Raw genomic sequence first — 115343 nt, forward strand, 5'->3', positions numbered from 1 at the left:
TCTGAAACCGCGCCCGAAGCGCATCCGGCAATGGTGCTGGCATGATCCATCCTCCCAAACAAGAGGAATCACAAATCAAGCCTCAAGGGAATCCCAAATGATTCAATCTTTCGGTCGGACGCTTTAAGGACGAGCGGTACTGACTCGGTCGGTGTCTTTGCAACTTCGGTCGGCGGCAGCGGTGGTAGCGGCGGGTCATCTGGTGGGCTAGGCAGCGTCGGAGGTTCAGGGGGCGCCGCCGCAGGGGGCGGCACGGTCACCGTAAACAACGTTTCCTCGATCACCACAACCGGTGAGGCGGGGCGCGGCATCCTGGCACAGTCCTTCGGAGGCGCGGGATCAGGCGGGGGAATTGCTTTCGGCCTGCTGTTTTCACAAGGAGGCAACGCTGGCAATGCCGGAGACGGTGGCGATGTAAACGTCACAAACTCCGGAACTTTGACAACGCATGGGCGCGCCGCTTCGGGAATTCTCGCGCAATCACTCGGAGGCGGCGGCGGTGCTGGCGGATCTTCTGTATCAATCACGGCGCTGGGAGGAACCGGTAGCAACGGCGGTTCAGCCAACAATGTGCGGGTCACCAATACGCTTGGTGGGTCCATCACGACAAGCGGCGAAGGGGCTACGGGTATTCTTGGGCAATCCACGGGGGGTGCCGGCGGGGATGCCGGTGTCTCAGTTGGACTTGTTGCAATTGGTGGCAGCGGAGACGCGGGTGGCAACGGGAGCACTGTCGTTCTTAGAAACGACGGTAGCATTCTGACGAGAGGTAACAGCGCCAGTGGAATAAAAGCACAATCGATTGGCGGTGGCGGCGGCAATGGCGGCATTTCCGTGGGTCTTGTTAGTGTCGGTGGCTCGGGCAATGCGGCCGGGAACGGAGGATTTGCGGGTGTCTTCAACACAGGAAAGATTGAAACACGCGGCGCATCATCAGCCGCGATCGTCGCGCAGTCCATTGGTGGCGGCGGCGGTGACGGTGGAGTCGGTGTAGGAGTCGCAGTGGGTCCCGGCGCTGCGAGCGTGGCAATTGGTGGCTCAGGTGGAGCCGGAGGACACGGCGGAACTGTTCGAATTAACGAGGATATGGCCGCGAACAATTTGAACAGCGATCTTTTGACAAAAGGGCGTGCCTCGACAGGCGTTTTGGCGCAGTCCATTGGGGGCGGCGGTGGTAATGGCGGATTTGCAGGCAGCTTTAGCCTGGCCGTGACGGCCTCTGCAGCTGTCGCGGTTGGCGGATCCGGTGGTAGAGGGGGGCATGGCGGATCCGTTGATGCTCGAATGGGCGGCACGATTGTAACTGAGGGCGAGGACGCATCCGGCATTGTTGCGCAGTCCATTGGCGGTGGCGGTGGGAATGGATCCTTCGCTTTGGCCCTGGCCGGAGCCGGTCAGGCAAGCGCTTCCGTCGCGGTTGGTCAAGCCGGCGGGGCGGGCGGAAACGGTGGGACTGTGTCTGTCACCAATTGGGCCAATATCCAAACCAAAGAGAGTCGCTCATTGGGTATTCTGGCACAGTCCATCGGCGGTGGTGGCGGCAACGCCGGATACACGATTAGCGGCGCAGCCGCGCAGACCTTTGCTGGCAACGTCAACGTTGGTGCAAACGGTGGCGCAGCAGGGAGCGGTGGCTCGTTGACGGTCACGAACGAGGGGGCAATTACCACAAATGGCGAAAACTCCAAGGCTATTCTGGCACAATCCGTTGGCGGCGGCGGAGGAATAGGAGGCTTTGGGATCGGCGTCGCCTTGTCTCGGACTGCGGCCACGTCGGTCAACGTCGGCGGAAGCGGTGGCGCTGGAAAACATGGTGGCAACGTCACCGTCATCAACAAAGCGGCTCTCGTGACCACTAAAGACAGCTCATTTGGTATCGAAGCGCAATCTGTAGGCGGCGCAGGGGGCACCGCGGGCTTTGCCATCGGTGCCGGTGCGACATTGGACGGCGCTGGTGCACTTGCCGTGAATATCGGCGGTTTAGGTGGTGGCGGAGACCATGGCGGCGCTGTTGTCGTGGAAAACACCGGAAGTATATTTACAAGCGGAAACCGGTCCACGGCTCTGCTTGCCCAATCCATCGGCGGAGGGGGAGGCAATGGCGGTTTTGCGATCGGTCAGGCCTTGACCGTTACTGGCGCAGCCGGAGTTTCCACGTCCATTGGAGGCACCGGCGGTAGCGGAAGCAACGGTGGAGCGGTTACGGTCAAAAGTCACCATCTGGCTGCTCCTTCCGGAGCCGGGGCAACGATCCAAACATCGGGGACTGACGCGATTGGCATACACGCTCATTCGATCGGTGGCGGAGGTGGTATGGGCGGCTTCGCGATCGCGTCCTCTGTCGCACTTTCAATCGGAAGTCCCACAAATCGGTTTGCGGCAGCGGTCTCCGTCGGTGGAACAGGCGGCAACGGCGGTGCTGGCGGACAGGTCACCATCGATACTAAGGATCGCATTTTGACCACCGGCGACGGCGCGAATGGAATTCTGGCGCAATCCACTGGCGGCGGCGGCGGCTATGGCGGATTTGCAGTAAGTTTCGGCAGTGCCGGCAAAGCAATGAATTCTGCGTCTGCAACTGTTGCCATAGGTGGGACTGGTGGCACGGGTGCCACCGGGGGTGTTGTCACGATCACGACAGGTGGCGCGATGGAAACGCGGGGGAACTACGCTACTGCAGTCCAAGCCCAATCCGTCGGTGGGGGTGGAGGCATGGGCGGCTTTGGCGCTGGTGTTTCAACGGGTCTAGGTGCGAATTCTGCCCAGATCGCCGTGTCTATCGGCGGCACTGGTGGGGCTGGGAACCATGGCGGTGACGTCACCATCAATCAAAATGGGTCTATTCTGACGACCGGAGGGACATCGTGGGGGATTTTGGCGCAGTCCATCGGCGGTGGAGGCGGCAACGGAGCCCTTGCTCTGAGTGGCGCACTTGGTGGAATTAATGCCAAAAACGCGGCGACCACGATTGGTGGTTCAGGGGGATCGGGCTCAAACGGCGGCGTTGTCACCATCGCAAATACAGGGTCCATTCGGACCGAAGGCGAGAGTTCTTTTGCGATTTTCGCGCAGTCCATAGGTGGCGGTGGCGGCACCGGCGGATCTGCTGGGGCACTCGCCGGTGGTGCAACTGGTATAGGTGCAGGAAAGAACATCAATCTATCCACAACGGTTGGGGGCTCGGGCGGAAATGGATCCAACGGAGGAGTGGTAAACGTAACGAATGACGGGAACCTGACCACACTCAGCGAAGCGGCCATTGGCATCTATGCACAGTCCATCGGTGGAGGAGGAGGAGACGGGGGAAGTGCAATGACTGGCTTGCTTGGCTTGGTTGGCGGCCGCGAAGGTAAGACAATTAATGCGGGCGTTACGATTGGCGGCAGTGGCGGTTCGGGGCAAGTTGGTGGTGCTGTCAATGTCGTAAACCGAGCCACTATCAGAACCGCAGGCGCGGATGCTCAGGGTATCCGGGCAGTTTCCGTTGGCGGTGGAGGAGGAGCCGGCGCAAGAGCAGGTTCGCTTTCATTGATTCAAGGCAGACCTAAAGGTTGCCGCGTGAACCTAAACTTTGCGTGCAAAGCGCCTACCAACTTCAAAGACAGTAACATCAATCTTCAATTGCTCATTGGAGGTACAGGCGGATCTGGCAACCATGGCGGTGATGTGGACGTAAACAACGACGGAATGATTTTTACAACGGGTCCTGCAGCCCATGCGATCCAGGCGCAGTCGATTGGAGCAGGTGGAGGCTCGGCTGGCAGCGCAAAAGTCGGTATTCCTACTCGTTTGCCTACGGAGGCCGTGTTGCCAACGAACGCTATAATATCCTACACGTCCAAACAAGGCGAGCTTGCCAATCATGCAGTAAGTATCGGCGGGAAAGGCGGCGCAACAGGCAACGGTGGCACTGTCGCTGTAAACAACTCTGCAACACTTAGCGTTTCCGGGGACGATGGGATGGGTGTGCTGGCCCAATCCATCGGCGGCGGTGGCGGTGTTGGGGGCCTTGCTAATTCAGGGCGCACTGGAACCTTTTCAGTTGGTGGTGAAGGCGGCTCTGCCGGCAACGGCGGTGCAGTCACTGTAACCCTAGAAACCGGTTCGGTTATCTCCACAACGGGAAATGGCGGCCACGGAGCCTTCGCGCAATCTGTTGGTGGCGGTGGTGGCATCGGCGGAGGCGGCCAGGCCGGGCGCTTTATTGGCGGAGGTCACGATAGACCCAATCTGAATCCAAAAGTATTTGCGGTCAGTTATTTACAAGTTGCCATAGCAGGAAGTGGTGGGCCAAGCGGTGATGGAGGGGTTGTTGCTGTCAGCAATGATGGAAGCATTCAAACACTAGGAAACGATGCGACGGGCATCGTCGCGCAATCTGTTGGTGGCGGTGGTGGTTCTGCAGGCGGACGTGCCTCTGCGACATTCAGTTTCGGCGGCACCGGTGGCGCGCAGGGAAATGGCGGCAAGGTCACTGTGTCAAACACCGGTGCAATCGATGTGGCTGGAGAGCGTTCAAGCGGTATCGAAGCGCAAAGCATTGGCGGGGGTGGCGGTCGGGGCGGCCAAGCTGGGGCCACCGCTGTTTTGCCGTCTGAAACCCAGGCCATCGTGCTGCCTGGTCTGTTGTCCGTCGGCGGCACTGGAGGTGCTGGAGGCTCTGGTGGTGAAGTGGGTGTGACCAACTCGGGCGATATATTTGTCCGTGGAGCGCATAGCTACGGAATTATTGCGCAGTCGATCGGCGGCGGCGGTGGTATCGGAGGAAATACACTCAGCCTTTTGGCCGTGGGCGGCGGTGATGGCGTTTCCGGCGATGGTGGAAAAGTAAAAGTCACCCATCAAGCAGGGGCCAACATTACAACTTTCGCCGACAAAAGTCTTGGTATTCTGGCCCAATCGGTGGGAGGCGGTGGCGGAGCGACAGGCCTCGCAACCGGTGCTTTGTCTTTTGGTGGCAAGGCCACAACTTCGGGCAAGGGTGGCAAAGTCGACGTGGAAACACTGGGTGACATTTCCACGGCCGGTGCTGGCTCTCATGGCGTTTTGGCGCAATCACTGGGTGGCGGTGGCGGAACGAGCGGCGGAGCCGACGGGATAGTCGCGATATCAGGATCTGGTGCCACCGGATCGGACGGCCACGCTGTCGACGTCCTCAATCGCGGGAGTATCTCCACCTCTGGAAAAGCTGCGCATGGCATTATTGCCCAGTCCATCGGCGGAGGTGGTGGATTTGTCACTGCTACCGTGACCAGCGACAGCGTGTTCAATTTTTCTGGCACAGCGGGTGGCCAGGGCGACGGCGGGCGCGTGATTGTGAACAACTATGGCAGCGTGACAGCCAGCGGTAACAACAGCATTGGTATTCTGGCGCAAAGCGATGGCCAGACTCCAACGGGTGATGTCGACGTCTACAACTGGACAATGGGAACCAGTGTCATAGGCGGAAAAGGCGGGGCCGCGATCTCTATTTTGAATGGCCGGAACAACCAAGTCATTAACATGGCAAATGTATCCAATGCGGGTGGTGTCTCGGAACTCGCCATCTTAAGCGGAGATCAAAATGAGACTGTTCTGAACAATGGCGTTATAAGCGGAAACATCGACTTGGGCGCTGGCACCAACCAAATACGAAACAATGTGACGGGCACCTTGAACTCTGGGGCTGTATTGAACGCAGGCAACACGAATGCCTCTGTTCGCAACTTGGGAACTGTCAGCGTCGGCGGTAGCAACAATATCCTGACGACAGCACTAAATGGCAGTTATTCTCAGGATGGTAAGCTGCTCATCGAGTTGCGCCATATCCCGCATTCTACGCAACAAGCGGACACAGATGTATTGGACATCTCAGGACGCGCAGTGGTCGAAGGAGAGCTTCAAGTCTCTGTGTTGAACGCTCAACAGGCTGCGCCGGGCATCCATTCCGTTGCAGTTCTAGATGCTGCACAAGGTGTGACTCAGGGGTTTATGCCCACACTCAACGCACCTAACTCTGCAGTGGCAGCTTTCAGTCTGTCTCGCGGATCCAATACGATCAATCTTGACTATGAGATTAACTATGCACCAACCGGTTTAACCGGTGCAGCTCTTGCGTTTGGTCGCTATTTAAATCAGGCTCAGGCGAATGGGGGCGGCAGTGGTCTGGAGACGATCATCGCGACTTTGACCCAACCTGGATCAACAGTTCAGGTGTTGCAGGACAGCTATGCGTCCTTGGATCCTCAGCCAATATCAACAGGTATTTCCACGAGCACATTGACCGTTTCTGATTTCGCAAATTCACTGCGTAGCTGTGCCCAGAAAACAGGTCCCAATCGATTTATTGCTGAAGGCAATTGCAACTGGATGGCCCGCACTCAACGCGATTTTGATGTATCGCAGGACGGAACACGTGCGGCATCGCACACTCGCGTGTTGCAGACGACCTTTGGGGTGCAGCGCCGAGCAGATACAGGGGACTTCTGGGGCATTGGCGGCTCGATCGGCAGCGCGGGCGTGACGTCAGGTACCGCCTATCAAAGCTCGGGCGAAGTGTATCAGCTTGGCGCAGTCCTTAAGCGTCAGCAAGAAAACCGAGTGCTCAGCGGCAGCTTCATTCTTGGTGCTGCAGACTTTAATGCGCAGCGATCCGTGACAGTCGGTGGCGTGACATCGACAGCCTTCAGTCAGCAACCACTCCGTTTTGTATCAACGGCTCTTAAATACGCCCAAGTTTACGAGCGCGGAGCAAGCTTCTTTAAACCATTAGCCGAAGTATCTGTTACAGGGATGCAGCAGAAGGGGTTTTCGGAAACCGGCGCAGGTGCTGCCAACATGACGATCGACGGTCGCACAGACTGGCGAGCTGACCTGGAGCTGGGATTGGGCGCTGGGCGTGAATTCCAATTGCCGGGCGGTGAAACAGTGATCCGAATTCACGGTGAGTTGGGCCTTCAGCACCGCATCCTCGGCGAAGAAGCGACTCTCAGCGCCCGTTTTGCTGGCTCCCAAGCCGCAGGTGCCGGGCTACAAACGGGATCGGGAGAAGACAAAACCCTGGCCAAAGTCGCCATTGGTTTGGACCTCTTGGGGAGCGATGGCGGCGCGTTAAGGCTTGATGCAAGCTCGCGCTTGGGTGAACGTACGAGAGACGTCCGCGCAGGCCTAAAGTTTTCGCTGGATTTTTGAGTGGAGAATAAAATGATTCGAGTAGTGTTTGCCTTGTCGGCGATCTTTTCCTTTACCTTTGGAAACGGGCTTGCCGCCCAAGAGGAAAGTGCTTGGCGGACATTTTGCACCAGCGAAGCACGCAATGCGCCTGCAATTTGCATCATGGAGCAAACGATCACGCTGCAAGAGACGGGTCAACAGTTTGCGAGTATGAGAGTCGTTTCTGACGGCAAGCAACCCCCCAACCTTATCCTGAATCTTCCTCTTGGTGTTTCGATCCAACAGGGCGTTTTTCTGAAAATTGACGAACTGAGCGCACAGGACATCCCATTGACGACTTGTGAATCAGATGGGTGTTTTGCAAGTAAACCCCTGAGTGAAACTCTGGGTGCGTCGCTGCGCGCCGGGTCAGTGGCTGTCGCCAGCTTTCAAAACCTCGCAAATCAAGAAATTACCGTGGAGTTTTCTCTTGTCGGGTTCACTGCAGCACTTGAAAGGCTGCGGTAAGACGAGGGAGTTGTACAAGAATTCAATCTATGAGCCCGCTTTGACACGCTATTTTATTAGGGCTCAGCAACATCCTTGGGGGAGTTGCGGCGGTAGAGCCAAGTCTGACCTTTCAGATAGGCATAGCGGATCTGTGCTGACATCTGTCAGGTTCCTTTCGGTTTAAAAATGCGGGAAGTGATCTTTCGCAAGATCATGTCGAAGTCTGGCTCGCCGTACTCACCTTCGAGCGGGCCAGTTAAAGAGTAGCCACCGACGCAGTCGTCGTAGACCTCATCCACGAGGAAGAGGTGTTCTGGGATGTCGTCGAAAGCCCTGATGACTACATGGTCTCCAAGATGGAGGTCCATGTTAGGATCTCGCCAGCAAGAGGTCCGGGAGGACGAAGCCGAGTGCCAGAGACATCGGTACCGGGAGCGGTATTGGCTGCATCCACGCAGGCATCATCGCCAGCAGGACGATGCAGTAGGACAGACCGTTGGGGATGAGTGGCCTTACGTCCTATCCCCATCGTAGGAAAAGAAAAAGGGCCAGCCTCAAGCTGACCCCCAACACGCACCAAAGCGTGAAAGAGCTGAACATCTGAATATCTCCTCTAAGAGTTCTCTTTATTCAGATGCTTGGTTTTGCTCGGTTTTTCGGCCCATGGCCGCAATTTACTCAAACATGCAGACGCTGCACTGCGGTGCGCCAACCCAGAAATTAGCTTTAGTTGCTCGGCTTCGCTTATTAGAAAAACGACAGATATACCAACCTCTCAGCTTGTGATGCTCAAGAGGACAACAGCCTCCGTTTGTTGGACATCACCTCGCGGCGTTGGCGCTCAAGTCCTACTCTGAAAGACTTTTCTACGAAATCGATATGTTCCTTGGCTGCCCTTTTAGCGCGTGCAGGTTCACCTTCTATAACGGCGTTACCCAGTTCAAGGTGTTGGTCTAGTAGGATCCGCCCAGTGCCGTCTATCGTGCGCAGAAAATCGCGATTGTAGAAAACACTTTGTTGAGTCAGCTCAAAAATCGAAGCCATCATGTGAATGAGCGTCGCGTTTTGGCTGGCGTCGACGATCGCCGCGTGCAACGCGAAGTCTGCTTGACGAGAGGCCTCATTGTCTCCCGCCTCAAAAGCCGTGACCATTTTCTCTAGTATGTCCGTTATGCGCTCTTTGTCCGCACTGGTCGCGCGATCTGCCGCGAGGCGTGCAGCGAACCCCTCCTGTTCACGGCGATACTCCAGGTAGTCCATGAACGCAGGTTCATGTCGACCATACAGGGAAATCAAGGCCGGCAACATGGCTTGGCCCGTCAGGGCAGAGACGAAAGTACCCTCGCCATGGCGAGTTACAACAAGACCACGATCTTCAAGAATTTGCAGGGCTTCCCTGAGCTTTGGCCGAGACACTCCCAAAGCTTCAGAAAGCTCTCGTTCCGATGGCAATCGCTTGCCTTGTTTGAGAATTCCAGACGCTATCAGGTCTTCAACCTGCCTAACGACCGCGTCCGCCAATGATTCGTGACCGACCCGATCGAAAAGAGATTGGTTCGTGTTCTGTTGTTCCATCATCTCACCCATCTTGGTGGTAAAATTAAATAACCTCTACAATAGGTTTGGCAAGTAAATTTGGTGAGATGTTTGAAATTTCACTGGAGGCCAAGCGTTAAAAAGTCGAACTAAAACAATAATAAACGCAGAAATTTCTAGAAAAAACTTGCCTGAGTTATTTTCGATGAAAGGCAGCGTCAACTAGACCATTGGTAAATAAAGTTGTTGACCTATTCATCTGGTCAACTTTATTTACCAGTCAATCGAGCGGCGAGCGAGACGCTTTCGCCGGACGAGAAAAGCAATGGAGGAGTAACCATGAAAAATATCGTTGCCGCAGCAACGGCCAGCATCGCATTGATGGCTGGAACCGTGCAGTCTCAGGAAGTTCTCGAGATGACTTCCGCTTTTGGTCAAAACCTGCCGATCCTCGGAACAGCCGCCGTAGACTTCACGAAAAACATCAACTCTATCTCTAACGACGTTGAGTTCGAGCATTACGATCCCGGCAAGCTGGTTCCGACTCTCGAAGCACTCGACGCGGTATCAAACGGTTCTGTTGACGCCGCTTATGCAACGTCTGGCTATTGGCAAGGCAAAATCAATGCCGCTTCCTTGTTTGCGGCTGTGCCATTCGGCCCTGAAGCTGGCGAATTCCTCGGCTGGGTACTGTACGATGACGGTGCGAAGTACTGGCAGCAGATGTATGACGACAATGGCTACAACGTTGTAGCAATGCCTTGCGGAATCATCGCACCAGAAACCTCTGGTTGGTTCAAAAACGAGATTAACACTGTTGCGGACCTCGAAGGTCTGAACATGCGTTTCTTCGGCCTGGGCGCAAAAGCAATGCAGAAACTGGGCGTTTCCACGTCGCTGCTGGGTGCCTCCGACATTTTCCCTGCTCTAGAGCGCGGCGCGATCGACGCGACCGAATTCTCGATGCCTCGGATCGATGCTCGACTGGGTTTCCACAAAATCGCGAAGTACAACTACTTCCCAGGCTGGCACCAGCCGGCAACACTGTTTGAACTGTTGGTCAACCGCGATCGTTGGGATGAACTGGAAGAAACTGCACAGAACCAGATCCGCACCGCATGCTTGGCAACCATCACTATGACCTACGCCGAAGGTGAGGCGACCAACTACGCCGCAATGGTCGACAATGTGGAAAACAACGGTGTGACCATCAAGCGTTGGCCAGATGAAATTCTGAATGCCTTTGAGGGTGCATGGGACGAGGTCGTTGCTGAATTGGCTGCGGATGATCCTTTTTTCCAAGAAGTTTGGGCTGACCTGCAGGATTACCGCGCAGGCTATGAAACCTGGTCCGCAATCTATCTGCCCCGCAACTAAGCGAAGCAGTTAAGACGGCTGGCGGCGCACCTCCCTTGCCGCCAGCACCATTCAATGTCCAAACGGGGACGCAATCCATGTCTGCTGAAATCCCAAATGTTGACGAGGTGATGTCGATCGCCGATCCGGGCGAAAAGAACCGGGAAAACCACCTCTGGGGCGATCGACTTATGGTTGGCCTTTCCAACGTAGTCGCCTGGCTCTTTCCTCTCTTGATGGTTGGTATCGTAACCCAAGTGTTCATTCGTAAAGCCGGTTATAACCAGGCTTGGCTGGATGACGCGCAGTGGTGGATGTACGGCTTTGCGATGCTGTGCGGCTTTGGTTACGCCATCACGACCGAAAGCCACGTCCGCGTGGATATTTTGCATCAAAGCTATTCGCCTCGTAAAAAATCGAGAATTGAGGTCCTAGCACACGGTTGGTTGTTGTTGCCGTTTCTGGCCCTCATGACCGACATACTTCTGCACTATGCCTTCGCGTCGATAAAAGCTGGAGAAGGGTCCGACAGTCCGAACGGGCTGCATATGCTCTACCTGCTTAAGTCTTCGCTACCTATTCTGTTCATGGCGGCCATTGTGGCCTCTTGGTCAGCGATGGTGCGTCACCTGAAAGTTCTTCGAAGAGCAACCCTATTGGGAATGATTATTGGAGCTTTCCCATTTGTTTGGTTCGTAGTTCAACGCTTGGTTCACTATTCGCTTTGGTGGTTCTATCGCCTGACAAATTCAGAACTGAACCCGCGCCGCATTACGCGAGAACCTGTGTTTGACTACACGGTCATGATTGCACTCGCCTTGACGCTTCTTTTGCTGCTCGTCGCCTTCTTGCGCAGCCGCTCTGCTCAGAAGGACTGATACAATGCAAATCCTTTCTCTCATGGGTATGCTGATGGATCTGAACCAATGGTTGGTTCTGTCAATGTTCATTGTCTTCATCGTGATGCTATTCCGGGGCGTCCCTGTCGCATTTGCGCTTGTTGGCGTAGCCCTCATGTTCGCGGTCCTAGGAGAGTACCTCCTCGACCCTTTCCGCAAGTCAATCAATACGTATATCGAGTTTGATCGTACTGGCATCACCTATCAAAAAATGGGTGCAAATGCTGGCCGCTTCTTTGGTGGCATCATTAAAAACCCGGTTCTTGTTGCACTTCCTATGTTCATTTTTATGGGCTTGATGCTGGATCAGTCCGGTGTTGCCCAACGCATGATGAAGTCCATGCAGGTTCTGTTCGGTGCCCTCAAAGGTGGGTTGGCGCTGGCGGTCATGCTCATCGGTATTATCCTGGCTGCTTCAACTGGTGTCATCGGTGCCTCGGTGGTTCTGCTAGGTGTCATGGGATTGCCAGCAATGATGGGTCAGGACTATGCAAAACCGATTGCCACAGGAACGATTGCCGCGTCGGGAACACTTGGCATTCTGATCCCGCCATCCATCATGCTTGTTATTATGTCCGACCAACTGGCTATCTCTTTGGGTGACCTGTTTGTGGGCGCGCTTTTCCCAGGGCTGATCCTCGGCGGACTCTATGTTGTCTTTTTAATCGTCTACGGGCTGGTGGATCCCAAAGCGATGCCTCTTCCTGAAAATCGGGAGCCCGTGTCGATGAAAATCGTGATGGAAGTTGGTCTTTCAGTGGTGCCACCATTGCTTTTGATCCTGCTAGTTTTGGGTTCGATTTTCTTCGGTCTAGCCACTCCGACAGAGGCTTCTGGATTGGGCGCAGCTGGCGCGACCGTACTCGCTCTGATCTCTCGCAACTTGAACTTCAAGGTTTTCAAAGACGTAATGCGTCAGACTTTGAATACCTCTGGCTACATTGTGGGTATTTTTATCGCGGCAAACTTCTTTGCGTTCGTTTTGCGCCGGTTTGGTGGGGACGAAATCATCGAGAACCTGGTGCTTGGATCTTTCGAAAATCCCTACATGGTTGTGGGCTTTATCCTATTCATCATCTTCTTGCTTGGTTTCCTACTTGATTGGATCGAGATCACGCTGATCATCATGCCTTTGATGCTTCCCGTGATCCTGGATCTCAATCTTCCTGTCGAAAGCTACGGCGTTGTAGACAACCCATCGGTGGTTTGGTTCGCTATCTTAGTAGCGGTTACGTTGCAGACATCCTTCCTGACGCCGCCGGTTGGCTTCGCGCTTTTCTACCTGAAAGGTGTTTGTCCGCCCGAGGTCACGCTGGGCCACATCTACAAAGGTGTTATCCCCTTTGTACTTCTACAGCTTCTGGGTCTCGGCATTGTCTTCGTTTTCCCAGAACTCACCACCTGGCTTCCCGCGCTGGCATATGGGAACTAGGCGATGCGACTGAAGGACTGTCATAATTATTCGGACTTTCGCCGCCTTGCGCGGCGGAGGCTTCCAGGGCCGATCTTCAACTATATCGATGGCGGTGCTGACGATGAAGTGACAATGGCCAAGAACACAGCTGCATTCAATGCATGCGATCTTCTTCCATCAGTTCTCCGGGGCGTAGACGATGTCGACATGTCTGTCACTGTCATGGGGCAAAAGCTGGATATGCCGGTCTATTGTTCTCCGACAGCGCTACAGCGTTTGTTTCATCACAAAGGTGAGCGCGCTGTGGCGGCAGCGGCTGAAATGTACGGCACAATGTTCGGAGTGTCTTCTTTGGGTACAGTATCTCTTGAGGAACTGCGCCAGAACCACTCCAATCCACAGGTCTATCAATTCTATTTTCATAAAGACCGGGGCCTGAACACAGCCATGATGCAGCGCGCCAAACAAGCGGGTGTCGAAGTCATGATGTTGACAGTAGATAGTATTACAGGCGGCAATCGCGAACGCGACCTTCGCACCGGATTTTCGATCCCATTTCGCCTAACCCTTGGCGGCATGGTCCAATTCGGGCTCAAACCAATATGGGGCATCAACTATGTGACCCACGAAAAGTTCCGCCTGCCGCAACTCGACGAACATGTCGACATGGGCGGGGGCGCGCTTTCAATTGGACGCTACTTCACCGAGATGCTCGACCCGGCGATGAATTGGGACGATGTGGCCCAGATGGTGCGTGATTGGGACGGGCAATTTTGTCTAAAGGGCGTGATGTCTGTGGAGGACGCAAAGCGCGCTGTCGAGATTGGCTGTACCGGAATTATCTTGTCCAACCATGGTGGACGACAGCTCGACGGGTCTCGTACACCTTTCGATCAACTGGCCGAAATTGTGGATGCCGTGGGCGACAAACTTGATGTCATCATGGACAGCGGAGTACAGCGGGGAACGCATGTCTTAAAGGCCTTGTCGGTCGGCGCGAAAGCTGTGGGACTTGGACGCTACTATCTCTTCCCTCTCGCAGCAGCGGGACAGGCAGGCGTGGAGCGCGCACTCAGGCAGATGAAGGCCGAGATCGAACGCGATATGAAACTAATGGGCGCGCGCAGCATTGCTGACCTAAGTCGTGGTAACCTCAGGTTTGCTGAGCCAGAAAAAGCAAAGACTGCGTAGGAAGCTCCTCCATGACTGACACAGAACTTCTTTCCAGACTCAGAGCGGCGGTGGGCCGTAGAAACGTGCTTGTGGGCCAGCGCGCAACCGAGCGATTTCGTACAGGGTTTCGTTCCGGAGGAGGCGAAGCTCTTTGTGTCGTGTGCCCAGGCAGTTTGCTTGAACAATGGAAAGTGCTGGTCGCATGCGTAGAAGCGGACAAGATCGTCATTATGCAAGCCGCCAACACTGGCCTGACAGAGGGGTCGACCCCGTCAGGCTCCTATGACCGGGATGTTGTTCTGATTAACACGCGGCGGATGGATCGGATCGAGCTTTTAAACGAAGGCACTCAGGTCGTCAGCTTTCCCGGAGCGACACTATTTGCTTTGGAGAAACTTCTCGCACCGCTAGGGCGAGAGCCCCATTCGGTGATCGGGTCATCATGTATTGGAGCTTCTATTATTGGCGGGGTCTGCAACAACTCCGGTGGATCTTTGGTAGAGCGCGGGCCAGTATACACCGAGCTTTCACTCTATGCGCAAATCGATAAAGATGGGCGCTTGTCCTTGGTAAATCATCTGGATATCGACCTGGGTGACACTCCTGAGGAAATTCTGTCCAATCTCGACAACGGAAATTTCGACCACACACCTAGAACCAGCAACAAAAAAGCATCCGCCAGCGACTATGCGCAGATTGTCCGAGACGTAGAGGCAGATACGCCAGCGCGATATAATGCGGACAAAGCAAAGCTCTATGAGAGTGCGGGCTGCGCCGGAAAACTTGCTGTATTTGCGGTACGGCTTGACACGTTCGCCAAAAATGAAGCGGAACAGGTTTTTTATATCGGCACCAATTCAGCTGATGATCTTGGTTCGCTGCGCCGTCATATTTTAAGTGAGTTCAAAGACTTACCAGTAAGCGCTGAATACATGCAGCGCGAGGTGTTTGATATTACAACGCGTTACGGCAAAGATACCGTTTGGATGATTGATAAACTCGGAACTGACCGTTTGCCGTCATTCTTTGCACTAAAAGGCGCGGTAGATGCTCGGTTGAAAAATATCCCACTTTTAAAGAACTTCACCGATCGCTTTATGCAAGCGTTTGCCGCAATCGTACCGCGAGTCCTCCCAAAGCGAATGATAGAATTCCGGGACAAATTCGAACACCATCTGATCTTGAAAATGAAGTGCGGCGGAATCGAAGAAGCTCGCGCGTATCTTCCAAAATTTGTCGCAAGCAAAGACGCCGATTTCTTCGAATGCTCTCCGCGTGAAGGTAAAATTGCTGGCTTGCATCGTTTTGCCGCTGCGGGCGCCGCAGTACGATATATGGCGATCCACGGCTCCGAAGTTCAGGACATTATCGCCTTAGATGTTGCTCTGCGCAGGAACGATCGGGAGTGGTTGGAAGTGTTGCCACCAGAGATCGAAAACAAATTGGTCGCCAAGCTCTACTATGGTCACTTTATGTGCCACGTGATGCACCAGGACTATATAGTCAAAAAGGGTGAAGATCCGAAAGAAATAAAGGCTGCGATGCTAGCTATCTTTGACAGCCGCGGAGCGGAATATCCCGCTGAGCACAATGTGGGTCATTTGTACAAAGCCAAAGAAGACCTTGCTTCCCACTACAAATGCTGCGACCCAACAAATTCATTCAATCCAGGAATTGGCAAGATGCCAAAAGCCAAACACTATGCTCGTTAGAAACTGAATATCAGGGCACTGGCTATCGAAACTCTTTCCATCCCCGTCCGATAGCACCTTGGAAGCTAACGAAGATGGACGAGCACGACGAATATCCAACTAAGGTACACCCAAGCTATGTACTTACAGCTAGAGCTTTTCTTCCCTATCTGCATTGCTGGTTAATATTGTGAGCACTTCTTAGTGTTCTTGCACAGTGTACATACCCATTCAGCGGTCCCGTCCTTTGGGCGGCCTAGGCTTTCCAAGTCATGGTTTGAAACAATGGATTGGGTTCTGCAAAAAGGGCAGGTTCCGATTGCAAAATAGTCCGGCACATGTGTGACCTTGGGTGGTGCGGGATTGCAAACCAATCGTTCCTCCACGTGGCGCTTTAGCGGCAAGTTTATATCGACTGCCAATTTGTGGCAACTTGGGCCAAGCCACTGTCGATGGTGCGATAGATCGAAAGGCTCCGCCGCCTCCCATTGCTGGTACCTATTGGGAAGCTGCATCGAGCCCGCCAGCGAGGCCTCCTTTGGCAGAGCACGTGAGGCAGCTCATCCGCGTGGAGCCAGAGAGAGCACCCGCTGCACCCGTAGGATGGCTGGGATGTCGAGGTACCTCATGTCACCGGGCCCGAGAAATGCCCCCGAAAGTGCCCCAGTTTGCTAGGTGCTTGGGTAAAGCCGAAGAACGCTATCGAGAAGCAAGGTATCCTACCACCCCAGCCATCTTCCTTTCTTGAGTGTTTGCTAGGTGCGGTTAAGCCGTAGAGGCCCAGAATGCCCCCGGAAATGCCCCTGTTCGGGTGTGGCGGTTGTGCACTGTTGGACTAGGATGCAGACTACCCCACAGGGCCTCACAAGAAGTGATCCAAGCCTTCCGCTACGTACTCCCAATCATCGCGCTTATTGTCCCGCCGATCCCCCGCTTGAGGTCATGCAATCGAGTCCATCCCATTGGGTAGCCTCGTAGCCGTTAGAGCAACCTTCCAAACCCGAAGCCCTAACCGCCGAGTTGCGTTCAATCGTAGCTTCACCTTTGTTTGTTAACCATCAAAGGGGGCAGTTATGCCAACTCAGACGAATGAACCCGAGACCAACTCGGTACCACCGCCCAGTGTGACGTACCTCGGTGGCTCAGCCGGCTTTCGAAGCACGGTCGGCATGTATAAAATCGCCGAAAATGGGCTGATCTATGACGTGACATTGCTCTTTGCCGATGCGTCAGCAGGCGAAGGTGCTTTGATCGCAGGAGAGTCCTCCGTCGATCTTGATGTGAGTTCAGGCGATCACATCGGCTTCTTTATGTTGCCGGACTCCTTCACGTTGAATGAGGATCCCTCTGTCTTTTCGGCGGATCGCTACGAACTGCGCGATTGGGGCGGAAGTCTGGGCAACATCTATGAAGATACCGCCCTACGGCTTTATGCGATCGACGAGACAACCAATGAGGAGACCCTTGTCGAGGCGCGTTGGAACGATGCCACATGGCACATGCATCACAACATAGACGCCGGCATTGGCTTGAACTCTGATGGGGTCGATCACGTTCGCGGTCTGCGCGAGTATGACAACAGCATCACTATTGGTTTTTCCGACACATACGGCAACAGCGCGGGATCACATGAGAGCATTTTGCTGAATGTGAACCTCGGCGACAGCGGCGCCTATATCGAAGACGATGATATCGCGAGCGACGCCGACCAGACCGAACACAACTGGATTGCGCCAGTGGAAATTGCTGAAGACCTGCCGGAAGTTCCTTTGGCGGTCAGATCCGTGTCGCAACCCCCGGAATACAACGTCGAGTCTGATCTTGGTGGCACGCAGGAAACCGCGCCAGCAACCGTGACCTTTATGGGGGAAAGCGCTGGCTACAGAAACACCTTCGGCGTCTACAAGATCGATGACATCGGTATGATTTACGACGTCCAGATCGTCTTCGCGAATGCGTCGAATCAGGGCAGCGGAGGCAATCTGATTGCGGGCGAGTCCACGGTCGAAATCGATGCCGGTCCCGGCGATAATCTCGGGTTCTTTATTCTGTCAGATGGATGGGGTCAGAACTGGGACAAGTCCGTTTTTGACGCTGACAGCTACGTGTTCCGCGATTGGGGTGGAGGCGAAGGCAACGTCTATTGGAGCACAGGGCTCAGGCTCTTTGCGGTTGATGAGGACACCGGCCAGGAAACTCTTGTAAATGCGCGGTTCAATGCCGCCACCTGGCACATGCATCACAAGCCGGAAGACGGTATCGACATGAACGTGGACTACTTCGACCACCTGCGTGGCCAGCTCAAATATGATGGCAGCATCACCGTTGGTTTCGAAGACATTCGCGGAGGCGGGGATCGAGACTTCAATGACGTCATGTTCAACATCAATCTCGGTGACAGCGGTGCCACGATTGACGATGAAAACATCCTGTCAGGCGCAGATCAGCACGAGCATGGGTTTGTCACGGACGATGGCGAAGCGGCTCAGGCCAAAGTCACGTTCCTCAGCGAAACAGCCGATTATAAAAATACAATCGGCATGTACAAAATCGCAGAGGACGGCACGATCAGCGATGTCAGCCTACTGTTTGCCAATGCGTCGAAATATGACAGCGGTGGCGAGTTGATCTCAGGTGAATCCAGCGTCGACATCGACGTTGACCTGAATGACCAGCTCGGCTTTTTCATCTTGCCTGATGGCTATGCGCGCAACAGCGATAAGTCGCTGTTTGACGATGGCACTTTCGTTCTGCGCAACGCAGATGGCGAGATTGGCAACGTCCTGCGCGATCAAGACCTGTCTCTCTATCGCGTTGATGAGGAAAGCGGTGAAGAAGTCCTGCTTCGCGCCCGCTATGGCAACACTACGTTCCATATGTCTCATGATGACGAGCGTGGCATTTCAATGAATTCCGACGGGTTGGATCACAGCCTTGGTGAAATGCGGGATGGCAACAAGGTCATTCTTGGCTTTGAAGACATTCGCAACAACGGGGATTGGGATTTCGACGATGTAGTCATCCAGGTTGAACTCTCGTCGACCGGCGCGGTGGTGGCTGAGCAGAACCTCAAGTCTCCTGATGACACCACGCAAAGCGATGTCGGATGGATCTTCACCGAAAACGATGATGTCTTTGATAACCAGCCATGGCCGGGTGAAAATGATCGCATCTACAACGATGGCGACGCGCCCAATCTGGATGCTTTGTCAGGCGATGATTTGATCTATGGCGACGAAAGCGCCAATACGCTTTACGGCAATTCTGGTCACGATGTGCTCTTGGGGCATGGAGGAGACGACCAGATGCTGGGTGGCGGTGGCCGGGATCACCTCAACGGTGGTTTGGGCAACGACCAGATGTCGGGCGAAGCGGGTCGAGACCTGCTTTGGGGCCAGCATGGCGATGACACGCTGGACGGCGGTGCCGGAGCAGACAAGCTCTGGGGCGGTGCCGGTGCGGATGTGATCCAAGGCGGCAGCGGAGATGATCGCCTCTATGGCAATCTGGGCGAAGACGTTCTGCAAGGCGGCGGCGGTGAAGACTGGCTGTTTGGCGGAGAAGGATCGGACACGTTCGTCTTTGATTTCTCTGACATCGACGGCTCGGTCGATACAATCGGTGATCTGACCCTCGCGGGTGCTGAGCAAGACACGATCGATCTTCAGCTGCTGAACTTGCTGTCTGAGGGTGAGACCAAGGCCGACTGGATTACAGCAAATGCATCGCAAAACGAAGCGGATGTGGAACTGGATCTTGGTGGCGGCACACTGGTGTTGCAGAACGTGGGATCTTTGGAAACCGCAAGCTATCATCTGGAGCAGGTTTTGATCTGCTGAATGCAGGTTAAAACTCAAAAATCAAAAGGCACCCAAGAATTGGGTGCCTTTCTTTTTGCATGGTGTTTCGAGTGTTACTGGTTTGCGCTCCGCGCCAAAGGTTCTCTTAGACTTCCCGGAAAGCGCGGTAGAAATAGTCCATGAATGGTTTGGTCAAGTAGCTTAGAGGGGATCGCTCGGTAGTTTTGATAAAGGTCTCAACAGGCATGCCAGGCATGAGCTTTTGCGATCCCAGCTTGTCGATTTCCTGCGCGTGAGGTGTGATTTCGGCCTGATAGTAGGACAATCCGGTCGTCTCATCATAAAAGACATCTGGCGAAATCTTCGAGACATAGCCGAACAACTCGGGCGTAGTCCGGTGGTCGAAACTTACGAACCGAAGCGACGCGTTCTGGCCCAAGTACACATCATCGACATGCATAGTTTGGATACGCGATTTGACGACAAGCTGTTGGTCCTGAGGAACGATCTGCATCAGAGCCTGTGCGGGAGAAATAACTGCCTGTTCCGCGAAGACTTGGCTGCTGTGAACCACACCCTCTACAGGGCTTTTGATCTCAAGGCTTTCGAGTTTCTTTTTGGTCGAATGTTTGCGCGCGCGCAAATCAATCTCCATGAATTCGAGTTCTCTCAATGTGACGATGGCCTCCTCGCGTCGTTGCGTTGTCAGGCGCATCGCTTCAATTTCAAATGCAGAAATCTGACCGTTCAGCTGTGCTTTAGATGCGCTCAAACTGCCGATTTGTCCTTTTAGCTGAGCATATTCCTTCTTGAGCGACGACACACGCGACGATGCAATCAGGCCCTTGATTTTAAGTTCTTCCGCCGCGACCAGGTCATTGGATACCAATTGCAATTGCGCTTCGAGCGCTTCCAGCTGCGCGTTCAAACCCGAGATTTGCACATGGGCTTGATTGATCTGTTCGTCTAGCTGCCGAAGTTCCCCCCGATAGTTCTCCAGCCGGGTCTGAAACAGGATTTTTTCGCCTTGAACAAGCTGCTTGCTGAGCTTGGGCATCGGGTGCTGCAAATTTATTCTCAGCTCGGATTGACCATCCCGCTCGGCGGCCAAACGTGCCTTTCTGACCTCGATTTCAGCGAGTTGTGAGATGATCGATTCCAAGTCTGAAGCAATATAGGTTTCATCGAGCCGCACCAGAACGTCACCGGCTCGAACTGTGTCACCATTTCTCGCAAGGATTTGGCCAACAACTCCGCCAAACGCGTGTTGAACCACTTGCTGATTGTTTTCCAAGTGGATCGCACCACTCACGATAACAGCTCCGGAAATGCGCGTATTCACTGCCCAAGCTGTTGTTGTCCCAAGCAATATACCAATACTCAGAAAGCCAATGGCAATGGGTTTGCGCAGGCCCCAATCTTTGTTGTTCTCTGCCATGTGCTTATTCTCCTGCGACAATTTTTGTTGCTTTTTTCGTGTCGCCCATCAGCGACTTCAGCACACTGTCTCTTGGTCCTTCCAGACGGACGGAACCGTTTTCGATCATCACAAGCCGGTCACATTCCGCGATTGCCATAGGGCGATGTGTCATCAAAACGACGGAGCGCTGTGACGACTTAAAATCGCGGATGGCCTCGTTCAAAGCATGTGATCCCACCGCATCCAGTGCAGAATTGGGTTCGTCCAAAACCAACAATACGGGGTCAAGATAGAGTGCACGTGCCAAGGCAAGTCGCTGCCGCTCGCCCCCTGATAGCCTATGGCTGCAGTCTGATATTCTCGTATTGTAGCCCTCTGGCAGGCTAACGATTGTATCGTGGGCTTTTGCGGATTTTGCAGCCTTGATCACTTTCGTATCGTCCGGATCTGACTCCATGTGCGCAATGTTTTCAGCAATTGTGCCGTCAAAAAAGGTAATAGTTTGAGGTAAGTAGCCGACAAATTTACCTAAGTCGCCTTCCGGATATTGGCCCAACATCGCGCCGCCAAGACTGACACGCCCAAGTGTGGGAGGAGTTATTCCGACAATGACGCGCGCAAGCGAAGACTTGCCCGCGCCGCTTGGGCCGATGACACCGATTGCTTCTCCGGGGGCAACTTCCAAATTCAAGTTGGAGAGAACGGCTTCTTTGGTGTCAGGCGCAAAGAAACTGAGGTTAGACAACGTAAGCAACGCATCAGGCCTGGGCAGGGAAACCTTTCGGGCGGCGTGCGCGTCATCTTGCAGTGTTTGCCGAATAGCTTTCCAGCCACTGAAAGACTTTTGGATCAAAGGCCAATTGCCGATAACTTGCTCGATTGGTGCCAGCGCGCGGCCAAGAAGAATGGACCCGGCGATAATCGCTCCAGCTGTCATTTCACCTTCAAGTACCAACCAGGCTCCCAACGCCAGCATCGCGCTTTGAAGAAAAAGTCTGAGGGATTTGCTCGCGGATGCAAACGAGCCGCCCAGATCACTGGCTTTGACAGCCGCATCCAAAGAGCGATCGCGCACAGTTTTCCACCGTCCCACAAGGTTTGACGTCATCCCTTGTGCAAGGATGAAGTCCTGAGCACGCACATAGTCGCCATGCATTCGGCTGGCTTCGTGCGAGAAGCCGGATGACCGCAGTGTCATGCGTTTGGTTACAAGGTTGTTGAGCAAGGCAAGGCCAATCAAAGCCGCGGCTCCGGCAAACGCCAACCATCCAAGCCACGCGTGAAATACAAAAATTGCCGCGACAAACATAACTGTCCAGGGCACATCAAAGAGAGCTAAAAGGACCTGCGACCCAAAGAAACCTCGAATGGTTTCCACGTCTTGCAATTGAGATGCCCTGTCAGGTCGACCCGCTTGGGCCTCTGTGGGTGCCAGCTCAGACCGCAGGATTATATCGTCGCACCTGCTCTGAAAAATCGCGCCGCACCGCGCCAAAACCCGCGCACGCGACGCATCCAAAAGCGCCATAAAGAGGTAGAGGAGGCCAACCAGAACAAGCAGTGCGACAAGTGTCTCTTTGGACCGAGATGCCAGAACGCGATCATATACTTGGACCATGAACAAGGGTCCGGCCAACATCAGAATGTTGACGAAAGCGCCGAAAATCACGGTGACCGAAATCGAAGGAAGCAAAGTGCTGGTTGGAGTTTTTGCTGTCATGGCTTTAAAAATGGACATCTCAAGGGATCGTTTTCGAGACGACGCTAACAAAGTCGACTGAAGCCGATGATGCCTATTTCGAAGGTCGAGCTACCAAATTGGGGTAGGCCATTGGGACATTTGTATGTCTTTGCGTCACTTCACATTGAAAGGAAAGCAGACGCGCCTCAATGTAAAGAGGATCGGGGCAGCCTTCACCGTCTTCGATAATGTTGAGTATTTCAGAGCGCCTTTTTCAGGCGTTCCTTTCAAAGTCGTAGCGCGTCAAACGATCGATATGACCAACATACCCACACTCGTTGCAACTCCGACCAGCGGCACGACTTTCGGTACACTAAATCCGTAGTTCCGGGCCACTGGCTGCCTTTTGATCCGCAGCAAAGAGAGGTTCACCGCTATGAAGACGAACAAGACAATCTGCGAGGTACGTTCTGCCAATGCTGCGATTGGCAAAGCCTGACCCAGGAACAAAATAAGGAAAACCACACAAAACGTTGCGATACTCGGCGTTCTGGTTTTCGCAGAAACTCGAGCAAAAATTTCGGGAAGAAAGCTTCGATCAGCCAAGCCGTAAACTATGCGAGACGCCATGATAATTTGTATCAACACGCCGTTGACAGTCGCCACAACGGCAAGTGCACCAAATGCGATCTCGTACCGATCGTCGGAACTTTCGAAAACGAGCATCAAAGGGGCTGAAGACTCCGAAAGGCGAGAAATTGGAACGGCCATAAGCACCGTGACCATTGTGGCTAGGTAAAGACCGGTTGCGATTACAAGAGTTAACAAAATCGCTCGGGGCATCGTTTGCCTTGGCTCTTTAACCTCTTCAGCAACGTTTGCTATGTCTTCGAACCCGACAAAGGCGAAGAAGGCCAAAACAGAGGCCGATCCAATCCCAAGCCATGGTTCGATACTGGTGGGTGAAAATATCTCTCCAAACTCAACCCCCTGCTTGTCGGTAAGCAACATCCCCCAACCAATTACGAACACAAGACCAAGGATTTCGATGACGGTAATCACCGCAGCCGTCGTTACAGATTGCGAAATGCCCCAGAAAGCAATCAAGCCCATTGCGGCGACAATAAATGTAACCAACACAGACTGCGGAAGGGCGACGAACTGTCCAAGATAGGCGGCGGCGCCCAAAGAAACCGCCGCGGCTGAAACAATCCCCGATAGCGCAACGCTCAAGCCAACCCCTGTTGTCAACCAAGCACGGCTGAACCCAGCTTCGACATACGCCGCTTCCCCGCCACTTACGGGGTAACGAATGCACAACTCGGCATAGGAAAGCGCTGTGAACGCAACCACAATAGCAGCCACGATGAATGATATCGGTGCGTGAGCGCCAGCTTCGGCGGCTGTTGCCCCCGCAAGCACGTATATTCCCGCTCCGACGGTGACGCCAAGTCCATAGAGAGTCACTAGGGGGGTCGAGAGAACACGACGCAGGCGAGGTTGATCAGGAGCGTGCACGCAGAGTTCTCCCTAGATCAATGCGCCAGGTAGACAGGCTGACTGTCTTGCTCCAGCAGCGTTCTAGTGGTGCCGCCAAAAATCGCCTGTCTCATGCGCGAATGGCTATAAGCGCCTGCAACGACTAAGTCCGCACCCAAGTCTCGGGCCATATCCAGAATGCATGCGGAGATGTCTTTGCCGCCGCTTGGAATCTGCGCAACTTCAACATTGCAGGCGTGATGACTAAGCCAAGTAGACAAAGCAGCGCCCGGTTCAAACGGCTGGCCGTGACTTATGGGCAATGGATCGACACAGACGACAGTGACTTTTTTTGAATTTCGCAACAGGGGGAGTGCACTGTGAACTGCTCTAGCGGCGCAAAGACTATCGTTCCAAGCGACCAGAATGTGATCATAGCGCTCTGCAATCTGCGCATTCAAAAACAGCGCTACCGGAGACTCAAACAGCACCCCATGCGCCAAACTCTTGTACTGGTCGTTCTCGTTTCGGATGTTGGACGCGATGAATACATAGTCGGCAAACTTCGCCGATTGTGCCACGGCTTCCGAGATCTCTGCCTCGGCGCACACTATTGGCCGGACTTCGCCTTTGCACCCAGTGTCCACCAAGAGTGTTTGGGCGGCATGAGTGGCGCTGTCTAAAGAAGACTTTGTCGCAGCTATTTCTTTGGTCCAAATCTCCGCTTCGGTGGGGCCTCCAAACGGAAGGCCTCCATGGACATTGATCGGGAGTGTGGGGGAAATGGTTTGAACTAAGACAACCAAATACGCGTCGACGTCTCGGGCTTGCGTACAAAAACTCGAAATCTCGTCTACGGGTGTCTCAACGTTCGTTACAAGAATAATAGTTGCATTTTTCATGGAAACCCTCCTTGCATGATCCCCATTGAGAACAGATTTCCCAGATTGTTTTGTTGAGATAGATCAAGCTTTCAAAAAAGAGTTCAAAGCTGGACGGTAGCGTGAAGTTCAAGGGCGACTTCGAAGGCGACGCACCTACAATTGTATCGTTGTCCAGTACCTAAGCCTCGCTCGAGCGGCTTCCAAGCTTCATGGAAGACACTACGAGCCGTCGACAGGCCGCCCGTGTTTTGTTTTCAACGAACAGGGCGAAGTCTTCCCCGATCCTCTTTATAAAAATGCGCGCCCTAGACGAGGCGAGAGGACTCTTGGGGTGCCTTGGTTGGTATGAGAATTTGCAGCAATACCCAAATGTAACGGTTGGGTGCCGACAAACGCTTCCCCGCGCGCTCTTTCGACGTCGGGAAGAACTGGGTCGTTCAGCGATTAGGGGCAGATATCAAAGACGTGTCAGTTTACGAGCCTAAGTCTCGGCACGTGTACTTCTATTTCTTCTACCGGCATGAGGGTTTCAACCAACCTTGCGAACTTCGTTATGTGCTCAAGGTCGAGGGTGCTCCACATTTTTGGCTCACGGCAGATTGCTTCCACGGCCCCGACAACTCTGCCGTTCGCGTATAATGGAGCGCCAATATAGGCTTTTAGGCCCTCGGCCTTCATCATGGGGCATTGTGGCAAGCTATCGTCGACCGTCAGACCTTCAATGATGAGGGGTTCCTGGCGGCTTATGACGGTTGCGCAGCACGACGTAGAAAGAAATGGCGTTTCAAATTTTTCTGCCGTTGGTGACGCGTCTGTATCTACGATGTGAGAGACATATCCATCCTTCAGATCCGTTCTACTCACCGCCGCAAAATCGGCATTTAGGGTCGACCTGATCATTTTAAGAATAGAAACTTCGCCACTCATTTATTCGTTCCCTTATCGCTCGACACAATTGGGTTAGCTGAATTCAAAAAGCGCTCGAAAACACCTTGTACCTACTTGGCATTATATGTCTCATGAAGCAACGAGTTGGCCACGAAGCGCAAGCCTTTTTTAAAACCAACCTTGCCAGTATTCAATTCGCCGATCGTACATCGAGCTGGAGCGCCATGAACAAAGCAGCAAACCCAAACCACGTTGATGCTGAGGCGTGGGCGCTTTGCGACACAATGGTTCAGGGAACAAAGCAATCAGTTCTGGATGGCAATTACGACGGTTATTCCGAGTATTTTCACATCCCCTTTACGATGCAGACACAACTGGGCGATGTCGTCGTTGAAAGTGATGAACAACATCGGGAAGTTTTCGCACGTGTCATGTGGCAATACCGAAAGCAAAACGTGACTGACGCTCAGCGAAATCTACTGGCCGCGCATATCTTCAGAAACGAGGAAATAGTCTGCGTTCATGAATCGATGCTTTACTCAAATTCTAGACTTGTTCAGAGCTCGATTAAGGTTCTTTCTACACTTAGAAAATTTTGCGATCATTGGCTTATTGTTGATAGTCGCTACTCTGTCGGGGATTGTATCAACTTAAACCGCGCGCTCTATGGCCCTAGGTACAGTGAAGTCCAGTCCATTATGCAAGACTCCTGTAGTCTGGTGCAGATCAGATGACCTCACCGACAATGGGTGGATAGTTTGATCCGCAGATTTGGCGGTAATGTCCCATATCAGGATGCCATGGTCCTGGTAACGCTGCCAACTACGATGCTCTGGCAACTAAACTGGGACTGCCAGGTGGGGCCAATCGTAAGTGTTTAGAGTGCAGCGCTAAGACAGATCCTCAGCGATGCGAGATAACCGCGTGCTCAGCGGGAGAACGGCAGCCTGAACAGAATGGTAGATATCCGGCTTGCCTTCAAATTGATGACCTGTCGGCTGGTTGGTTTCGTCTAGTTCTGGGAACCAGCCACCGTTCTCAGGGTCGATCAGATGCGCCTTGGCGTGATCCCATAGCTTGCGATACCATGCGTCATCCTCGGTCGATGGGGCCAGTTTTTGGAAGCCCGCGAGCGTTCCGATTGCCTCGGTGACAGGCCACCAATATCGATCCGCACGTCGCCAAGAGCCGTCGAAATTCAACGTATAAACAAAGCCGCCCAGCTCGGCATGCCACGCGTCATTGAGCGCTTGGTCTAGCAAGCGGCGCGCTACTGCAACATGATCTCCGTCGGGACGGCCCAGCAGATCCCAATACTGCAGCATGAGGCGTGATAGCTCAAAACTGTGCCCCGGAGTGGTGCCGCCAGGCCGGAACATGGGGTTGCCGTCGTAGTCAGGGTCGACCTGCCATGTCTCTGTGTAGTGTTCAGGCAGTCGCCAGCCATGTTGCGGTGCGGTCTGATAGACGAAGAAATCCAGAATTCTGCCTGCGCGATCCAAGAAATCGCGCTCTCGGGTCGCTTCATAAGCGGTCAAAAGCGCCTCGACGGAATGCATGTTGGCGTTCATGCCACGGTAGGTCGACATCGGACTCCAGTCGCGGTTGAATTCATCCGCGAAGAGGCCGTGATCCTCTTCCCAATAGCGCTCCACCAAAACCTGCCAGACGTCGTCAAGCAGGCGATCAGCATCCGGATGGCCCGCAATCTTGGCGCTAGAGGCCGCAAGAAGCACGAATGCATGCCCATAGGCCAGCTTTCGGTCGTCACCGATGCCGTCTGACGTGATGCCCCAAAGATAGCCCCCATGGTCTGTGTCGCGATGATGGGTCCAAAGATAGGACATGCCGCGATCAATAACCTCGGCAGCCCCGCCTGCCCCAAGTGGACGCCCGAGCGCGTAAGAATGCACCATCCGGGTCGTCGTATGTAGCTCTTGCAGGTCTGAGGTAAGAGGGGTTCCGTCGTAATCCAGAACTGCAAATCGCCCGTCCGGCATGAGGCCCTTTTTAAAGAAAGCATATTGCTCAAGAGCTTGCGTCCGCAACCAGGATTGATGTTCCGGCTCAAACAGAAGGGTTGCGTTGCTTGGCATCTGGACGTGCTCCGTTGATGGCAGGGAAACTGGCCTAGATCATCGGGCACATGCGCGCCGCGACCAGCTCTGCTGACGTGATTTGCCTTGACTGTTAGCGCATGACAGTCGTGCGGTCTATCAAGAGTTTTCGGGAGGGGCAGGTGGGGGCTAAACCGTTTCGTGCTGACCGTTGTGTACCCTGATTGTAGACAGCCGCCGCCTAACGTGGTTCGTTGAGTCAGAGGCCAATGGAGGGCCAAGAGATGATCGAAGGCATTCACCACATCGCATTGATCGTTTCGGACTATGAACTGTCCAAAGCCTTCTATCTGAATGTCGTCGGATGTACCGTCGTCGATGAAAACTACCGCGCGGATCGCAATTCGTGGAAACTTGATCTTGCGCTGCCTGATGGGACACAGCTCGAGCTGTTCACCTTTCCCGAACGAGAGAACCGCCTTGCGGGTGTCGAACCGATAGGCTTAAGGCATCTGGCTTTCAAAGTAAGGGATGTCGCAAAAGAAAAAGCCCGTCTTGAAAGCATGGAGGTCGAGGTCGAAGAGATTCGCATCGATCCTTACACGGGCAAGGCTTTTACCTTCTTCAAAGATCCTGATGGCATCCCGCTCGAGCTCTATTCCATTGAATAGCCAATGAATCACGCCCCTAGGCAACGGTCTGCTTGACCACTTGGAACGTTCCATTTATGACGATCACTGGAACGTTCCAGTAAAAAGTTGTACCGCGTCAAATTTAGGGGGGATCGGCCGTGCAAAAGGTGAGAGCTGCTGTCTTGGGGGCCTCTGGCTGGATGGGCAAAGTCCATACGATGGCCTACCAGACTTTCCCACATTTTCTGGGGAGCGAAAATGGCACGGCCGAGGTCAAGATTCTGGTTGAAGCCAACCCCGATGCCGCTGCCGATCTAGCGCAGCGCGCTCCTGAAGCGCGGATCGTGCAGGACTGGAAAGAGGCCATTGCCGATCCCGAGATTGATCTGATCGATATCTGCCTTCCTGATAGCCTTCACTATGAGGTCGCAAAGGCTGCGCTTTTGGCCGGCAAGCATGTCTATTGCGAAAAGCCATTGGCGGATACGGCAGCCGAGGCGCGCGAGTTGGCCGATATCGCGAAGGAAAAGGGTGTGATCACCCGCGTGGGTCATGCCTTCCCGCGCAATCCTGTGCACGACCTTGCCAAAGAGATCATCGACGCGGGGGAGATCGGAGAGATCAAGTTGTTCAAAGCCTGCCAGCACATCGACATGTATGGCGACCCGCTGACACCCTATATGTGGCGCGCCAACGGAGAATTGGCGCCAACAGGGATCATCGGCGACACCGGAAGCCATGTCTTTAGCTTTATGGAGTTTCTGGTTGGCCCCGTCGCCAAACTGGTTGCCGACAACTTTATCGTGACGCCAAAGCGCCCTGTCGTGGATGGTCTCGCCTATGGGGAAACCGCTGAGCTTACGGGCGACGAGGACTGGGCCGATATCACCAATCCAGACGGTACGAACCTGATGGTGCAATTTGCCAATGGCGCGCGCGGTTTGGTGGATTTCAGTCGTGTCGCGACGGGGCGCAAATTCATGCAGACTTATGAGATCTATGGCACCAAAGGCAGCCTTGCCTACACCTACGACGAGGTGAACCGCCTACGGTTTTACTCCAACGATGATAAGATCGGGCGTCGCGGCTATCGCGAGATCGACGTTGGGCCGGAAAACGAAACCTTCCGTGCTTTCCTGCCGCTGCCAAATTTCGCGCTGGGCTATAACGAGAGCAAAATTATCGAAGCCGCCGAGGTTGTTAAGTCTATTGTCACCAACACTCCGGCCTGGCCGACCTTTGAAAACGGGCACCACATTTGCCAGATCGTGGATGCCTGTATGACCTCATCAGATACGCAAAGCTGGGTGGATATCGCATAGATGACACACCCTGTTCCACAGCATATTCTGGACGCGTTGACCGATGTCGAAATGCCAAAGCTTGGCGCGGAGCCGGCGTTTGAAAAGGTGATCAAACTAGGTGCTTTCGAGGTGCCGGTTCACACCACAGACAGCCTTGTGGTCGGCAGCGGGGCGGCAGGGTTGCGCGCGGCGGTCGAGCTTCGGCGTCGCGACATCGACGTGACGATCATCAGCCAAAGCGCCTGGGGCGGAACCTCTGCCTGTTCAGGGTCTGACAAACAGACGCTGCACACAGCGAACACCGCTGATCAGGGGGACAATTTCGTTGATATGGCCGAGTCCATCCGCGCCGGTGGGGCAATGGATGAAGACACGGCCTATATCGAGGCCGTTGGGTCTGGGCGCGCGATGGCGTCTTTGCAGTTTCTGGGTCTACCTCTGCCGCAGGATCAACTGGGCGGCACGTTGCGGTATCAGACGGACCATGATGAGGTCGGGCGGGCTACAAGCTGCGGCCCTCGAACGTCGCGGTTGATGGTGAAAGTGCTGGCGCAAGAGGCACTTAGGCTTGGCGTGCCGTTCTTTAACCAGACAACTGCGGTGAAAATTCTGACCTCAGAAGGCGGCGTCGTAGGCGTTCTGGCGATCCGTGCCAAAGACCGCAGTGAGAAAAATCCATACGGTCTTGTCTTGTTCCGCTGCGCGCGTTTGGTGCTGGCAGCGGGCGGTCCGGGTGAACTGTATCGCGACAGCGTGTTTCCCAACGGCTGTTACGGCTCTCTTGGACTGGCGTTGGAGGCCGGGCTGGAGCTGGTCAACCTGACCGAAAGCCAGTTTGGGATCGGCACCCGCCGCGAGGGATTTCCTTGGAACCTCTCGGGCACCTATGTGCAAGTCATTCCGCATTTCTATTCGGTGGATGATACCGGCACCGAGCATCATTTCCTTGCGGACTATTACCGTACTACGCAGGAAATGGCGTCCAACGTGTTCCGCAAGGGCTATCAGTGGCCGTTTCACGCAAGCCGGATGCTCGACTTTGGCTCAAGCCTCGTTGATCTGGCGATCTATCGCGAAGGTGAGAAGGGGCGCAAAGTCTATATGGACTTCAACCGCAACATTTTGCCTGTTCCAGGGGATCTGCCGTTTAGCCTTGATCGACTGGACTCCGATGTTGCGACATATCTCAGCAAGGCTGGCGCAGACCAGGACCTGCCGATTGACCGACTCAAGCATATGAACCCCTTAGCGATTGAACTTTATCGTCGCTACAAGGTCGACATCACGCAGGAACCGTTGGAATTCGCCGTAAACAACCAGCATATGAACGGCGGGATCGCGGTCGACATTTGGGGGCGCACCAACATCGGCGGAATCTATGCCATTGGCGAAGCAGCAGGCACCCATGGTGTGACTCGCCCCGGCGGATCTGCGCTGAACGCAGGCCAAGTTTTCGGGACGCGGGTTGCAGAGCAGATTGCGGCCTGCGGACAGCAAGCGCCACGCGATGAGATTGCAACGCTCGGGACGAAGGCCGTTGAAGACATTGTGCAGGTTCTGCGGGCTGAGGACGGCATGGCGGTGAAAGACATCCGCTCTGCGGTTCAAACGCGCATGAGCGAGGACGCAGGGATCCTATGTACGCAAGACCGCGTGGCAGCGGCATGTGGCGAAGCGGCAGACCTGAACGCCTCTATTCGCAGGCAGGGCATCACCCTGTCGCGCGACAGCGAGGCGGCGCGTGCGCTCCAGTGGCAACAAATGGCGGTGGCGTCTGAGGCGGTGCTGACGGCCTTGGATCACTACGTGTCAGGCGGCGGCGGCAGTCGCGGGGCGCGGGCGATTTGTGACCCAGAGGGCGGGGCTCTGCCGCAAGGCCCGGATGGTCCGTTGACAGAGTATCGGTTCAGACCCGAGCGCGACGCGGACAAGGGCTCGCAGATCCTTGTGCGCCTAAATGGGACTGAAATGACCTTGCGGACGCGCGAAAACCGCGCGCATGATCCATCAGACAAATCCTTTTTCGAACGGGACTGGCCTGCTTGGCTGACCTCTGAAATACACGACACAGGTAAGAGCGCCTGACATGCAGTTTTCCGCGAACAAACGCGTCCTCGCGATCGGCGAAGCGATGGTCGAACTGGCCCCCGTCGGGGACGGCCTCTACAAACGCGGCTTCGCGGGGGACACGTTCAACACCGCTTGGCATATGGCGCAAATCTTGGGGCAGGGCGCTTCTGTGGGCTATGTGACCACAGTGGGTCAGGATGCGGTGTCTGATGCCTTTTGCGCAGAGCTTGAGGCCGATGGGCTGAAAACCACGGGCATTGCACGAGACGCAGATCGGACGATGGGGCTCTACCTGATCGAATTGGACGGCGCAGAACGGAGTTTTCAGTATTGGCGCGCGCAATCTGCGGCGCGGATGTTGGCCGAGGATGTTGATGCGCTGACGCTTCAGATTGCAGATGCGGGTCTGATCCATTTGTCGGGAATTACGGTCGCGATCCTTGCACCGTCCGCGCGCGAAAACCTGCTGGTGGCCCTCAAAGCCGCGCGGGCAAATGGCGCCTTGGTGTCCTTTGACCCGAACGTGCGTCCAAAACTGTGGGACTCTCTGGATGAGGTGCGCGCCACTTTGCCGGGGTTCCTATCTGAGGCAGACATCGCCTTGCCGAGTTTTGATGATGAAACCCTCTGTTGGGGCGACGCGACCCCAACCAACACCCTTGCGCGATACGAAGGGCTGGGCGTTTCGGAGGTTATCGTTAAGAACGGCGAGGGCGATGTTCACGTTCTCAGTGCCAGAAAGCGGCTGACTTTCGACACAGGTCCTGTGACTGAGGTGAAAGACACCTCTGGCGCAGGGGATGCCTTCAACGCTGGATATCTGGCGGGTCGGATCAAAGGGCTCAGCGTCGAGGCCTCGGTGCGCAAAGGACAAGCCTTGGCCGGAGATGTCATCGGCCATTTCGGTGCGCGACTTCCGAAAGAGGCCGCAAAAGCCCACGCACATTATGCAGGCTAACTAGCGCGATCCGCCGCTGGATTGCCGCACAAACAATTCAACAGGTTTGCGCGTTTCGGCTTCGGGGACTTGCCCGCTTTCCAGCCAGCTCAGCACGGTTTCCGCCGTTTGCGCGCCAATCGAGGCGATGTCATAGCCGACGGATGACAGCGAAGGATACGTCTCTGCCGCGTCCTCGATGTTATCAAAGCCCACGATGATCACGTCCTTGCCCACGCATCGCCCGATCTCGTTGCAGCCGCTGGACAGGCCCAAGGCGACAAGATCGTTAAAACAGACCACGCCGTCCACATCAGGGTGATCCTGCGCCAACCTATGCGCCACATCACGGCCGAATTTCCGAGAGGACTCGCCGTTCAGGATAATTGGCTCTTTGCCCGAGGCATTCATGACGCTCAGATATCCGGACATGCGTTCTTCGGTCACGGAACGTCCCTCAAGCCCACCCACAAACGCGATGTTCTGAGCGCCTTGTGCAACCAAATGCTCTGTCGCCAGACGGCTGCCGGTCACATAATCCGGTGCGGTGAAGGGAAAGAGGTCGGTACGGCTGTCCACTCGACGCAGCATTTGCATCACAGGAATGCCCGCGCGGGCAATTGAGTCAAAAGTGTCCTGCGTGCTGCCATAGGCCGGGCAGATGATCAGGGCCGAGACCCCGTGTTCAATCATTGAACTGACGACCTGCGCCTGAAGCTCTGCGTCCTCATCTGTGTTCGCCAGTACCGTGGCATAGCTTTTCTCAGCCAGCGCCATCTGCAGAGAGGTGGCGAACTCGGTAAAGAACGGGTTGCGCAGATCGTTGATCACGAGGCCAATCAGCCCCGCGTTCGAGCTGCGCATATTTGCGGCCGAGCGGTTATAGACATATCCCAAATCCCGCATCGCAGAGCGCACGAGCTCGCGGGTTTCATCGCGAATGGTCGGGCTGTTGCGCAACACGAGGCTGACCGTGGACTTAGACACTCCGGCTTTCTTGGCGACATCTATGATTGTCGGCTTCCGGGTCATGGGTCTCTGCGGCCTCTCTTGCGTTAGGGCGTGGTTTGGGCGGTGTTACTCGGCTGCTTGGTCTATGGGAAGGTCAAATACCAATATTCCGTCGATCCCGCCGATGGCGTTGGCCACCAGCTTGCCGCCCAGAACCTTGTGATCCGGGTGATCCTGATAGGCCTGCAATGTGTCCCAATCGGTGAAATCTACAACGAAACCATGCATATAGCCGCGTTCGATCTGCTCGGGGCTTTCGCTGCGGCCTGCGGTGATCGACAGCACACCGGGCAGTTTGGCTTTGATGTCATGCAGTTCAGAAAAGATAGCGCTGATCTGCTCTTCTGTGACGTCCGGTTGGAATTTGACGAGAACAATATGGCGTATCATGCGGCCTCCATGCCGTGGTCGGCTTTGATCATATCGGAGGCTTTCTCGCCAATCATGATCGCAGCAGCGTTTGTGTTTGAGGAAATCACCGTCGGCATGATGGAATTGTCGACGATGCGCAGGCCGTCCAGGCCGTTGAATTTCAGGGATGGATCCACGACCGCCGCGTCATCAATGCCCATGCGGCAGGTGCCCGCGCAATGGTGCGAGGTCTTGGAGTGCTCGGAGATGAAGTTGAAATAGTCGTCGTCTGTTTTCACATCCGGCCCGGGCAGGCGTTCGGCCAGGATGTAGTCTTTGAGCGGCGACTGAGACAGGATCTCTTGGGTGAGTTTCAAACCCCGGATCGACATCTCGCGGTCCATGGGATCTTGCAGGTAGTTTGGGTCGATCAGGGGTGCCTTGGCGGGATCAGCGCTTTGCAGGCGCACCGTGCCACGAGACCGTGGACGCAGATAGCAGGAGTTCAGGGTCACGCCACCCTGCGGCATGGCCGCGACGCCGTGTTCGATGCCGGTGCCGAGCCCAAGGTGGAACTGGATGTCGGGGGAACGGGCGTCAGGATCTGCGTACCAGAACCCTCCGGTTTCAAAGAGAGATGACGCGACGGGACCCTTGCGTGCAATGATATACTGCAGGCCTGCCCATGCTGCCCAAAGCGGCTTGGCATAGCGGTCATAGCTGAAGGGACCTTTGAGCTCGCTGATGCAGTAAAGGTCGAGATGATCCTGAAGGTTCTCGCCAATCTGCGGCTTGTCATAGACCACGTCTATCCCAAGCGATTGCAAATAATCGGCCGGACCGATGCCAGAGAGCTGCAAGAGCCGAGGCGATCCGATAGCACCACCGGACATCAAGACTTCTGTGGTCGCGTGGATCTGTTCACCGTCGACCATCTCAACGCCGGTCACGCGGCCTTTTTCGACGATCAGGCGTTTGACTTGTGCCCCCAAACGCACGGTCAGGTTCTTACGATGGCGGTTTGGTGTCACATAGGCCATCGCCGCCGAAGACCGACGCGTGTTGCGCTGGGTCAGTTGATAATAGCAAACGCCATCCTGGGACTCTCCGTTGATGTCCATATTGCGCGGGATGCCGACTTCGGCCGCCGCGTCGAAATAAGCGTCACAGATCGGCAGCGGTGCCGACGGTTGGCTGACTCCCAAAGGACCGCCTTGGCCGTGATATTTGTTGTTATAGGTGTCGTTGTCCTCGGCCTTGCGGAAATAGGGCAGCACGTCTTCATAGCCCCACCCCTCGCAGCCCATTTGCCGCCAGTCGTCGTAGTCCTGCGCATTGCCTCGCGTGTAGATCTGCGCGTTGATCGCCGAACCTCCGCCGATCACTTTGGCCTGCGTATAGCGGAAGACTTTGTTTTGCATATGCTTTTGCGGCACCGTATCCCAGCCCCAAGACCCAATGCCTTTGGTCATTTTGGCGAAGCCTGCGGGCAGGTGGTACAAAGGATTGCGGTCGCTGCCGCCGGCCTCCAGCAACAACACCTGCGCATCGGGGTTTTCAGACAAGCGCCCGGCCAGAACAGAGCCCGCTGCTCCGCCTCCGATGATAATGAAATCATAGCCTTTGGTCATTTTTCGGGTCCTTCGGGCTTTGCTAGGCAGCAAAGCGGGTTTGTTTGATATGGTCGGCCGCGCGCAGGCTGAGGGCAGCAATAGTCAGCGCGGGGTTCACGGCGGCAGAGGTCGGCAAGACCGAAGCATCCGTGATGAAGAGGTTTTCGATGTCATGGCTTTGGCAGAACGTGTTGACGACGCTTTGGGCTGGATCATTGCCCATTCGAGCTGTGCCACATTGATGCGAGGGGGTGCGCCGATCAAAGGGCCGCGCAAGTACTATCGGATAGCCAGCCTTGCGCAGTTGCTGCTTGAGCTTTTCGACCAAGGCTTCATGCGCCTCCCAGTTCGAGCGTTTCCAATCCAGCTTGATCTGCCCCTCCGTCAGCGTCACGCGGCTGTCGGGGTTCGGCAGGTCCTCGGACATGGCGTAAAGATCGACCGACCTGTCCGCAATCCAGCGCGCCAGCGGTGCGGGCAGTGGGGAGTTGGCCCGCAGGATCTCGCCTGAAATTTTACCCAACAGTTGGATATTGCCCAAAGGTTCTCCGTTGGGGCCGCCTGTCAGGTAATAGTCATTCAGCATCAGGGTCTTTTGATAGATGGCCTCGTTGCGCCGAAACGGATGCAGCGCCAGAACGGCTGAACAATTGTGGTTCATAAAATTCCGCCCGACCTGATCAGACGTGTTCGCGAGCCCAAGCGGGGCGTTGTCGTTGGCCGACCGCAATAAGAGCGCGGCGGATTGCACGGCTCCGGCTGCGAGAACGATCAAGGGCGCGCTCAACGTTTCCCCAGTGGCCAGAGTGACGGATGAAATGCGTGTGCCGTCATAGTCCAAACGCGCGACGTCTGCGTTGGTTTGCAGCCGCACGTTCTCATGTTCCAGCGCTTGCGACAGGGCTGCGCGTTCGGCGTCCATTTTGCCGCCGGTTGTATCAGGGTAGGCATCCCAAGGCGTTTTGCCGCGCGCGAGCCAGGTCTCGATATCCACCCCCAAGGGCAATGACGAGGGCGACATGCCAATAGCGCTCGTGCGTCTGCGGAACTCTGCAATACCCGGTTCATCGGCCACAGGAGGATGGGGGTAGGGGGTTGCGTGATCGGGCTCTGTCGGGTCTTCGCCGATCTGGCCGCAGACCTGATAGAGCGTCTCGGCGCGACCATAGAATGGTTCCAATGTGTCATAAGAAAAAGGCCAGCCGGGCGTGGTTCCACCCATATGCGCAATCGGAGAAAAATCCTCGCGGCGATAGCGCAGGAACACTGCGCCAAAGAACTTAGAGTTCCCGCCGACGTAGTAGTAATTGCCCGGATTGAACGCGTTCCCCTTGCCGTCCAGCCACGTCTCATCGGGTCGATAATGCCCTTTGGCAAAGATCGACTGCGCATCCCGGTCGTGCATAGAAGGGCGCAGGTGATCGCCTTTCTCGAGCACAAGAATGCGCTTGCCGGTCTCGGCCAAAGCCGCCGCCATCGTGGCGCCGCCAATGCCCGAGCCGATGATTATGACGTCAGCGTCGCTCACCCTTCGATGCGCTTCTCGGTGGCGGGATCAAAGGCGACGGCCTTCTCCATGTTGACCGCAAAGCCGAACATCTCACCTGCCGACACAGGCACATCCGCGCGCAGACGCGAGATCACGTCTTTGCCGCCCAGATTGGTGGTGACAAAGGTGTCAGAGCCCGCGGGTTCCGTCACGATTATGCGGTTTTCCAAGGCCACCACATTGCTGGATTTACGATCCGCCCCATCAGGATCTGTGATCGCTTCGGGGCGGATCCCCAGGAGGATCTCTTTGCCATCCCATTCAGACATATTGTCCTGAGAGAACGGCAGAAGCGCTTCGCCCCCTTCAGACGTCACAAGCGACGCATGGGGGCGGCCGTCCTTCATGACGACCTTGGCGTTCATAATGTTCATCGCAGGCGAGCCCATGAAGGTCGCCACGAACAAGTTCGCGGGCGTGTCATAGATCTCTTTCGGGGTGCCAAGCTGCTGCACATAGCCTTCGTACATGACGGCGATACGGGTCGAGAGCGTCATCGCCTCGATCTGGTCGTGGGTCACGTAAACGATTGTGGTCTTTAGCTTTTCATGCAGCTTTTTGATCTCGGTCCGCATGTCGACGCGCAGTTTGGCGTCGAGGTTAGAGAGCGGCTCGTCAAAAAGGAACACATCCGGATCGCGCACAAGCGCCCGGCCCATCGCCACACGTTGACGTTGGCCGCCAGACAGTTGGCCCGGTTTGCGATCCAAGAGCTGTTCGATCTGCAAGAGCTTTGCCACGTCATTCATGGCTTTGTCGCGCTCCGGCTTTGGCACCCCGTGCATTTCCAGACCAAAGGTGATGTTTTGCCCGACGGTCATATTCGGGTAGAGCGCATAGCTTTGAAACACCATCGCGATATTACGGTTTGACGGGTGGACGCCGTTCACAACACGTCCGTTGATCCCGATCTCGCCCGAGGTGATGTCCTCAAGCCCTGCGATCATGTTCAACAGTGTGGATTTGCCACAGCCCGAGGGGCCGACGAGCACAAGGAACTCGCCCTCTTCGACGGCGATGTCGACCTTATGCAGGACTTCGACCGCGCCATAGGATTTGGTTACGTTGTTGATGTCGAGAAAGCCCATAGTCTTATCCTTTTACAGAGCCAGCCATCAGGCCGCGGACAAAGAAGCGTCCGGCCACGATGTAGACAAGAAGTGTCGGCAAGGCGGCGAGGATCGCGCCTGCGAAGTGAACGTTGTATTCTTTGACGCCCGTTGAGGACTGCACGAGGTTGTTCAAAGCGACCGTCATCGGTGCCCCGGACCCCGAGGCGAAGGACGCGCCAAAGAGGAAGTCGTTCCAGATGTTGGTGAACTGCCAGATCACACAGACCACGATGATTGGGCCAGATGACGGCAGCATGATGCGGCGGAAGATCTGAAAGAACCCGGCACCGTCGATTTGCGCTGCGCGGACCAGCTCGGTCGGGAAGGCTGCGTAGTAGTTGCGGAAGTAAAGCGTCGAGAAGCCGATGCCGTAAACTACGTGCACAAGGATCAGACCATAGGTCGAGCCGGACAGCCCAAGAATACCCAGGATCCGCGCCATTGGGATCAGAACGATCTGAAACGGGATGAAGCAGGAAAACAGCATCAGACCGAAAAGGATCGTATCCCCGCGGAACCGCCATTTGGTCAGGATATAGCCGTTCAGCGCCCCCAACACGGTCGAGATAAACACCGCCGGAACCACCATCTTAATCGAGTTCCAGAAGTAGGGACGCAGACCTGTTGGCTCGACACCCACCTGTGCCGAAGACCAGGCTGCGGCCCAGGGCTCCAGCGTAAAGACCTGGGGCAGCGCCATCATATTGCCGCCTGTGATCTCGCTCAGCGGTTTCACCGAGTTCACCAGCATGATGAAGAACGGCAAGAGGTAGAACAGCGAGGCCACCAGCAGGAAGACATAGATGAACGTCCGTGTAATACGCCCGGTGCGCACGGATTGAGATTGTGCAGCCGACATCACTTGTCCTCCTTCAGTTCAGCGTAGAGGTAAGGGATCATGATCGCCGCAATGGTCATCAGCATGATCACCGCCGAGGATGCCCCGATGCCCATTTGGTTGCGGGTAAACGTGTAGGAATACATGAAGGTCGCGGGCAATTCCGTCGCGCGGCCCGGGCCGCCTCCGGTCAGGGCGATTACAAGGTCATAGCTCTTGATCGCGAGGTGCGAGAGGATCACGAAGGCCGACAGAAACGCAGGTCGCAGCAGAGGGATCACGATCCGGCGATAGAGGTTCCAGTTGCTCGCGCCATCGATTTGCGCAGCTTTCATGATCTCGCTGTCGATGCCGCGCAGCCCTGCGAGGAACATCGCCATGACAAATCCGCTGGACTGCCAAACCGCTGCAATAACAACGGTATAGATCGCGAAGTCCCGGTCTTTGATCCAGTTGAACTCAAAGCTCTCCCAGCCCCAGAGGTGCATGGTGTGCTCAAGGCCGATACCGGGATCCAGAAACCACTTCCACGCGGTGCCGGTTACGATGAAACTTAGCGCCATTGGGTAGAGGTAGATCGGACGCAGGATGCCTTCGCCGCGGATCTTTTGGTCAAGGAAGATGGCCAGTGTCAGGCCCACAACCGTCGAAATCGAAATATAAAGCACCGCGTAGACGCCAAGGTTCTTCAGCGACGTCTCCCAGTGGCTCAGCCGCCAGAGTTTGGAATAGTTTTCCAAGCCAACCCACCCATAGCTCGGCAGAATGCGGCTGTCGGTGAAGGACAGGTAAACCGTGAACAGGATGAACCCGTAAACAAAGAGGAGCACGAGTGCCAAGGACGGGCTGAGCACGACCTTCGGAATCCAATGCTGGAGCTTGGTTTTGAAATCGACATCGCCAGCGCGGGCCATCGTTTCCTCCCAAATTTTCAGAGATTGAAGTAGTGGCTCTGGGGCGAGGCGTGCCGCCCCAGAGTGGTCTTTCAAACGTGGCTTATTGCGCCAGCTCGACCGCAGTCACCATTTCTTCGGCTGCGGTTTGTGCGTCATACTCACCGTTGAAGTGCGCGGTGATCACGTCGTACATCGCGTTCTTCACAGCTGCGCGGTTTGCGTGACCGTGCGCCATAGAGCCGACCAGAGTGTCAGACGCGGCTGCGGCTGCCAGTTCTGCCATGCCTTGCTTGCCGCAAGCGTCGAAGTCTGCGTCAGGCACGTCGGTCCGTGCTGGGACAGAGCCTTTGACCACGTTGAACGCGGACTGGAACACTGGGGACATGATGGATGCCGCCATCGCGCCTTGGGACGCTTGAGCATCGTCGCTGGCCACAGCAAACATAGCGAATTGGTCAGAGTTAAAGCTTACCGCACCTGCAGAACCAGGGACGCGGAAGCAGAGGAAGTCCTCACCAGGGGTTTTGCCTGCGTTCAGGAATTCACCCTTCGCCCAGTCACCCATGATCTGGAAGGCGGCGTCGCCGTTGATGACCATCGCGGATGCGAGGTTCCAGTCGCGACCAGAGAAGTTGTCGTCCACATTCGCGCGCAGGGTCGCCATGCGGTTGAAGGTCTCAACCATCATGTCAGAGCCAAGTGCTTCTGGATCCAGATCGATGAAGGCTTTCTTGTAGAACTCGACACCGCCAACAGACAGTGCAACACCATCAAACATGGTGGCTTCCTGCCAAGCCTGACCGCCGTGCGCCAGTGGGGTTTTGCCCGCGGCTTTCACAGTTGCCATCGCCGCCTCGAATTCAGCCCAAGTGGTTGGCTGCGCAATGCCCAGCTCGTCCAGAACGGCTTTGTTCGCCCAGACCCAGTTGGTGGAGTGCACGTTCACAGGTGCAGAGATCCACTTGCCGTCATGCTTTGCGAAAGCTTGCAGAGCCGCAGGTACAACCGCGTCCCAGCCTTCAGCTGCAGCGACGTCGTTCAGATCCGCGAGCGCGCCTTCTTCGGCCCAGTCGAGGATGTCAAAGCCCAGCATCTGAACCGCGGTTGGTGGGTCACCCGCGGTGACGCGTGCCCGTAGAACAGTCATGGCGCTTTCGCCACCACCACCAGCAACTGGCATGTCGTTCCAGCCGATGGATTGACCGGCGAGGTCTTCTTTCAGAACGTTCAGCGCTGCCGCTTCACCGCCCGAAGTCCACCAGTGCAGAACTTCCACGTCCGATGCGGACGCCATGGAAGTCGACGCAAGCAGAGCCGCCGCCATCATAGATTTCTTTCCAAAATAACGCATTATATCCTCCCTAGATTATTGCGTTTTCTCTTCATGATCCCTGTTCCTATCAGGGCATTTTCACCCAAGGCGCTCTGGTATCGCCAACGCGCATCACCAAAGATTTCACCTCGAGGAATTCGTCATAGCCGTACTGGCCAATTTCTCTCCCTTGTCCCGATTGCTTTACTCCACCAAAAGCTAGCTCGGGAAATCCATCCATCCATGTGTTTGTCCAAATCGTGCCCGCTTGCGCGCGGCGAGAGAACTCAAGACATGTATGAACGTTTTCGCTCCAGACCCCTGCAGATAGACCGTAGTCAGAGTCGTTTGTTAGCGCAATCACTTCGTCCATCGTTTTGAACGTTTGCACCACCAAGACCGGTCCAAAGACCTCTTCGCGAACGATCGCCATGTCCGGCGTGACGCCGCGCACGACTGTTGGTTGGTAAAACTGTGACCCAATTTCAGCGACTTGCAGCGATCCGCCGCCGATGCAGATTTCGGCACCGGCCTCTTTGGCATCGGAGACATAGGCGTCGATCTTGGCTTGATGCTCGGCGGTGACAATCGCGCCAACTTGTGTATCCGGGTTTAAAGGGTTGCCAAACGCCACGTGACGAGACATCTCGACCACGCGGTTGACGAAAGCGTCGGCGATGTCTTCGTGCACGATGATGCGGCTTGACGAATTGCAGCACTGGCCCACGTTGAAATATACGCCAAAGGTGACAGCATCCGCAGCACTTTCGAGGTTGGCGTCTGGGAAAATTACCTGTGGGTTCTTTCCACCAAGTTCCAGCGCGACTTTCTTCAGAGTGTCGCTTGCGGCCTTGCTAATGCGTTTGCCAACGGCGGTGGATCCAGTGAACGACACCATATCGACATCCGCATGTGTACTCATCAGGCTGCCGACCGGATCTCCATAGCCCAGCACGATGTTGCAGACGCCTTCGGGCAGACCTGCCTCGGTCAAAAACTCACCCAGCATGGCCGTGGTGGATGGTGTCATCTCGGACGGTTTCACAACACAGGTACAGCCCGCAGCCAAGGCAAAGGGTAGCTTTTGGCTGAGAATCCAGAATGGGAAATTCCAAGGCGTGATGATCGACACCACACCGATGGGCTCTTTGATGACCACACCCAGCATATCGTCACCAAGCGCGTTGTGGCTCTCGCCGTGGCTTGTGCGCGCGAGCGAGGCAGCATAGCGCCAAAGATCGGCAGCACCACCGCATTCGCCGCGCGCTTGGGAGATCGGTTTGCCGCTTTCCAGTGTCTCGATCAGGGCGAGGCGTTCTTCGTGCGCTTCGATTAGATCGGCGACTTTGTTAAGCACTGCGGCGCGGTCTTTGCCCGATAGGCGGCTCCACCGGCCATCATCAAAAGCCGCGCGCGCTGCACCGATTGCAGCTTCGGTTTCAATCACAGACCCCAAAGCCGCTTGGCTGACCAAAACGCCATGGGACGGGGACATCCGGTCTGAAACCTGACCGTCCGCGCTGTCCAGATAGGCCCCATTTATATAGTGGCGCGCCTGATAGGGCGTCTCTGGTAGAGCGATGGTTTGCTCGGTTATGATATTGAGATCTTTCATTCTTTACTTTCCAGAGAAGTCAGGCTTGCGTTTTTTTTGAAAGGCGGTGACGCCTTCTTGACGGTCTTCCGATGCGGCGATAGCGGCGCTGCCAAGCGCCTCGACCATGGCGCCGCGATCTTCGCCTTGCGCGGCGTGGATCATGGATTTTGAGATCTCGACCGCGCGCGGCGAGAGCGTCAGAGCGCGCTCTACGAGCGCTTCGGCCGCGGCGCGGGGATCTTCATCGACCGCCACAACAAAACCGACGGAAAGCGCGCGATCTGCTTTGATCCGGTGCCCAAAGAGTGCCATTTCCTTGACCATCGGTTCTGGCAGAAGGCGCATCAGACGCTGGGTGCCAGACCAACCCGGTACGATGCCAACACCGGCTTCGGGGAGGGCTAGAGAGGCTTTGGGGGCCATAACGCGGATGTCGCATGCCGCAGCCAACTCGAGGCCGCCGCCAAAAGCGTGGCCGTTCAGAACCGTGATTGTGGGTTTAGACAGACGTGCCAGACGATCAAAAATCCGATGCCCATCGCGCACCCAAAACCGCGCGAATTCTGTCGGGTTGAGGTCTCCCCAAGCGTTGATGTCTGCGCCGGTGCAAAAGGCCTTGTCGCCCTCGGCTGTCAGCATCACTGCACCAATCTCGGTGTCATGTTCGATGATGTCCAAATGCGCGGCCAGATCATCCAGCATCTGCACCGTAAAGGCATTCATCTTGGATGGGTTATCCAACCGAAGCTCGGCCACACGGCCCGATTTTATGAGGTGAACGCGGCTCATACGCCCCATCCCATCGGAGCCTCTGCCAAAAGCGACAGCGGCATGGGGGTCGCGTCCTCTGCGATGGACACACGGCCTCCTGAGGCGTCGACAATGTCCTTCTGCGGATCGATCCCGGGCATGATTTCGGTTGCCACCAGCCCGTTGTCTCCCAACCGCATGACGCAGCGCTCGGTGACATAAAGCACCTCTTGTCCCAGCTCGCGAGAGCGCTGGCCCGAGAAGGTCACATGTTCGACCTCTTCGACCATTTTCGAGAACTTGCCCGGCGCTGCGATCGAGATGCCGTCGTCGGTCAGTTCCACCTGCGCGCCTGCCTCAAACCAGCCAGAGAAGACGATCTTCTTGGCCCCGGACACAATGTCCACAAAACCACCGCAACCCGCTGTCAAATATGGCTTTTTGCCAAGTTTCGAGACGTTGACGTTGCCTTCGACGTCGACCTCAAGGAACGAGAGGAACGACACGTCAAACCCGCCACCCTGGAAATAGATGAACTGCTGCGGAGAGGGCACAAAAGCATCCGCATTGGACGCGCAGCCAAAGGCAAACCCGGTCAGAGGCATGCCGCCAACTGCACCCTGTTCGATGGCCCATGTCACCGCCTCTGGGTGACCCTCTTCGAGCAAGATCCGAGGCACCATTGCGCTGATCCCAAAGCCAAGGTTCGCGGTCATGCCAGGCTCAAGCTCCATCGCCGCGCGGCGGGCGATGACTTTCTCAACGCTGTGCTCCGCGAGGGAAAAACTGTCCCAAGGCCGCATGATCTGGCCGGAAATTGCGGGGTCGTATTGGGTTTCGCAGGTCTGTTTCTGGTTCGCATCAATTACGATGCAATCCACCAGATGACCCGGCACACGCACGTCATGCGGCCTGAGCGACCCGCGTTTGGTCACGCGGCTGACCTGCGCGATCACAAGGCCTCCGTGGTTTTTCACGCAGATGGCTTGCTCCAAAGCGCCCAGATAAGCGCCTTCGTTTTCATAGGTGAGGTTGCCGAATTCATCGGCCGTGGTGGCGCGGATGATGGCCACATTTGGCACGACGTTTGGGAAGTGCAGCCAGGTGTCGCCGCCAAACTCCACTCGCGAAACGATCGGCGTTTCCGCGGCCTTGTCGTTCATCGCACAGCCCTGGCGTTTGGGGTCGACGAAGGTCTCCATCCCGACCTTGGTCAAAACGCCGGGGCGATTGGCCGCTGCCTCGCGTGTCATGTCAAACAAGACGCCAGAGGGCACGTTGTAGGCGGCCACGCGGTTCTCGACGATCATTTTCCAGATCTCGGGCATGGGCTTGAACGAGGGGCCCGACGGATAAGAGCCGCCCAAAATACGCGACAGAAGCCCGTCTTTGGCGATGTAGTCAACGCCCAGAACACCATACATATCACCTGCGGCAATCGGGTGGATGGTCGTCAGATTGCGCGGATGGCTTTCGGCGTCAAAACGCGCACCGATGGCCTTAAGCACGAAATCAGGGCAGCCCAGTGCCGAAGAGGAAGACACTGTGACGACCGCATCATCGGCAATCCGCGCAACCGCGTCAGAGGCGCTGACGACTTTTTTCATTGGGGCTCTCCGTAGTTCAAATGTTGGCGCTGGCCCGTGGCTGCCGCCTCGCGGACTGCCAAGGCAACGGCCAGAGATTTGTAGCCATCTTCACCGGTTGCGCCCTGATGGGGCTGGCCATTCACGGCCGCGGCGAATTCTGCGAGGACCTGTTCGTATAGGTCGTGGCGCGGGAAAGAGATGTCCTCGTCGCCATCGGCCGTCACAAGCGTCACTTCGCCAGCAGGCGTTTGGGCGATGACGCCTTTGCCATAGATCGCGCCTTTGCTGCCGTGAATTTCGACGCCAGTTTTGCCGAATGGGTGGCCAAAGCTCACGTGGCTTAGGACTTGAATGCCCGAGGCCATGGTCATGATCGCCATGGCAGAATCCTCAACTCCCTGTCCCATGCCCGCGGATGCAGCTTCCGCGATCACCGAAACCGGGTCTTCTCCAAGGTGATAGCGGATAGTGTCTGTGTCATGCACGGTCATGTCGAGGACCACACCGCCGCCCGCGCCAGGATTGTCCAGACGCCAACCGCGCAGATGTTCAGGTAGGCTGACCGCGTGAGAAACCTTTACGGACAGAACCTCTCCGATCCTGCCGTCGGCGATCAGCTGGCGGATCGCGCGATGGCTGCCTGCGCAGCGCAGGTGGTGATTGGTCGCAAAGTGGACGCCTGCTGCCTTGGCCGCGTCGATCATCTCGCGGGCCTCGCCCAGCGACATGGCCAGTGGCTTTTCGCAGAGTACATGTTTACCCGCAGCAATGGCCGCAAGCGCCTGTGCGTGGTGTTTTTCATTTGTCGAAGAGATGTAGACCGCATCAACCGAAGGGTCGGCGAGGGCCTGTGCCAAGTCTGTGGTGGTATTCGCGATGTTTTCGTCGGCAGCGAATTGCTTTGCATGTCCGGCAGAACCACTGACAACCCAAGTCGCCTCTGAGCCCTCAAAAGAGCGGATCGCTGGTATGAGATATTGCCGCGCAATAGTGCTTGCGCCGATCAACGCCCAGTTCATAGCTCCCCCCTTCGAAACTCAGATGCACACAACGTTGGAACGTTCCAAAAGAAGTTTTAGTGGAACGTTCCATAAAACGTCAACCATTTCTTTATTTGTAAAGCGGAAATGTATTTAAGATTCTGATAAATAACATGAATTTTAGTGATTAAGTGCGAGGGCATCAAACGAGCTCGTCTCAACCTTCGAACATATGATTCTAGGTCCCACGCAATGGGGGGCACTAGACCTTACGGCCGTACAGAGACTCGTCTGTGATTTTCACTCAGGCATTTATGTGACTGCAAAACGAGGTTTCGCAGTCCTACCCGTCCAAAAGCACTCGCGCGGCTTCGCCTTCGGGGTCGTCATATTGATTTGACTTCAATGTCCACACAAAAGCGACCAAGCCAGCGCCGCCTAGAAGAAGAGAAACGGGAATTAAGATCGCAAGGACATTCATTTTTGCACTCCTACGCGGGCGGCGTTGAAAATCACGGTGATGGACGAAAAAGACATCGCAAGCGCGGCCATCAGAGGGGTCGCATACCCAGCGACTGCGATGGGGATTGCAATGGCGTTATAGAGCGCCGCGATTGCAAAGTTTTGTTTGGACAAGCGTACGGCCATGCGGGCAGTTCTAAAGAGTTGCGGTAGTTTTTCTAAACTGCCCCTCAACAGCACCACATCAGATGCAGAGCGCGCGGCATCAAGTGCAGTTCCCGGCGCAACAGACGCATGAGCACTGGCCAACGCTACCGTGTCGTTCAAACCATCACCCACCATGCAGGACAAATGCCCCTGGCCGGAGCTTTCAGAGATCAACATGCTCTTCTCTTCTGGCGAAACTTGCGCGTGCCAGTCCTCGATGCCCAAACGATCTGCAACGGAGCGTGTTTTCAAAGGGGTATCGCCAGACAAAACGACTGACGGCAAACCCAGTGCGTGCGTGCCATCAACAGCTTCAATGGCTCCCTCTGTCAGGCTTTCGCTGTAGGGAAGGGATCTGCTGGCTTCTCCAATTTTCAAAATCAGCCCACTACCTGACTGCGACAGCCAAGAGGCGCGGCCAAGGGCAACGGGGCGCCCGCGGAATTTGGCTCGCACGCCCGCACCTTTGATCTCTTCGAGGTCTGTCAATTCGGCTGGGGTGATGTCCCCAAGGAAATTGCTGAGAGCCTTGGACAAAGGATGCGACGACGCCTGAGACAGGGCTTTCGTGACGCTGAGTTCTTCGCGAGTGAAACGCGTCAGATCCAGATCAAACCCCGGTTTGGTCAGCGTGCCGGTTTTGTCAAAAACGATGCTGTCGACCTCTGCGAGCCGCTCAAGCGCTGTGCCGGATTTCACCAGGAAACCCAGCCGATACAAGCGGCTGATGGCCGCCGTAGAGACCGCAGGCACGGCCAGTCCCAGAGCACAGGGGCAGGTGATAATCAGAACCGCTATCGAGACATTCAACGCGTGGCGAATGTCACCTGACGCGATGACCCAGCCTGCAAATGTGAGCGCGGCCAAAAGGTGCACCCCCGGCGCATAGATGCGCGCGGCGCGGTCGGCCAAAGACGTATAGCGATTGCGCGCGTTTTCTGCGGTTTCGATCAGCTGGGTGATCTGGTGCAGACGTGTGTTTGTGCCCGACGCATCAACGCAGAGCTCAAATGGCGCGCCGAGGTTAATCTCGCCCGCGTTCAGAGTGGCTCCGACATCATGCGCGATCGGATCACTCTCGCCCGTCAAAAAGGATCGGTCCGTATGCGCTGTGGCCGTCAACAGCCGCCCGTCTGCGGGAACACGCGCGCCTGTTGTGACCAAGATTGTGTCGCCCTCGCGCAGATCGGCGATGGGTACGACCTCGGATATGCCATTCTTCATGCGCTGTGCGGTGTGTTCTTCGAGCGCCGAGAGTTCCTTGGCGGCAGAATGCGCAGCAGACCGCGTACGCTGTTCGAGATACCGTCCAATCAGAAGGAAGAAGGTCAGCGAAAGTGCTGCGTCAAAATAGGCGTGATGGCCGCCGTGCAGGCTCTCGTACAAGGACATTCCGCTCGCAAGCAGGATCGCGAGAGATATCGGGACGTCCATGTTCAGGCGACCGACCTTCAGTGCGCGCCAAGCGTTCTGAAAGAAGGGTTGTGCCGAAAAAAGAACCGCGGGCAAGGCAATCCCTGCAGAGATAAGGTGGAACAGATCCCGCGTTGCGCCACTCGCGCCGGACCAAACGGCGACGGAAAGCAGCATGACGTTCATCATGGCAAAGCCTGCAACGCCCATGCGCATCAACAGGTCTTGGCCACTTGAGTCGCCTCGGCTCCCAAGGGCGGCTGCGTTTAGGGGAAAGGCCTCATAGCCGATCTGCTCGAGTGATTTTGCAATTTCCGCAGGCGGGAGGTCCGTGTCGACGGCAACCCGCTTTTGCGACAGGTTCACCCGCGCGGACTGAATACCCGGAACTTGCGCGAGATGAGATTCAATGGCCCCGATGCAAGCGGCGCAGCGCACAGAGGGCACCGAAAGCTGAACCGCGGCTTTTGGTAAAGCGACCTCAATGGCCGCAGGCGCTGCAACGCAAGCAGGGCAGGCGGCTGTCATGACTTCGCCTCGTCTGGAGCATCGACAATGATCCGTTGTTGGAACTTGGTTCCATCCATGGACCGAGCCGTAATCCGCAAGTTCCAATTGCCAGAGCCCGCTTCGATCGGTGCGATAAAGACCTCGCCGTCAAAGTTGAAAACGGGGGTTTGGTCCATCGCAACCGATGTCGCCCGCCCAAAGGTTGCTGTTTCAATGATCGGCGAGACGGCCACGCCGTTTTCTTGAAAGGACAGCTTCAATTGCCCCTCGGCGATCCATGCCGAAACATCCCAGCCCAGCGCCTCTTGTGCACTTCTGTTCGCGTCAAAGCTTTGGCTTGCGACGTAAGAATTTTTCACCTCTAGCCCCGGAAACGTGCGCACGGCACTGACGGCCAATGCTGCGTTTACAGCGATGATTGTGCCAAAGCCCAACCCAAAGAATGTCGCGACATGCCAGCCTTTTAGTTCCTTCATGATCCGCTCCCATTGAAAATCGTGTTCTTATATGCGCGCTCGCCATTGGCCAGATCATCGACCCAGAACCGCAACGGCGTTTCGGCCGCCTGCGCGGAGACGCTGCCCACTGGTGCGGTGACATAAACGCGGAGTTTAAGCGTCTCGTTTGCTGCCACGGGGACGGCGCTATATGGGCTCCCCTCAAGCCCCAAGACCCACATAGCGTCGCCATTCACATGAATACCAAACATGCGTTCGGCCCCATGTTTATTGCGCAAGCGCAATTCGTATGCGTTTCGGATAGACCCATCAGACAGGGTCACAAATGTCGGGTTGCGCACGGGGGCAACCGTCATTTCGATCTCGGGCCGCATAAAGAGGGCATAGACCATGGCAAAGCCGACCAAAGACCAGATTGCCGTGTAAAGCACCGTGCGACGGCGCAAGACATGGTGCCAAAGGGGCCTTGGCTTCTCGCCCGCCTCTTCGCGCGGTGCGTCAGACAGCGCGAGATAGTCGATCAAGCCACGATCGCGCCCGAGTTTGTCCATCACGTCGTCGCAGGCATCGATGCAAAGCGCGCAGGTGATGCACTCCATTTGCTGCCCGTCGCGGATGTCGATGCCCATAGGGCACACGTTCACGCAGGCCATGCAATCCACACAGTCGCCTGCGTTCGCATCGCGCGCTTTGCCGCGTGGTTCTCCGCGCCAGTCGCGATAGCCAACTGTCAGCGTGTCGTTGTCCATCATCGCACCCTGAATGCGCGGCCAGGGACACATGTAGATACAGACCTGCTCGCGCATGAAACCACCGAACACGAAGGTCGTCGCAGTCAAAATTGCGATGGTGGCATAGGCAACGGGCGCGGCCTCTAGATTAATCAAATCCCTAAAGAGCGTCGGCGCATCGGCAAAGTAAAACACCCAAGCACCACCGGTGCCCAAGCCGATCAGGGCCCAAACGGTCCATTTCGTCAGGCGCAAACGCGTTTTGCGGACAGACCAACCCGCGTGGTGCAGTTTGACGCGCGCATTGCGGTCGCCCTCGATCCAGCGTTCCACAAGAATGAAAAGATCGGTCCAGACGGTCTGAGGGCAGGTATAGCCGCACCAAACCCGTCCCAATGCCGATGTAAATAGAAACAGGCCGAGGCCTGCCATGATCAAAAGACCCGCGACAAAGTAAAACTCATGCGGCCAGATCTCGATCCAGAAGAAATAGAAACGACGCCCTGCGAGGTCCACGAGCACTGCCTGATCTGGCAGGTTTGGACCACGGTCCCAGCGGATCCAGGGCGTCAGGTAATAAATGCCCAGAGTGACCACCATGATCACCCATTTGAGGTTCCGGAACCGACCCGACACCCGTCTGGGGAAAATCGGCTCGCGTGCGGCGTAAAGAGAGGTACTCGACTCAGGCATTTTTTTGACCAGTTGTGACAACTATGGCCTTCATGATGCATGTGCCTCAGCGCAACCTTGATCCAGATCAAGAAGCGCTGAGGCGATGGTTTTTAAAGCGTTTATTCGCCGCCACCCAAGGCATGCACATAGGTTGCCACGGCGCGGACGTCTTCCTCGCTCAGGCGCTGGCCCCAAGCGGGCATGACACCAAAGCGGGAATAGGTGATTGTTTCAACCAAGGTCTCTTGGTCGCCACCATAGAGCCAGAGAGCATCTGCGAGGTTGGGCGCCCCCAGCTCGCGATCACCTGTGCCCAGATCGCCGTGGCATGAGGCGCAGTTGTCTGTAAACAGGACGCCTGCCTCGCTTTCCCAATCCGCTTGGGGCAGGGTGGGAATAAAGGCCGCAATCGCCGCGATCTGCTCTGCTTCGAGGATGTCTTTAAAGGCTGGCATTTCCGAATAGCGCGCGTCGTCGTCGGTCTGGTTCCGAATACCGTGGCGGATCGAGTAGGCGACGTCCTCTAGGGAACCGCCCCAAAGCCAGTCGTTGTCCAGCAGGTTCGGATAGCCTTCGCCACCCGCAGCACCGGCCCCGTGGCACTGGCTGCATTGCGCCCGAAAGACCGCGCCACCCCGCGCCGCCGCATAGCGGTGCAGATCCGACTGTGGATCGAAATCATCCATGTCTTGAGCGAGCAAGGCCGTGACCAGTTCTGCGTTGGCGGCCGCGTGTGCTGTGATATCGGCGGCGACTTCTCCGCGTGTTGAATATCCGAGCAAGCCTTTGGTGGCGCCGGAAATCATCGGCCAGGCAGGATAGGCGATTGTATAGCCAATGCCCCAGATGATCAGCAGATAGAAGCTGATCAGCCACCAGCGTGGCATCGGGTTATTCAGCTCTTCGATGCCGTCAAAGTCATGGCCCATGGTCTCGCGACCGGTCAGTTCATCAATACGTGGTTCAACCATTGTGCGGACCCTCTAAGAAATCTGTTTTACAGGCACAGGCAGCGCAGTTTTTGGCGCAGCCCGGGGCGTCGTCGCGCAACGGAATTCCAGCGGCGTCTTCGCGTGCCCCGCGCAGCGTCGGCCAAAATGCGAAAGCGCAGGCCCCCAGAAAGAACGTGAACATTGCGATCAGGAACCAACTGTCTGCGAAGGCTCTGAGGAAGCTGTAAGTTTCCATCGTTTTCCTCCTACCGGCTCGCGTCTGGAACAAAGGTCGAGAAGTCGACCAACGTGCCAAGCATCTGCATGTAAGCGATCAGAGCATCCATTTCGGTTAGCTCTGGTTGCCCGTCAAAATTGCCGATGGCGGCGCCGGGATAGCGCTCGGCCATATCGTCCCAATCGCTGTCAGGATCGGCCTGCACGCGGAAATCAGCATAGGCGTTGGCGATCTGTTCGTCGGTGTAAGGCACGCCCACGAAACGGTGGGTCTCCATCAATTCGCCGATGTGATCGCCGTCCAGACGGGCCTCCATCAGGAAGCCATAGCTGGGCATGACGCTTTCGGGTACCACCGATTGCGGGTCGATCAGGTGGTCCAGATGCCATTCATCAGAATAGCGTCCACCCACCCGCGCCAGATCAGGCCCCGTGCGTTTAGACCCCCATTGATGCGGGTGGTCATACATGCTCTCAGCCGCCAAAGAATAGTGACCATAGCGCTCAACCTCATCCCGCATTGGGCGGATCATCTGGCTGTGGCAGGTGTAGCACCCTTCGCGGATATAGATATCCCGCCCCGCCAGCTCGAGAGGAGAGTAGGGGCGGACGCCCTCTACCTCTTCGATGGTGTTTTCCAGCCAGAACAGCGGCGCGATTTCCACGATCCCGCCGATCGTCACAACCGACAGCGAGAAGGCCAGCAGAAGTGTCGGGCTGCGTTCAAGGATGACGTGTTTGTCGATCAAAGCCATCTTTGGATCTCCTTATTCAGCGGGGGGTGCAGCCGGCGCCGCAGTGGCGCCCGCCGGAGGTGTCATGGTTGCGACTTTCTGGGTGACCGGCTCATAGCCACGGATGGTCATCCACATGTTCCAGCACATGAGCGCAGCACCACCGAGGTAGAGAACCCCGCCCAACCCGCGCACCACATACATTGGGAACTTGGCGCTGACGGTGTCGGCAAAGCTGTTCACGAGGAAGCCCTGGTCATCAACTTCGCGCCACATCAGGCCTTCCATGATGCCCGAGACCCACATGGAGGCCGCGTAGAGCACGATCCCGATCATCGCGAGCCAGAAGTGCCAGTTCATCGCTGCGTTGGAATACATGGATCCGCGGTTCCAAAGGCGAGGTGTCAGGAAGTAGACCATGGCAAAGATGATCATGCCGTTCCAACCCAGCGCACCGGAATGCACGTGACCTACGGTCCAGTCGGTGTAGTGGCTAAGGCTGTTGACCGCGCGGATCGACATCATTGGGCCTTCGAAGGTCGCCATGCCGTAAAACGCGAGGCTGGCCACAAGGAAGCGAATGATCGGATCGGTGCGGATCTTGTCCCATGCGCCATTCAGCGTCATCAGACCGTTCATCATACCGGCCCAGGACGGCATCCAAAGCACGACCGAGAACACCATACCAAGAGTCGAGGCCCAGTCGGGCAGCGCCGTATAGTGCAAGTGGTGCGGACCCGCCCAGATATAGAGGAAGATCAGCGCCCAGAAGTGCACGATAGACAGTTTGTAGGAATAAACCGGACGGTTCGCCTGTTTTGGCACGAAGTAGTACATCATCCCGAGGAAACCCGCAGTCAGGAAGAAACCCACCGCGTTGTGGCCATACCACCATTGGGTCATCGCATCCTGCACACCCGAGAAAAGCTGCACAGATTTGCTGCCCCAGATGCTGACAGGCACGGCCAGATTGTTGACCACATGCAGCATGGCAATGGTGATGATGAAGGCCAGGAAGAACCAGTTGGCGACGTAGATATGACGCTCTTTGCGGCGCAGGATCGTGCCAAGGAACACGATCAGATAGCAAACCCAAACGATAGTCAGCCAGATATCAACATACCATTCAGGCTCGGCATATTCTTTGGACTGGGTTGCACCCAGAAGGTATCCTGTCGCGGCCAGCACAATGAACAGCTGGTATCCCCAGAATACAAACCACACCAGATTGCCACCAAACAGGCGCACCCGAGAGGTTCGCTGCACGATGTAGAAACTCGCGGCCAGCAAGGCGTTGCCACCAAAGGCAAAAATCACCGCACTTGTGTGCAGCGGGCGCAGGCGACCAAAGTTTGTAAACGGTGCGCCCCAGTCGAAATTCAGCGCAGGAAACGCGAGTTGAAAGGCGATCAAGACCCCAACGGCAAGACCTGCCATGCCCCAAAAGGCCGTCGCGATCACGCCGGCGCGGACGACATCGTCTTTATAGTCGCCCTGTGCGTGGACAGGTGCAGGCGCATCCGAGCGGCGCAATTCCCAAAGGAACAACACTCCCGCCACCAGCAGAATTATCAAACCATGGATTCGAAACGCGAGGTCGCGTCCCTGATCCGCCGCATAAGCCGCAACCAGCACCACGAGTGCCAACGCGACAAGCCTAAAAACCATCATGCAAAGACCCCTTCTTGCAAATGTGCACGAAGAGAACCGGTCAAACCGGTCCCTTTATTGGGGTCCTACTCTGGGCTGAGGGGAGGGAACTTTGATCTGGATCAAGTCGGCTCGATTAAACGATGACGCCGCCGTCGGCATCGTCTCCGCTGGCTAAGTGCAGCGCATTCAGATCTTTGATCCGAAAATGGCGGCGATCGATGAACTCAACAACTCCGTCTTTCTTAAGCGACGTCAGCTGGCGGCTGATCGTTTCCAGCGTAAGGCCAAGAAAGTTCGCGATTTCTTCACGTGTCAAAGGCAGTTGGTATTCCTGAATAGACTGGGTTGGCACGGTTTCGCGCCGCACGATCATCTCCAGGAACGTGGCGATCTTTTCACGTGCGGTTTTACGCCCCAAAAGAACCATCCACTCGCGCGCCGCCGTGAGTTCGTCCAGCGCCATTTCCATCATGCGCTGCGAGATATGCGGGACCCGTTCGACGAGGTCTTCAAACGGGCGGCGCTGAAACCGGCACAGCGTAACCTCTGTGACAGCCGTGACATCGAAATCCACGGTTTCTCGACCCGGGCGCCCGATAAAGTCTGACGGCAAAAGAAGGCCAACCATTTGCGTGCGACCGTCTTCCAGCGTTCTAGATAGGGACGCGATCCCAGACACAAGTGAGGCAAAATGGGTTAAATCGTCCCCACGCCAGATGATCGGCTGACCGGCCTCAAAAGTCTGATAGGATTTCATACCCTCAAGCAAGGTCAGTTCATCCTCGTCACAACGCGCACAGATGGCTCGGTGACGGATTGGGCAGCTGCCGCATTTTTCGCGTTCGTTGAAAACAAAAGTCATGTTGATTGATCTGGATCAAAGTAGCTGTCGGACGTCCACCCTATCAGCAACCCATGGACAAGATAAGTACCCTTCGACGCTATGGCCTCTTTGACGCCAAAGTGCCGCGCTATACCAGCTATCCGCCTGCAAATCGCTTTGAGCAGGACGTGGGTGCTCGCCATCAGCGCAACTGGCTTGAACAGCTGCCAGCGCATGATCCCGTTTCGGTATATATTCATATTCCATTTTGTCGTCGCCTCTGTTGGTTCTGTGCCTGTCGTACACAAGGCACCAAGACGCTGTCGCCGGTTGAAGGCTATATCGAAGATCTCATAACCGAGATCAAAGTCGCGTCGGAGCTCCCGCGCGAAAGGTTGAAAATGGCGCGGCTTCACTTGGGCGGCGGTACACCGACGCTCTTAAGCCCTGCGCTCATGGATCGTCTGCTTGATGCGGTTTTCGATGCATTTGATCTGGCCGAAGGGTTCGAGTTCTCGGTGGAAATCGATCCGACCGAAGCAGCACCTGATTTGTTGGAGCTTTTGGCAAAGCGGGGCATGCGGCGCGCCAGCATTGGGGTTCAGGACATTAACCTCAAGGTGCAAAAGGCCATTGGCCGCCTTCAAAGCTTTGAGCAAACGCAAGAGGTCTGTGATATCCTGAGAGGGCATGGGGTCCATAGCTTGAATGTGGACTTCCTCTATGGTCTGCCTCACCAAACCGTGCAGAGTCTGAGCGAAACATTGGATCAGGTTGTTCTCCTGAAACCCAACCGATTGGCCCTTTATGGCTACGCGCATGTACCGCATGTTTCAAAGCGTCAATCTATGATCCCCTCGGAGCACCTGCCAGGCCCCGAAACCCGGTTTGACATGTCGGAACTCGCACGGGAGCGCCTCTGTGCGATTGGGTTTGAGCCTTTGGGCATCGATCACTTTGCGCTCCCTGATGACAGCCTCGCATGCGCGGCTCGAGAAGGGCGGATGCGGCGCAATTTTCAGGGCTATACCGACGATCCTTGCGAATCTCTGATCGGATTTGGAGCGTCCGCCATTTCGCGATTCCGTCGGGGGTATTGCCAGAATGCCGTGTCGACCTCTGCCTACAGACAAAGGGTGCAAACCTACGGGCTGGCAGGGCACAAGGGGTATTACATGCGCGAAGAGGACCGGCTTCTGGCCGGGCTCGTCGAGCAGATTATGTGTACGCACGGGATTGACGTCAGTCGACTGGTCGAAAGCACTGAACAGTCAGAGATTTATTTTGCGTCCTTGATTGATGAGCTTTGTCGGCAATTTGCTGACATCGTGGATCCGCATCCTCTGGGCCTGTTCATTCGCCCGGGCTACGAAGCCGCGGCCCGTTTGATCTGCGCCCATTTGGATGCGGCACTGTCGGTACAGCACACGCATAGCCTCGCGATTTAGTTTCGGGCCGGTAACTGTGCACGAGCGCTAAAGAACCGCCACGCATCTTCGACGATCGTTTCAAGATCACTGCGCTCGGCCTGCCAGTTCAACACACCCTGGGCACGACGCGCATCTGCGACCAGTTTTGCCGGATCGCCTGCACGACGTGGGCATTCTTCGACCAGAAAGTCACGACCTGAAACGCGTTTCACGGTGTCGACCACGTCGCGAACGCTGTGGCCTTTGCCGGTTCCCAGATTGATCCCGTCAAATGACCCATCCGTTTGACCAAGCACATGTTCAACGGCCGCTACATGGCCGCTCGCAAGGTCACTGACGTGGATATAGTCTCGAATACAGGTACCATCGGGCGTGTCATAATCCGTGCCAAAGATCATGAACTTGTCGCGTTGTCCCAGGGCCGCCTGGATCAACAGCGGAATGAGGTGCGTTTCCGGATCATGCCTCTCGCCAGTGCGCCCTTCTGGGTCGGCCCCGGCCGCGTTGAAGTATCGAAGTGCAATCGATGTCAGGCCATAAGCGTTGGCGGCGGTTTTCAACATGGTCTCGACCATCAGTTTGCTGTCGCCGTAGGGGTTCACAGGCAGCTTTGGCAGGTCTTCGGACAAGAGATCACGGTCCTGATTGCCATAGACAGCCGCAGTTGAAGAAAACACGAGTTTAGAGACGTCTGCGGCGCGCATTGCTTTCAACAGACTTAGGGTCGCCGCGACGTTGTTTTGGAAGAACGCGTAGGGATCAATGACCGACTGCCCTGCTTCGATAAGGGCTGCGAAATGCACGACACAATCGATATCTTGGTCACGCAAAACCTGAGTGAGCAGTGCTTGATCTGACAGCTCTCCACGAATAGTGGACGCGCCAAAACATGCGTCCTCATGTCCGGTGGAAAAATTGTCGTAGATGGTGACGTTGTATCCTGCGTCCCGCAGTGCCAGCGTCGTGTGCGATCCTATGAAACCAGCGCCCCCGACGACCAGAATGTTTTTATTGTCCTGCATGCCGCGCGTCCCTCAAATAGTACTGCCAAAAGGTGGGCTGAAAGGTTTAGGTCTTTTGTTCTGATCAATCTCTAGCTTAGATTTGCGCATAAGACAGCTAGGAATTGTTGCCGATAATACAGAACATGGCATTGATCTTTGAGCTCTGCATCTATGCAGGCAGCAGGCGCTTTTCACGAATGTGCGGTTTCGGACCAGATGCCTACATGACTATCAGAACATGAGCCACGTTCTGAAGGTAAGCGGGCAGGCGCTAAACAAAGGTTATAAATATCACATTTGCTGTTTTCAGTTTGTACGACTTACATCTAGAAAACGCTCATCCCAAAAACCATGGGTCAAAACCTGTCAATCTTCGAACGAAATGCTACGTTGAGTTCGGCGTGTTGCAACGTAAAGATGAATTTTGTACCTGTCCCGCAATGCCATTCCCGAAAATTCTGGTGAGAAAATAAATGCCAAACTCTAAACGATTGATCTATGCGATCGGCTCTGCCTTCGCCTTTGGGATGATGATGCTCGTCGAAGAAGCATTGGGCCTTTTGGGCATGGAGGATGCAGACGATACGCTGCTGTTTGAATTGGTCGAATTTGTGATCCTGCTGGCGCTTATCGTCTCTACAATCATCGTTGCCATCGACACCTATCGCATGCGCAAATACCAGCAAACGCTGGAGTATAAGATCTCGCATGCTTCAAGCGCATTTCGCGACATGTTGGATGCGCATTTTGAAGACTGGCAGTTTTCAGAGGCCGAGCGTGAAGTGACGCGCCTGATCCTTAAGGGATGCAGCATCGCTGAAATCGCCGAGATCCGAGACTCAAAGCAGGGCACCATCAAGGCTCAGACCAACTCGATCTACAAGAAATCCGGCTATGCGGGCAAAGCTCAACTGCTAAGCGCCTTTCTTGAAGAGCTCAGCTAAGGGGCGTCGGTGGCTTAAACGCTCTCCTCGGGTGCGGTCTCGGCGGCTTTGCTGTCCGCCGAGGGCCGTCGAAAGAGCCAATAGCCACTGCCGACCAAAACACCAGCCGCCGCGATAAAGCCCAAAGCGTTGCCAAGTGCTGAAGAAATCTGGCTGATATTGCCTGCAAAGACATAGCCCAAATAACTGTAGGCACCAGACCAAAGGGCGGCACCTACCATGGCTGCGCTTGTGAACTTGACCCAGCCCAGGCCAATTGCGCCACTGATATAGGTGACATAGGGGCCAAGCGGGCTGAGCACTGTGCGCGACAGCAAAACGGCGGCAATGCCGTTTCGGGTTAAAAAGCCTTCGGCGCGGTCAATCAGTTTCGCTCGGCTGCTGCTGGATTTAAGCTTGCCCATGATCCACGGCCCTTTGGACCTCGCTAGAAAAAACGCGCATTGATCGCCGATGCTAAAGCCGATGAAGGCCCCCAGTCCGACCTGCCAAAGCGCTAGATCTCCGGCGGCGGCAAAGCCCCCGGCGGTGGCAACCAGAACCGACGCGGGTAAGGTGATCGCCATGGCGCTCAGACCCACGATCAGCGCGATGATATAGGCCCCATACAGCGGCAGAAGCCCGATCAGCGTGTCACTCATCTCCGCGCGCCTTCCGCTCGGCCTTTTCAATCGCGGCTTGTGCACGCAGCTCCTCGGTCAGCGCATCATAGCTTTGGCCCGTCGTGGCAACGATATCAGACATGCGCATTCGAGAGGGGAAGGGGTGATCGATCCCAAGAATCTCTGCGACGGTTTTTGGCCTCAGCGCGTAGGAGTGCTGGACGTAGCGCGGCGTCATCCATGGCTCGAGCGCCTGGTTTTTATGGCGTGGGTCATTCCAGTAAATCACCTCGGCCACGAAATTCGCGGCAAACCACAAGGCCACTGCAAGAGAGCCGAAAAACACAAGGAACGGCACGCGCCGCGTAGACCAAAGATGTTTTAACCGCGCGACCATGGCTCCTCCTTGGGCGACACCCATTGGGCCAATTTATAGAGAGGCTTGGCGCATGGCGAAAGGCTGTCGTCAGCCTTACCGCGCAAGGCGGGCGATCAGGCGCTCTTGCTGTTTCGGGCGCAGAGCAGGCCTTGCATGGGGCCATTCGAAATCCGGATCGGTGATCTCGGGGAAAAGGCCAAGCAGTTCAATGCGTTGAAGCTGGGACAATGCCGCAAGGCCGAAGGTGCCAAGATAAAGCGACTCCGTCGGCGCGTCATTGGCATAAATGACCTCATGCGCCTCAAGCAGGATGTGGAAATAGGTCACCGCGCGCACCCCTTCGTCCACAAAGACACCGGGCAGAGACGTCAGTTTCTTGGCAGGCAGCAGGGCCTCAGTGGCCCCGGAAAGCAGCTGGCGCTTGCCCGATGACACCAGCACGCGATGCTGAGGTGACAAAAGCAGATCCGTGCTTGGCAACCCCATGCCCAAACACCCCGCAACCAGACGAATGGGGCGCATGTTCGGAGTTTTACGCAGATCCCGACGTGAGAGCCGCCGACTTAGTATTTTGCGAATGGGTTTGGGGCCGTTCTCGGTTTCAATAATGTCTCCGTCACGCAGATCTTGAACGGGAATATCCCCGTCCACGCCCCGAATAAGCGTACCTTGGGCAAAGCAGGCGAAGTCGGCGTAGTCCCGCTCGCCGCGCCCGATGTTGTACTCGGAAGTGAATGTGTAAAGCTCACCAGGTTCCATCGGTTCAGTTGAAACAAACGCGGTGGTGACGTTTTTGCCGCTGTTGTTGTCACCAATTGTGATCGAAAAGCCGGAAAACCCGTCGTCGGTGATGATTTCATAGTTCACCACGACTTTTGACCCCGCCGGATAGGTCACCCCGTCCAAAGTAATGTCTGACTGTAAGGTTTGGCCGGCGCTGTTGATTTCGTCAAAACCGCTGTCATCCGTGTCAGAGATTGTCAGTTGTTGAGGTCCAGCATTGGCATCCAATTGAAGGTTAAATGGCGGCGTGCCAGCAGCCTTTGCGCCAGACTCATTCGGTGGAGCCTGATTGCTGCCGGACTGGTCAAAATCCGACACTTGATAAACGTATTGCAGCGTGAAGTTCGCCAAAGGAGGGACCCAAACTCGTTAACACCTCAAATCTACGATAAGCGAATTAAGTCTGCGTTTACATTGGCGAATAGGCGACTTTAACGCGGTTTGTTCGTCGCAACTGATGTCCTGCTGTTTTAAATGGCAGGCTCGATTGGCTGATAAAGGCCGGGTACGAGGTCTTCAGCGATTTGTTGCAACACATGCGGTGCCGTCCCCGGTTCGACGGCTGGGCCGTAGTGAAGGTCATAGCTTCCGCCGAGTTTCGACAAGAGTTCGGATGAATAGCGCAGGGACGCAAATTCGCGGCCGATATAGGCATTGTTAAAGCTCAGGATGCGCGCGATTTTTCGGGTACGGTAATAGTGGATCGAATTGCGCATATCTGGCGAGGCCGGAATAATCGGCACGTCGCATTCCTTCGACATACGTGTGATGCCGGGACGCCAAGGAGGTTCTTTGAGAAGCCCATCCTTCATATCTGGCACTTTTCCCGATCCAAAGATCAGCATCGCCCCACCATCGCGCAAATGAGACACCATGCCATCGCGGGTTTGACGTGCTGTCAGCACTTTGTCGCTGCGGTCAAAGTCGACTGGAATGATGCCATCCTTACCCAGAAAACGTTCGGCTTCTCTATTGGCGACGACCTTCAAGTCGGGCCTATGATCTTTTAAGGCGCCAGCATGCGCGAGGAAGTCAAAGGTGCCGATGGGATGGGTTGACCCAATGATCACAGGGCCTTCGCTGGGAACATTTTCTAGACCATGCGCGGTCAGAGTGGTGCCGCCATTTCTCGCAATCATCGCATCTATCAGCGCAGGCCCAGTCTTGCCCTTGAGGTCATGTAGCACCTCTTCTGCTTCTCGTAGCGCGAAGAACGGCTGCCCCGTGGTCGTCCTCAGGATCGCATCGACCGAATACAAAAAACCTCGCAAGATCGCCAAAGGCAGATCCGCACCTTCAGGAATTCGAAGGCGTGCGCGCAACAACTCGTCCATCGGATGTTCGGTGTTTTGCGTGGTCAAATGGGGCTCCGTGATTGTCTGACAATTAACGTATCACGAAACTTGCATTTGAGAATAGCTGGATTTCCCGACCTGATGGTCAGGGTTCACGAAATTTGACAGATCGTTGGCAACAGGCCAGCTTGGTCGGGCCTGCAAAGACAGGTTGCGACAGGGAGGTGAGGGGTTTCATGTCGATTTTAATGGTGGCGGGTGTAGACGACGTTGTCTTGAATTTTTCGCCAACAGGGTTGCAGATCCTGAATGGGATCTTGGCGATTGTCATGTTTTCGATCGCGATTGATCTGAAGGTCGCCGATTTCAAACGTCTGTTCACAGCGCCAAAACCTTTGATCACAGGTATCATCTCGCAGTTTCTTTTGCTGCCTGCATTGACCTTTTGCATGATTTTGGTTGTTGCGCCTCAGCCGTCTATTGCACTGGGATTGATGCTGGTTGCGGCCTGTCCGGGCGGGAATGTCAGCAACTTCATGACCCATCGCGCCAAAGGCAACGTCGCTTTGTCCGTGTCGATGACGGCCTTTGCCACCGTGGGCGCGATCCTTCTGACGCCGTTCAATATCGCCTTTTGGGGCAGCCTCTATGAGCCGACCCGCGAAATCCTGCGAGCGACATCAATTGATCCGGTGTCTGTTGCCATCACAGTCGGATTGATGTTGGTGCTTCCGCTCTGTTTAGGCGTCGCGCTGAATGCGCGTAGGCCTGATATCACCGCTCGTATTCGCGTGCCGATGCAATATCTGTCGATGGGTATTTTCGTGGCCTTTATTGTGATTGCATTGGGGGCAAACTGGAGTCTGTTCCTGCAATATGCCGGTGTCGTGGCAGGACTGGTTTTGGTGCACAACGCTTTGGCCCTGATCGGAGGGTATAGCATTGCGACGATTGCGGGGCTCTCTGCCTTTGACCGCCGTGCCGTGACAATCGAGACAGGTATTCAGAATTCTGGCCTCGGGCTGATCCTGATCTTTGGGTTCTTTAGCGGGCTCGGAGGTATGGCCGTCGTCGCGGCCTTTTGGGGCATCTGGCATTTGCTGTCGGGGATCACAGTGGCCATGTTGTTCGCGCGCCGCGACCTAGTTCCCGCATAGAAAAACGCGCGGCAGGAGACTGCCGCGCGCTTGGATGTTTAGAGCCTGAACCTAGGCGGCAGCCCGTTTCCGGTCGCGCCCAAAGAAGGTCCAGTAGAACACTGGGGCCGCGATCAGCGTGAGGATCGAGGCAAAGGCCAGACCGCCCATGATGGTCACTGCCATCGACTGGAAGAACGCATCCCAGATCAGTGGGGTCATCCCCAGGATCGTCGTCGCAGCAGCCAGGATCACCGGACGCAGACGCGAGGTCGAGGCCGAGACAATCGAGTCCATCAGCGGTTGGTTGGGCATCGCGCGTCGTGTGATGTCGATCTCTTCAACCAGAACAATGCCGTTCTTGATCAGCATGCCCGAGAGCGACAGAAGGCCCAGCAGAGCCGTAAAGGTAAACGGCAAACCGCTTCCCAGAAGGGCGAGGCTCACACCATTCACTGACATCGGCACCAAGAGCCAGATGATCAGTGGCTGACGCAGCGCGTTGAACAACAGAACCGAGATCAGAACCATGATGATCAGGCTCAGCGGCAGTTGCCCCGCAAGGCTTGCTTGCGCATCGCGAGAGCTTTCGTATTCGCCACCCCATTCCATTTTGTAGCCGGCAGGCAGAGGCATCGTGTCGATGGTCTCTTGCACTTCGGTTTGGACCTGCGCGGCTGTCAGGCCTTTGACGACGTCGGCACCAACAGTGATTGTCAGCACGCGGTCGCGGCGCATCAGAAGCGTGTTTTGGCTTTCAAAGATCAGACCATCTGTAACTTGCTCAAACGGCACATTGGCGTTCGCGCTCTGCGAATAGACCACGTGGTCGGTCAACGAAAGACCCGCGGCTGGATCCGCGCGCAGCACGATTGGGATCTGACGTTCCCCTTCGCGGTAGACGCCGGAGTTCGTGCCAACCGTCGCATATTGCAGAACGCCGGTTATGTCGTCACGCGTGATGCCAGCTTCTTGTGCGCGTTCGGTTGCATAGACCGGACGCAAGACCTGCTCCATTTCGCGCCAGTCGATGCGAGGTGCAACGATGTTTGTCGAAGCCTCTTGCAGACGCGCCATGGCCTGGTCCGCCAGATCTCGCAAGACAACGGGGTCAGAACCAGAGAACCGCACCTGAATAGGATCGCCGCCACCCGGACCAAAGGCCAGACGTTTTGCGCGCAGCTCGCCTTGGGGAAGGTTTGCTGCAGCAAATTCCTCAAGATCCGCGATCAGTGGCGCAATTTCTTCGAGGCTCTCTGTGCGTACGATGATGTGACCATAGCTCGGGTTTGGATCCTCGGCCTGATAGGTCAGCATAAAGCGCGCAGCGCCTTGGCCGACATAGGCCGTGGACGACACCACGTCTTCTTGCGTCGCAAGCCACTCTTCCATCACCTGAATGTCGCGTGAGGTCTCGTGGATCGAAGCGCCTTGCGCGAGCTTATAGTGTACAAAGAACAGCGGCGTATTGCTGTCCGGGAAGAACTGCTGCTTGATCTGCCCAAAGAGCGCAAAGCACACGACGGTCACGGCCAAAAGCCCAGGGATCACCAGCCACCACAGACGCAGCGACAGGCGCAGAACGCTTGCATAGGCGCGGAACATCAGCCCGTCATAGGCGTCCGCGTCTCCGCCGCCACCACGTTTAAAGAAGTAGTGACCCAGAAGCGGTGTGACGGTCAGCGCCAGCAGCCACGACAGCATCAGCGAGATCGCGATCACGGCAAAGAGCGAGAACAGGAATTCGCCCGTCGCGTCAGGGCTAAGACCAATGCCCGCAAAGGCCATAATCCCGATCACCGTCGCACCAAGCAGTGGGATCTGCGTCTTATTCGCCGCGTCGTCCGCGGCATCACGCGAGGAAAGCCCGCGCCGCATAGATATCTGCATCCCTTCGGCGACAACGATGGCGTTATCCACCAGCATCCCCATAGCGATGATCAAGGCGCCCAGCGAAATCCGCTCCATCTCAATCGATAAGAACGCCATGAACATGAGCGTGCCCACAACCGTCAGCAGGAGCGTCGAGCCAACGACAATCGCCGCACGTGGCCCCATAAAGAGCGCCAGAACGATGACCACGATGCCGACGGACATGGCGAGGTTTACGAGGAAGTCGTAAGAGGCCTCTTCGACCACGATGTGCTGTTGATAGATGGGCTGCAGCTCGACCCCCAATGGGATCTGGGGCGCGAGTTCCGTGAGCTTCGCGTCTACTCGGTGACCCACATCGACGATGTTCTCGCTGGCCTGACCAGCCACACCAATGGTGAAAGCATCCGCTTGGTCGTGGCGGATGATTAGGCTCGGATTTTCATCCCGCTTGCGCTCAACAGAGGCGAAGTCAAAGAGATTCAGAACCTCACCGCCAATGCCGACCGTAAGGCCTGCGATTTCCTGAACGGTGTCATTGCCTTCTGGGCCTTGGATCAGGGTCCGACCGTCGACGCTTTGCAGAGAGCCGCCGTCTTGGACAGAGTTGGCACTCGACAACGCACCTTGGATCGCCGCAGGAGGGATGTTCTGGTTTGCGGTCAGAACCGGATCCGGATGCACATAGATCACCTCATCGGGCACACCCGACAGGTTCACGTCGGCTACCCCGTCTACGGTCAGCAACTCACGACGCAGGAAGGTCGAGAGTTCATAGATCTCGGCATCCGTATAGCCCGGAGCCGTTACCGCGTAGTAGATCCCAAACACATCGCCAAAGCCGTCATTCACAAAGGGACGCATTGCTCCATCCGGCAAAGGTGCCGCGTTCACGCGGTTTCTGAGCTTGGTCCAGATTTCCGGCAAGGCCTCACCGTCAAACGTGTCTTTCATGTCCACGGTGATCCAGCTGAGACCGGGTTGGTTCATAGAGCGAACCTGATTGACCTCGCTCATTTTCTGGATCTCGGATTCAATCGGTTCCGAGACCTCTTTGGCGACCTGCATCGCATCGGCACCGGGGTATTGGGTGACGACCACAGCAGTTTTAATTGTGAAGGCCGGATCTTCGAGGCGGCCAAGGGTTGAAAACCCCCAGAGCCCGCCAAGGAAACAGCCCAAAATGATGATCCACGTCAGGATCGGGCGATCAATGGAAATGCGCGCGATATTCATGGGTCAGCTCAATTCGAAAAACCGGTGAAACGTTTGACGCGGTCGCCGTCAGATAGAAGGTTGACGCCGCTCGCCACGATTTCTTGGTCCGCGTTCAGGCCTTCGGTGACCATAAACAAGCCATTAGAGGTCGGCGCGATTGAGACCGGCACTGTCGTGACGGTGCCTTCATCTGCGGAGTTTGGATTAAACAACATCACTTGCGTTGCGCCATCGTTGGCCGCTTTGACCGAGGATTGTGGGATCAGGATTGTTGCGGATTGACCTTTGAGGGTCGCGAAGACGGTCACAGAAGAGCCCGGCAGAACCACGAGGCCCGCAGGTGGGGCCATGCCAAGTGTGATGCGGAAGGTTTGCCCGACTTGGGACGTCTCGGCGTTGAATTCGCGTACCTCTAGCGGGAACATTTCGTCGCTGGCCGGGAATTTGGCGAACAGCTCAACGTCAGGGTTCTCTCCTGCTTGCTGGAACAGAACCTCTGGCACGTTGATCTCTACGCGCAGCTCAGACAGATCGTGCAGACGCGCAACCGGTGTGCCTGCGCCGATGGTTGAGAAGTTGGCAACAAAGCGCGAGGCAACGATTGCATCAAAGGGTGACGAAAGTTGCGCGTCCCGCAAGGACCGTTCCGCGTTGCGCACTGCGATTTCAGCAAGCTTCGCTTGGGTTTCAGCGTCATCCACAGAAACCCGGCTGACCGCGCCACCTTGTAATTGCTTCAAACGTTCCAGCGTGCGATCTGCTTGGTCTTTTTGCACGCGGGCTTGATCCAGAGCCAGCTGAAACGGCTCCACGTCCAGCGTTGCAATCGGCGCGCCCTGTGCAACAGGCTGACCTTCGACAATAGGGATATCGACCACTTGACCGCCAACTTGGAAGGCGAGGTCTACGGTTTCCTTCGCCGCAACATGGCCAAAGAACTGACGCTGGACGCTGGATTGATTTTCGACGACCTCGAACAGTTTTACCAGCTTAGGCGCATCCTGGGCCTGTGCAGTTGTAGAGATCAAAAGGGAAAGGAGTGCCAAAATTCGAAACATAGGGAGCTCATTTTGCAGGTGCTACGAGATGCGGTGAAATGGGGCGATTCCGCGCCTCAGACATAGTGCTTTGTGGCCAAAAGTCAGAGGCAAGTCCATCCTATCGTATAGGCGCGTTTTGCGCGTTGCCTAGGTTTTCTGGCTATTGGTGGGGGTGAAATATACAAAATTCAAAAAATGTCCAGTTTGTTTGGAGGTCTTTTTTGTGTTTTGCGACGGAACCTCTGAGTTGCTGCGTTTAACTGTCAACACAGCAAGGGAGTCGTTCATGAGAATATTTGTTTTAAGCACCGCAATCATTGTTGGCTTGTTGGTCGCTGACATCGGTGACGCCAGCCCATCTATAGTTTGCCAGGGCGCCGGCTTCTGGACTCATCAATGAACTGAATCTGGTGGGGTTCATTTACTTGGTTTCCTGTCTAGCTGCGCCTTCCTGAGAGGGCTTGCTCTGTGTCGATTTGCAAGGCAAGACTTTGTCCTGAAACACTGCTCACTTTAGATCGTCGGAGACCACAGTATGTCGGATTTGCAGCTAAAAGACCCAAGTTTGTTGGTAGAGGCCGCCTATGTCGCAGGCGCTTGGGTCGAGGCGACGGATGAGAATGCCATCAACGTGACGAACCCGGCAACGGGTGCTGTGATTGGACGTGTTCCGAACTTGGGCGCCGCGGAAACCGATGCCGCGATCGAGGCCGCGGCAGAAGCCATGAAAGCATGGGCGCAACGCACCGCCAAAGACCGGGCGCAGGTTCTGCGACGGTGGCACGATCTGATGATGGAGCATCAGGATGATCTGGGCACTATTCTCACGGCTGAGCAGGGCAAGCCATTGGCCGAAGCGAAAGGCGAGATTGCGTATTCTGCGTCCTTCCTTGAGTGGTTCTCGGAAGAAGCGCGCCGCGCTTATGGCGATATCACGCCGGGCCACGCGCCCGACAAACGCCTTTTGACGTTGAAGCAACCCATCGGCGTCGTGGCCGCGATCACGCCATGGAATTTCCCAAGCGCCATGATCACCCGCAAAGCGGGCCCTGCTTTTGCCGCCGGATGCGCGATGGTGCTGAAACCAGCCATCCAGACCCCATTATCCGCAACGGCTTTGGCCTTGCTGGGCGAGCGCGCGGGACTGCCCAAGGGGCTGTTTTCGGTCGTGACCGGCAGCGCTGGTGCGATTGGCGGCGCGCTGACCAGTTCTAAGACAGTGCGCAAGCTGACCTTCACAGGCTCGACCGAAATCGGCGCTTTGCTTTACGAGCAATGCGCGCCGACGATCAAGAAACTGGGTCTTGAACTGGGTGGCAACGCGCCGTTTATCGTCTTTGATGACGCGGATGTGGATGCCGCCGTTGAGGGCGCTGTGATCGCGAAATTCCGCAACAACGGGCAGACCTGCGTCTGTGCCAACCGGATTTACGTGCAGGCTGGCGTCTATGATGAATTCGCAGAGAAACTGGCGGCCAAAGTTGCGACCTTGGCCACAGGTAACGGCTTTGACGAGGGCATCACCTTTGGGCCTCTGATCGATGATGCGGCTGTGGCGAAGGTTAAGGAACATGTCGAGGACGCGACCTCTAAAGGGGCAAGCGTCGCGCTGGGTGGTGAGGCACATGACTTGGGCGGTCTGTTCTATCAACCGACAATCCTGACGGATGTGACAAGCGATATGCTGGTGACCATCGAGGAAACCTTCGGTCCTGTTGCGCCTCTGTTTAAGTTTGACAAGGAAAGCGAAGCGGTTGAGGCGGCGAATGACACGGACTTTGGGCTCGCGTCCTATTTCTATTCGCGCGATCTTGCACGGGTTTGGCGCGTGTCCGAAGCGCTCGATTTTGGCATGGTTGGCGTGAATACGGGGCTGATCTCGACCGCAGAGGCGCCCTTTGGTGGGGTCAAGATGTCGGGGCTGGGTCGCGAAGGCTCTCGTTACGGTCTGGAGGACTTCATGGAGACGAAATACGTCTGCATGGGCGGGATCGACGAGGCCTAGATCAGATGGATTGGGACGAGTTCGCTGTTTGGGGCGAGAAGATTTCGCAATGGGCAGCGGACTACCATAAAACGCTTCGGGATCGTCCGGTGCGCGCGCAAACCGCATTGGGCGACATTGCCGCGCAATTGCCTGACAGCCCGCCCGAGGCAGGCGAGGCAATGGACGCCATCATCGGAGACTTCGAACGCATCGTCATGCCCGGCATGACTCATTGGCAGCACCCGCGTTTTTTTGCCTATTTCCCAGCCAATGCGGCCCCGCCGTCCATGTTGGCCGAGATGCTGGTGACGACGATTGCAGCGCAATGTATGCTGTGGCAGACGTCTCCGGCGGCGACCGAGATGGAAGGTATCATGGTCGACTGGCTGCGTCAGGCGATGGGGCTGCCAGAGCAGATGACCGGGGTTATTCAGGACAGCGCGTCCTCGGCGACTTTGTCGGCAATCCTGACCATGCGGGAACGTGCGACGGGTTATTCCGGAAACCGCGAGGGGCTGGCGGGCAAAGGCAATCTTAGGATCTATTGTTCCGATCAGGTGCATTCTTCGATTGATCGCGCCTGTTGGGTCGCGGGGATCGGACAGGACAATCTGGTGAAACTGCCGACCTCTGGTCCGCGCCATTCGATTGATGCGGATGCGCTGCGCGCTGCTATTCAAGCGGATCGCGCGGCGGGGCATAGTCCCGCGGGGATCATCGCGATCACCGGCGGAACAGGGATCGGGGCCTGTGACGTGCTGGGGCCTGTTTTAAAGGTCGCTGAAGATGAGGATCTTTATACCCATCTGGATGCGGCATGGGCTGGCGCCGCCATGATCTGCCCGGTATTTCGGGCTGACTTTTGGGCGGATGTCGAAGGCTTCGACAGTATCGTCTTTAACCCCCACAAATGGCTTGGTGCGCAGTTTGACTGTTCCGTGCAGTTTCTAAAGGACGCGACGCCTCAGTTGAATACGCTCAAGATCGAACCGGAATATCTTAAAACCACCGGGGCCGAGGTTACGAATTATTCCGAATGGACGATCCCTCTGGGCCGGCGGTTCCGCGCACTGAAACTGTGGTTCCTTATCCGCGCCTACGGCCTAGAAGGCCTGCGGATGCGTCTGCGCAACCATGTGACCTGGGCAAGTGAGGTCTGTGAAGCGATCCGGTCGATGGATGGGTTTGACATTGTTACAGAGCCGATCTTCAGCCTGTTTTCCTTCAGATGCCCCGGAGATGACGCCATGCAGCAAGCGCTCGTGGATGCTCTGAATGATGACGGGCGGATCTATGTGACGCAGGGATCGTTTGGGGGGCAGAAGATCATCCGCTTTCAGGTGGGGCAGTTTGAGACCACGCGCGAGGATGTGATGATGGCGGTTGATGTCATTGCCGATGTCTACCGTCGGATCAGCTAAAATTTCCAGCTTGACGCGCGGGTCGATTTATTTATTTTTGCAAATAAAATAAATTGGGAGGATCGCGATGTATCTGGGATTGGATCTCGGCACATCTGGCTTGCGCGCGCTTTTGACGGACCCGGTGGGGCGGGTGATCGATAGTGCTGAGGCAGGCTATGACAACCCGCATCCGCATGCGGGTTGGTCTGAACAAGACCCTACAGATTGGATCGCGGCCTGTGAAAGCGCAATTGGGGCGCTGAAATCGCGTAATGCCGCCGCCGTGGCGGATATCAAAGGCATTGGCCTCAGTGGGCAGATGCATGGTGCGACCTTGCTGGATCGTGCTGGTCAAGTTCTGCGACCATGTATCTTATGGAATGACACGCGGTCCTCGGCCGAGGCCGCCGCGCTCGACGCCACACCAAAGATGCGTGACATCACGGGCAATATCGTCTTCCCGGGGTTCACAGCGCCGAAGCTTTTGTGGGTCGCGAAACACGAACCCGAGGTCTTTGCCAAAACTGTTAAGGTATTGTTGCCTAAGGATTACTTGCGTTTTTGGCTGACAGGGGAGTTTGTGGCCGATCAATCCGATGCCGCCGGAACAAGCTGGCTGGACACAGGCGCGCGCGCTTGGTCAGGTGACGCACTCAAGGCAGGCGGGTTGACGGAAGATCATATGCCGTCGTTGGTCGAAGGCTCTGAGGTCTCTGGCATGCTGCGCAGTTCTCTGAAAGAGGCTTGGGGCATCAGAGCGCCTGTGGTGGTGGCCGGAGGAGCCGCCGACAATGCGGCGGCGGCCTGCGGGGCAGGGTGTTTTGCGGAAGGGCAGGGTTTTGTGTCGCTGGGGACGTCCGGCGTCTTGCTGGCCGCGAAGGACAGCTATGCACCAGCGCCCGAGACCGCGGTTCACACGTTCTGTCACGCGGTGCCCGCGCGGTGGTATCAGATGGGCGTTATCCTCGCGGCGACCGATAGCCTGAACTGGCTTGCGCGCAATTTGGGGCAAACACCCGGAGATCTCGCGCGTGCTTTGCCCGATCAGATCACAGGCCCAAACCGGGCGATGTTCCTGCCGTATCTGTCCGGCGAGCGTACCCCGCACAACAATGCAGCCCTGCGCGGGTCTTTTGTGGGGCTGGATATCGCCAGCGATTCAAAGGCCCTGACCGCTGCGGTTTTGGAAGGCGTGGCCTACGCGCTGCGTGACAATCTCGAAGCGTTGAAAGCCACGGGCACCGAGCTATCCTCTGTCTTGGCCCTTGGGGGCGGCGCACGGTCGCGCTTTTGGCTGGAAACCATCGCGACGCTCTTTGATATGCCGCTGCGGCTGCCGGCTGATGGTGAATTCGGAGCCGCGATGGGCGCTGTGCGCCTCGCTATGGCTGCCGCAGAGGAGGCATCTTTGGAAGAGATCATGACCCAGCCAGACATCGCGGAAACCATTGATCCGCGCGCAGAGCTTTCGGAGGCTTATGAGGCTGGATACCAACGCTATGCGGCCCTTGCTCCGGCTTTGATTGCAGATGCAGAGCGTGTCGGGCTATGAGGGCGGCTTGGGTCGGCATAGTCCTCGCGTCTGGCGCAGCGGCGCAGGATCTTGGACCTCTGCCAGAGTTCGCTCCGGTGGATCCGCTGCGGGCTAAATTGGGGCAGTTGCTGTTTTATGATCCCATTCTGTCGGGCAACAAGAATATCAGCTGCGGGACCTGCCATCACCCTGACCTCGGCACCGGAGACGGGGTTTCCTTGTCAATCGGAGAGGGCGGTATAGGCCTTGGCCCTAAGCGGATCATCGATGCGACCAACGTGCCAGAGCAACGCATTCCCCGCAACGCGCCCGCCATGTGGAACCTTGGTGCGCTTGAGTTTCAGGTCATGTTCCACGACGGCCGCCTGGAGGCCGATCCAAACGAACCAGATGGCATACGAACGCCGTTGGGGGCTGAAATGACCAGCGGTTTTGATTCCGTGCTCTCCGCGCAGGCGATGTTTCCTGTCCTGTCTCCGGATGAGATGGCGGGGCATTATTCCGAAAACGAAATCAGCCAGGCGGTGCGCCTTGGCTTTCTGTCCTCAGAAGGTGGCGCCTGGGATCTGATTGCCGCGCGGGTGGCCGAAATCTCGACCTATCAGGAAGAGTTCACCAAAGTCGTGCCGGGCGAAGAGATTACATTCCCTTTGATCGCCAATCTGGTCGCCGACTTCATCCGTTTTGAATGGCGCGCGGACAATAGCCTCTTTGATCAGGCCATGCGCGGCGAGGCTGAAATGCCGATTGATGCGGCGCGCGGCATGGCACTGTTTTACGGGGAGGCTGGCTGCGCGTCCTGTCATTCAGGCTGGTTCCAAACCGACCATGATTTTCACGCCATTGGTCTGCCCCAGATCGGCCCCGGCAAGGCTGCGCGGTTTGAAAGCCATGCGCAGGACACGGGCCGTATGCGCGTGACCGGAGACCCTGCCGACGCCTACGCCTTTCGCACGCCGAGCCTGAGAAACGTTACGATTACAGCGCCTTACGGGCACAATGGGGCCTATGCGGACTTGGGTGACATGATCCGTCACCACATCAATGTCGAAGAGGCCTACGCGAGCTATGATTTGGCGAAAGCCCATTTGCCAGCGTTTCCCGGCGCGATTGATCTGCGGGCCATGTCGGCCGATGAGACCTCTGCGATCCTTGCCGCAAATGTCCTTGCACCAAGCGCGCTGTCCGAAGCGGACATCAGCGATCTGATCAGCTTTCTGGAAACACTTGAGGATCCCGCCAAACGTTTTGGCGTGCCAGAGGCCGTTCCCAGTGGGTTGCCGCTAGACTAGCGCGTCATCTCGGTGCGGGTGTTGGCAGATAGTGTTTGCCACGGGCCTTCAGCGCCGTCTGGCCAAATCACGCGCACCTCGGCTTTGTCCGACTTGCCAAGTCCGAAATGCTCCGCGTCGAGCGCGCCACTGGCGTGACCGCCTCCGATTGTGATCTCTCGGGTCTGAAGGCCCATGTCTGAACGCAGTTCGATAAAGGCTCCGATTGCATTGCGGTTCACACCATCTTGCGTGAGCGAGATCTCTAGCCAGTTTCCACCCGTACCTTCATTGCGATAGACCTCAAGGTCGGCACGGCGATTGACCACGACCAGATCCAGATTGCCGTCCAGATCCAGATCAACAAGCGCGCCGCCACGGCTACGGTCATAGGTGGCGATGCCGGCGGCCTCGCCCATTTCGACGAAATCACCGTCTGAGGTTTGCAGCAGCAAGTTGTTGGGGTCTTTCATCGCAGCCACGGGCATTTGTTCCACATTGCCTTTGGCCACGAAAATATCGTCGAGCCCGTCGTTGTTGAAATCGCCGAACCCCGCGTGCCAGCCGGTCGAAGGCCGCCCGTCGCCGCCCGTGTAGGGGCGATGCGCCGTGGTGCCGCGTTCAAAGGTTGCGTCTTTATAGGCTGGGGAGGACCCTGTCTCGAAGAACTGCAGTTTCTGATCGCCCATCGAGGTCAGATAAACATCGGCAAACCCATCGCCCGTAATATCGCGCGAGGCGATGCCCATGCCCCAGAGCTGATAGGGCCGCCAGCCGTCCTCCTCGGCATAAAGCCTCGGGGTTTCTTCCATCGCCCAAAGCTGTTCCTGGCCGCCCTTCACGTAGTAATGGCGGTCGTTGCTCACGCGTAAATCCGCACGGCCGGTGCGGGCCCAGTCGGTGAACAGCATCGAAAGCGTGCAGAACCCAGGTTCTAGCTGGATCGGATCGTCATAGCGGTCCCCCTGGGGCCGATAAAGCAGACTTGCGTCGCATGTCTCAAACGGTCCTTTGGGATCCGCGCGGTCGACATAGGTGCCAAAGACCAGCGTTGGCAGGGTATTGTTGCCCTCCCAAGTCGCCGAGAATGCGGTTGTCCAGTGATCGGACGAAGAGAAGCCGATGTCCTCAAAAGGCGCAAAGCGGCAATCGCCTTGGCCTCTGAGGATCATATCCTCTCCGACACGCAGGATCGCGAGGTCGGTGATGCCGTCGGAGTCTATATCTATCGGGTATGCGCCGGTGAGACCGGTGATCGAGAGCTCTTCTGGTGTCCGCGCGGTGAACCCTAAACCGCCGTCATTGATCATCAGTTGAGCTGGATTTTCTCCACCAGCGACATAGAGATCTGGGAAACTGTCTGAATTGCAATCGAACGTCGCAACGCCTCCGCCAACGAAATGCTCCCATCCGCCTGCATAGACATGAGATGGTACGTCGATACGCGTCATTTTAGGTGCCGCGGGCTCGGCCCAAGCCAGGCTGCCAAGACAGCAAAGGCCGCTCGCCAGATACTTAGTCAGCATTGCGCGAAAGTTCCCGAACTTTGAGGGCCGAGACCTGATCGATGGCGTAGGCAGCAGCGCCTTTGGCCCACATCAAGTCGCCCCAGGCGTGCACGCGAATGGGCGGCATCTCGGCGTCGATCTGAACGACCTGCTGTTTGGCAGCATCAATGATCTTGTCTTCATAAAGGTGGCGATAGGACATCTGCGCCCCTGCCAGAATGATCAACTCGGGATCAAAGATATTCACGACATTCGCCAAACCCAGCGCCAGCATCCGCGCGGCACGGTCCAGCACCGAGACCGCCAGTTGGTCGCCATTATTTGCTGCGTCATAAAGAGAACCAACGTCCTCGTGGATCTCTTCGCCCAGAACGCTATGTGCCTCGCGCAGGATCGCATAGTCGCCGACATAGGCCTCGAGGCAGCCGCGTTGGCCACACTGACACAGCGCGCCTTCGAGCTGGACTTTGGTGTGGCCAAGTTCCGCGCCGCAACCGCGAATGCCACGATAGATCTTGCCGTCAATTATGATCCCCATCCCGACGCCATGCTCGATGGTGATCACGATGAAATTCTCAAGATTGCGCGCAACGCCAAAGAGGTGTTCGGCCTTGGCAACCAAATTCGCGTCGTTGTCGATGAAAACGGGGCAGGGCGAGGCCTTTTCCATCAGTGCGCCCATATCAACATTGCGCTCGGTGAGCGAGCTTGACCAATGCACAAAACCGTCGGTGGCGTGGATCAGACCCGCCATGCTGAGACCGATGCCCGAGAGGTCATTGATCGTGAAACCACCGCTCTCGCAGGTCTTGGAGACAGCTTCGAGCATCACTTCCACGAACTCGGCCGGATCCATGCGCGGGTTTGCGATCGGAAACTCTTGGCTGACCACATCCTGACCTTCGAAATCTAGCACAAGCACCGAGATCACTTTGTGGCCCAGCTTCACGCCCGCAATAAGATGAGACCGTCCCGCCAGTTTAATCGCAACGCGCGGACGACCGCGTCGGCTTTGGGATTGTTTGTTCTCGGGAATGATCTCTTCGATCAAACCGGCATTCAAAAGTTCTGACGTAATTGCGGTGACGGTGGCCGGGCTAAAGCCTGTGGCATCCGCGATATCGATTCGAGCAATTTCTCCTGCCGACCGGATCGAATCCAAAACAGACAGTCGCCCATGATCGCGTTGATCGCCGTTGGTGGTCGCGCGTTCGATGTTGTCCTCCCATCCCGCAAAATAACGGTTTTTTTGTTAACCTTTTGCGAGTTTCACTGGCCTATCATAAATATTTTGACAAGTAAAATAAATTGAACTACCAACTGTGTTAGCGCCGAAACACGAGGTTTGTGTTCGGCCTTAATGGGAGGAAAGTTATGAAAGTACTTGGTACTGTTTCTGTCGCAGCGATGCTGATGAGCACTGCGGCTTTTGCGGATGTTACTGTTGGCGTGAGCTGGTCCAACTTCCAGGAGGAACGTTGGAAAACAGATGAGGCGGCCATCGTTGGCGCACTCGACGCGGCAGGTGCATCTTATGTTTCTGCAGACGCGCAGTCGTCTTCTTCTAAGCAGTTGTCTGACATCGAAAGCCTGATCGCTCAGGGTGTTGATGCTCTGATCATTCTGGCACAAGACGCGCAAGCGATTGGCCCAGCGGTACAAGCAGCAGCGGATGAAGGCATCCCTGTGATTGCCTATGACCGTCTGATCGAAGACAGCCGCGCATACTACCTGACATTTGATAACGTCGAAGTTGGTCGCATGCAGGCACGTGCCGTTTTCGCAGCACAGCCATCCGGCAACTACGTCATGATCAAAGGTTCTCCGACTGACCCGAACGCAGACTTCCTGCGCGGCGGCCAGCAAGAGATCATCCAAGCGGCAATCGACAGCGGCGCAATCACCATCGTGGGCGAAGCCTACACCGACGGCTGGCTGCCAGCGAACGCTCAGCGCAACATGGAACAGATCCTGACTGCAAACGACAACAACGTTGATGCAGTCGTTGCGTCCAACGACGGTACCGCAGGTGGTGTTGTTGCAGCTCTGACTGCGCAAGGCATGGAAGGTATTCCTGTGTCTGGTCAGGACGGCGACCACGCAGCTCTGAACCGCGTTGCAAAAGGCACTCAGACCGTGTCCGTCTGGAAAGACGCACGTGACCTGGGTCGCGCAGCGGGTGAAATCGCTGTGGCGCTTGCGGGCGGCGGCATGATGAAAGACGTAGAGGGCGCGCAGTCCTGGACGTCCCCATCAGGAACCACCATGACCGCAACCTTCTTGGCCCCAGTTCCAATCACCGCGGACAACCTGTCCCTGGTCGTTGACGCTGGCTGGATCACTCAAGAAGCGCTATGCCAAGGCGTTTCCGGTGGCCCTGCTCCTTGTAACTAAGGCCATTTTGTAAATCGGGGCGCCGCTGCTACGGTGGCGGTGCCCTAAGTTAAAGACTGCTGATCCCTGGAGTTCGGATATGACCGACACCACGTCTCAGCCAATCCCCAAGAAAGAAGCCAAGGGCCTGTTCCAACAGTTGGAACTGGACGCCCGGCTTTTGGGTATGATTGGCGCGTTTGTAATTCTGTGTATTGGATTCAACATCTTCACCGATGGACGTTTCCTGACACCCCGCAACATATTTAACCTGTCGATCCAGACAGTGTCGGTGGCCATCATGGCCTCGGGCATGGTCTTTGTGATCGTCAATCGCCACATTGACCTCTCGGTCGGTGCTCTGCTGGCGACGTGTTCCGCCGTTATGGCGATGATCCAGACCGAATGGCTGCCGGGCACGCTTGGCTTTGGGCTGGACCACCCGATGACATGGGCGATCACCATCGTCGCAGGTCTCGCCGTGGGCACCTTGATCGGAGCCTTCCAGGGTTGGATGGTTGGCTATCTCGCGATCCCGGCCTTTATCGTGACGCTCGGAGGATTCCTCGTGTGGCGTAACGTGGCCTGGTATCTGACCAGTGGTCAGACCAAAGGCCCGCTGGACAGCACCTTCTTGATTTTCGGTGGTACCAACGGAACGCTCGGCACCACGTGGAGCTGGATCATCGGTCTGATCGCCGCCGCTGCGGCCGTCTGGACCCTCTGGAGCAGCCGTCGTGCGAAAGCCGCACATGGGTTTGGTGTGAAGCCGGTCTGGGCGGAGGCTACGATCTCTGGGATCATCACGGCCGCGATCCTGGGCTTTGTCTGGATCCTGAACAGCTACAACATCCCAACCCGCCGTTTGGAACGTATGTTTGAAGCACGCGGAGAGGTGATGCCCGAGGGCCTGACCGTCGGATACGGCTTGCCGATCTCGGTTCTGATCCTCATCGCTGTGGCGATTGTCATGACCATGGTGGCGAAACGCACGCGTCTGGGCCGCTATATTTATGCGACCGGCGGCAACCCGGATGCGGCAGAGCTGTCGGGCATCAACACCCGCTTCTTAACGGTGAAGATCTTTGCGCTGATGGGTTTCCTCTGTGCCTTGTCCGCAGTCGTGGCCTCGGCCCGTCTGGCGAACCACTCAAATGACATCGGGACACTCGACGAGCTGCGCGTCATCGCGGCGGCGGTCATCGGGGGCACGGCGCTGGCTGGTGGGGCAGGGACGATCTATGGCGCGATCCTTGGCGCGCTGATAATGCAGGCGCTGCAGTCCGGCATGGCGATGGTTGGCGTGGATGCGCCGTTCCAGAACATCGTCGTAGGCACGGTCCTCGTCTTGGCTGTCTTTATCGACATCGTCTATCGTAAACGTGTGGGAGCGAAATAATGGCGACTGCAAAAGAACTCCGCGCCCAGGGCGCAACCCCGCTGGTCGAGATGAAAGACATCTCGATTGCCTTCGGCGGCATCAAGGCGGTCGACCACGTAAGCGTCGATCTGCATCCGGGCGAAGTTGTGGGCCTTCTGGGCCACAACGGGGCCGGGAAATCCACGCTGATCAAAGTGCTTTCGGGCGCCTATCAGATGGACAGCGGCGAAATCCGCATCAATGGCGACAAGGTGGAAATCACCAACCCGCGGGATGCGCGCGACCATAATATCGAGACGATCTATCAGACCCTGGCGCTGGCAGATAACCTTGATGCGGCCTCAAACCTCTTCTTGGGGCGCGAGTTGGTCACGCCGCTGGGCTTGGTCGATGATCAGGCGATGGAAGCGGAATGTCGCAAAATCATGGGGCGGCTCAATCCGAACTTCCAGAAGTTCAGCGACCCGGTCTCGGCTTTGTCGGGCGGTCAACGTCAGTCCGTTGCGATTGCGCGGGCGGTCTATTTCAACGCTAAGATCCTGATCATGGACGAGCCGACCGCTGCGCTGGGTCCGCATGAAACGCAAATGGTTGCGGATCTGATCAAGCAACTCAAAGCCCAAGGCATCGGGATCTTTTTGATCGACCACGATGTCCATGCGGTGATGGAACTTTGTGACCGGGCTTCGGTCATGAAAAACGGTCAATTGGTAGGAACTGTCGACGTCGAAGACGTCACGGACGACGATCTGTTGGGTATGATTATTCTCGGCAAACAGCCGGGCGAAAAATAATCTAACGCACTAAAAAGGAATAAGAAAATGAGCACCGGGTTCTTTGACGGTATCGAAAAGCTCGCCTATGAGGGCGTTGATAGCACCAGCGATCTGGCCTTTCGGCACTATAACCCCGACGAGATCGTCATGGGCAAACGGATGGAAGAGCACCTGCGCTTTGCCATCGCCTATTGGCACAGCTTCGCGTGGGAAGGGGGCGACCCTTTCGGTGGTCAGACGCTTGTTCGGCCTTGGCATCCTCAGGACGATATGGGCCGCGCCAAGATGAAAGCAGATGTGGCATTCGAGATGTTTGACATCCTGAATGCGCCCTACTTCTGCTGGCATGACGCGGACATTCGTCCCGAGCAGGGCAACTTTGCCGACAACCTGTCGACCTTGAATGAAATCACCGACTACATCGGTGAAAAGATGCAAGCGACGGGCATGAAACTCCTCTGGGGCACCGCCAATATGTTCTCGCATATGCGCTGGATGGGCGGTGCCTCAACAAACCCGGATCCTGATGTCTTTGCCTTTGCAGCGGCGACGGTGAAAGGCTGTATGGACGCAACCCATAAGCTGGGTGGCGAGAACTACGTGCTTTGGGGTGGTCGTGAGGGCTATGAGACGCTGCTGAATACCGACATGGGACAAGAGCTCGACCACATGGGCCGCTTCCTGTCGATGGTTGTCGACTACAAACATAAGATCGGCTTCAAAGGACAGATCCTGGTCGAACCAAAGCCGCAAGAGCCATCCAAGCATCAGTATGACTATGATGCGGCGACCTGTATTGGCTTCCTGCGCAAATATGGCTTGGAAAATGAGGTGAAACTGAACCTTGAACAGGGTCACGCGATCCTTGCCGGTCACAGCTTTGAGCATGAGATCGCGGTCGCAGCCTCGGAGGGCATGCTGGGGTCGATTGATATGAACCGCAATGATTATCAGTCTGGCTGGGACACGGATCAATTCCCGAACAATGTGCCCGAAGTCGCGCTGACCTATTACCACATCATCCAAGCCGGTGGTCTGGGCGCAGGCGGAACGAATTTTGACGCCAAAATTCGTCGGCAGTCCATTGACCCGATTGACCTGATTGCGAGCCACGCGGGTGGCATGGATGTCTGCGCACGCGGCTTTAAAGCTGCGGCGGCGATGGTGGAAGATGGTGGTCTGCAGAAGGCGCTGGATGACCGTTACGCCGGTTGGAAAACGCCAGAGGCCGAAGCGATGCTGAACAGCGATCTCGCTTCGATTTCAGAGCGCGTTTTGTCTGACGGCATCAACCCCGCCCCACGCTCCGGCCGTCAGGAAATTCTGGAAAACTACGTCAATCGCTTCGTCTAGAGCTAGGGATAAACGGAGTACAAACCCCTTCGCGGCCCTGCGCGGAGGGGTTTTTTTACGTAATGACATCAGGTGCCGCGCGACCTGTGTGTGCTTTGATTTCGGCCAAAGTCTCAGCCGCAGCAATCACATTGGTTAAAGCCTTTTGCGGGTCCGCTTTGAACTTGTTCTTCGCGGTCTCCAGTTTTTCCAGATAGACGCGCAAAGTCGCGCCTTCGGTGCCCGTGCCAGACAATCTAAAGACCGCGCGCGCGTCGCCTTCAAACAGAATGCGCAGACCTTGACCTTCGGATCGGGATCCATCCACGGGGTCGACATAGGCAAATTCGTCTGCGGCTTTGATCGTCATACCGTTGACCACTTGTCCAGCAAGGTCCGGAAGTTTGGTTCTCAACGCGGACATCAGCGCATTGGCTTTATCGCTTTCAACGGCCTCATAGTCATGGCGGCTATAGTAGGTACGACCATAGGCGGCATAGTGATCGGCAAGGATCTGATCCATGGACTTGCCGGTGACTGCAAAAATATTCAGCCACAAGAGCACTGCCCAAAGCCCGTCTTTTTCGCGCACATGGTCTGATCCGGTGCCCGCGCTTTCTTCTCCGCACAGTGTTGCGCGACCCGCGTCCAAAAGGTTGCCGAAGAATTTCCAGCCCGTTGGGGTTTCAAAACCCTCAATACCCTTCGCGGCGGCAACGCGATCCACCGCACAGGACGTGGGCATAGACCGCGCAACCCCTGCAAGCCCATCTTTATAGGCAGGTGCCAGATGCGCCAGATCCGCCAAAATCGCCAAGCTGTCCGATGGGGAGACATAACGCCGAGGCCCGGTGATCATATTGCGGTCGCCATCCCCATCCGAGGCCGCTCCGAAATCGGGAGGCGTGTCAGAATGCATGATCGCCATCAGTTCCCGCGCCCAGATCGGGTTGGGGTCGGGGTGGCCTCCGCCAAAGTCATGGCTGGGCTCGCCGTTTATCACCGTGCCATGTTTTGCACCCAGGCGGTTCTCAAAAATCTCTTTTGCATATGGCCCTGTCACTGCCAGCATGGCATCGAAAGACATGCGGAAACCGTTTTGAAACAACGTGCGAATGGCATCGAAATCAAACAGGCTTTCCATCAAGGCTGCATAGTCAGAAACGGGGTCGATGACCTTGACTGTCATGTCTCCGAGCTTTGTTTTTCCTTCAAGCCTCAAATCTACGGGGGCGGCGTCAAGAATTTGATATTCTTGTATGTTTTGAGATGCGCCAAAGATCTTTGCGGTCACTGCTTCGGAAGCTGGTCCGCCATTTGCTCCGTTGAATTTCAAACCGAAATCCGCATTCGGGCCGCCGGGGTTGTGACTTGCAGAAAGGATCAGACCTCCATCGGTTTTATTAAGTCTGATCAGATGGGACGCCGCGGGCGTCGACAGTAAACCATCGCGCCCCACAATACATTCAGCGACGCCGTTGGCCGCGGCCATACGCAGGATCACATCGATGGCCTGACGATTGAAAAACCGCCCATCGCCGCCGATCACAAAACGTTTGCCCTCTACGCCGCCAATGCCGTCGAAGATGGATTGTACGTAGTTCTCCAGAAAGTTAGGGCTTTGAAAAACAGCGGTCTTTTTGCGCAGTCCGCTTGTGCCGGGGTTCTGGCCAGCTATCGGAGTCGTCGCGATGGTTTTGATCGTCATATGAAGTCTTGAGCGTTTTGAAATAAACAGGGCCTTTGCCGCATCTAGGTTAAGCATAATCTAGGGTCATAGGACAGTTGAATAAACATTTTGTATCGTGACAAGAATTTTAGGATATCCGCCTGTCCGCATTTGTTGGCATTGTAGTGGCCTGCGCCTATAAGGCGCTGAGCTTGCTGAAACCACAGGTAGTTTTATGGCCAACCCTCTTTATGACGCCCTGTTTGGCTGTCACGCAGAAAACTCTGACACCTTTCTTATTCTGCCTGACGGTCAAGAGATCTCTTATAGGGCGTTTGTTGCCCAAGCCGCCGGCTTTGCGCAGGCGATTACGGATCTTGGGGTGGCTGCCGGGGATCGTTTGGCTATTCAGGTTGAGAAATCTCCGCAGGCACTGGCCTTGATTGCGGGCTGTATTCAGGCGGGCGTCGTGTTTTTGCCGCTGAACACAGGCTATACAGTCGATGAGCTGCGTTATTTCATAGAAAACAGCGGCGCCAAACTGGTGGTCTGTGACGCTGCCAAATCCGATGCGATTTCCACCATCGGAGTTCCGGTTGAGACTTTGAACGCGGATGGCTCCGGCAGTCTTGCGCAGAAATCGGATGGCATCACGCAGTTTAAGACCGTTGCGCGCGACGGGAGCGATCTTGCGGCGTTTCTCTATACCTCGGGGACGACGGGTCGGTCTAAGGGGGCCATGTTGTCTCAGGACAATCTGTTGTCCAATGCTCAGACGCTCGTAAAGGAGTGGCGGTTTGATGAATCCGACGTGCTCTTGCACGCTTTGCCGATTTTTCACACCCATGGTTTGTTCGTGGCCACCAATGTGATGCTTTTGGTGGGCGGCAAGATGATCTTTATGCCAAAGTTCGATCTGGATCAGATGATCGAGCTGATGCCGCGTGCCACAAGCCTGATGGGGGTTCCGACCTTTTACACACGCCTGCTGAACGATGCGCGGTTTACCTCAGAGCTGACCTCTCATATGCGGCTTTTCGTGTCAGGCTCGGCACCTCTCTTGGCAGAAACCCATGTGCAATTCGAAGAGCGCACAGGCCACCGTATTCTGGAACGCTACGGGATGACGGAAACCAATATGAACACGTCAAACCCTTATGATGGCGACCGGCGCGCAGGCACCGTCGGCTTTCCTCTGTCAGACGTTGAGCTCAAGATCACGGACCCCGAAACCGGGGAAACCTTGCCCACCGGAGAGATCGGTGTCCTCGAAGTGCGAGGCCCCAATGTGTTTCAGGGCTATTGGCAGATGCCCGAGAAAACGGCGGCGGAATTGCGGGACGATGGGTTCTTTATCACGGGCGATCTGGGGAAAGTGGACGGCGATGGCTATGTCCATATTCTGGGGCGCAACAAAGATCTGATCATCTCTGGCGGGTTCAATATCTATCCCAAGGAAATCGAACAGATTTTGGATGACCAGCCGGGCGTTCTGGAAAGCGCGGTGATCGCGGTGCCTCATCCTGATTTTGGCGAGAGCCCCGTTGGTGTGCTTGTGCCATTGCCTGGGCAAGCCCCTGATCTAGAGGCAATTGCTGCGGCGGTTTCGCAGTCCTTGGCGAAGTTCAAGCATCCGAAGAAATTAGTGATCCTCGAGGCACTGCCGCGAAACACCATGGGTAAAGTGCAAAAGAACGTTCTGCGCGAAGACTTCAAAGACCTTTTTGCCTAGCAGCCTTGCGCGCAGCGCGGCGGATTTTGCGATCTGTCCACCAGGCAGGCAAGGTAGACAGCCACCACGTGCGCAAGGAAAAGCCTGAGGGAAACGACAGGCGCGCGTGGTTTTTCGCAAGAGCTTTGACGATCTTTTGCGCGGCTTTGTCGGCGGGCATCATAGAGGCACCAAACTGGGCGCGGGTGCGGTCGTCCACCATGGGCGTATCCACGAACCCCGGGCAGATCACGGTGACGCCGACACCCTTGCGCGCCAGCCGCCCGCGCATGGCTTCCCCGAAAAGGCGCACCCAGGCTTTGCTGGCCGCATAGGCCGCAGGGCCTCCGAGTGTGCGAAAGGCAGCCAGAGAGCTGATCAAGCCGATCTGTCCCTTGCCGCGTGCCACCATGCCGGGCTCGACGGCTTGGATGGTGCTGAGCACGCCTAGGACATTTGTCGCGGTTGTGCTGCGGGCAAGTTCTGGCGTTTCGCGGCCATAGGCGACGCCTGCGTTGGCGATGGCTAGGTCGAACTTGTGGGTTTGATCTGCCTTGGTCAGTTGGATTAGCGCGGCATCCTGATCCGTCAAATCCAGTTGCAAGGGTAGGGCGGTGGCGCCTTGAGCCGCGCAAGCCTCGGCGACGGCCGTCAAGCGTTCCAGATTGCGGCCGACCAGAACGAGGGTCACATCCGGCCCCGCCAATTCCTTGGATAATGCCGCGCCCAGACCGCTGCTGGCGCCGGTGATCAGGATCGATGCAAAGCTCATGTCAGCCTCTTATAGCGGAAGGCCGCCGTAAGGCCCATGCCGCCGCCGATGCCCATCATGGCGAGGCCCAGATCTGACTTTGCATTGGCCTCGGGCAGAGCACGGAATTGGTGGAACAGGCGTGTCACGAGCACGGCACCAGAGGCTCCAAAGGGGTGGCCTAATGCCAGAGCTCCGCCGTTTAGATTGACCCGCGTTTCGTCGATCTTCAGCGCGTCCAGCGACGCGAGCACCTGCGCTGCAAAGGCTTCGTTGAACTCAATGAACTGCGCGTTGTCTGGGGTAAGCTCCGGGTGTTTCCTGAGCAATTTCTGGGTTGAGGCCACCGGACCTATGCCGAGGATGTTTGGGTCCACGCCAGCAGAGGCACCACCTGCATATGTCAACGCTGCAGAGACATTCAGTGCACGGGCTTTGGCCAAGCTTGTGACAAGCACAACAGAAGCGCCATCATTCAACGGGCAGGCATTGCCCGCCGTAACGATGCCGTCGTCTTTGAACACAGGCCTCAGCTGTGTGAGTTTCTCAAGAGAGGTGTCTTGGCGCGGGCCGTCATCTTTGGACAGGTGCTGGGCGGTCTCGGTTTCAATCGGCACGATCTCGGTGTCAAAAGAACCTTTATCCTGGGCGAGACAGGCGCGCCGATGGCTTTGCAGGGCAAATCCATCGGCGCGCGCCCGCGCGATGCCAAAGCGCTGCGCGACGTTTTCAGCGGCGATGCCCATGTCAGGGTCGCCAATCTCGTCAGTGGAAAACCGTGCGCGCGCGTATGGTTCTGGTGGCTCACCGTCCTGCGTTGAACGCCGCATACGGATGGGCGCTCGGCTGGTGCTTTCAACGCCACCCGCCAAAATGACATCAACTGCGCCTGCAGCGATCAGGTTGCAAGCCATCATAATCGCCTCAAGACCAGAGCCGCATTGCCTGTCAACAGTAACGCCCGCCAAATCGACTCCAAGCCCAGCGCGAAGCGCCGATAGCCGTGCGATGTTGCCGCCGCCCCCCGTCGCATTGCCCAGGATGACGTCATCGACCTCGGACGCAGAGATGCCGCTGTCTGCCAAAACCGCTTGCAGAACTGGGGCCGCCAGATCCTCAAGCTCAACCGCGCGCAATGCACCGCCCGCGCGCGCAATCGGCGTGCGACGTGCGGCGATGATTACCGGCTGATGGGTTTCTGGCGGCTCAAAGCGGTGCAAGCCGGTCGTCCTTTTCTTCAATCCAAGTCTCTAGCTGACCAGTCGCGATCTTGCCGCTGGAGGTCAAGGGCCAGTCTGAAACACGATACATCTCGCGTGGGATTTTGTATTTTTGCAGGCCTGTTTGGCAATGCTCTAGTAGATCAGCATGTTCCAAGCAGGAAACGACAGAAACAATGGCCACCAACCTGGTGCCCAAGTAGCTGTCTGCAATGCCCAAGACCACGGCGTCCTGAATGGCTGGGTGACGTCGCAGATGCGCCGCGACTTCTTCCAGATAGATATTGTTGCCACCCGACGTCACCATCCCGCCCGCGCGGCTAGTCAGATGCAACGCGCCATCGATCAAGCGCCCGATATCGCCGACGGTGCTCCAGGCCCCTTCGCGCCGGAACCCGCGATCATCGTCGCGCCAGAGATAGTCTTCGATGACCAGATCGCTTTTCACCCAGACTTCTCCATTGCCAGCTTCATCCGGAGACCGAATGTCGATTTCAACCTCTGGAAAACATAGTCCCACGCTTTGTGCATCGCCGTTGTCCGAGCAATGCGTGATTGTGGTTACAAAGCCCAGTTCCGATGCGCCGTAATATTCGGTTATCTCGGCAGAAGGAGCAATCTCGCGCGTTTTAGCCAAGAGATCCGGGTTCAGTTTCGCGCCCGCTGTGGTGATCCGTGACAGTTGCGGCAATGGCGCGCCGTGCACGCTCAGCGCTTCGAGCATCGTTGGGACGCAGACCAAGCGTTTGACGTCCTCGCTTGCCACAATCGACGCAACGCCTTTGGCCGAAAATTTCCCCATGGCTTGAAAACTCGCACCCGCGTGAAGGGTTTCGGCCAAAGCATAGAGCGACAAGCCATGGACCAAGGGTCCCGGGGCCAAGGTGCTGAGGCCCGCATGAATAGCAAAATGCGTCTGTCCTCGCGCCAAAGACCTCTGCCAACTGGCGCGGTCTCGGGCGAAGGCCTTTGGGGTCGACGTCGTGCCTGAGGTGAAGGCAACCATGAAGGGGTCTGTGGGGCTTGGGGGCTCGCTTGGAATGGTTCCAGCTGTGATCAACGGGTCGAGGCTATCATGTGAGGTTACCGAGAAGACGGGCGCTTTGATGTTAAATGTAGCGTCGCCAGAAGCGGTGAACAAAGCATCCGGTGGCAAACGATCAAGTGTCGCTTGCACTATGGCCTCAGGCAGCAAAGGATCCAGCAACATGACACAGCAAGACCCCGCCAGAGCGGCTGCCAAGAGTTCCGGCAGGGCCGCGTGGTTGCCCAGGTGGATCGCGATCAGCGGCACGTCTTGGACTGCCGCATGGGATCTGTCCTGTCGCTCCAGTGCCGTCAGAAATCCGTCAAGCCTTTGGCTGCGCTCAAACAAATCGCGAAACGAAACACCGCGGCCATCCATTGACACGGCCAGCTTCTCCGGCTGCGTTTGTGCAAAATGAGCCAAGGCCGCGCGCAGGGGCATGAAGGGTCCTTTCCTGATCGTTGGGCCTCTTTATCCTGCTTTGGGGTGAGAGGAAATCTGATGTTGAGCGCCGTGGCCTTTCTTGATGCAAAGGGCGCAGCCGCATAAAGAGAGACGACGCGGCAGGTAGAGGACGAAGATGGACAGCAGCTATCGGATCAGGCTTCCGTTTCGGGACATCGACATGCATGGGCATATGCATAATGCGGCCTATGTCAGCCATTTCGAGGCCGCCTTAAGTCATGCGCTAAGGCAGGCGGGGCTTGACGCGGGCTTTGCGCCAAATGGGCAGTATGTCTTTTTGGTCCGCAAGATCGAGGTGACCTATGAAGCGCCGTGCTATTATGACGAAGAGATAGAGATCGCGACAAAGCTCGCGCGTCTTGGGCGATCTAGCTTGAGTTTTCAGTTGATGATGGTCGTTGGTGAACGGAACTGCGCCTCGGCTGACATCGTCTGGATTTGCGTCGACAAGGCTTCGGGTGCGTCACTGGAGATACCGGAAGCTTTGCGCACGGCCGTAGCGACCCACCTTCCATAAAGAAAGCGCGGCACCAATGATGCCGCGCTTTCTTTGTCAATTTATCTGGGCAGTTCAGAGGCCCGGATAAGCCCTGCGTACGCCGCGCGCGATCAGCGCAGCCAGCACGACTTTGATCGAGTCACCTGGTAGGAAGACCGTGCATTTCCCAGCAACGATAGCGATGCTCTGCTCGGCAGTATAGGCCCACCACGGAATACCAAAGAGGTAGACCACGCCGATGCCACCAATGGCGATGTAGATGATCGAGGTCACCAGAGGCACTTCGCCAGAGTGACGCGCAAAGAGCCAGCCGATCACAAAGGCTGCGGCGGCAAAACCGATGATAAAGCCGCCCGATGGGGTCAGGAACAGGCCGAACCCGCCGCGGCCGCCCGCCATCAAGGGCAGACCGATTGCGACCAGCAGAGCAAAGAGCGCCAGCGCCAGGCCGCCGCGTTTTGCCCCCGCCAGAGCGCCTGCGAGCATGCAGCCCATGGATTGCGCTGTGATCGGTACGCCGCCTGCGATGGGCAGGGTGATGGGCGGAAACAGACCGAGCGCGGCGGTTAGGGCCGCAAAAAGTGCGATCATCACGATGTCGCGGGTGGTAAGGGTCATAACTGTGTCCTTCGTTTTCTCAATCGTTAAGGTCGGTAGCCGCGCGCCTCGATGGCGTCGGCAATATCGTCAGACATGCGCAAGGTGCGCACGAAAAGGGGGATCGCGAGGGCGATCACGCTGTTTTCCAGCCCGCGCACGCGCTGGGCTTCGCGCACGTCTTTGGTGATTTGGGCAAGTACAGGGATAAACCGCAGGGCCAGTGACAGGGCGAGGCTGACTTTGGCCGGGTTCACGCCGAGCAGACGCAGGAAGGGCAGGCCGCGTTCAATCCCATCGATCATGTCAGAGGCGCGGGTCGTCAGGGTCAGTAGGCCCGCGAGCAAAAGCAACAGGCCAAAGCGGGCAACCACAAAGACGCCCAATTGCCATGTATTGAAGATCACTTGCGCGATGAAGATGGCGATCAGGATCCAAAGCGTGGGTCGGATCTGCGCCCATGCGTTTTTCAGTGTCAGCCCGCAGGTGGGATAGAGCAGCAGGGCAACCGCTAGGCCTGCGGCAATGATGCGGATATCATCGGTCAGGAAAGTCAGTGTGCCCAGCACCGCCAGCGCCAACACCTTTCCACCAGCAGGCGCGCGGTGCAAAAAGGACGTGCCGGGACGATAAAGATCAAACATCGCCCATCGCCTCGCGGTATTTCCCGATCGCCACCTCTGGCACGTCATCGGCCATCACGCGGTTGTTGGCGAAAACGATGACGCGATCGAAATCGGCTATCAGATCGAGGTCATGGGTCACGACGATGGCTGTCTGCTCCAATTCACGAATGGCGCGTGTCACGGTGAGCTTGTTGCGCAGATCCAAAAGCGTGGTTGGCTCGTCAAATACGATATAGCTCGGTTCCATCACCAGAACGCCCGAGATCGCCAGAAGCTGTTTCTGACCGCCACTCAGGAATTGCGCCGCATGGCTGCGATGATCCCAGAGGTCATAGCGTTTCAGCGCCTCTTCGGTTTTGGCCGCGATGGTCGCCTTGTCAAAGCCAAGGTTCTTCATGCCAAAGGCGATGTCTTCTTCGACCAAAGGAAAGACGATCTGATTGTCGGGGTTCTGAAACACAAAGCCGACCTTTTGACGGACGTCCTTGGCTTGGGACTTGGTGTCCAGCCCATCCACGGTGACCGTGCCGTGATCCGGCAGCAGCAACCCGTTTAAAAGTCGTGCAAAGGTGCTTTTGCCGCTGCCATTGCTGCCAATCACGCCAATGCGGCGTTCCGTGAGGCGCAAAGAGACCTCAGAGAGCACAACCTTGTCGTTGTAGGAGACAGAGACGTCAGTTAATTCGATCAAAACGCGACTTACACAGACTGGCGGGGATCCCGCGGGTTAGGCAGGGCGGATAAAGAGTGCGGGCCGGTGAGTCAATGCTTGAGAGGCGTTGGTTTCCACGCAGTCTTGCAACGTTTTCACTAACAGGTCGCTATCCAGGTGTTTTAATTTAATTATTTTATTTCAGATATTTAAATTGCATTTGCAACGTTGTGTTTTCAACGATCGTTTTCGCGACGTCGGCGCTCGCGACGTGGCGTAGATTGCCCTGCGAGCCCGACTTTTGACTTGTGCGCTTAGTCCACATAAGGCTTAACAACGCGCAGTTTTTGGATTGAGACGGGCTTATGGACACCTCAAAGCAAACCCACCTCGCTTTGCGCTACACCGAGTTTGGGCGTCCTCAGGATGTTCTGTCCCTTGAGCGCGTTGCGACGGAAGGTCGGGATCCGAACAAGCTGCGCGTAAAGATGCTGGCCGCGCCGATAAACCCGTCGGACCTGATCCCGATCACGGGGGCATATAAGCATCTGATCACGCCGCCAATGACAGCGGGCTATGAAGGTGTCGGCGAGGTGGTAGAGGCACCCGAAGCCTATCAGCACTTACTCGGTCGCTTGGCGCTCCCTCTGCGTGGGGATGGGACGTGGCAGGAAATTGTGGATTGTGATCCAAGCATTGCGGTGCCGGTGCCTGAGGACGTGCCTCTGGACGTGGCCGCCCGGGGGTACATTAATCCTCTGACGGCGCAGTATCTTTTGCGGGAATGGCCCGTGCGGGGCAAGCGTGTCATCCTAACGGGCGCGGGGTCTTTTATCGCCTCACTTCTTGCGCAATGGGCGCGAGAGGATGGGGCGAGTGAGGTGATTGGGATCTATCGCTCGCCCGAGCGGCGCGCGGCGCTTGAGGCGATGGGCGTCGTGCCGGTGCACGAAAGCGATACGCAGCTGATCCAATCCATCGCGGCCTCAACGCGGCTGGTGTTTGATGCGGTCGGCGGTGCGCTGGGCATAGCGATCCTAAACGCTATGCCAGACGGAGAGTTCGTGGGCTATGGCCTCTTGTCTGGCCAAAGCGTCTTTCCAAATGCGCAAACGCGCGCGCATTTGCGGCGCTTTCACCTGCGGGATCGGTTGAAAGATCTATCGCCTCAGGCGTGGCAAGCGGGGTTTCAGACTCTATGGCCGCGATTGAGAGATACGGATCTACCGGGTGTCGAAGGGTTTGCGGCCGTGCACTGGCAGGCGGCCCTTCAGGCCTTTGAGCGGCCCGGGCGTCTCTACAAACCACTCTTGCGTTTCGTTGAACCTTAATCCTGCGGCGGGATTAGAACGAAGTTTCCGAGGTGTTTCTTTTCAAGGAATTCGGCCTGCGCCTGAGCGATGTCTTTGAGGGGGAAGGTCTTGGCCAGCAAGGGCCGGATTTCGCCACGTTCGATATAGCCAACTAGGTTTGGAAATACAGGTTCGTCCCAGGCGGTGCTGCCAATCAGGGTGATATCTTTCAGATACATATCGCGCATATCGAGCGCCACAATGGGGCCGGCGATAGCGCCGCTCGATACCAGTCGCCCGCCGCGTTTGAGCACCTTTAGCATCTGTGGGAATTGATCACCCGCCACGTTGTCCACCACCACATCGACGCTTTCATCGCCCAGCACTTCGACCAAATCGACACCACGAGACACCACCTGATCAGCGCCAAGCGCTTTAAGGTCGTCGACTTTCGAAGGGCTGGTGATTGCGATCACCGTCGCGCCGCGTCTCTTAGCCAGTTGAACTGTCGCAGAACCTACGCCGCCCGAGGCACCGGCCACAAGAACGGTTTCACCAGATGACACCCGCGCGCGGTGCAGCATGTTTTCCGACGTGCCATAGGCGCAGGGGATGGTGGCGAGCTCGGCGTCGCTCCAGGTGCAGTCGACGGCGAAAACCTCAGAGGCGGGGACTTTGACATATTGGGCGAAGGCTCCGTCGAAATCCGAGGCCATCCATATATTGTCCATCGTATCATAGCCATTAGGCCGCATGCAGGCGCGCACGATGACGCGCTGGCCAAAGAGCGAAGAGGGCGTGCCTTCGCCCGAGGCCACCACCTCGCCGCAGCAATCCGTGCCTTGGATGAAGGGAAAGGGCGTGGCTTTGTTCCAGCCGCCATCGGCCTTTTGCTCGCCCTTTTCTGCCTGCACCTCAGCGGTTGATTCCGTGTCTCCTGTGACTGTCGAAGAATACCACCCGAGCCGCGTGTTGATCTCGGTGTTGTTCACACCTGCTGCCAGTACGCGTAGCAAGACCTCGCCAGCATTGGGCTTTGGCGTGGGTTCTTCGCGATAGACCAGCTTGTCGTAGCCACCATTCCCTGTGGTCACGACCGCCATCATTGTCGGTGGAATAGATGCCTGTGTCATGCGCTGCCCCTGATTTGCCGCTTAATCAGCACTCTAAGGGGAAATGAGTTCGCGACAAGCGCCTGTTACGCTGTCAAAGGGCTACGCGTCAGTTCCTGCGCGATATCGCCGTCCAAAGGGGTATCAAAACTGTTCAGGATGAAGCCAAGCGTCGAATAAAACCCGACGGTTGCCATGAGGTCGAAAACGCCTTTTTTACCAATCATTCCAGTGAGTTGTTCTTGTGCTTCTGCGCTGAGCCCATGCTTGTCAAACAACATATCCACGGTTTGGGCCAACACTCTGTCCTCAACGTGTTCGATCTTGTCGATCGCGCCATTTAACTGCGAGATCCGGGTGTCAGACAGACCAGCCTTGCGAGCTCTGATGATATGTTGTTGCCATTCATAGTTGGACCCTAACCGCGCGCCACTGCGCAGGATCACAACTTCGCTGCGCAAGGGGCCAAGGGTCGTTTGGTTGACCACATGTTCGCGCAGCGTGGCCCAAGCTTTCAGCAAAGCTGGGTGGTGGGCCATGGTGCGATAAACGTTCAGACTGCCAGCAAAACCTGGCAGCATATTGGCGATTTCCTCGGGCCAGTCGGCGTCGGAAATCGGCGCGAAATTATGGGTCATTTAACGGGTCTATCAGCGAACAACATGAACGGAACAGGTCGAGTGCCGCACAACGCGCGCGGCATTGGGACCAAGCAGATAGTCGGCAAAATCTGGTTTATGCGCGCCAATCACGATCAGCCCGCAGCCGGTTTCCTTCGCAACGCGCAGGATTTCCTCATAGGCGGTGCCTGTTGCCACAACATGGCGCACAGCCGCGTCTGCGTCCGCCCCAAGGCTCGCGGTGATCTGTTCTTTCAGCGCGGCCTTGGCCGAGGCCACCGCATCGTCATGGTGGCTTTGATCAAAGAACCCCGCCACAAGACTTTTGCCGAAATCAGGGATCACGGTGACCACATCCAGCTGCGCGCCATCCAGATCCGCGAGCCGTTTGGCCTCTTTCAGGACCGCATCGTCTTTGCCAGTGTTAGAGATATCGACGGCACATAGGACTGGGCGGCTCATGCTGGAACTCCTTCTTTGGAAGCGCGGGCGCGTTGCAGGAAGTAGATGAAGGCCAAGAGGATCAGACCCGGGATGAACAGAAGCTCTTTGGGCATTTGATCGGCTGGGGCTTTGATTTCCTTTACGGTCACCAGATCATCGGCATAGAAGTCATAGCCTTGCAACGTGGTTGCGAAAGGCGTGCCAAAGAGCGGCTCTTCCATGATCAGCTTGCCCTCTTCTTCAAAAGTAAGAAGGCCAAAGGCGTCCATGCGGCCCGCAGAGGGGGTGTCGTCAATCGCCAGCACGAGGGTCGTGTCTTTGATCTCTCCGGTGTCAAAGTCAGGGCCGTTGACGACAATCCTAAGCTCGGTGCCGGGGGCTGCGTTCTCGACAGTCTGTGCAAGCGCGGTCGGGGCGACATCCGTGAAGGGCGGTTGGATCCGATCGAGGAAGAAGTCCGGGCGGAACAACGAGAAGGCGATGAGGATCAGCGCGACGCTCTCATAGATCCGGCTTTTGGTGACGAAGTAGCCCATGGTGCCCGCGGTGAAGACAAGGATTGCGATACTGGCGGTCACAAAGACGAGTATCCCCTGCGCAAGCGTTACATCGATCAACAGAAGGTCGGTGTTGAAGATGAACACAAACGGCAGGGCTACGGTGCGCAGGCTGTAGAAGAAGGCCACGAAGCCGGTCTTGATCGCATCACCGCCCGACACAGCGGCCGCAGCGAAACTTGCTAGACCCACCGGTGGCGTCACATCCGCCATAATGCCGAAGTAGAACACAAAGAGGTGCACCGCGATCAGCGGAACGATCAGCCCCGACTGCGCGCCTAATTCGACGACAACCCCAGCCATCAATGATGACACGACAATATAGTTGGCCGTCGTGGGGAGTCCCATACCGAGGACGAGGGACAATAGACCAACCATGACAAGCATGAGGATGAGGTTGCCGCCGGAGAGGAACTCGACAAGATCAGCCATGACCTGACCTACCCCTGTCAGGGTCACGGTGCCAACGATAACACCTGCGGTCGCAGTAGCGAGACCGATACCGATCATATTGCGAGCTCCGTCGACCAAGCCTTGAAGCAGGTCAACAATTCCGTCTTTGAACCGCTCTACGGTTTCACTTTCGCCGCGGAAAATGGCTTTCAGCGGGCGTTGTGTGAGCAAGATCACGAACAGCAGAGCGGTCGCCCAGAAGGCCGAGAGGCCCGGGGATTTCTGTTCGATCATCAGGAAGTAGACCAGCACTACGATAGGCAGCAGGAAATAGAGACCCGACTTATAGATCTCGCCCACCACTGGCAGTTCGACTTCCTTAGCATGGGGGTCGTCTGGCTCTAGATCCGGGACCCCAGCCGCGAAGTACAGCAGGGCGACATAGGTGAGGAAAACCAATGCCGAGAGGATCAGGCCAGACGCAGGGAGGATCGATGTTATCGCTTTGACGGGGTATTGGACGCCATAGCAGAGCAGGGCGAAGCCAACGAAAAACGCCGCCATGCCGCCGATGGTTTTGCCCATGGATACCACTCGGTTGCCAAGGACTGGCATGTTGCGTTTCACCGCTTCGAGGTGAACGATATAGACCAGCGCGATGTAGGAAATGGTCGCGGGCAGGAAGGCGTGGGTGATGACTTCGACATAAGAAATGCCGACGTATTCCACCATTAGGAAGGCCGCCGCGCCCATAACGGGGGGCATGATTTGACCGTTGACGGACGAGGCCACTTCAACCGCGCCACCTTGTTCCGAGCTAAAGCCCACGCGTTTCATCAGTGGGATCGTGAATGTGCCGGTGGTCACAACGTTTGCGATAGAAGACCCAGAGATAAGGCCGGTGGCTGCAGAGCCGACAACGGCAGCTTTCGCAGGGCCACCTTTGAGGTGGCCAAGGGCTCCGAAGGCCATTTTGATGAAGTAGTTTCCGGCCCCGGCCTTATCCAAAAGCGCGCCGAACAGAACGAAGAGGAAAACGAATTTCGTCGAAACACCAAGCGCGATGCCAAAGACACCTTCGGACGTAATCCACATATGGCTCATCGCCTTTTTCAGCGACGCGCCACCCCAGCGGATGACGTCTGGCACCACAGTGGAAGAGCCAAAGAACACATACATCAAAAAGATCGTCGCAATGATCGCCATTGCTGGGCCAAGCGCACGACGGGCGGCCTCAAACAGCAGGATCAGGCCCGCAAGCGCGAACCATTTGTCGGTGTTGTCTGCAAGGCCACCAGAATTCACGATCTTGTCGTAAAAGAAATAGCCATAGAGCGCGATGAAGGCGCCAGCGATGGCCATGACCCAGTCTTGGATCGGGATATAATCTCGCGGGCTGGATTTCAGCGCAGGATAGGCCATGAAGGCCAGGAAAATCGCAAAGGCCAGGTGGATCTGGCGGGAATTGTTAATGATCGAGCCGGGCAAAATATAGTTTGCCAGAGGCGAGGCCAAAACGACCTGAAACACAGACCAGACGATCGCGACGATCGCCAAGAATGTGCCAACATGACCAACCGGATTACGGGCACCTGCGTCAGATGACGACACAAGCTCTTGTAGTTCTTCCTCGCTCAGCGCACGGCCTTCGGTCTTTTGATCGGTCATAATCGTCCCCCCAGACGGCCCCAATTATGTTGGGGTTGTTATGGTGGAGAGGCGCCAGGGACGCCCCTCCGAGGTAGAGAGGCGCAGGGTCGCCTCTCTGCAAGCAAGCAGTGCTTGGTTTAGTTGATCCAACCTTGCTCACGGTAGTACTTCGCAGCACCAGCGTGCAGAGGAGCGGACAGACCGGCGGTCGCCATTTCCTCTGGTTTCAGGTTGGCAAAAGCTGGGTGCAGCTTTTTGAAATCGTCGAAGTTTTCAAAGACTGCGGAAACAACGGTGTAAACCGCGTCTTCAGATACATCAGACGAAGTCACGAAGGTTGCGCCAACACCGAAGGTCGAGGTGTCTGCGTCATTGCCGCGATACATGCCACCCGGGATGGTTGCGGAGCGGTAGAAAGAGTTGTCAGCAATCAGGCCATCAACCGCGTCGCCACCTACGTTCACGAGAACAGAGTCACAAGCGGTAGTTGCTTCTTGGATAGAGCCAGATGGGTGACCAACAGTGTAAACCATCGCGTCGATCTGGTTGTCGCACAGCGCTGCGGATTGTTCCGCCGCTTTCAACTCGGTTGCGAGAGCGAAGTCGCCTGTTGTCCAGCCCATTGCTTCCAGCAGAACTTCCATGGTGCCGCGCTGACCGGAACCTGGGTTGCCGATGTTAACGCGCTTGCCCTTCAGGTCTTCGAAAGAAGAGATGCCTGCGTCGGCACGTGCCACAACTGTGAATGGCTCTGGGTGTACAGAGAACACTGCGCGCAGGCCTTCGAATGCGCCCGCGTCAGAGAATTTGGATGTGCCGTTGTAGGCGTGGTACTGCCAGTCAGACTGCGCAACGCCGAATTCCAGCTCGCCTTCGCGGATGGTGTTGATGTTGTAGACAGAGCCACCGGTGGATTCCACAGAGCAGCGTACGCCGTGCTCTTTGCGGCCTTTGTTCACCAGACGGCAGATCGCGCCGCCAGTTGGATAGTAAACACCGGTCACACCGCCGGTGCCGATGGTGACGAAGTCTTCTGCGAAGGCAGCTGGTGCGGACAGTGTCAGCGCGACAGCGGTCGCGGCAGCAGCTGTAAATTTTGAATATGACATAGAGTCTCTCCCAAAGTTTTATGTGCTGCGAAACCCCCATCGGCCCAACGGCCCACACACCATTCCACGGCGTTTGAGGGTCAAAAGCCGAGGTCCCAGAACAGCACTCGTTAAGAGGTTCTTAAAAGGCACGCTTTCTGTCTATGCGCGTCACTACCTATAGAAATCACCTATCCAATTTGACAGCATCCGTTCGACACGACCATGGAATCGATCAGATGAGTCACGTATTTCCAAGAAATTCCAATAAGTTACCTCCGGTTGGGAAAGTCGGCGCCGGGGTTCACCTGTTTGACGCGGACGGCAAGGCCTATTTTGACGGATCGGGCGGAGCGGCGGTCTCTTGTCTGGGGCATGGCGATCAGGATGTGATTGACGCGATCAAATCTCAGCTTGATTCTATGGCTTTCGCGCATACCGGTTTTCTAAGTTCAGACCCTGCAGAGGCCCTAGCTGATCTGCTGGTGTTGCATGCACCAGAAGGGCTGGAGCACGTCTATTTCGTGTCCGGCGGATCCGAAGCAGTAGAAGCGGCTTTGAAGCTAGCGCGACAATACTTCGTTGAGATTGGCCAGCCACAACGCTCAAAGATCATCGCGCGCCGCCAGAGTTACCACGGCAATACGCTCGGCGCATTGGCTGTAGGTGGCAACGAATGGCGCCGCGCGCAATTTGCGCCTTTGCTGATCGACGTGAGCCATATCAGCCCGTGCTATGAATATCGCGAGAAACACGATGGCGAGACAACGTTTGACTTTGGTCAGCGCATGGCCAATGAGCTTGAGGACGAAATCCTGCGGTTGGGCGCTGATCAGGTCATGGCCTTCATCGCAGAGCCTGTCGTCGGCGCGACCATGGGGGCGGTGCCGTCGGTTGAGGGCTATTTCAAGCGCATCCGCGAGATCTGTGACAAATACGGCGTGCTCTTGATCCTTGATGAGGTCATGTGCGGCATGGGCCGGACAGGGACGCTTTTTGCTGCCGATCAGGAAGACATCAGTCCCGACATCTGCACCATCGCCAAGGGGCTTGGCGCGGGCTATCAGCCGATTGGTGCAATGCTCTGTTCGGGCAAGATCTATCACGCGATCAAAGACGGCAGCGGATTTTTCCAGCACGGGCATACCTATGTCGGCCACCCAACGGCCTGCGCGGCGGGCTTGGCCGTGGTGCAAAAGCTGACGGGGGGGCTCGTGGATCAGGTGGCCAGCAAAGGTCAGCAATTGACGGATATGCTGAACGATGCGTTCGGTCAGAACCCTCTGGTAGGGGACATCCGTGGACGCGGCCTTTTCATTGGCATGGAATTCGTCGCAGACCGCGATACCAAAGCAGTCCTTGATCCCAGCCACAAGTTCAACGCGCGCCTGAAAGCGGCCGCATTTGACGCCGGTTTGATTTGCTATCCGATGGGCGGTACGATTGACGGCAAGCACGGAGACCACGTCCTGCTGGCACCACCCTTTATTTCGGAACCCCATCACTTCGAAGAAGTCGTGGACAAGCTTGGGGCAGCGGTGGCCAAGGTCTCTGCGGATTTAGGACTGTGATCGGTACTCTTGGTAAGTAAGCTGCGCAAAGAAGGGGTGAGGTTTTCGCTGGGCTTCGTCCTGGCCATCAGCTTGGCCGGCTTGCAGTTTATTGCGATCCTCTTTGTGGTTACGACCTCCTATGTGTCCTCAGAACGCGCCATCCTTGAACATGCGCGTGGCTTGATGGAGCGGGCAGGGGCCAATGCGATCGAGCACACGAAACGCTTTCTGGAACCTGCGGGTGAAACCACCGAACAGGCGCGGCGCGTCCTGAATAGCGGCCTTGTTGGCGTCAAAGACCGCGAGACCATGGAGCGCTATTTCTTTCAACTGCTCCAGACCGAGCCTCAGATCGCGGGCATCAACTACGGCGATGAAGAAGGTAACTTTGTCTACGTGATGAAGAGCAAAGGGCCCGGGCCATTTCGGACCAAATTCATCACGATCAAAAACGGCATCCGAGAGGTCGACTATATCTGGCGCACCGCAAACTACGAGGTTGTGGCGCGGGATAAGGATCCGCTGGACAAATACGACGCGCGCACGCGGCCTTGGTACATAGAGGCGACGGCGCTGGATGCGCGGATCTGGACGGACCCCTATATTTTCTTCTCCTCACGCCAGCCTGGAATCACCGTCGCCGCGCCGGTGGTTTTGCCGGGCAAAGGTCTGCAGGGTGTGGTGGGCGTGGATGTCGAGATTTCCGATATCTCGCGGTTCCTCTCGGATCTGCGGGTCAGCGAAAGCGGCTCTGCTATGATCCTAAGCGAGACAGGAAGCCTGCTTGCCCATTCCGACCCAAGTCAAATTCAGGTTGAAAACGCGGATGGATCCCTGAGTTTCACCAATATCAACGAAGTGACGGACCCGATTTCACGCGCTGCGTTTTTGAATATCGAGGGCGCTGGATCCGAGGATTTTGGCACGCAGTCCAACTTTGAATATGAAGGGCAAGAATACCTTGGGCTATTCGCGCCTCTTGCCGGCATCGATCTGCCTTGGACCGTTGCTGTGATTGCGCCTGAAGACGATTTTATCGGCGGAATCAAAGAGAACAGGTCTCGAAACACGTCAATCGCAGCGATTATTTCCATTTTCACTGCGCTTGCCGGTCTTGCCTTGGCAGAGCTGATCCTGCGCCCCGTGCGCGCGTTCGCTGTGCGGACTGCTCTGGTGTCTCAGGGCGAGGTCTCAGCAAAAGCGCCTCTGCCGCGCACCTATCGCGAGTTGAGTAAAGCCAACAAAACCCTGATTGACGAAATCGCGCAACGTCGTGAATCCGAGGCCAAAGTCCAAGAACTCAGCCGAGACCTGGCGCATTTCTCGCGGGTGAATGTGATGGGGCAAATGGCCAGCGGATTGGCGCATGAGCTGAGCCAGCCTCTGACGGCGATTTCTCAGAACGTGGATGCAGCGCTTTCCACCGCGAAACAGGATACGCCCATCAATGAGGATCTGATCGCCATTCTGAGCGAGCTGGATGAACAGGCCCACCAAGGCGGCGATGTCGTGCGCGCGCTGCGGGGGTTTGTGCGCAAAGACGAAGGCGAGACTGCGGAATTCGATTTCAACGAGCTTCTGGAACAGGCCAAGCGTTTGATGCGCCATGAGGCCGAAGATCATCAGGTGAAACTGGTCTATGAGAAGGCCGTTGACCCGATTGTGGTTGGCAACCGAGTACAAATCGCGCAGGTGCTCATCAACCTGATCCGCAACGCGCTGGAAGCGATCTCGGCGGCGAAGGCAGCTGATCGCGAGGTGACGGTCCAGACGATGTCCAAAGACGGCAAGCTTGAAGTCAGGGTCACCGACACAGGGCCGGGCGTGTCCGAGGATGTAAAGCTGTTCAAGCAGTTTCAGACGAGCAAAGAGGATGGCATGGGGCTTGGGTTGTCCATCAGCCGGAAAATCGTGGAAACAAACGGCGGGCGACTTTGGCACGACAAAACCCGCACGCCGGGCGCGACCTTCTGCTTTACGATCCCGCGCCAGATTGACTAGGAAGACGCGATGACGCTTTGGCTGGATGGTTCCTATGGATAGCCCAACAGTATTTCTGGTTGATGACGAAGAAGACGTGCGCAGCACTTTATCCCGCGCGCTGAAAAAACGCGGCTTTTCAGTCGTTTCTTTCGACTCGGCGCGCGCCTTCCTAGATCAGTACCAAAACGAACATGGCTGCCTCGTGTTGGATTACGGCATGCCCGAGATCAATGGGCTGGAGCTTCAGTCTCTGATGAACGACACCAATCTGACCCTGCCGATCATCTTTATTTCCGGGCACGGAGGTATTCCTGAATCGGTTCAGGCGATGAAAGCAGGGGCTGTTGATTTCCTGGAAAAACCGTTCCGCCAAGGAGACCTGGTCGCCTGTATCCAAACCGCCTTTGAACGTGACTTGGACATGCGCGCGGCTTTGTCAGCCCAAAATGACGCTAAAGCCCGTTTTGACCGCCTCACGTCGCGCGAACGCGAAATCGCGGTGTTTATGATGGAGAACCCGTCAAACACCGCCAGCAAGGAAATCGGTCGCGCTCTGGATATCTCACCGCGAACAGTCGACCATCACCGCGCACGTATTCTGGAAAAGCTAGAGCTTGGCTCTGTCATTGAACTCGTAGAATTCTCTAAACAATTCACGGCCTAAGCGTGCGCCTTTGAAACGCTAAATCGCTAATTTTGTGGGGTGTCCCAAGCGGGTTTAGTGGAGGCGAGTACCGGAATCGAACCGGTGTACACGGATTTGCAATCCGCTGCGTCACCACTCCGCCAACTCGCCATCCGTGGTGTGTCGTGGGCAATAACTGAACTCTGAGGCGCCCGCAAGAGCGAAGACGCGCCTTTTGTTGCGCTAGTCGTTGCGACCTCAGTTTTAATGTGGCAAGAGGGGATAACGGAAATGAACCGATGAGTTTAGAATGTCAGACTACGCCACGCGTCGCACTGCAATGGTCGATACCCAGATCCGGCCTTCCGATGTCACCAAATTCCCGATTATCGAAGCAATGTTGACCGTTCCGCGCGAGGCATTTGTGCCGATGGACATGCGCGAGGCGGCCTATATGGGCAAGAACCTCGATATGCGGGATGGACGGGTTCTGCTGGAACCACGCACTTTGGCTAAGATGCTGGATGCGTTGGATATTCAGAAGAACGAGCTGGTCTTGGATGTGGCAGCAGGCCTGGGGTACTCCTCGGCCGTTATTGCGCGTATGGCAGAGGCTGTGATCTCGGTTGAGGATTCTGAGGCGCGTGTGGACGAAGCCCAGACGATTTTGTCCGAACACAATGTGGACAATGTGGTGATGCAAGCGGGCCCTCTGGGCGAAGGCGCTGCGGAACATGGGCCATATGACGTGATTTTGGTACAGGGCGGTGTCGAAGAATTGCCGAATTCTTTACTCGACCAGTTGAAAGATGGCGGACGCATCGCATGTGTAAGGATGACCGGCGCTTTGGGCGACGTTCAGATCGGATACAAGCTGGATGGTGAGATCACCTGGCGCTCGATCTTTAACGCGGGCGCGCCGGTACTAAGCGATTTTGCGCGCGCAAAGGCGTTTGCACTTTAACATAGCGATTGGCCTTTGGCGGGTGGTCGCAATTGACACGAGCAGAAGGAACGCGCTCATGCGTGTAAAAGGTATTTTTGGTAAAGCGGCGACAGGCATTCTGGTTGCAAGCATGGCGTTTTCCATGGCCAAGGCGGATACGCTGGCCGATGCTATGGCCGGGGCCTACAGCCACTCGGGTCTGCTGGATCAAAACCGCGCTTTGCTGCGGGCCGCTGACGAAGGTGTGGCGCAGGCCAATGCGGCTCTGCGGCCGATCCTGAACTATGCGGCGACCGCGGCGCATAGCTATAACTCTACGACAAATGTGACGTCGAATACGGCGACAATCACGCTTAGCCTTTCTCAGCTTCTGCATGACTGGGGCGCGTCTCAGGCGGGCATCGAGGCGCAAAAGCAGACCGTTCTGGCGACGCGTCAGCAGTTGATTTCAATCGAGCAAAACGTGCTCTTGGCGGCGGTTGATGCCTATATGAACCTGCGTCGTGATACGGAAATCGTGGCGCTGCGTGAAAACAACCTGCGTGTCATCACGCGCGAACTGCGCGCGGCCAATGACCGTTTCGAGGTGGGCGAGATCACCCGTACCGATGTCGCAACTGCCGAAGCGCGTCTGGCTGGCGCGCGGGCTGAGCTGGCCGCAGCGCGTGGCACGCTGATGATGTCTCAAGAGATTTACACCGCCGTTGTGGGCAAACGTCCAGGCACCCTTTCTGCGCCGGGCGCTTTCCCTGCAACCGCAGCATCTGCATCGGCAGCAAGCTCGTTGGCTGTCCGCAGTCACCCGGACATGTTGGCCGCGCAATATCAGGTTGCCGCCGCAGAGGCGGGGATTGCCCAAGCGCGGGCTGCGATGCGTCCGTCGACCTCGCTGAGTGCGAACCTTGGTTTCACCGATGACTTGCGTGGCACGACCACGACGAACACGCGGTCTCTGTCCGTGACGGCCTCGGGTCCCATCTATCAAGGTGGCCTCATCAGCTCTCGTCTGCGTCAGGCGATGGCGCAACGGGATGCCGCACGCGGTGGGCTGCATGCCACCCGTCACAACATCCGTCAGGGTGTCGGCATTGCCTGGGCTCAGGTTCTGTCCGCACGCGCTCAGACCGCGGCAAGCCAGGAACAAATCAAAGCCGCCGAAGTGGCCTTTGAGGGCGTGCGCGAAGAGGCGTCCTTGGGATCTCGGACCACACTGGATGTGCTGAATGCCGAGCAAGAGTTGCTGAATGCGAAGGCAAATGCAGTTTCCGCACAAAGTGCTGAATATACAGCGACTTACAGTCTTTTGGCGTCTATGGGTCTTTTGACCGTGGATCACCTGAACCTGCGTGTGCAGCGTTATGATCCAGAGGCCTACTATAACCTTGTGAAATCCGCGCCTGTGTCGCGCAGCAAGCAGGGCGCACAGCTGGATAAGGTGCTCAAGGCGCTCGGCAAGGAATAATCGGACAGGCTCTTGTTGTTTCACAGGGCGTCTGGCGCTACACTGGCCGCTAAGGCAAGAGTGGTACAATAATGTCAGACCCTTTGAAAAAAGACGAAATAGAGGACGTTCTGTCCTCGATTCGCAGGCTTGTGTCCGAAGATGTGCGCACGATGGCGGAACCCGAAGCGGTTGCTCCGGCTGAAAAGCCTGTGCAAGAGGCGGTGGACAAGCTGGTTTTGACGCCGTCTTTGAGGGTCGAGGAAGAAGCCAAAACGCCTGAGGCGTCTGGCCTCTCGATGGAAGAACTTGTCGCGCAGGAAATGGCGAAAACCACCTCTGAGCCAGAACAAGGGCCACGTGTTCTGACGCTTTCCAAAACCGGAGCAGACACCGCTGCGCCAACGCAGGGTGCGACGATCTCGGCGGAAGCGCTGCGGGGCAGTGCCCCTGAGGTTGAAGAGGCCGTTGAGGACGCGCCAGAGGCCGCGACCGAAGAAGCACCAGAGCCTGAGGCAACTGCTGAAACTGTCGAAGACGCGCAAGTCATGCCTGCTGTGGAATGGCAATCTGTCCGCAGCTATTCCGAGATGGAGTTTGATCCCGAAGCCGCCGGCGATGGGGATTACGCTGGCACCGAAGTTGAGGCGCTTGAGTGGGGGCAGAACGCTGACACCGCACGCCCCGCAGCCGAGGCTGAAGTGCAGCCAGAAGAGCCGGCCTCGGAGGCTGTGATCGACGCAGAGGTCGTGTCAGCGCCAAAACAGGACGATGCGCCCTACGAGGCCGTTCTGGACGAAGAGATGCTGCGGGATCTGGTCGGCGAAATCGTGCGTCAGGAACTGCAGGGCCCGCTGGGAGAACGCATCACGCGCAATGTGCGCAAACTGGTGCGCCGCGAGATCAATCGCGCGCTTGCATCGCGTCAGATGGACTGATCCCATGGCAGCCGTATTGAGGGATGGCTGCCGATGAATACACCCGCTCATATCCTGATAGGCTGGGCCGCCTTTGCCCGCAAGGGCGATGCACGCGTGGTGGCCGCTGCCATTCTTGGAGGTCTGGCGCCGGATCTCTCGTTGTATCTGATGGCAGGAACGTCTTTGTTCCTGTTGAACATCCCGCCAAGTGTTGTCTTCGGAGAGCTTTACTTTAGCTCGACTTGGCAGACGATCTTTTCCATCGACAACTCCTTCATTGTTTGGGGGATTTTGCTGGGCATTGCCGCCTATCGACAAAGCGCGGCAGGGATTGTGCTATGTGCTGCTGCGATCCTGCATCTTGTTCTAGATTTGCCGCTACATCACGACGATGGCCGCGCGCATTTCTGGCCGCTGAGCAATTGGATCTACGAAAGCCCCATCAGCTATTGGGACCGCGCCCATCACGCGGGCTATGTGGCGCCCGTGGCGGCGACACTTGCGACGGTGAGCGGGTTTGCGATTGTCAAAGATGATTGGAGGCGCTGGCGGACAGTCTTCGTGGTGGCTCTGGTTGGGCTGGAGCTTTTTGGGGCCGTCGTGCTTTTCGGATAGGCCAAGAAAAAAGCGCCCCCCGAAGGAGGCGCTGACACTGAGTTCTTTTTAAGGGTACTTATGCCGCTTCGGCCTCGAGCGCCGCATTGCGACGTTCGCTTTCCTCGCGGGACAGAGCAACAGAGGTGCGCACACCTTTGCCGACGAAATCCATCAGGCCAGAGACCACACGTTCGTTCGGGTCAATACCTGCGCAAGACAGCACTTCGCGTCCGTCGCGAGAGCGCGCCCAGCGGGCGATTTGGTCGGGCCCATTCCCGTATTTCTTGTCATCCGCAATTGCGTCATCCAGGGCAGCAAGTACGACAGCGGCAAACAGCTTGCGAGAGCGGTTGCCCTGTTCGTTATTAAAAGCAGTGCCATCAACGAAATCGATCATCTCGTCGTCCTTTGTTTTATTGGTCTTGTGTTTTTGGCGTGAGGTGCCTTATGGCGTATCGAACTCGATTCGGGTACCCCAAAGTTGCATAGCTTCTATGCGTTGGGCGCATGGCTCAGAACGATATACGCGTGCTTGTCACGTCTTTCAGGGCGAGATATAGGTGCTGCGAACTACCGATCAACCCTTTCGTCATGGTTTTGTCACATGCCTAAAATCAACGGAAATGAAATCCGTCCAGGGAACGTCCTGGAACATAACGATGGCCTTTGGGCTGCTGTTAAAGTCGACCACGTCAAGCCCGGTAAAGGCGGCGCATTTGCGCAGGTGGAACTGAAAAATCTGCGGAATGGATCCAAGCTGAACGAACGCTTCCGTTCTGCCGACAAAGTCGAACGCGTGCGTCTGGAGCAGAAGGACCAGCAGTTCCTGTATGAAGACGACGGTATGTTGATCTTTATGGACACTGAGACATACGAACAGATCCAGCTACCAGCCGATCTTCTGGGCGACCGCCGCCCGTTTTTGCAGGACGGAATGACGATTGTCGTCGAGTTCTATGAGTCAGAAGCGTTGAACGCCACTGTGCCACAGAAAGTGACCTGCAAGATTGTCGAGACCGAGCCGGTTGTCAAAGGCCAGACCGCAGCAAACTCTTTCAAACCTGCGATCTTAGACAATGGCGTCAAAGTCATGGTGCCACCGTTTGTGGGGCAGGACGAGATGATCGTGGTCGATACGATCGCTATGGAATACTCCGAACGCGCATAATTCGCGGCTTGGGTGAACAAAAAAGCCTCCGGCGCGTGCGTCGGAGGTTTTTCATGAGTATTTTTGGCAAGATGAAACTAAGGGCGCGTTAGTTTCGCGGCCCCTGCCTGCATCTCTCCGGTAGCGCGGTCAAAGCGCAGATAGGCCAGTGCCTGGTTCCCTGCGCGGCTGTGTAGCGTGCCGACGGGTTTGCCATTGGCTGTGATCTCATCGCCGGGATCCGCTGGGCCTGAAACCGTTACTTTGGCCAGACCTTTCCGCAGCTCGGTTTTGTGTTTCATCCGCGCGGTGACTTCTTGCCCGACATAGCAGCCTTTGCGGAAATCGACGCCGCCCAAGCGCTCAAAGCCCATTTCCAGGATGTAACTGTCTGAGTGCAGCTCAACGCCTGTCTGGGGGACCTCGGCGGCCACGTAGAGCTTGGTCCAGTCTGTTGTGTCATCCGTTTGCACTACATCGCGGTAGGCGCGCCAGCCGAGGGTAGGGTCTCGTGGGTCCAGATGCCCATCCTCAGGCGCATCAGAAAGGCCGCGATGCACATAGAGGTCCGCATCGGTGATCTCAACATCCGCGCGCAGTTTATACATCGACAGGCGCATTTTCAGCGGCGCGGCGAGGCTCTCGTCTACGTCGATGAGGATGTCCTCACCGTCAGCAAGCATAAAGAAATCAGCCAGATACTTGCCCTGAGGTGTCAGCAAAGCCGCATAGACGAGCCCGTCGCTTGTCTTGTCGACATCATTGGTCACAAGGCCCTGCAGGAAGGATTTTGCATCGCCTCCCGAGATGCGAAGGATATGTCGCGCGTCTGCCATGTCTTGATCCTGTTCTTTTTCGTAAAGTTAATATAGAGAGTGCCTGCCCGTGCAAAAGAGGGAAACGTGCGCGCTCCGTTATCAATCATCATTCCGACGCTGAATGCCGAGGCAGGACTGGCCGCAACGCTTGAGGCGTTGATGGAAGGGCTGTCGGCTGGGCTGATCCGTGAGGTGATTGTCAGCGACGGTGGCTCTGGCGACAGGACGCAGGATATTGCCGATGAGGCGGGCTGTGTGATCGTCTCTGGCAAAGCCTCGCGGGGCGGGCAATTGGCGCGTGGGGCAGAGGCCGCTCGGGGTGAGTGGCTGTTGTTTTTGCACGCAGATACGCTGCTTGAGGCAGGGTGGTCCGCCAAGGTTTCGGCGCATTTGAAAACCGGGCGGGTCGGGTATTTTCGATTGCGGTTTGATGCCACCGGGTTTGGCCCGAGATGGGTCGCTGGTTGGGCGAACCTGCGCTCACAGGTCTTTGGGTTGCCTTATGGGGATCAGGGCCTTGTGGTGCCGCTGAGTGCTTACCGAGCGGCTGGGGGGTACCCAGAGATCCCTTTGATGGAAGATGTTGCGCTTGCGCGTGCTTTGCGTGGACGCTTGCAGGGGCTGCCCTGCGAGGCTGTAACCAGTTGGGAGCGGTATGAGCGTGCTGGGTGGCTCAAACGAGGCGGACGCAATCTGATGACGCTTCTGCGATACTTCCTAGGGGCTTCGCCGGACCGTTTGGCGGAAAGCTACCGCAAATAACCTAAAGCTTTGGCAGGCGCGACAAGAGACGCGCGATAAAGCCCTGTTTCACCTCGGGGTTTGCGATCTCGCCGCGACTTGTACCTTGGCGGGCGCGTTCTTCGGCGGTTGGGCCGTCTGAGGCAAATTGCAAAGCATGAAGTTCCGCATAGACACCGTTTTGGGCTAGCAGGTCTTCGTGTGTGCCTTCTTCGACGACGCGGCCTTTGTCCATGACCACGATTTTGTCGGCTTCGCGCACAGTGGAGAGGCGGTGGGCAATGACCAGAGTTGTGCGCCCTTTGGACAGTTTATCAAGCGCTTCTTGCACCAGAACCTCGGATTGCGCGTCGAGCGCAGAGGTGGCCTCGTCGAGCAATAGGATGGGCGTATTGCGCAAAAGCGCGCGGGCGATGACGACGCGTTGGCGTTGACCTCCAGAGAGGCCTGAGCCTCGGGGACCCACGCGGGTTTCCAGCCCATCGGGCAGTTTCTTGACGAAGTCGCTGACATGGGCGGCATCCAGCACCTGCGCCAATTGGCGTTCTGTAACGTTGCTGCGTCCGAGCAGGATATTTTCGCGCAGGGTTTCGTCAAACAGCATGGCGTCTTGGCTGACAACAGAAAACAGGTCGCGCAGGCCGGATAGGCTCATGGTCGCGGTGGCAACGCCGCCGATTTGGGCAGTGCCTTTGGTTGGGTCCACAAGGCGGGTCAGCACGTTAAAGAGCGTGGATTTGCCCGCGCCGGATGCGCCCACGATGGCGGTGGTTTTGCCGGCTTCGGCGGTGAAGCTTGTGCCGTTCAAAACCTTGGCGTCGCCATAGGAGAGGTAAACATCGTCAAACTGAATGGCGAGGTCTTTGGTTGGGGTTTTCACGGGTTTGGGCGGTGATTTCAAGGTCGGCTCGGCCTCGAGCAACTCGCGCAAACGTTCAATTGATGCAGCGGCCACCTGCCATTGCCCGCTGATCGCGCCAAGACGGCGCAAAGGTTCGAAGGCGAAGCCAAGCGCCGTGAAGAACGTCATGAACTCGCCAATGGTCTTTTCACCGGCGATGATTTCAGAGCCGCCATAAAACAAGACGCCAAGGAAACCCAGGCCTGCCATGATGTCGATCAGGCCTGGAATGGTCGCGGCGCCCGTGGCGGAGCGCACTTCGGTGGTGACCAAAGACCCGGTGAGCTCTCGGAATTGGCGGGACTGGTAATCTTCGAGGCGGTTCAGTTTGACCGGAATGATGCCATGAAAGATCTCGTCCAGACGCGTGGCGAGGCGTGCACCAAGATCGCGTGCCTCGCGGGCGCGGCGGCGCACGAACCTCTGCACCAGAGCGGAGGGAAGAACCAAAACCGGCGTACCGATGCAAGCGACGAGCGTCCAACGCCAGTCCACACTGACGGCAACGCCCAAGAGGACCAAAAGACCAATGAAATCACGTCCAGCACCGGTTAGAACTGTATTCCAGACAGTATTGATCTGCATGACGTCTGTCTGCAGTCTCTGGATCAGATAGCCAGGTGGATGCTGTTGGTGAAAAGACATGTCCTGACGCATGAGCTTGTCTAGAAGTCGGGTGCGTAGATCTGCGGCTGTCCGTTGCGATATCAGGGTAAGCAGGACTTTCTGACCAATAGATGAGAGCGCGCGGGCGACAAAAACGCCCATAATAACAAGTCCGACCCAACTGAGAGCCTCGGTGTCGCCCGCAACAAAGACGTTATCAAACATTGGCTGCATCATGCGGGCCAATGCCCCTAACATAGAACCTTCGATGATCATGAAGACCAGCGCCAAAAGCAGAAAAACAAAGTGTTTGCGGAGGAAATTGCGCCAAAGCCAGCCCAAAAGGACGCGGCTGCTCTCGCCTTCTTCGGGCGCAGATCCTGCGGTCTTTTCGGTCTTGTCAGTCACGCGGTGAACGAGGCCCCGTTTTTGAACGCTGTCTGGAGCGCCCGATGATCGTATGCGCTTGCGATCCATTCTTCAAATGCGATTTCGGATTGCCAAATTCAGGTGGCGTCAGTGACATGGGTTCTCTTTCAGGGACGGCCCACGTAAGGCCTGACTGCGCTGTGATGTAGAGAGTCTTGCCCCCGCTGGCAAGAGATTGACCTTTCAGAGCAAGGGCGTAGTGTCGCCTCATAAGAGTAAGAGGTCCCTTCATGAGTCTGTCTAACGGCCGGTCGTATTTGGCCATTCCCGGCCCTTCGGTGATGCCGGATCGCGTGTTGCGCGCTATGCATCGCGCTGCTCCCAATATTTATGCGGGTGAGTTGGTCGCGATCACTGAGACCATCGTACGTGACTTGAAAGTTGTCGCCGGGACCCAGCACAATGCCGCGATTTATATCGCTAATGGTCATGGTGTCTGGGAAGCGGCTCTGCGTAACCTTCTGGGCGCTGGAGACAAGGTGCTTGTGCCCTCTGTGGGCCGTTTTGGCGAAGGCTGGGCAGAGATGGCAAAGAGTATCGGGGCCGAGGTTGAGCTGATGCCCTTTCCGCATCTTGAACCCATGGACATGGCGCAGATCAAGACGCGGCTCGAGGCGGATAAAGACCACCAGATCAAAGCGGTGCTGATCACGCATGTGGATACCTCAAGCTCGATCAAGACAAACCCGCGCGCCTTGCGCGACGTCTTGGATACCTGCGATCATCCTGCGCTTTTGGGGGTGGATTGCATCGCCTCTTTGGGGTGTGACCGCTTTGAGATGGACGCCATGGGGGTGGATCTGATGATCGCCGCCAGCCAGAAAGGTATGATGGTGCCACCGGGTGTGGGCTTTGTGTTTTTTAACGACCGTGCGGCGGCGGTGCGCGATCGCCTAACTTATGTCAGTGGCTATTGGGACTGGAAACCACGGGCATATCCAGAGGCGTTTTATCAATATTTCGGCGGCACGGCCCCGACCCATCATCTTTATGGGCTACGGGAAGCGCTGGATATGTTGCTGGAAGAAGGCATGGAGGCGGTTTGGCATCGCCATGAAGTTCTCGCGCGCGCGATTTGGGCGGCTGTGGATGCGTGGGCCGAAGCAGGACCAATGGCTTTGAATATCAAAGATCCTGCCCATCGGTCCTGCGCTGTGACAGCGGCGCATGTTGGCGCGCCTGCCGGGGCTGAGCTGCGGGCGTGGCTTGAAGAAAAAGCCGGCGTGACGCTTGGCATTGGCTTGGGCATGTCTACCGAGGAGGACCCCAAAGGCGAAGGGTTCTTCCGCTTTGGTCATATGGGGCATCTCAATGCGCATATGGTACTGGGCATGTTGGGCACGGTTGAGGCCGGCATGATTGCCCTGGGCATCCCGCATGGTGCGGGCGGGCTTTCGGCGGCGGCGCGGGTCGTGGCTGAGGGCGCTTAGCGTTTCACATAGACCGCGTCTCGCTGGGCTTTGCGCCAGGCGAGGCGGGTGATGCACAGGTTTATCGCATAGGCGAGCATGCCAACCGCGACCAGACCCCAGACCGCCCAGATGGTCACAAAGACCATGAGCAAATTCACGAAACCCATCCACAGGCAGGCGACGCGATAATCCGGAGCTGATGTCATCGGGCCCTTCATGGGGCAATCCTTGGCTTGTCCTCTTAAGATAAAGTGTAGCTCAGTTTTGCCTTAATGCGAGACCACCTTTTCGTGAGCCCTACGAGAGTGACTTAATCGCCTCGGGCAGGGCTTTGGCGACATGTTCTAAATCCTCGGGACGTCCACAGCTAAGGCGGATGCACCGGTCCTGAGGGGAGACAAACGGCATCCGCACAAAAATACCGCGCGCCACGAGCGCCGCGAGAAGGGCCTTGGCGTAGTCTCCGTCGCGATGGCAGTCGATGGCAACGAAATTTGTGGCCGAGGGCAGGGCGGTCAGTCCGTTTGCACGCGCGATCTCTGCGATTGTGGCACGCGCTTCGGTCACCTTTTGGCGGGTTTGAGACAGCCAGCCTTGATCCTCCAAAGCTGCCAGTGCGGCGGCCTGACTGGCGCGGTTCATGCCGAAATGATTGCGGATCTTGTCAAAGCTCTTGATCAAGTCCTTCGCGCCCATGGCATAGCCAACGCGGGCGCCTGCCATCCCATAACCCTTTGAAAAGGTGCGCATGCGGATGACTTTTGGGTGCTCCACATCATAGACGGCTTCGGTGCCTTCGGGGGCAAGTTCGACATAGGCTTCGTCCAAAACCAAAAGGCAGCCGTCGGGGATCTGGTCAAGCTGGGCTGCAATGTCTTCGCCCTTCTGCCATGTGCCCATCGGGTTGTCGGGATTGGCGAAATAGATCAGTTTGGCCTGCGTTTCTTGCGCTTTGGCGATCAGGGCGGGCAGGTCTTCGTGGTCGTTCAGGTAGGGCACGGTATGTAGCGTGCCGCCAAATCCTGCGACGTGATAATTGAAGGTCGGATAGGCACCGAGCGAGGTTACCACGGCATCGCCTTGACCAATCAACAGGCGCACAAGATATCCGAGCAGCCCGTCGATGCCTTCTCCGACCACTATGTTGTCGGGCGAGACCGTGTGAAAAGCTGCCAAAGCATGGCGCAGATCATGGTTCTCGGGATCGCCATACATCCAGATCTCTTCCGCGGCGTTCGCCATGGCCGCGATGGCCTTGGGACTGGGCCCGAAAATATTTTCGTTTGCGCCAAGACGCGCAGCAAAAGGTCGGCCCATGGCGCGTTCCTGGGTTTCGGGGCCAACAAAGGGCACAGTCGCGGGAAGGCTTGCGACGAGATCGGTATAGCGTGGTCTACTCATGCTGCGAGAAAAGCGGATTGCGGGGCAATCGACAAGGGCTTGCCGCGACGTTTGCCTAGTCTTGCGGAAAAAATCCTCAGATAGTTGGTAGAGTTTTAGGAGGTTCCCATGTCCCGCGTTTCTGTCGAAGTTTCTGATCATATCGCTCATGTCACCCTGACCCGCGGCGACAAGATGAACGCGCTGGATCAGGCGATGCTGGAGGCGATTGTTGAGGCCGGTGAAGGGCTGATCGGTAATCGCGACGTTCGAGCTGTGGTGGTGTCAGGCGAGGGCGATGCCTTTTGCGCGGGGCTCGACGTCATGAGTTTTGCTGGCTTTGCGGGCAAAGACCCCGAGGCGCTTTTGGTGCCGCGAGAGTTTGGGCAGTCCAACCTGTTTCAAAGGGTCTGCACCGTCTGGCGCGACATTGAGGTGCCGGTGATTGCGGCGGTTCACGGGGTCTGTTTCGGGGGCGGCATGCAGATTGCTCTGGGTGCGGATATGCGCATTGCGACACCGGCAACGAAACTTGCGGTGATGGAGATGAAATGGGGCTTGGTGCCCGACATGGGCGGCATGGCGCTTTTGCCCACGCTGATGCGCTCTGATGAGATGCGGAAACTGATTTATACGGCAGCCCCTATCGAGGTCGAAGACGCACAACGCATGGGGCTGGTGACAGAGGTCACCACCGATCCCCTGGCGCGGGCAATGGAATTGGCTCGCGAGATCGCAGGGAAAAGCCCAACAGCGATCCGCACTGCGAAGGCTTTGGTGGCATTCGCAGAGAGTGGGGCCTCTGAGGGTGAGGTTTTGCTGGAAGAAAGCCGCGCTCAGGCCAGCTTGATTGGCAAGCCTGAGCAGATGGAAGTCGTCATGGCCAATATGCAGAAACGCGCGCCGAAGTTCTGAGGGACGGGGCTTTGCCGCCTTGGCCTGTCGGCCAATTCCCCCAAAGTATTTTGGGCAAGATGAATTAGCTCTTTGCAGGCTTCGCAGGCAGTAGGCTTGTGGCGACCGCAAGAGCTCCGAAGGTGGCCATGAGGATCGGGATCGTGTGGTGGCTTCCGGTGAAGATAATGGCGGCAATGGCAGATCCGACGGCGCCAAGAGACACCTGAATGGATCCGATCAGCGAGGCTGCAAAGCCTGGCATGTCTCCGGCCGGATCCATTGCCATCGTGTTTGACGTGGGAAGGATCATACCAAAGGCAAAGACATAGAGGCAGATCACAGCCCAGAACACCGAAAGAGTGGGCGTGACAAAGACGAGCGCAAAGCAAGCCAAAGCCGCGATCCCAGTCATGGCGATGGCAAGGCGGTTCACGCGGGCCAAGTCATGACTGCCAAGCAAGCGTCGCGTAAGCAGGGCTCCCGCAGTATTGGCGAGGGCCGCAAAGGCGAAAAGCGCTCCGAAGGCTTCGGGGTCCACGCCATAGGCTGCCTCGGTGAGGATCGCGCCCATAGAAAGCATGCCGGCATAGCCCGCGAATACAAAGCCGCCCTGGATCATCGGGACTGAAAAGGCGCGCATACCAAAGAGACGGCGGGCGTTGGGAATGATGAATGAGAGGCTCAGGCGTTCTGGGCGACGTTCGGCATCCGTGTCGGGGATGTAGCGCGCGGTATAGAGGATGTAGCCCAGCGAAAACAGCGCGAGCGCATAGAAGATCGCGGGCCAGGCAAAAAGGATCAAAAGACCCGATCCGATGATTGGGGCGATCATGGTCGAGACCGTGAGGACGGCGCCCAAGACCGCGAGGATGCGTCCGGCACGGTTGCCGGTTGCCGCGTCGCGCACCATGGCGCGGCAGATGACGGGGGCTCCTGCAGAGAGGCCTTGCAGCGTGCGCAGGACTACGAGCCAGGTAAAGCTTGGCGCAAGCGCACAGGCGAAGCTGGTGATGGCAAAGGCAACCAAAGACAGTTGCAGTGCGAATTTGCGGCCATAGGCGTCCGAGAAAAGACCCCAGAAGAGTTGGCCGACGCCATAGGCCAGCAGGTAAGCCCCGATCAGCAAGGCGCCTTGGGAGTCGGCCACCTGATAGTCGCGGGCGATGACGCCTGTGGCGGGCAAGAAGATATCTGTCGCAATTGCAGAGATCGCGGTGACGCCACCCAGATAGATCGTCGCGCGGGTGCTGAGGAAGGGGGATTTTGCCATAAAGAACGCCTTTCGTCTTGGCGAAGGTCTATCGGCTAGCGTCAGCAATGCAAATGGCGCTCACGCAGGGCGATCTGTGCAGAAATGTAAAAAACGCCCGCGGTGAGGCGGGCGTTTCTGAGTTAGTCGAGTTCGGCGAGGCGGCTGAGAGCGTCCTTGAGTTTGCTCTCTTCTTCTTCGCGGGCCTGTAGGTTGGCTTTGGCCTCGGTGACAACCTCTTCGGGGGCGGAAGCCACGAATTTGGGGTTGTTCAGGCGGCCTCTGAGGCCTCCGAGTTCTTTGGCCAGTTTGCCGAGCGACTTTTCAAGGCGTGCCTTTTCGGCGGCGACATCGATGACGCCTTCGAGCGGCAGGCCGAAGGTCGCGCCGTCCACGGCGATGGTGGCTGTGCCTTTGGGGAAGGCGTCGACTTTCGTCAGGCTTTCCACGCGGGCTAGTTTGAAGATAAGCGCTTCATTGGCGGTGAAGGCCGCGTCGTTTGTTTCGGTGATCTCGGTGACGACCATGGGGATTTTCGCGCCTGCAGGCACGTTCATTTGCGCGCGGGTGGAGCGGGTGGCCTCGATGGTTTGGATCACCCAGTTCATCTCGCGGTCGGCATCCGCATTCACGAGGTCCGTGCCATAGGTCGGCCAGTCTTCGTGGACGAGCATGCCGTCGCGGGTCGCGGTCTGGCCCCAGAGCTCTTCGGTGATGAAGGGCATGATGGGGTGAAGCAGGATCATACATTGATCCAGCACC

At 56.6% G+C, this 115343-nt stretch carries 95 protein-coding genes and 1 tRNA gene (1 of these 96 running past the window's edge); 38 read left to right on the top strand and 58 right to left on the bottom strand.

Going from position 1 to position 115343, the window contains the following annotated elements; translation table 11 throughout:
• The first annotated feature begins 438 nt into the window (after window positions 1-438).
• Complete coding sequence (locus WG622_RS13715; RefSeq protein WP_339404133.1) at window positions 439-7170, top strand: autotransporter outer membrane beta-barrel domain-containing protein; 6732 nt, start codon at window positions 439-441, stop codon at window positions 7168-7170.
• A 12-nt stretch (window positions 7171-7182) separates the two neighbouring features.
• Window positions 7183-7659 carry an invasion associated locus B family protein gene (locus WG622_RS13720; protein ID WP_339404134.1) on the top strand — a complete coding sequence of 159 codons (477 nt, stop codon included), beginning with the start codon at window positions 7183-7185 and terminating at the stop codon, window positions 7657-7659.
• A gap of 146 nt (window positions 7660-7805) precedes the next feature.
• Here WG622_RS13720 and WG622_RS13725 read toward each other — a convergent pair whose 3' ends face one another.
• Both WG622_RS13725 and WG622_RS13730 read right to left on the bottom strand, forming a co-directional pair.
• Window positions 7806-8009 carry a hypothetical protein gene (locus tag WG622_RS13725; RefSeq protein WP_339404135.1) on the bottom strand — a complete coding sequence of 68 codons (204 nt, stop codon included), beginning with the start codon at window positions 8007-8009 and terminating at the stop codon, window positions 7806-7808.
• Window positions 8010-8430: 421 nt separating this feature from the next.
• Window positions 8431-9219 carry a FadR/GntR family transcriptional regulator gene (locus WG622_RS13730; RefSeq protein WP_339404136.1) on the bottom strand — a complete coding sequence of 263 codons (789 nt, stop codon included), beginning with the start codon at window positions 9217-9219 and terminating at the stop codon, window positions 8431-8433.
• Window positions 9220-9516: 297 nt separating this feature from the next.
• Between WG622_RS13730 and WG622_RS13735 the strand changes: the two genes are divergently transcribed.
• From WG622_RS13735 to WG622_RS13760, 6 genes are all read left to right on the top strand, one after another.
• Complete coding sequence (locus WG622_RS13735; protein ID WP_339404243.1) at window positions 9517-10554, top strand: TRAP transporter substrate-binding protein; 1038 nt, start codon at window positions 9517-9519, stop codon at window positions 10552-10554.
• Between the two features lie 77 nt (window positions 10555-10631).
• The gene (locus WG622_RS13740; RefSeq protein WP_339404137.1) at window positions 10632-11411 is read left to right on the top strand and encodes a TRAP transporter small permease subunit; all 780 of its coding nucleotides are present in this window, start codon (window positions 10632-10634) and stop codon (window positions 11409-11411) included.
• A gap of 4 nt (window positions 11412-11415) precedes the next feature.
• Window positions 11416-12864, top strand: coding sequence for a TRAP transporter large permease (locus tag WG622_RS13745; protein WP_339404138.1), 1449 nt, complete (start codon window positions 11416-11418; stop codon window positions 12862-12864).
• 3 nt (window positions 12865-12867) lie between these two features.
• Window positions 12868-14037, top strand: coding sequence for an alpha-hydroxy acid oxidase (locus WG622_RS13750; RefSeq protein WP_339404139.1), 1170 nt, complete (start codon window positions 12868-12870; stop codon window positions 14035-14037).
• Between the two features lie 11 nt (window positions 14038-14048).
• Complete coding sequence (gene dld / locus WG622_RS13755) at window positions 14049-15731, top strand: D-lactate dehydrogenase (RefSeq protein ID WP_339404140.1); 1683 nt, start codon at window positions 14049-14051, stop codon at window positions 15729-15731.
• Between the two features lie 1052 nt (window positions 15732-16783).
• Complete coding sequence (locus WG622_RS13760) at window positions 16784-19549, top strand: DUF4114 domain-containing protein (protein WP_339404141.1); 2766 nt, start codon at window positions 16784-16786, stop codon at window positions 19547-19549.
• 106 nt (window positions 19550-19655) lie between these two features.
• Here WG622_RS13760 and WG622_RS13765 read toward each other — a convergent pair whose 3' ends face one another.
• From WG622_RS13765 to WG622_RS13785, 5 genes are all read right to left on the bottom strand, one after another.
• Complete coding sequence (locus tag WG622_RS13765) at window positions 19656-20948, bottom strand: HlyD family type I secretion periplasmic adaptor subunit (RefSeq protein ID WP_339404142.1); 1293 nt, start codon at window positions 20946-20948, stop codon at window positions 19656-19658.
• A gap of 4 nt (window positions 20949-20952) precedes the next feature.
• Window positions 20953-22668, bottom strand: a complete 1716-nt coding sequence (locus tag WG622_RS13770; RefSeq protein WP_339404143.1) for a type I secretion system permease/ATPase — start codon at window positions 22666-22668, stop codon at window positions 20953-20955.
• Between the two features lie 246 nt (window positions 22669-22914).
• On the bottom strand, window positions 22915-24078 hold the full coding sequence (locus WG622_RS13775) for an APC family permease (protein ID WP_339404144.1): 1164 nt from the start codon (window positions 24076-24078) through the stop codon (window positions 22915-22917).
• A 68-nt stretch (window positions 24079-24146) separates the two neighbouring features.
• Entirely contained in the window at window positions 24147-24992 is an 846-nt protein-coding gene (locus WG622_RS13780) for a universal stress protein (RefSeq protein ID WP_339404145.1), read from the bottom strand.
• A gap of 450 nt (window positions 24993-25442) precedes the next feature.
• Complete coding sequence (locus WG622_RS13785; RefSeq protein WP_339404146.1) at window positions 25443-25901, bottom strand: GAF domain-containing protein; 459 nt, start codon at window positions 25899-25901, stop codon at window positions 25443-25445.
• Window positions 25902-25993: 92 nt separating this feature from the next.
• Between WG622_RS13785 and WG622_RS13790 the strand changes: the two genes are divergently transcribed.
• Window positions 25994-26596 carry a hypothetical protein gene (locus tag WG622_RS13790; RefSeq protein ID WP_209357020.1) on the top strand — a complete coding sequence of 201 codons (603 nt, stop codon included), beginning with the start codon at window positions 25994-25996 and terminating at the stop codon, window positions 26594-26596.
• A gap of 156 nt (window positions 26597-26752) precedes the next feature.
• On the opposite strand, the gene WG622_RS13795 is transcribed toward WG622_RS13790, so the two are convergent.
• Window positions 26753-27958, bottom strand: a complete 1206-nt coding sequence (locus tag WG622_RS13795) for an AGE family epimerase/isomerase (RefSeq protein ID WP_339404147.1) — start codon at window positions 27956-27958, stop codon at window positions 26753-26755.
• Window positions 27959-28203: 245 nt separating this feature from the next.
• Here WG622_RS13795 and gloA2 point away from each other — a divergent pair, with 245 nt between their 5' ends.
• From gloA2 to WG622_RS13815, 4 genes are all read left to right on the top strand, one after another.
• The gene (gloA2, locus tag WG622_RS13800; RefSeq protein ID WP_339404148.1) at window positions 28204-28590 is read left to right on the top strand and encodes an SMU1112c/YaeR family gloxylase I-like metalloprotein; all 387 of its coding nucleotides are present in this window, start codon (window positions 28204-28206) and stop codon (window positions 28588-28590) included.
• A gap of 119 nt (window positions 28591-28709) precedes the next feature.
• Window positions 28710-29873 carry a Gfo/Idh/MocA family protein gene (locus tag WG622_RS13805; protein WP_339404149.1) on the top strand — a complete coding sequence of 388 codons (1164 nt, stop codon included), beginning with the start codon at window positions 28710-28712 and terminating at the stop codon, window positions 29871-29873.
• Window positions 29874-31940, top strand: a complete 2067-nt coding sequence (locus tag WG622_RS13810; protein ID WP_339404150.1) for an FAD-binding protein — start codon at window positions 29874-29876, stop codon at window positions 31938-31940.
• Window position 31941: 1 nt separating this feature from the next.
• On the top strand, window positions 31942-32883 hold the full coding sequence (locus tag WG622_RS13815) for a sugar kinase (protein ID WP_339404151.1): 942 nt from the start codon (window positions 31942-31944) through the stop codon (window positions 32881-32883).
• On the opposite strand, the gene WG622_RS13820 is transcribed toward WG622_RS13815, so the two are convergent.
• The 21 genes from WG622_RS13820 to fnrL all read right to left on the bottom strand — a co-directional run bounded on the left by WG622_RS13820 (window position 32884) and on the right by fnrL (window position 55334).
• Window positions 32884-33894: a LacI family DNA-binding transcriptional regulator gene (locus WG622_RS13820; RefSeq protein ID WP_339404152.1), complete on the bottom strand. Its 1011-nt coding sequence runs from the start codon at window positions 33892-33894 to the stop codon at window positions 32884-32886. It abuts the gene before it with no gap.
• A gap of 45 nt (window positions 33895-33939) precedes the next feature.
• Window positions 33940-34263 (bottom strand): Dabb family protein, encoded by a 324-nt coding sequence (locus WG622_RS13825; RefSeq protein WP_339404153.1) that lies wholly within the window; start codon window positions 34261-34263, stop codon window positions 33940-33942.
• Window positions 34260-35855 (bottom strand): GMC family oxidoreductase, encoded by a 1596-nt coding sequence (locus tag WG622_RS13830; RefSeq protein WP_339404154.1) that lies wholly within the window; start codon window positions 35853-35855, stop codon window positions 34260-34262. Before WG622_RS13830 ends, WG622_RS13825 begins: the two co-directional genes overlap by 4 nt.
• Window positions 35856-35877: 22 nt before the next feature.
• Entirely contained in the window at window positions 35878-37365 is a 1488-nt protein-coding gene (locus WG622_RS13835; RefSeq protein ID WP_339404155.1) for an FAD-dependent oxidoreductase, read from the bottom strand.
• Window positions 37362-38474: an ABC transporter ATP-binding protein gene (locus WG622_RS13840; protein WP_339404156.1), complete on the bottom strand. Its 1113-nt coding sequence runs from the start codon at window positions 38472-38474 to the stop codon at window positions 37362-37364. The genes WG622_RS13835 and WG622_RS13840 overlap by 4 nt, the downstream gene beginning before the upstream one ends.
• A gap of 4 nt (window positions 38475-38478) precedes the next feature.
• Entirely contained in the window at window positions 38479-39357 is an 879-nt protein-coding gene (locus tag WG622_RS13845) for a carbohydrate ABC transporter permease (protein ID WP_209357010.1), read from the bottom strand.
• A complete protein-coding gene (locus tag WG622_RS13850; RefSeq protein ID WP_339404157.1) occupies window positions 39357-40250 on the bottom strand; it encodes a carbohydrate ABC transporter permease in 894 nt (297 codons plus the stop codon). The genes WG622_RS13845 and WG622_RS13850 overlap by 1 nt, the downstream gene beginning before the upstream one ends.
• Window positions 40251-40332: 82 nt before the next feature.
• The gene (locus tag WG622_RS13855) at window positions 40333-41583 is read right to left on the bottom strand and encodes an ABC transporter substrate-binding protein (protein ID WP_209357008.1); all 1251 of its coding nucleotides are present in this window, start codon (window positions 41581-41583) and stop codon (window positions 40333-40335) included.
• A gap of 49 nt (window positions 41584-41632) precedes the next feature.
• Window positions 41633-43159 carry an aldehyde dehydrogenase family protein gene (locus tag WG622_RS13860; RefSeq protein ID WP_339404158.1) on the bottom strand — a complete coding sequence of 509 codons (1527 nt, stop codon included), beginning with the start codon at window positions 43157-43159 and terminating at the stop codon, window positions 41633-41635.
• Between the two features lie 3 nt (window positions 43160-43162).
• Window positions 43163-43930 (bottom strand): enoyl-CoA hydratase/isomerase family protein, encoded by a 768-nt coding sequence (locus WG622_RS13865; protein ID WP_339404159.1) that lies wholly within the window; start codon window positions 43928-43930, stop codon window positions 43163-43165.
• The gene (locus WG622_RS13870) at window positions 43927-45498 is read right to left on the bottom strand and encodes an acyl CoA:acetate/3-ketoacid CoA transferase (RefSeq protein ID WP_339404160.1); all 1572 of its coding nucleotides are present in this window, start codon (window positions 45496-45498) and stop codon (window positions 43927-43929) included. The genes WG622_RS13865 and WG622_RS13870 overlap by 4 nt, the downstream gene beginning before the upstream one ends.
• Entirely contained in the window at window positions 45495-46499 is a 1005-nt protein-coding gene (locus WG622_RS13875; protein WP_339404161.1) for a Gfo/Idh/MocA family protein, read from the bottom strand. Before WG622_RS13875 ends, WG622_RS13870 begins: the two co-directional genes overlap by 4 nt.
• Window positions 46500-46803: 304 nt before the next feature.
• On the bottom strand, window positions 46804-46941 hold the full coding sequence (ccoS, locus tag WG622_RS13880) for a cbb3-type cytochrome oxidase assembly protein CcoS (protein ID WP_209357003.1): 138 nt from the start codon (window positions 46939-46941) through the stop codon (window positions 46804-46806).
• The gene (locus WG622_RS13885) at window positions 46938-49070 is read right to left on the bottom strand and encodes a heavy metal translocating P-type ATPase (RefSeq protein ID WP_339404162.1); all 2133 of its coding nucleotides are present in this window, start codon (window positions 49068-49070) and stop codon (window positions 46938-46940) included. The genes ccoS and WG622_RS13885 overlap by 4 nt, the downstream gene beginning before the upstream one ends.
• Window positions 49067-49528, bottom strand: coding sequence for a FixH family protein (locus WG622_RS13890; protein ID WP_339404163.1), 462 nt, complete (start codon window positions 49526-49528; stop codon window positions 49067-49069). Before WG622_RS13890 ends, WG622_RS13885 begins: the two co-directional genes overlap by 4 nt.
• Window positions 49525-50934 carry a cytochrome c oxidase accessory protein CcoG gene (ccoG, locus tag WG622_RS13895; RefSeq protein ID WP_339404164.1) on the bottom strand — a complete coding sequence of 470 codons (1410 nt, stop codon included), beginning with the start codon at window positions 50932-50934 and terminating at the stop codon, window positions 49525-49527. Before ccoG ends, WG622_RS13890 begins: the two co-directional genes overlap by 4 nt.
• 101 nt (window positions 50935-51035) lie before the next feature.
• Complete coding sequence (gene ccoP, locus WG622_RS13900) at window positions 51036-51887, bottom strand: cytochrome-c oxidase, cbb3-type subunit III (protein ID WP_339404165.1); 852 nt, start codon at window positions 51885-51887, stop codon at window positions 51036-51038.
• Entirely contained in the window at window positions 51880-52104 is a 225-nt protein-coding gene (locus WG622_RS13905) for a cbb3-type cytochrome c oxidase subunit 3 (RefSeq protein ID WP_339404166.1), read from the bottom strand. The genes ccoP and WG622_RS13905 overlap by 8 nt, the downstream gene beginning before the upstream one ends.
• A 10-nt stretch (window positions 52105-52114) precedes the next feature.
• Window positions 52115-52840: a cytochrome-c oxidase, cbb3-type subunit II gene (gene ccoO, locus WG622_RS13910; RefSeq protein ID WP_339404167.1), complete on the bottom strand. Its 726-nt coding sequence runs from the start codon at window positions 52838-52840 to the stop codon at window positions 52115-52117.
• Between the two features lie 12 nt (window positions 52841-52852).
• Complete coding sequence (ccoN, locus tag WG622_RS13915; protein WP_339404168.1) at window positions 52853-54490, bottom strand: cytochrome-c oxidase, cbb3-type subunit I; 1638 nt, start codon at window positions 54488-54490, stop codon at window positions 52853-52855.
• Window positions 54491-54605: 115 nt separating this feature from the next.
• Window positions 54606-55334 carry a transcriptional regulator FnrL gene (fnrL, locus tag WG622_RS13920; protein WP_339404169.1) on the bottom strand — a complete coding sequence of 243 codons (729 nt, stop codon included), beginning with the start codon at window positions 55332-55334 and terminating at the stop codon, window positions 54606-54608.
• Between the two features lie 53 nt (window positions 55335-55387).
• Here fnrL and hemN point away from each other — a divergent pair, with 53 nt between their 5' ends.
• Window positions 55388-56743, top strand: a complete 1356-nt coding sequence (gene hemN / locus WG622_RS13925; RefSeq protein ID WP_339404170.1) for an oxygen-independent coproporphyrinogen III oxidase — start codon at window positions 55388-55390, stop codon at window positions 56741-56743.
• Here the strand turns inward: hemN and galE are convergent.
• On the bottom strand, window positions 56740-57747 hold the full coding sequence (gene galE, locus WG622_RS13930; RefSeq protein ID WP_339404171.1) for a UDP-glucose 4-epimerase GalE: 1008 nt from the start codon (window positions 57745-57747) through the stop codon (window positions 56740-56742). The two genes, hemN and galE, sit on opposite strands and share 4 nt — an antisense overlap.
• A gap of 455 nt (window positions 57748-58202) precedes the next feature.
• Between galE and WG622_RS13935 the strand changes: the two genes are divergently transcribed.
• Window positions 58203-58673: a helix-turn-helix transcriptional regulator gene (locus WG622_RS13935; protein ID WP_339404172.1), complete on the top strand. Its 471-nt coding sequence runs from the start codon at window positions 58203-58205 to the stop codon at window positions 58671-58673.
• Between the two features lie 14 nt (window positions 58674-58687).
• On the opposite strand, the gene WG622_RS13940 is transcribed toward WG622_RS13935, so the two are convergent.
• From WG622_RS13940 to WG622_RS13955, 4 genes are all read right to left on the bottom strand, one after another.
• A complete protein-coding gene (locus WG622_RS13940; protein WP_209356991.1) occupies window positions 58688-59314 on the bottom strand; it encodes a DedA family protein in 627 nt (208 codons plus the stop codon).
• On the bottom strand, window positions 59307-59672 hold the full coding sequence (locus WG622_RS13945) for a hypothetical protein (protein WP_339404173.1): 366 nt from the start codon (window positions 59670-59672) through the stop codon (window positions 59307-59309). The genes WG622_RS13940 and WG622_RS13945 overlap by 8 nt, the downstream gene beginning before the upstream one ends.
• A gap of 75 nt (window positions 59673-59747) precedes the next feature.
• The gene (locus WG622_RS13950; protein ID WP_339404174.1) at window positions 59748-60788 is read right to left on the bottom strand and encodes a Hint domain-containing protein; all 1041 of its coding nucleotides are present in this window, start codon (window positions 60786-60788) and stop codon (window positions 59748-59750) included.
• A 119-nt stretch (window positions 60789-60907) separates the two neighbouring features.
• Window positions 60908-61798: a 1-acyl-sn-glycerol-3-phosphate acyltransferase gene (locus WG622_RS13955; protein ID WP_339404175.1), complete on the bottom strand. Its 891-nt coding sequence runs from the start codon at window positions 61796-61798 to the stop codon at window positions 60908-60910.
• Window positions 61799-61968: 170 nt separating this feature from the next.
• On the opposite strand from WG622_RS13955, the gene WG622_RS13960 reads away from it, so the two are divergent.
• Window positions 61969-62889, top strand: a complete 921-nt coding sequence (locus tag WG622_RS13960; protein WP_339404176.1) for a bile acid:sodium symporter family protein — start codon at window positions 61969-61971, stop codon at window positions 62887-62889.
• A gap of 51 nt (window positions 62890-62940) precedes the next feature.
• Here the strand turns inward: WG622_RS13960 and WG622_RS13965 are convergent, their stop codons facing one another.
• Entirely contained in the window at window positions 62941-65976 is a 3036-nt protein-coding gene (locus WG622_RS13965) for an efflux RND transporter permease subunit (protein ID WP_339404177.1), read from the bottom strand.
• A gap of 8 nt (window positions 65977-65984) precedes the next feature.
• A complete protein-coding gene (locus WG622_RS13970) occupies window positions 65985-67016 on the bottom strand; it encodes an efflux RND transporter periplasmic adaptor subunit (RefSeq protein ID WP_209356986.1) in 1032 nt (343 codons plus the stop codon).
• A 517-nt stretch (window positions 67017-67533) separates the two neighbouring features.
• On the opposite strand from WG622_RS13970, the gene WG622_RS13975 reads away from it, so the two are divergent.
• From WG622_RS13975 to WG622_RS13990, 4 genes are all read left to right on the top strand, one after another.
• Window positions 67534-69003 (top strand): NAD-dependent succinate-semialdehyde dehydrogenase, encoded by a 1470-nt coding sequence (locus WG622_RS13975; protein WP_339404178.1) that lies wholly within the window; start codon window positions 67534-67536, stop codon window positions 69001-69003.
• Window positions 69004-69008: 5 nt separating this feature from the next.
• Complete coding sequence (locus WG622_RS13980; protein WP_339404179.1) at window positions 69009-70406, top strand: pyridoxal phosphate-dependent decarboxylase family protein; 1398 nt, start codon at window positions 69009-69011, stop codon at window positions 70404-70406.
• Between the two features lie 67 nt (window positions 70407-70473).
• Complete coding sequence (xylB, locus tag WG622_RS13985; RefSeq protein WP_339404180.1) at window positions 70474-71940, top strand: xylulokinase; 1467 nt, start codon at window positions 70474-70476, stop codon at window positions 71938-71940.
• Window positions 71937-73214: a cytochrome-c peroxidase gene (locus tag WG622_RS13990; RefSeq protein ID WP_339404181.1), complete on the top strand. Its 1278-nt coding sequence runs from the start codon at window positions 71937-71939 to the stop codon at window positions 73212-73214. Before xylB ends, WG622_RS13990 begins: the two co-directional genes overlap by 4 nt.
• Here the strand turns inward: WG622_RS13990 and WG622_RS13995 are convergent.
• Both WG622_RS13995 and WG622_RS14000 read right to left on the bottom strand, forming a co-directional pair.
• Window positions 73211-74644, bottom strand: a complete 1434-nt coding sequence (locus WG622_RS13995) for a CRTAC1 family protein (RefSeq protein ID WP_339404182.1) — start codon at window positions 74642-74644, stop codon at window positions 73211-73213. The two genes, WG622_RS13990 and WG622_RS13995, sit on opposite strands and share 4 nt — an antisense overlap.
• Window positions 74645-74708: 64 nt before the next feature.
• Window positions 74709-75863, bottom strand: coding sequence for an ROK family protein (locus WG622_RS14000; protein WP_339404183.1), 1155 nt, complete (start codon window positions 75861-75863; stop codon window positions 74709-74711).
• A 212-nt stretch (window positions 75864-76075) separates the two neighbouring features.
• On the opposite strand from WG622_RS14000, the gene xylF reads away from it, so the two are divergent.
• From xylF to xylA, 4 genes are all read left to right on the top strand, one after another.
• Complete coding sequence (gene xylF, locus WG622_RS14005; protein ID WP_209356981.1) at window positions 76076-77095, top strand: D-xylose ABC transporter substrate-binding protein; 1020 nt, start codon at window positions 76076-76078, stop codon at window positions 77093-77095.
• A 79-nt stretch (window positions 77096-77174) separates the two neighbouring features.
• Window positions 77175-78473, top strand: coding sequence for a sugar ABC transporter permease (locus WG622_RS14010; protein WP_209356980.1), 1299 nt, complete (start codon window positions 77175-77177; stop codon window positions 78471-78473).
• Complete coding sequence (locus tag WG622_RS14015; RefSeq protein WP_339404184.1) at window positions 78473-79249, top strand: ATP-binding cassette domain-containing protein; 777 nt, start codon at window positions 78473-78475, stop codon at window positions 79247-79249. The genes WG622_RS14010 and WG622_RS14015 overlap by 1 nt, the downstream gene beginning before the upstream one ends.
• 27 nt (window positions 79250-79276) lie before the next feature.
• Window positions 79277-80584 (top strand): xylose isomerase, encoded by a 1308-nt coding sequence (gene xylA, locus WG622_RS14020; protein ID WP_339404185.1) that lies wholly within the window; start codon window positions 79277-79279, stop codon window positions 80582-80584.
• 55 nt (window positions 80585-80639) lie between these two features.
• Here xylA and WG622_RS14025 read toward each other — a convergent pair whose 3' ends face one another.
• Window positions 80640-82271, bottom strand: a complete 1632-nt coding sequence (locus WG622_RS14025; protein ID WP_339404186.1) for an alpha-D-glucose phosphate-specific phosphoglucomutase — start codon at window positions 82269-82271, stop codon at window positions 80640-80642.
• Between the two features lie 196 nt (window positions 82272-82467).
• Between WG622_RS14025 and WG622_RS14030 the strand changes: the two genes are divergently transcribed.
• Complete coding sequence (locus WG622_RS14030) at window positions 82468-83964, top strand: malonate--CoA ligase (RefSeq protein WP_339404187.1); 1497 nt, start codon at window positions 82468-82470, stop codon at window positions 83962-83964.
• Here WG622_RS14030 and WG622_RS14035 read toward each other — a convergent pair.
• From WG622_RS14035 to WG622_RS14045, 3 genes are read right to left on the bottom strand one after another with little or no spacing between them, the layout of a single operon-like run.
• Window positions 83945-84715, bottom strand: coding sequence for an SDR family NAD(P)-dependent oxidoreductase (locus WG622_RS14035; RefSeq protein ID WP_339404188.1), 771 nt, complete (start codon window positions 84713-84715; stop codon window positions 83945-83947). The genes WG622_RS14030 and WG622_RS14035 overlap by 20 nt on opposite strands.
• On the bottom strand, window positions 84712-85914 hold the full coding sequence (locus tag WG622_RS14040) for a thiolase family protein (protein WP_339404189.1): 1203 nt from the start codon (window positions 85912-85914) through the stop codon (window positions 84712-84714). Before WG622_RS14040 ends, WG622_RS14035 begins: the two co-directional genes overlap by 4 nt.
• Entirely contained in the window at window positions 85901-87382 is a 1482-nt protein-coding gene (locus WG622_RS14045; RefSeq protein WP_339404190.1) for an AMP-binding protein, read from the bottom strand. Before WG622_RS14045 ends, WG622_RS14040 begins: the two co-directional genes overlap by 14 nt.
• A gap of 139 nt (window positions 87383-87521) precedes the next feature.
• Here WG622_RS14045 and WG622_RS14050 point away from each other — a divergent pair, with 139 nt between their 5' ends.
• Entirely contained in the window at window positions 87522-87923 is a 402-nt protein-coding gene (locus WG622_RS14050) for an acyl-CoA thioesterase (protein ID WP_339404191.1), read from the top strand.
• Window positions 87924-87977: 54 nt separating this feature from the next.
• Here the strand turns inward: WG622_RS14050 and WG622_RS14055 are convergent, their stop codons facing one another.
• Genes WG622_RS14055 through WG622_RS14065 form a run of 3 tightly spaced genes read right to left on the bottom strand, consistent with a single transcriptional unit; the run spans window position 87978 to window position 89819 of the window.
• Window positions 87978-88523, bottom strand: coding sequence for a biotin transporter BioY (locus tag WG622_RS14055; RefSeq protein WP_339404192.1), 546 nt, complete (start codon window positions 88521-88523; stop codon window positions 87978-87980).
• Window positions 88524-88549: 26 nt separating this feature from the next.
• A complete protein-coding gene (locus tag WG622_RS14060) occupies window positions 88550-89146 on the bottom strand; it encodes an energy-coupling factor transporter transmembrane component T family protein (RefSeq protein ID WP_339404193.1) in 597 nt (198 codons plus the stop codon).
• A complete protein-coding gene (locus tag WG622_RS14065; protein WP_339404194.1) occupies window positions 89139-89819 on the bottom strand; it encodes an energy-coupling factor ABC transporter ATP-binding protein in 681 nt (226 codons plus the stop codon). The genes WG622_RS14060 and WG622_RS14065 overlap by 8 nt, the downstream gene beginning before the upstream one ends.
• A 326-nt stretch (window positions 89820-90145) precedes the next feature.
• On the opposite strand from WG622_RS14065, the gene WG622_RS14070 reads away from it, so the two are divergent.
• Window positions 90146-91111, top strand: coding sequence for a zinc-dependent alcohol dehydrogenase family protein (locus WG622_RS14070; RefSeq protein WP_339404195.1), 966 nt, complete (start codon window positions 90146-90148; stop codon window positions 91109-91111).
• Here the strand turns inward: WG622_RS14070 and WG622_RS14075 are convergent.
• The 5 genes from WG622_RS14075 to WG622_RS14095 all read right to left on the bottom strand — a co-directional run bounded on the left by WG622_RS14075 (window position 91108) and on the right by WG622_RS14095 (window position 96957).
• Window positions 91108-92205 carry an alcohol dehydrogenase family protein gene (locus WG622_RS14075; protein WP_339404196.1) on the bottom strand — a complete coding sequence of 366 codons (1098 nt, stop codon included), beginning with the start codon at window positions 92203-92205 and terminating at the stop codon, window positions 91108-91110. The two genes, WG622_RS14070 and WG622_RS14075, sit on opposite strands and share 4 nt — an antisense overlap.
• A gap of 65 nt (window positions 92206-92270) precedes the next feature.
• Window positions 92271-92822 carry a carboxymuconolactone decarboxylase family protein gene (locus WG622_RS14080; protein ID WP_339404197.1) on the bottom strand — a complete coding sequence of 184 codons (552 nt, stop codon included), beginning with the start codon at window positions 92820-92822 and terminating at the stop codon, window positions 92271-92273.
• Window positions 92823-92834: 12 nt separating this feature from the next.
• Window positions 92835-93266: a universal stress protein gene (locus tag WG622_RS14085; protein ID WP_339404198.1), complete on the bottom strand. Its 432-nt coding sequence runs from the start codon at window positions 93264-93266 to the stop codon at window positions 92835-92837.
• The gene (locus WG622_RS14090) at window positions 93263-95866 is read right to left on the bottom strand and encodes a TRAP transporter permease (RefSeq protein WP_339404199.1); all 2604 of its coding nucleotides are present in this window, start codon (window positions 95864-95866) and stop codon (window positions 93263-93265) included. Before WG622_RS14090 ends, WG622_RS14085 begins: the two co-directional genes overlap by 4 nt.
• A gap of 119 nt (window positions 95867-95985) precedes the next feature.
• Window positions 95986-96957, bottom strand: coding sequence for a TAXI family TRAP transporter solute-binding subunit (locus WG622_RS14095; RefSeq protein ID WP_209356963.1), 972 nt, complete (start codon window positions 96955-96957; stop codon window positions 95986-95988).
• A 218-nt stretch (window positions 96958-97175) separates the two neighbouring features.
• On the opposite strand from WG622_RS14095, the gene WG622_RS14100 reads away from it, so the two are divergent.
• The 3 genes from WG622_RS14100 to WG622_RS14110 all read left to right on the top strand — a co-directional run bounded on the left by WG622_RS14100 (window position 97176) and on the right by WG622_RS14110 (window position 101136).
• Complete coding sequence (locus WG622_RS14100; protein ID WP_339404200.1) at window positions 97176-98507, top strand: aspartate aminotransferase family protein; 1332 nt, start codon at window positions 97176-97178, stop codon at window positions 98505-98507.
• Between the two features lie 72 nt (window positions 98508-98579).
• Window positions 98580-100490 carry an ATP-binding protein gene (locus WG622_RS14105; protein WP_339404201.1) on the top strand — a complete coding sequence of 637 codons (1911 nt, stop codon included), beginning with the start codon at window positions 98580-98582 and terminating at the stop codon, window positions 100488-100490.
• 34 nt (window positions 100491-100524) lie between these two features.
• Entirely contained in the window at window positions 100525-101136 is a 612-nt protein-coding gene (locus tag WG622_RS14110; protein WP_339404202.1) for a response regulator transcription factor, read from the top strand.
• Between the two features lie 58 nt (window positions 101137-101194).
• Here the strand turns inward: WG622_RS14110 and WG622_RS14115 are convergent.
• Window positions 101195-101268: transfer RNA gene (locus tag WG622_RS14115), tRNA-Cys, on the bottom strand.
• Between the two features lie 139 nt (window positions 101269-101407).
• Between WG622_RS14115 and WG622_RS14120 the strand changes: the two genes are divergently transcribed.
• The 4 genes from WG622_RS14120 (at window position 101408) to WG622_RS14135 (ending at window position 105019) form a co-directional block, all read left to right on the top strand.
• Window positions 101408-102061: a protein-L-isoaspartate O-methyltransferase family protein gene (locus WG622_RS14120; protein WP_339404203.1), complete on the top strand. Its 654-nt coding sequence runs from the start codon at window positions 101408-101410 to the stop codon at window positions 102059-102061.
• Between the two features lie 58 nt (window positions 102062-102119).
• A complete protein-coding gene (locus tag WG622_RS14125) occupies window positions 102120-103505 on the top strand; it encodes a TolC family outer membrane protein (RefSeq protein ID WP_339404204.1) in 1386 nt (461 codons plus the stop codon).
• Between the two features lie 71 nt (window positions 103506-103576).
• A complete protein-coding gene (locus WG622_RS14130; protein ID WP_339404205.1) occupies window positions 103577-104422 on the top strand; it encodes a hypothetical protein in 846 nt (281 codons plus the stop codon).
• A 33-nt stretch (window positions 104423-104455) separates the two neighbouring features.
• A complete protein-coding gene (locus WG622_RS14135) occupies window positions 104456-105019 on the top strand; it encodes a cobalamin biosynthesis protein CobQ (RefSeq protein WP_339404206.1) in 564 nt (187 codons plus the stop codon).
• Between the two features lie 58 nt (window positions 105020-105077).
• Here WG622_RS14135 and WG622_RS14140 read toward each other — a convergent pair whose 3' ends face one another.
• Window positions 105078-105398, bottom strand: a complete 321-nt coding sequence (locus WG622_RS14140; RefSeq protein WP_339404207.1) for a DUF6280 family protein — start codon at window positions 105396-105398, stop codon at window positions 105078-105080.
• 207 nt (window positions 105399-105605) lie between these two features.
• On the opposite strand from WG622_RS14140, the gene efp reads away from it, so the two are divergent.
• Window positions 105606-106169: an elongation factor P gene (efp, locus tag WG622_RS14145; RefSeq protein ID WP_209356935.1), complete on the top strand. Its 564-nt coding sequence runs from the start codon at window positions 105606-105608 to the stop codon at window positions 106167-106169.
• A gap of 77 nt (window positions 106170-106246) precedes the next feature.
• Here the strand turns inward: efp and ygfZ are convergent, their stop codons facing one another.
• The gene (ygfZ, locus tag WG622_RS14150) at window positions 106247-106984 is read right to left on the bottom strand and encodes a CAF17-like 4Fe-4S cluster assembly/insertion protein YgfZ (RefSeq protein ID WP_339404208.1); all 738 of its coding nucleotides are present in this window, start codon (window positions 106982-106984) and stop codon (window positions 106247-106249) included.
• 66 nt (window positions 106985-107050) lie between these two features.
• On the opposite strand from ygfZ, the gene WG622_RS14155 reads away from it, so the two are divergent.
• Window positions 107051-107728, top strand: coding sequence for a TIGR04283 family arsenosugar biosynthesis glycosyltransferase (locus tag WG622_RS14155; RefSeq protein WP_339404209.1), 678 nt, complete (start codon window positions 107051-107053; stop codon window positions 107726-107728).
• Between the two features lies 1 nt (window position 107729).
• Here WG622_RS14155 and WG622_RS14160 read toward each other — a convergent pair whose 3' ends face one another.
• Window positions 107730-109622, bottom strand: a complete 1893-nt coding sequence (locus tag WG622_RS14160) for an ABC transporter ATP-binding protein (protein ID WP_339404210.1) — start codon at window positions 109620-109622, stop codon at window positions 107730-107732.
• A gap of 251 nt (window positions 109623-109873) precedes the next feature.
• Here WG622_RS14160 and WG622_RS14165 point away from each other — a divergent pair, with 251 nt between their 5' ends.
• Window positions 109874-111073 carry a pyridoxal-phosphate-dependent aminotransferase family protein gene (locus tag WG622_RS14165; protein ID WP_339404211.1) on the top strand — a complete coding sequence of 400 codons (1200 nt, stop codon included), beginning with the start codon at window positions 109874-109876 and terminating at the stop codon, window positions 111071-111073.
• On the opposite strand, the gene WG622_RS14170 is transcribed toward WG622_RS14165, so the two are convergent.
• Window positions 111070-111273: a hypothetical protein gene (locus WG622_RS14170; RefSeq protein ID WP_339404212.1), complete on the bottom strand. Its 204-nt coding sequence runs from the start codon at window positions 111271-111273 to the stop codon at window positions 111070-111072. The genes WG622_RS14165 and WG622_RS14170 overlap by 4 nt on opposite strands.
• Window positions 111274-111352: 79 nt before the next feature.
• Window positions 111353-112456 carry a pyridoxal phosphate-dependent aminotransferase gene (locus WG622_RS14175; RefSeq protein ID WP_339404213.1) on the bottom strand — a complete coding sequence of 368 codons (1104 nt, stop codon included), beginning with the start codon at window positions 112454-112456 and terminating at the stop codon, window positions 111353-111355.
• 108 nt (window positions 112457-112564) lie between these two features.
• On the opposite strand from WG622_RS14175, the gene WG622_RS14180 reads away from it, so the two are divergent.
• Window positions 112565-113350, top strand: coding sequence for a crotonase/enoyl-CoA hydratase family protein (locus WG622_RS14180; protein ID WP_339404214.1), 786 nt, complete (start codon window positions 112565-112567; stop codon window positions 113348-113350).
• 64 nt (window positions 113351-113414) lie between these two features.
• Here WG622_RS14180 and WG622_RS14185 read toward each other — a convergent pair whose 3' ends face one another.
• Together WG622_RS14185 and WG622_RS14190 are read right to left on the bottom strand one after the other, a co-directional pair.
• Complete coding sequence (locus tag WG622_RS14185) at window positions 113415-114602, bottom strand: MFS transporter (RefSeq protein WP_339404215.1); 1188 nt, start codon at window positions 114600-114602, stop codon at window positions 113415-113417.
• Window positions 114603-114724: 122 nt separating this feature from the next.
• Window positions 114725-115343, bottom strand: the final stretch of a protein-coding gene (locus WG622_RS14190; RefSeq protein ID WP_339404216.1) for a valine--tRNA ligase. It continues 2288 nt past the right edge of the window; the window shows 619 of its 2907 coding nt (coding positions 2289-2907); its start codon lies off the right edge, out of view; it ends in the stop codon at window positions 114725-114727.

The sequence above is a fragment of the Cognatishimia coralii genome (genome assembly GCF_037478305.1).
Lineage (GTDB): Bacteria > Pseudomonadota > Alphaproteobacteria > Rhodobacterales > Rhodobacteraceae > Cognatishimia > Cognatishimia coralii.

What these genes read in the sequence shown, in the direction of transcription:
- WG622_RS13720 (WP_339404134.1), top strand. Translation starts at nt 7,183, where the DNA reads ATGATTCGAGTAGTGTTTGCCTTGTCGGCGATCTTTTCCTTTACCTTT.
- WG622_RS13725 (WP_339404135.1), bottom strand. Translation starts at nt 8,009, where the DNA reads ATGGACCTCCATCTTGGAGACCATGTAGTCATCAGGGCTTTCGACGAC.
- WG622_RS13730 (WP_339404136.1), bottom strand. Translation starts at nt 9,219, where the DNA reads ATGATGGAACAACAGAACACGAACCAATCTCTTTTCGATCGGGTCGGT.
- WG622_RS13735 (WP_339404243.1), top strand. Translation starts at nt 9,517, where the DNA reads ATGAAAAATATCGTTGCCGCAGCAACGGCCAGCATCGCATTGATGGCT.
- WG622_RS13740 (WP_339404137.1), top strand. Translation starts at nt 10,632, where the DNA reads ATGTCTGCTGAAATCCCAAATGTTGACGAGGTGATGTCGATCGCCGAT.
- WG622_RS13745 (WP_339404138.1), top strand. Translation starts at nt 11,416, where the DNA reads ATGCAAATCCTTTCTCTCATGGGTATGCTGATGGATCTGAACCAATGG.
- WG622_RS13750 (WP_339404139.1), top strand. Translation starts at nt 12,868, where the DNA reads ATGCGACTGAAGGACTGTCATAATTATTCGGACTTTCGCCGCCTTGCG.
- dld (WP_339404140.1), top strand. Translation starts at nt 14,049, where the DNA reads ATGACTGACACAGAACTTCTTTCCAGACTCAGAGCGGCGGTGGGCCGT.
- WG622_RS13760 (WP_339404141.1), top strand. Translation starts at nt 16,784, where the DNA reads ATGCCAACTCAGACGAATGAACCCGAGACCAACTCGGTACCACCGCCC.
- WG622_RS13765 (WP_339404142.1), bottom strand. Translation starts at nt 20,948, where the DNA reads ATGGCAGAGAACAACAAAGATTGGGGCCTGCGCAAACCCATTGCCATT.
- WG622_RS13770 (WP_339404143.1), bottom strand. Translation starts at nt 22,668, where the DNA reads ATGTCCATTTTTAAAGCCATGACAGCAAAAACTCCAACCAGCACTTTG.
- WG622_RS13780 (WP_339404145.1), bottom strand. Translation starts at nt 24,992, where the DNA reads ATGAAAAATGCAACTATTATTCTTGTAACGAACGTTGAGACACCCGTA.
- WG622_RS13785 (WP_339404146.1), bottom strand. Translation starts at nt 25,901, where the DNA reads ATGAGTGGCGAAGTTTCTATTCTTAAAATGATCAGGTCGACCCTAAAT.
- WG622_RS13790 (WP_209357020.1), top strand. Translation starts at nt 25,994, where the DNA reads ATGAAGCAACGAGTTGGCCACGAAGCGCAAGCCTTTTTTAAAACCAAC.
- WG622_RS13795 (WP_339404147.1), bottom strand. Translation starts at nt 27,958, where the DNA reads ATGCCAAGCAACGCAACCCTTCTGTTTGAGCCGGAACATCAATCCTGG.
- gloA2 (WP_339404148.1), top strand. Translation starts at nt 28,204, where the DNA reads ATGATCGAAGGCATTCACCACATCGCATTGATCGTTTCGGACTATGAA.
- WG622_RS13810 (WP_339404150.1), top strand. Translation starts at nt 29,874, where the DNA reads ATGACACACCCTGTTCCACAGCATATTCTGGACGCGTTGACCGATGTC.
- WG622_RS13815 (WP_339404151.1), top strand. Translation starts at nt 31,942, where the DNA reads ATGCAGTTTTCCGCGAACAAACGCGTCCTCGCGATCGGCGAAGCGATG.
- WG622_RS13820 (WP_339404152.1), bottom strand. Translation starts at nt 33,894, where the DNA reads ATGACCCGGAAGCCGACAATCATAGATGTCGCCAAGAAAGCCGGAGTG.
- WG622_RS13825 (WP_339404153.1), bottom strand. Translation starts at nt 34,263, where the DNA reads ATGATACGCCATATTGTTCTCGTCAAATTCCAACCGGACGTCACAGAA.
- WG622_RS13830 (WP_339404154.1), bottom strand. Translation starts at nt 35,855, where the DNA reads ATGACCAAAGGCTATGATTTCATTATCATCGGAGGCGGAGCAGCGGGC.
- WG622_RS13840 (WP_339404156.1), bottom strand. Translation starts at nt 38,474, where the DNA reads ATGGGCTTTCTCGACATCAACAACGTAACCAAATCCTATGGCGCGGTC.
- WG622_RS13845 (WP_209357010.1), bottom strand. Translation starts at nt 39,357, where the DNA reads ATGTCGGCTGCACAATCTCAATCCGTGCGCACCGGGCGTATTACACGG.
- WG622_RS13850 (WP_339404157.1), bottom strand. Translation starts at nt 40,250, where the DNA reads ATGGCCCGCGCTGGCGATGTCGATTTCAAAACCAAGCTCCAGCATTGG.
- WG622_RS13855 (WP_209357008.1), bottom strand. Translation starts at nt 41,583, where the DNA reads ATGCGTTATTTTGGAAAGAAATCTATGATGGCGGCGGCTCTGCTTGCG.
- WG622_RS13860 (WP_339404158.1), bottom strand. Translation starts at nt 43,159, where the DNA reads ATGAAAGATCTCAATATCATAACCGAGCAAACCATCGCTCTACCAGAG.
- WG622_RS13865 (WP_339404159.1), bottom strand. Translation starts at nt 43,930, where the DNA reads ATGAGCCGCGTTCACCTCATAAAATCGGGCCGTGTGGCCGAGCTTCGG.
- WG622_RS13870 (WP_339404160.1), bottom strand. Translation starts at nt 45,498, where the DNA reads ATGAAAAAAGTCGTCAGCGCCTCTGACGCGGTTGCGCGGATTGCCGAT.
- WG622_RS13875 (WP_339404161.1), bottom strand. Translation starts at nt 46,499, where the DNA reads ATGAACTGGGCGTTGATCGGCGCAAGCACTATTGCGCGGCAATATCTC.
- ccoS (WP_209357003.1), bottom strand. Translation starts at nt 46,941, where the DNA reads ATGAATGTCCTTGCGATCTTAATTCCCGTTTCTCTTCTTCTAGGCGGC.
- WG622_RS13885 (WP_339404162.1), bottom strand. Translation starts at nt 49,070, where the DNA reads ATGACAGCCGCCTGCCCTGCTTGCGTTGCAGCGCCTGCGGCCATTGAG.
- WG622_RS13890 (WP_339404163.1), bottom strand. Translation starts at nt 49,528, where the DNA reads ATGAAGGAACTAAAAGGCTGGCATGTCGCGACATTCTTTGGGTTGGGC.
- ccoG (WP_339404164.1), bottom strand. Translation starts at nt 50,934, where the DNA reads ATGCCTGAGTCGAGTACCTCTCTTTACGCCGCACGCGAGCCGATTTTC.
- ccoP (WP_339404165.1), bottom strand. Translation starts at nt 51,887, where the DNA reads ATGGTTGAACCACGTATTGATGAACTGACCGGTCGCGAGACCATGGGC.
- WG622_RS13905 (WP_339404166.1), bottom strand. Translation starts at nt 52,104, where the DNA reads ATGGAAACTTACAGCTTCCTCAGAGCCTTCGCAGACAGTTGGTTCCTG.
- ccoO (WP_339404167.1), bottom strand. Translation starts at nt 52,840, where the DNA reads ATGGCTTTGATCGACAAACACGTCATCCTTGAACGCAGCCCGACACTT.
- ccoN (WP_339404168.1), bottom strand. Translation starts at nt 54,490, where the DNA reads ATGATGGTTTTTAGGCTTGTCGCGTTGGCACTCGTGGTGCTGGTTGCG.
- fnrL (WP_339404169.1), bottom strand. Translation starts at nt 55,334, where the DNA reads ATGACTTTTGTTTTCAACGAACGCGAAAAATGCGGCAGCTGCCCAATC.
- hemN (WP_339404170.1), top strand. Translation starts at nt 55,388, where the DNA reads ATGGACAAGATAAGTACCCTTCGACGCTATGGCCTCTTTGACGCCAAA.
- galE (WP_339404171.1), bottom strand. Translation starts at nt 57,747, where the DNA reads ATGCAGGACAATAAAAACATTCTGGTCGTCGGGGGCGCTGGTTTCATA.
- WG622_RS13935 (WP_339404172.1), top strand. Translation starts at nt 58,203, where the DNA reads ATGCCAAACTCTAAACGATTGATCTATGCGATCGGCTCTGCCTTCGCC.
- WG622_RS13940 (WP_209356991.1), bottom strand. Translation starts at nt 59,314, where the DNA reads ATGAGTGACACGCTGATCGGGCTTCTGCCGCTGTATGGGGCCTATATC.
- WG622_RS13945 (WP_339404173.1), bottom strand. Translation starts at nt 59,672, where the DNA reads ATGGTCGCGCGGTTAAAACATCTTTGGTCTACGCGGCGCGTGCCGTTC.
- WG622_RS13960 (WP_339404176.1), top strand. Translation starts at nt 61,969, where the DNA reads ATGTCGATTTTAATGGTGGCGGGTGTAGACGACGTTGTCTTGAATTTT.
- WG622_RS13965 (WP_339404177.1), bottom strand. Translation starts at nt 65,976, where the DNA reads ATGAATATCGCGCGCATTTCCATTGATCGCCCGATCCTGACGTGGATC.
- WG622_RS13970 (WP_209356986.1), bottom strand. Translation starts at nt 67,016, where the DNA reads ATGTTTCGAATTTTGGCACTCCTTTCCCTTTTGATCTCTACAACTGCA.
- WG622_RS13975 (WP_339404178.1), top strand. Translation starts at nt 67,534, where the DNA reads ATGTCGGATTTGCAGCTAAAAGACCCAAGTTTGTTGGTAGAGGCCGCC.
- WG622_RS13980 (WP_339404179.1), top strand. Translation starts at nt 69,009, where the DNA reads ATGGATTGGGACGAGTTCGCTGTTTGGGGCGAGAAGATTTCGCAATGG.
- xylB (WP_339404180.1), top strand. Translation starts at nt 70,474, where the DNA reads ATGTATCTGGGATTGGATCTCGGCACATCTGGCTTGCGCGCGCTTTTG.
- WG622_RS13990 (WP_339404181.1), top strand. Translation starts at nt 71,937, where the DNA reads ATGAGGGCGGCTTGGGTCGGCATAGTCCTCGCGTCTGGCGCAGCGGCG.
- WG622_RS13995 (WP_339404182.1), bottom strand. Translation starts at nt 74,644, where the DNA reads ATGACGCGTATCGACGTACCATCTCATGTCTATGCAGGCGGATGGGAG.
- xylF (WP_209356981.1), top strand. Translation starts at nt 76,076, where the DNA reads ATGAAAGTACTTGGTACTGTTTCTGTCGCAGCGATGCTGATGAGCACT.
- WG622_RS14010 (WP_209356980.1), top strand. Translation starts at nt 77,175, where the DNA reads ATGACCGACACCACGTCTCAGCCAATCCCCAAGAAAGAAGCCAAGGGC.
- WG622_RS14015 (WP_339404184.1), top strand. Translation starts at nt 78,473, where the DNA reads ATGGCGACTGCAAAAGAACTCCGCGCCCAGGGCGCAACCCCGCTGGTC.
- xylA (WP_339404185.1), top strand. Translation starts at nt 79,277, where the DNA reads ATGAGCACCGGGTTCTTTGACGGTATCGAAAAGCTCGCCTATGAGGGC.
- WG622_RS14025 (WP_339404186.1), bottom strand. Translation starts at nt 82,271, where the DNA reads ATGACGATCAAAACCATCGCGACGACTCCGATAGCTGGCCAGAACCCC.
- WG622_RS14030 (WP_339404187.1), top strand. Translation starts at nt 82,468, where the DNA reads ATGGCCAACCCTCTTTATGACGCCCTGTTTGGCTGTCACGCAGAAAAC.
- WG622_RS14035 (WP_339404188.1), bottom strand. Translation starts at nt 84,715, where the DNA reads ATGAGCTTTGCATCGATCCTGATCACCGGCGCCAGCAGCGGTCTGGGC.
- WG622_RS14045 (WP_339404190.1), bottom strand. Translation starts at nt 87,382, where the DNA reads ATGCCCCTGCGCGCGGCCTTGGCTCATTTTGCACAAACGCAGCCGGAG.
- WG622_RS14050 (WP_339404191.1), top strand. Translation starts at nt 87,522, where the DNA reads ATGGACAGCAGCTATCGGATCAGGCTTCCGTTTCGGGACATCGACATG.
- WG622_RS14055 (WP_339404192.1), bottom strand. Translation starts at nt 88,523, where the DNA reads ATGACCCTTACCACCCGCGACATCGTGATGATCGCACTTTTTGCGGCC.
- WG622_RS14060 (WP_339404193.1), bottom strand. Translation starts at nt 89,146, where the DNA reads ATGTTTGATCTTTATCGTCCCGGCACGTCCTTTTTGCACCGCGCGCCT.
- WG622_RS14070 (WP_339404195.1), top strand. Translation starts at nt 90,146, where the DNA reads ATGGACACCTCAAAGCAAACCCACCTCGCTTTGCGCTACACCGAGTTT.
- WG622_RS14075 (WP_339404196.1), bottom strand. Translation starts at nt 92,205, where the DNA reads ATGACACAGGCATCTATTCCACCGACAATGATGGCGGTCGTGACCACA.
- WG622_RS14080 (WP_339404197.1), bottom strand. Translation starts at nt 92,822, where the DNA reads ATGACCCATAATTTCGCGCCGATTTCCGACGCCGACTGGCCCGAGGAA.
- WG622_RS14085 (WP_339404198.1), bottom strand. Translation starts at nt 93,266, where the DNA reads ATGAGCCGCCCAGTCCTATGTGCCGTCGATATCTCTAACACTGGCAAA.
- WG622_RS14090 (WP_339404199.1), bottom strand. Translation starts at nt 95,866, where the DNA reads ATGACCGATCAAAAGACCGAAGGCCGTGCGCTGAGCGAGGAAGAACTA.
- WG622_RS14095 (WP_209356963.1), bottom strand. Translation starts at nt 96,957, where the DNA reads ATGTCATATTCAAAATTTACAGCTGCTGCCGCGACCGCTGTCGCGCTG.
- WG622_RS14100 (WP_339404200.1), top strand. Translation starts at nt 97,176, where the DNA reads ATGAGTCACGTATTTCCAAGAAATTCCAATAAGTTACCTCCGGTTGGG.
- WG622_RS14110 (WP_339404202.1), top strand. Translation starts at nt 100,525, where the DNA reads ATGGATAGCCCAACAGTATTTCTGGTTGATGACGAAGAAGACGTGCGC.
- WG622_RS14120 (WP_339404203.1), top strand. Translation starts at nt 101,408, where the DNA reads ATGTCAGACTACGCCACGCGTCGCACTGCAATGGTCGATACCCAGATC.
- WG622_RS14125 (WP_339404204.1), top strand. Translation starts at nt 102,120, where the DNA reads ATGCGTGTAAAAGGTATTTTTGGTAAAGCGGCGACAGGCATTCTGGTT.
- WG622_RS14130 (WP_339404205.1), top strand. Translation starts at nt 103,577, where the DNA reads ATGTCAGACCCTTTGAAAAAAGACGAAATAGAGGACGTTCTGTCCTCG.
- WG622_RS14135 (WP_339404206.1), top strand. Translation starts at nt 104,456, where the DNA reads ATGAATACACCCGCTCATATCCTGATAGGCTGGGCCGCCTTTGCCCGC.
- WG622_RS14140 (WP_339404207.1), bottom strand. Translation starts at nt 105,398, where the DNA reads ATGATCGATTTCGTTGATGGCACTGCTTTTAATAACGAACAGGGCAAC.
- efp (WP_209356935.1), top strand. Translation starts at nt 105,606, where the DNA reads ATGCCTAAAATCAACGGAAATGAAATCCGTCCAGGGAACGTCCTGGAA.
- ygfZ (WP_339404208.1), bottom strand. Translation starts at nt 106,984, where the DNA reads ATGGCAGACGCGCGACATATCCTTCGCATCTCGGGAGGCGATGCAAAA.
- WG622_RS14165 (WP_339404211.1), top strand. Translation starts at nt 109,874, where the DNA reads ATGAGTCTGTCTAACGGCCGGTCGTATTTGGCCATTCCCGGCCCTTCG.
- WG622_RS14170 (WP_339404212.1), bottom strand. Translation starts at nt 111,273, where the DNA reads ATGAAGGGCCCGATGACATCAGCTCCGGATTATCGCGTCGCCTGCCTG.
- WG622_RS14175 (WP_339404213.1), bottom strand. Translation starts at nt 112,456, where the DNA reads ATGAGTAGACCACGCTATACCGATCTCGTCGCAAGCCTTCCCGCGACT.
- WG622_RS14180 (WP_339404214.1), top strand. Translation starts at nt 112,565, where the DNA reads ATGTCCCGCGTTTCTGTCGAAGTTTCTGATCATATCGCTCATGTCACC.
- WG622_RS14185 (WP_339404215.1), bottom strand. Translation starts at nt 114,602, where the DNA reads ATGGCAAAATCCCCCTTCCTCAGCACCCGCGCGACGATCTATCTGGGT.